General features: G+C 60.3%; 76 protein-coding genes and 6 tRNA genes (1 of these 82 running past the window's edge). 36 read left to right on the forward strand and 46 right to left on the reverse strand.

Annotation, left to right across the window (positions count from 1 at the left end; translation table 11 throughout):
- Positions 1-1,131: the 3' portion of an ABC transporter permease gene (locus tag BLO49_RS10560; RefSeq protein WP_090648076.1), read on the forward strand. It extends 207 nt beyond the left edge of the window; 1,131 of the gene's 1,338 nt are visible here — the last part of the coding sequence; its start codon lies beyond the left edge, outside the window; it ends in the stop codon at positions 1,129-1,131.
- A gap of 96 nt (positions 1,132-1,227) precedes the next feature.
- Here the strand turns inward: BLO49_RS10560 and BLO49_RS10565 are convergent, their stop codons facing one another.
- The 4 genes from BLO49_RS10565 to BLO49_RS10580 form a co-directional block, all read right to left on the reverse strand.
- On the reverse strand, positions 1,228-1,494 hold the full coding sequence (locus tag BLO49_RS10565) for a hypothetical protein (protein ID WP_090648078.1): 267 nt from the start codon (positions 1,492-1,494) through the stop codon (positions 1,228-1,230).
- Positions 1,495-1,776: 282 nt separating this feature from the next.
- Positions 1,777-2,259, reverse strand: coding sequence for a hypothetical protein (locus BLO49_RS10570; RefSeq protein WP_090648081.1), 483 nt, complete (start codon positions 2,257-2,259; stop codon positions 1,777-1,779).
- 17 nt (positions 2,260-2,276) lie between these two features.
- Positions 2,277-2,849: a hypothetical protein gene (locus BLO49_RS10575; protein WP_090648084.1), complete on the reverse strand. Its 573-nt coding sequence runs from the start codon at positions 2,847-2,849 to the stop codon at positions 2,277-2,279.
- A gap of 198 nt (positions 2,850-3,047) precedes the next feature.
- The gene (locus BLO49_RS10580; protein ID WP_170828297.1) at positions 3,048-4,181 is read right to left on the reverse strand and encodes an RcnB family protein; all 1,134 of its coding nucleotides are present in this window, start codon (positions 4,179-4,181) and stop codon (positions 3,048-3,050) included.
- A 488-nt stretch (positions 4,182-4,669) separates the two neighbouring features.
- On the opposite strand from BLO49_RS10580, the gene BLO49_RS10585 reads away from it, so the two are divergent.
- Positions 4,670-4,957 carry a hypothetical protein gene (locus BLO49_RS10585; RefSeq protein WP_090648325.1) on the forward strand — a complete coding sequence of 96 codons (288 nt, stop codon included), beginning with the start codon at positions 4,670-4,672 and terminating at the stop codon, positions 4,955-4,957.
- A gap of 164 nt (positions 4,958-5,121) precedes the next feature.
- Here the strand turns inward: BLO49_RS10585 and BLO49_RS10590 are convergent, their stop codons facing one another.
- Positions 5,122-5,832, reverse strand: coding sequence for a polysaccharide biosynthesis/export family protein (locus BLO49_RS10590; protein ID WP_245678980.1), 711 nt, complete (start codon positions 5,830-5,832; stop codon positions 5,122-5,124).
- A gap of 200 nt (positions 5,833-6,032) precedes the next feature.
- Between BLO49_RS10590 and BLO49_RS10595 the strand changes: the two genes are divergently transcribed.
- From BLO49_RS10595 to BLO49_RS10605, 3 genes are read left to right on the forward strand one after another with little or no spacing between them, the layout of a single operon-like run.
- On the forward strand, positions 6,033-7,568 hold the full coding sequence (locus BLO49_RS10595; RefSeq protein WP_245678981.1) for a GumC family protein: 1,536 nt from the start codon (positions 6,033-6,035) through the stop codon (positions 7,566-7,568).
- A gap of 21 nt (positions 7,569-7,589) precedes the next feature.
- Complete coding sequence (locus tag BLO49_RS10600) at positions 7,590-8,288, forward strand: P-loop NTPase family protein (protein WP_090648090.1); 699 nt, start codon at positions 7,590-7,592, stop codon at positions 8,286-8,288.
- A complete protein-coding gene (locus BLO49_RS10605) occupies positions 8,285-9,586 on the forward strand; it encodes an O-antigen ligase family protein (protein ID WP_245678982.1) in 1,302 nt (433 codons plus the stop codon). Before BLO49_RS10600 ends, BLO49_RS10605 begins: the two co-directional genes overlap by 4 nt.
- Before the next feature lie 11 nt (positions 9,587-9,597).
- Here BLO49_RS10605 and BLO49_RS10610 read toward each other — a convergent pair whose 3' ends face one another.
- The gene (locus BLO49_RS10610; protein ID WP_090648092.1) at positions 9,598-10,035 is read right to left on the reverse strand and encodes an energy transducer TonB; all 438 of its coding nucleotides are present in this window, start codon (positions 10,033-10,035) and stop codon (positions 9,598-9,600) included.
- Positions 10,036-10,174: 139 nt separating this feature from the next.
- Between BLO49_RS10610 and BLO49_RS10615 the strand changes: the two genes are divergently transcribed.
- A complete protein-coding gene (locus tag BLO49_RS10615) occupies positions 10,175-10,390 on the forward strand; it encodes a DUF7336 domain-containing protein (RefSeq protein ID WP_090648095.1) in 216 nt (71 codons plus the stop codon).
- Positions 10,391-10,624: 234 nt separating this feature from the next.
- Positions 10,625-10,981, forward strand: a complete 357-nt coding sequence (locus BLO49_RS10620) for a VOC family protein (RefSeq protein ID WP_090648096.1) — start codon at positions 10,625-10,627, stop codon at positions 10,979-10,981.
- Here the strand turns inward: BLO49_RS10620 and BLO49_RS10625 are convergent.
- The 4 genes from BLO49_RS10625 to BLO49_RS10640 all read right to left on the reverse strand — a co-directional run bounded on the left by BLO49_RS10625 (position 10,978) and on the right by BLO49_RS10640 (position 15,869).
- Entirely contained in the window at positions 10,978-11,763 is a 786-nt protein-coding gene (locus BLO49_RS10625; RefSeq protein WP_090648098.1) for a polysaccharide deacetylase family protein, read from the reverse strand. The two genes, BLO49_RS10620 and BLO49_RS10625, sit on opposite strands and share 4 nt — an antisense overlap.
- Positions 11,763-12,680, reverse strand: coding sequence for a glycosyltransferase family 2 protein (locus BLO49_RS10630; RefSeq protein WP_090648100.1), 918 nt, complete (start codon positions 12,678-12,680; stop codon positions 11,763-11,765). Before BLO49_RS10630 ends, BLO49_RS10625 begins: the two co-directional genes overlap by 1 nt.
- Entirely contained in the window at positions 12,677-14,143 is a 1,467-nt protein-coding gene (locus BLO49_RS10635; protein ID WP_090648103.1) for a lipopolysaccharide biosynthesis protein, read from the reverse strand. Before BLO49_RS10635 ends, BLO49_RS10630 begins: the two co-directional genes overlap by 4 nt.
- Positions 14,144-14,351: 208 nt before the next feature.
- Positions 14,352-15,869 carry an undecaprenyl-phosphate glucose phosphotransferase gene (locus tag BLO49_RS10640; RefSeq protein ID WP_090648106.1) on the reverse strand — a complete coding sequence of 506 codons (1,518 nt, stop codon included), beginning with the start codon at positions 15,867-15,869 and terminating at the stop codon, positions 14,352-14,354.
- 267 nt (positions 15,870-16,136) lie between these two features.
- Here BLO49_RS10640 and BLO49_RS10645 point away from each other — a divergent pair.
- Positions 16,137-16,228: transfer RNA gene (locus BLO49_RS10645), tRNA-Ser, on the forward strand.
- A 103-nt stretch (positions 16,229-16,331) separates the two neighbouring features.
- Positions 16,332-17,615 carry an MgtC/SapB family protein gene (locus BLO49_RS10650; RefSeq protein WP_090648109.1) on the forward strand — a complete coding sequence of 428 codons (1,284 nt, stop codon included), beginning with the start codon at positions 16,332-16,334 and terminating at the stop codon, positions 17,613-17,615.
- Between the two features lie 5 nt (positions 17,616-17,620).
- On the opposite strand, the gene BLO49_RS10655 is transcribed toward BLO49_RS10650, so the two are convergent.
- From BLO49_RS10655 to BLO49_RS10675, 5 genes are all read right to left on the reverse strand, one after another.
- Entirely contained in the window at positions 17,621-18,154 is a 534-nt protein-coding gene (locus BLO49_RS10655; protein ID WP_170828298.1) for a host attachment protein, read from the reverse strand.
- Positions 18,155-18,255: 101 nt separating this feature from the next.
- Positions 18,256-19,398 (reverse strand): efflux RND transporter periplasmic adaptor subunit, encoded by a 1,143-nt coding sequence (locus BLO49_RS10660; RefSeq protein WP_090648114.1) that lies wholly within the window; start codon positions 19,396-19,398, stop codon positions 18,256-18,258.
- Positions 19,399-19,400: 2 nt separating this feature from the next.
- On the reverse strand, positions 19,401-21,764 hold the full coding sequence (locus BLO49_RS10665; protein WP_090648117.1) for an ABC transporter permease: 2,364 nt from the start codon (positions 21,762-21,764) through the stop codon (positions 19,401-19,403).
- A complete protein-coding gene (locus BLO49_RS10670) occupies positions 21,764-22,468 on the reverse strand; it encodes an ABC transporter ATP-binding protein (RefSeq protein WP_090648119.1) in 705 nt (234 codons plus the stop codon). Before BLO49_RS10670 ends, BLO49_RS10665 begins: the two co-directional genes overlap by 1 nt.
- A gap of 445 nt (positions 22,469-22,913) precedes the next feature.
- Positions 22,914-22,989: transfer RNA gene (locus tag BLO49_RS10675), tRNA-Asn, on the reverse strand.
- A gap of 345 nt (positions 22,990-23,334) precedes the next feature.
- On the opposite strand from BLO49_RS10675, the gene BLO49_RS10680 reads away from it, so the two are divergent.
- Complete coding sequence (locus BLO49_RS10680; protein ID WP_090648122.1) at positions 23,335-24,630, forward strand: methyl-accepting chemotaxis protein; 1,296 nt, start codon at positions 23,335-23,337, stop codon at positions 24,628-24,630.
- Positions 24,631-24,721: 91 nt separating this feature from the next.
- On the opposite strand, the gene BLO49_RS10685 is transcribed toward BLO49_RS10680, so the two are convergent.
- Positions 24,722-24,795 (reverse strand) — tRNA-Cys (locus BLO49_RS10685).
- 202 nt (positions 24,796-24,997) lie between these two features.
- Here BLO49_RS10685 and BLO49_RS10690 point away from each other — a divergent pair.
- The 4 genes from BLO49_RS10690 (at position 24,998) to BLO49_RS10705 (ending at position 30,824) form a co-directional block, all read left to right on the forward strand.
- Positions 24,998-25,627, forward strand: coding sequence for a protein-L-isoaspartate O-methyltransferase family protein (locus tag BLO49_RS10690; protein WP_090648124.1), 630 nt, complete (start codon positions 24,998-25,000; stop codon positions 25,625-25,627).
- A 249-nt stretch (positions 25,628-25,876) separates the two neighbouring features.
- Positions 25,877-27,274 carry a TolC family outer membrane protein gene (locus BLO49_RS10695; protein WP_090648334.1) on the forward strand — a complete coding sequence of 466 codons (1,398 nt, stop codon included), beginning with the start codon at positions 25,877-25,879 and terminating at the stop codon, positions 27,272-27,274.
- A gap of 188 nt (positions 27,275-27,462) precedes the next feature.
- Positions 27,463-28,005 (forward strand): DUF2497 domain-containing protein, encoded by a 543-nt coding sequence (locus tag BLO49_RS10700; protein WP_090648127.1) that lies wholly within the window; start codon positions 27,463-27,465, stop codon positions 28,003-28,005.
- Between the two features lie 119 nt (positions 28,006-28,124).
- Complete coding sequence (locus tag BLO49_RS10705) at positions 28,125-30,824, forward strand: valine--tRNA ligase (protein ID WP_090648130.1); 2,700 nt, start codon at positions 28,125-28,127, stop codon at positions 30,822-30,824.
- 36 nt (positions 30,825-30,860) lie between these two features.
- Here the strand turns inward: BLO49_RS10705 and BLO49_RS10710 are convergent, their stop codons facing one another.
- Positions 30,861-32,084 (reverse strand): hypothetical protein, encoded by a 1,224-nt coding sequence (locus BLO49_RS10710; protein WP_090648132.1) that lies wholly within the window; start codon positions 32,082-32,084, stop codon positions 30,861-30,863.
- Positions 32,084-33,316: a hypothetical protein gene (locus BLO49_RS10715; protein ID WP_090648135.1), complete on the reverse strand. Its 1,233-nt coding sequence runs from the start codon at positions 33,314-33,316 to the stop codon at positions 32,084-32,086. The genes BLO49_RS10710 and BLO49_RS10715 overlap by 1 nt, the downstream gene beginning before the upstream one ends.
- Positions 33,317-33,536: 220 nt before the next feature.
- On the opposite strand from BLO49_RS10715, the gene BLO49_RS10720 reads away from it, so the two are divergent.
- Positions 33,537-34,706 carry a glycosyltransferase gene (locus BLO49_RS10720; RefSeq protein ID WP_090648138.1) on the forward strand — a complete coding sequence of 390 codons (1,170 nt, stop codon included), beginning with the start codon at positions 33,537-33,539 and terminating at the stop codon, positions 34,704-34,706.
- Positions 34,707-34,874: 168 nt separating this feature from the next.
- Here BLO49_RS10720 and BLO49_RS10725 read toward each other — a convergent pair whose 3' ends face one another.
- The 3 genes from BLO49_RS10725 to BLO49_RS10735 all read right to left on the reverse strand — a co-directional run bounded on the left by BLO49_RS10725 (position 34,875) and on the right by BLO49_RS10735 (position 36,548).
- Complete coding sequence (locus tag BLO49_RS10725) at positions 34,875-35,306, reverse strand: glycine zipper domain-containing protein (RefSeq protein WP_090648140.1); 432 nt, start codon at positions 35,304-35,306, stop codon at positions 34,875-34,877.
- A 160-nt stretch (positions 35,307-35,466) separates the two neighbouring features.
- On the reverse strand, positions 35,467-35,928 hold the full coding sequence (locus BLO49_RS10730) for a YMGG-like glycine zipper-containing protein (RefSeq protein ID WP_090648143.1): 462 nt from the start codon (positions 35,926-35,928) through the stop codon (positions 35,467-35,469).
- Positions 35,929-36,119: 191 nt separating this feature from the next.
- Complete coding sequence (locus BLO49_RS10735; RefSeq protein ID WP_090648146.1) at positions 36,120-36,548, reverse strand: hypothetical protein; 429 nt, start codon at positions 36,546-36,548, stop codon at positions 36,120-36,122.
- A 157-nt stretch (positions 36,549-36,705) separates the two neighbouring features.
- On the opposite strand from BLO49_RS10735, the gene BLO49_RS10740 reads away from it, so the two are divergent.
- Together BLO49_RS10740 and BLO49_RS10745 are read left to right on the forward strand one after the other, a co-directional pair.
- Positions 36,706-37,944, forward strand: coding sequence for a class I SAM-dependent RNA methyltransferase (locus BLO49_RS10740; protein ID WP_090648148.1), 1,239 nt, complete (start codon positions 36,706-36,708; stop codon positions 37,942-37,944).
- 11 nt (positions 37,945-37,955) lie between these two features.
- Positions 37,956-38,612 carry a glycosyltransferase gene (locus BLO49_RS10745; protein ID WP_245678983.1) on the forward strand — a complete coding sequence of 219 codons (657 nt, stop codon included), beginning with the start codon at positions 37,956-37,958 and terminating at the stop codon, positions 38,610-38,612.
- On the opposite strand, the gene BLO49_RS10750 is transcribed toward BLO49_RS10745, so the two are convergent.
- Positions 38,609-40,825 carry a transglycosylase SLT domain-containing protein gene (locus BLO49_RS10750; RefSeq protein ID WP_245678984.1) on the reverse strand — a complete coding sequence of 739 codons (2,217 nt, stop codon included), beginning with the start codon at positions 40,823-40,825 and terminating at the stop codon, positions 38,609-38,611. The genes BLO49_RS10745 and BLO49_RS10750 overlap by 4 nt on opposite strands.
- 250 nt (positions 40,826-41,075) lie before the next feature.
- Positions 41,076-41,741 carry a uracil-DNA glycosylase gene (locus tag BLO49_RS10755; RefSeq protein ID WP_245678985.1) on the reverse strand — a complete coding sequence of 222 codons (666 nt, stop codon included), beginning with the start codon at positions 41,739-41,741 and terminating at the stop codon, positions 41,076-41,078.
- 297 nt (positions 41,742-42,038) lie between these two features.
- Between BLO49_RS10755 and BLO49_RS10760 the strand changes: the two genes are divergently transcribed.
- The 3 genes from BLO49_RS10760 to BLO49_RS10770 all read left to right on the forward strand — a co-directional run bounded on the left by BLO49_RS10760 (position 42,039) and on the right by BLO49_RS10770 (position 46,491).
- The gene (locus BLO49_RS10760) at positions 42,039-43,727 is read left to right on the forward strand and encodes an electron transfer flavoprotein-ubiquinone oxidoreductase (protein ID WP_090648158.1); all 1,689 of its coding nucleotides are present in this window, start codon (positions 42,039-42,041) and stop codon (positions 43,725-43,727) included.
- A gap of 89 nt (positions 43,728-43,816) precedes the next feature.
- On the forward strand, positions 43,817-45,607 hold the full coding sequence (locus BLO49_RS10765) for a tetratricopeptide repeat protein (RefSeq protein WP_245678986.1): 1,791 nt from the start codon (positions 43,817-43,819) through the stop codon (positions 45,605-45,607).
- Positions 45,608-45,612: 5 nt separating this feature from the next.
- Complete coding sequence (locus BLO49_RS10770; RefSeq protein ID WP_090648161.1) at positions 45,613-46,491, forward strand: 4-(cytidine 5'-diphospho)-2-C-methyl-D-erythritol kinase; 879 nt, start codon at positions 45,613-45,615, stop codon at positions 46,489-46,491.
- Here BLO49_RS10770 and BLO49_RS10775 read toward each other — a convergent pair.
- A complete protein-coding gene (locus BLO49_RS10775; RefSeq protein ID WP_090648163.1) occupies positions 46,429-46,896 on the reverse strand; it encodes a DUF6157 family protein in 468 nt (155 codons plus the stop codon). The two genes, BLO49_RS10770 and BLO49_RS10775, sit on opposite strands and share 63 nt — an antisense overlap.
- A 61-nt stretch (positions 46,897-46,957) precedes the next feature.
- Positions 46,958-48,271, reverse strand: coding sequence for an AmpG family muropeptide MFS transporter (locus BLO49_RS10780; RefSeq protein WP_090648165.1), 1,314 nt, complete (start codon positions 48,269-48,271; stop codon positions 46,958-46,960).
- A 128-nt stretch (positions 48,272-48,399) separates the two neighbouring features.
- Here BLO49_RS10780 and BLO49_RS10785 point away from each other — a divergent pair, with 128 nt between their 5' ends.
- From BLO49_RS10785 to BLO49_RS10805, 5 genes are all read left to right on the forward strand, one after another.
- Entirely contained in the window at positions 48,400-49,293 is an 894-nt protein-coding gene (locus tag BLO49_RS10785; RefSeq protein WP_090648167.1) for a glycine--tRNA ligase subunit alpha, read from the forward strand.
- On the forward strand, positions 49,293-51,650 hold the full coding sequence (glyS, locus tag BLO49_RS10790; RefSeq protein ID WP_090648170.1) for a glycine--tRNA ligase subunit beta: 2,358 nt from the start codon (positions 49,293-49,295) through the stop codon (positions 51,648-51,650). Before BLO49_RS10785 ends, glyS begins: the two co-directional genes overlap by 1 nt.
- An 87-nt stretch (positions 51,651-51,737) precedes the next feature.
- A complete protein-coding gene (gene ppdK, locus BLO49_RS10795) occupies positions 51,738-54,407 on the forward strand; it encodes a pyruvate, phosphate dikinase (protein WP_090648338.1) in 2,670 nt (889 codons plus the stop codon).
- A 144-nt stretch (positions 54,408-54,551) separates the two neighbouring features.
- Complete coding sequence (locus BLO49_RS10800; protein WP_090648172.1) at positions 54,552-55,433, forward strand: OmpA family protein; 882 nt, start codon at positions 54,552-54,554, stop codon at positions 55,431-55,433.
- A 126-nt stretch (positions 55,434-55,559) separates the two neighbouring features.
- Positions 55,560-56,231, forward strand: a complete 672-nt coding sequence (locus BLO49_RS10805; RefSeq protein ID WP_090648174.1) for a hypothetical protein — start codon at positions 55,560-55,562, stop codon at positions 56,229-56,231.
- Positions 56,232-56,235: 4 nt separating this feature from the next.
- Here BLO49_RS10805 and BLO49_RS10810 read toward each other — a convergent pair whose 3' ends face one another.
- Positions 56,236-57,189, reverse strand: coding sequence for an NUDIX hydrolase (locus BLO49_RS10810; RefSeq protein WP_090648176.1), 954 nt, complete (start codon positions 57,187-57,189; stop codon positions 56,236-56,238).
- Between the two features lie 5 nt (positions 57,190-57,194).
- Positions 57,195-57,833 (reverse strand): HD domain-containing protein, encoded by a 639-nt coding sequence (locus tag BLO49_RS10815; RefSeq protein ID WP_170828299.1) that lies wholly within the window; start codon positions 57,831-57,833, stop codon positions 57,195-57,197.
- Between the two features lie 138 nt (positions 57,834-57,971).
- Between BLO49_RS10815 and BLO49_RS10820 the strand changes: the two genes are divergently transcribed.
- Positions 57,972-58,820, forward strand: a complete 849-nt coding sequence (locus BLO49_RS10820) for a universal stress protein (RefSeq protein ID WP_090648340.1) — start codon at positions 57,972-57,974, stop codon at positions 58,818-58,820.
- A gap of 6 nt (positions 58,821-58,826) precedes the next feature.
- Here the strand turns inward: BLO49_RS10820 and BLO49_RS10825 are convergent, their stop codons facing one another.
- From BLO49_RS10825 to BLO49_RS10835, 3 genes are read right to left on the reverse strand one after another with little or no spacing between them, the layout of a single operon-like run.
- A complete protein-coding gene (locus BLO49_RS10825; RefSeq protein WP_090648182.1) occupies positions 58,827-59,984 on the reverse strand; it encodes an FkbM family methyltransferase in 1,158 nt (385 codons plus the stop codon).
- Position 59,985: 1 nt separating this feature from the next.
- A complete protein-coding gene (locus BLO49_RS10830; protein WP_090648184.1) occupies positions 59,986-61,518 on the reverse strand; it encodes a tetratricopeptide repeat protein in 1,533 nt (510 codons plus the stop codon).
- Entirely contained in the window at positions 61,508-63,397 is a 1,890-nt protein-coding gene (locus BLO49_RS10835; protein ID WP_090648187.1) for a tetratricopeptide repeat protein, read from the reverse strand. The genes BLO49_RS10830 and BLO49_RS10835 overlap by 11 nt, the downstream gene beginning before the upstream one ends.
- Positions 63,398-63,596: 199 nt before the next feature.
- On the opposite strand from BLO49_RS10835, the gene flbT reads away from it, so the two are divergent.
- Positions 63,597-63,992, forward strand: a complete 396-nt coding sequence (flbT, locus tag BLO49_RS10840; protein WP_090648189.1) for a flagellar biosynthesis repressor FlbT — start codon at positions 63,597-63,599, stop codon at positions 63,990-63,992.
- Positions 63,982-64,374, forward strand: a complete 393-nt coding sequence (flaF, locus tag BLO49_RS10845) for a flagellar biosynthesis regulator FlaF (protein ID WP_090648191.1) — start codon at positions 63,982-63,984, stop codon at positions 64,372-64,374. Before flbT ends, flaF begins: the two co-directional genes overlap by 11 nt.
- A gap of 53 nt (positions 64,375-64,427) precedes the next feature.
- On the opposite strand, the gene BLO49_RS10850 is transcribed toward flaF, so the two are convergent.
- From BLO49_RS10850 to BLO49_RS10860, 3 genes are all read right to left on the reverse strand, one after another.
- A complete protein-coding gene (locus tag BLO49_RS10850; RefSeq protein ID WP_090648193.1) occupies positions 64,428-65,822 on the reverse strand; it encodes an efflux transporter outer membrane subunit in 1,395 nt (464 codons plus the stop codon).
- Positions 65,823-65,824: 2 nt separating this feature from the next.
- On the reverse strand, positions 65,825-69,001 hold the full coding sequence (locus tag BLO49_RS10855; protein ID WP_090648194.1) for an efflux RND transporter permease subunit: 3,177 nt from the start codon (positions 68,999-69,001) through the stop codon (positions 65,825-65,827).
- An 86-nt stretch (positions 69,002-69,087) separates the two neighbouring features.
- The gene (locus BLO49_RS10860; RefSeq protein ID WP_090648196.1) at positions 69,088-70,248 is read right to left on the reverse strand and encodes an efflux RND transporter periplasmic adaptor subunit; all 1,161 of its coding nucleotides are present in this window, start codon (positions 70,246-70,248) and stop codon (positions 69,088-69,090) included.
- 227 nt (positions 70,249-70,475) lie between these two features.
- Between BLO49_RS10860 and BLO49_RS10865 the strand changes: the two genes are divergently transcribed.
- Positions 70,476-71,105 carry a TetR/AcrR family transcriptional regulator gene (locus BLO49_RS10865; protein ID WP_181444859.1) on the forward strand — a complete coding sequence of 210 codons (630 nt, stop codon included), beginning with the start codon at positions 70,476-70,478 and terminating at the stop codon, positions 71,103-71,105.
- A gap of 12 nt (positions 71,106-71,117) precedes the next feature.
- On the opposite strand, the gene BLO49_RS10870 is transcribed toward BLO49_RS10865, so the two are convergent.
- The 8 genes from BLO49_RS10870 to BLO49_RS10905 form a co-directional block, all read right to left on the reverse strand.
- Positions 71,118-72,086 (reverse strand): alpha/beta hydrolase fold domain-containing protein, encoded by a 969-nt coding sequence (locus tag BLO49_RS10870; protein ID WP_090648201.1) that lies wholly within the window; start codon positions 72,084-72,086, stop codon positions 71,118-71,120.
- A 104-nt stretch (positions 72,087-72,190) separates the two neighbouring features.
- Complete coding sequence (locus BLO49_RS10875; RefSeq protein ID WP_090648203.1) at positions 72,191-72,649, reverse strand: hypothetical protein; 459 nt, start codon at positions 72,647-72,649, stop codon at positions 72,191-72,193.
- The gene (locus BLO49_RS10880; protein WP_170828300.1) at positions 72,646-75,969 is read right to left on the reverse strand and encodes an amidohydrolase family protein; all 3,324 of its coding nucleotides are present in this window, start codon (positions 75,967-75,969) and stop codon (positions 72,646-72,648) included. The genes BLO49_RS10875 and BLO49_RS10880 overlap by 4 nt, the downstream gene beginning before the upstream one ends.
- Before the next feature lie 14 nt (positions 75,970-75,983).
- A complete protein-coding gene (locus BLO49_RS10885) occupies positions 75,984-77,252 on the reverse strand; it encodes an amidohydrolase family protein (RefSeq protein WP_090648207.1) in 1,269 nt (422 codons plus the stop codon).
- Positions 77,249-78,718, reverse strand: a complete 1,470-nt coding sequence (locus BLO49_RS10890; RefSeq protein ID WP_090648210.1) for an amidohydrolase family protein — start codon at positions 78,716-78,718, stop codon at positions 77,249-77,251. The genes BLO49_RS10885 and BLO49_RS10890 overlap by 4 nt, the downstream gene beginning before the upstream one ends.
- 86 nt (positions 78,719-78,804) lie before the next feature.
- Positions 78,805-80,946, reverse strand: coding sequence for a TonB-dependent siderophore receptor (locus BLO49_RS10895; RefSeq protein WP_170828301.1), 2,142 nt, complete (start codon positions 80,944-80,946; stop codon positions 78,805-78,807).
- A gap of 248 nt (positions 80,947-81,194) precedes the next feature.
- Entirely contained in the window at positions 81,195-82,265 is a 1,071-nt protein-coding gene (locus BLO49_RS10900; protein ID WP_090648215.1) for a PepSY-associated TM helix domain-containing protein, read from the reverse strand.
- A 14-nt stretch (positions 82,266-82,279) separates the two neighbouring features.
- Entirely contained in the window at positions 82,280-83,779 is a 1,500-nt protein-coding gene (locus BLO49_RS10905; protein WP_090648217.1) for an amino acid permease, read from the reverse strand.
- Between the two features lie 131 nt (positions 83,780-83,910).
- Between BLO49_RS10905 and BLO49_RS10910 the strand changes: the two genes are divergently transcribed.
- The gene (locus BLO49_RS10910; protein ID WP_220083723.1) at positions 83,911-84,717 is read left to right on the forward strand and encodes an AraC family transcriptional regulator; all 807 of its coding nucleotides are present in this window, start codon (positions 83,911-83,913) and stop codon (positions 84,715-84,717) included.
- On the opposite strand, the gene BLO49_RS10915 is transcribed toward BLO49_RS10910, so the two are convergent.
- Both BLO49_RS10915 and BLO49_RS10920 read right to left on the reverse strand, forming a co-directional pair.
- Complete coding sequence (locus tag BLO49_RS10915) at positions 84,718-85,335, reverse strand: FMN-binding negative transcriptional regulator (protein WP_090648220.1); 618 nt, start codon at positions 85,333-85,335, stop codon at positions 84,718-84,720. It lies immediately after the preceding gene.
- Between the two features lie 191 nt (positions 85,336-85,526).
- Positions 85,527-85,602: transfer RNA gene (locus BLO49_RS10920), tRNA-Thr, on the reverse strand.
- A 173-nt stretch (positions 85,603-85,775) separates the two neighbouring features.
- Here BLO49_RS10920 and metG point away from each other — a divergent pair.
- The 3 genes from metG to BLO49_RS10935 all read left to right on the forward strand — a co-directional run bounded on the left by metG (position 85,776) and on the right by BLO49_RS10935 (position 88,464).
- Complete coding sequence (gene metG, locus BLO49_RS10925; RefSeq protein ID WP_090648222.1) at positions 85,776-87,491, forward strand: methionine--tRNA ligase; 1,716 nt, start codon at positions 85,776-85,778, stop codon at positions 87,489-87,491.
- 75 nt (positions 87,492-87,566) lie between these two features.
- A complete protein-coding gene (locus BLO49_RS10930; protein ID WP_090648225.1) occupies positions 87,567-87,971 on the forward strand; it encodes a DUF805 domain-containing protein in 405 nt (134 codons plus the stop codon).
- 82 nt (positions 87,972-88,053) lie between these two features.
- Positions 88,054-88,464 (forward strand): DUF805 domain-containing protein, encoded by a 411-nt coding sequence (locus BLO49_RS10935; RefSeq protein ID WP_170828302.1) that lies wholly within the window; start codon positions 88,054-88,056, stop codon positions 88,462-88,464.
- Between the two features lie 41 nt (positions 88,465-88,505).
- Here BLO49_RS10935 and BLO49_RS10940 read toward each other — a convergent pair whose 3' ends face one another.
- The 3 genes from BLO49_RS10940 to rlmB all read right to left on the reverse strand — a co-directional run bounded on the left by BLO49_RS10940 (position 88,506) and on the right by rlmB (position 90,612).
- Positions 88,506-88,826 (reverse strand): YidB family protein, encoded by a 321-nt coding sequence (locus tag BLO49_RS10940; protein ID WP_090648226.1) that lies wholly within the window; start codon positions 88,824-88,826, stop codon positions 88,506-88,508.
- Positions 88,827-88,838: 12 nt separating this feature from the next.
- Positions 88,839-89,636: a YjbE family putative metal transport protein gene (locus BLO49_RS10945; protein ID WP_090648229.1), complete on the reverse strand. Its 798-nt coding sequence runs from the start codon at positions 89,634-89,636 to the stop codon at positions 88,839-88,841.
- 73 nt (positions 89,637-89,709) lie between these two features.
- Complete coding sequence (gene rlmB, locus BLO49_RS10950) at positions 89,710-90,612, reverse strand: 23S rRNA (guanosine(2251)-2'-O)-methyltransferase RlmB (protein ID WP_090648232.1); 903 nt, start codon at positions 90,610-90,612, stop codon at positions 89,710-89,712.
- Between the two features lie 163 nt (positions 90,613-90,775).
- Between rlmB and BLO49_RS10955 the strand changes: the two genes are divergently transcribed.
- The 3 genes from BLO49_RS10955 to BLO49_RS10965 all read left to right on the forward strand — a co-directional run.
- Positions 90,776-90,859: transfer RNA gene (locus BLO49_RS10955), tRNA-Tyr, on the forward strand.
- Positions 90,860-90,996: 137 nt separating this feature from the next.
- A tRNA-Gly gene (locus BLO49_RS10960) sits at positions 90,997-91,070 on the forward strand.
- Positions 91,071-91,127: 57 nt separating this feature from the next.
- Positions 91,128-91,885: elongation factor Tu (locus BLO49_RS10965; RefSeq protein ID WP_139159670.1), on the forward strand; the 758-nt coding region annotated here is incomplete at its 3' end.

Raw genomic sequence — 91,885 nt, forward strand, 5'->3', positions numbered from 1 at the left:
CGCGCCCATTTGCCTAAGCCGGGGGCGGATCGCCTGCTGGAAAGCGGTGGCTTGCAGCCGGTGGCCTTGCCTGCGGGGCTGTCACCGGATATGTCGCTTGCAGCAGCCGAGGCCAGGATGCCGCAGGCCCTGGCGGCGGGGCCGGCCAGCACGATCATTGTGGCGACCGACAGCGGTGATAAGCTGCATTTCCGGCTCTGGTCTGTGGATGGGCACAAGGGCCGGGTGGAGGACCAGATCCTGTGGGATCTGCACGGCCTGCAATATTACAAGCTGGCCGGGATGCACGGCATAGATCACGGTCTGGCGCACGATATGCGCGAGTCGCGCGCCGATATTATCAGCCTGACGCCGGCTAGTGCGGCGGGTCCGAAAAAGGACGACCTAGCTGCCGGCGTGCGTGAAAACGGCGGCAAGTTCATCGGTATTGCCATCAGCTACCTGACCTGGATCGCCATTTTCTCGTCGTCCATGATCCTGCTGGGCTCAGTGATCGAGGAAAAGGCCAGCAAGGTGCTGGAGGTGCTGCTGGCCTCGGCGTCGGCGGAATCGCTGCTGATCGGCAAGGTGCTGGCCGTGGCGGCGGTGCTGATGACGGTCTGGGGGCTGTGGGGGCTGACGGCTTTCGGGTTGGCGTCGTTCGGCATCAGCAATCTGCCGCCGGAGACGGTGCGCGATGTCATGGGCGCGTTGGCCGCGGTTTTCAGCCCTTTGCATATTATCCTGCTGCTGGCCTATTTCATGGGCGGCTATCTGATGTTCGGCGTGTTTTTCGCGGCGATCGGGGCCTTCTGCGAAACCCAGAAAGATGCCCAGGCGATCATCGGGCCGATGACCATGATCATGATGATCCCGATGATCACCATGCAGGTGGCCTTTACCTCGCCCGACCTGCCGATGCTGAAATATATGTCGTGGTTTCCGCTGTTCACGCCGTTCCTGATGCCGTTGCGGCTGTCGCAGGGGCTGCCGTGGTACGAGATCGCCGGAACGCTGGCCGGCATGGGCGTGGTGGGGCTGATCATGATCAGTGTCGGGCGCCGGGCTTTCAAGGTGGGGGCGCTGACCGGCGGCAAGCTGAGTTGGGGCGCCTTGTTCCGTATCGCCACGCAAAAGTCGGCTAACGGATAGACAAAACCCCCGGCGCAGAGGCACCGGGGGTTTTTCGCATCTTCCGGCCTGGGGGGATAAGGCCGCGAGATTTGATTGGCAGCTAACAGGTACGGCTTATTGGCCGGCGCTGGAGGTGCTGCTGGATTCGCTGCTCGAAGACGTGGCAGTAACGGTGCCGTCGGCGGCGACCGAGGTGGAGGTCGATTCCGAGGCGGAAGCGGTGGTCGAGGCATCGGCCGAGACGCTGGTCGATGTCGTGGTGGTGGCCGTGGCGGCGCTGGCGTCGGCGGCAGGAGTTTCCTGTGCGATGGAGATCAGCGGGGCAACGCCGAGGGCAGCGACAAAACCGGCGGCGGCGATGATGCGAACGGAAGCTTTCATGGGTAATTACTTTCTCTGTAGGGGAGGAATTACTTGGGTTGATGAAGTTTTGTATAATTCTATACAAAACTGTAAACGCCGAAGCTTCTCGTCAGAGAGGGGTTGCTTTCGACAGGTGTGAAAATTCTGTAAGATTGGGGCGCAAATTTGTCGCCTCTGAGGTGTATTTGTGAAAGTTAACGAATTTTTTCCCCTATTTATTGAATCCTTATTTTAGTTGGACGCCCTAATAATGAATTGTTTACAGACGGGCCCGCCAACGCGAACTGGCGGGCCTGTCTGTCACTTTACAGTCGCGGGGTCCGGCTTTAGCGGATCGCCGGCCGGGGGCGGACTGGTATCCGCGGGCGTCGGCATCATGGCCGGATCGCCAGTTGCGGGCATGGTAGATGAGGGAACTCCTGGCGTGGCCGGGTCCGGAGTGGGAAGGGCGGAATCAGGAACGGGCGGCAGACCGGTTACGCCGTTGGCCGGCACCGGACCATTACCCAAGGCGGCGGCCTTGGCGGCTTCCTGCTGATTGAGCGCATTGCTGCTGGCCGGGTTCAGCGGATCATTGGCATGATCGCCGGCCGCAACGGCCCGTTCATGCTCGCGCTGAATTTGTGCGGCGTGTTCGGGCGTGCCGGGCGCGGGCGGTGCAAGCTTTTCCTGTGTCGGGCCGGTCGGTGTTGGGACGACGGCCGCATCCTGCGCGGCGGCGGAAAGGGCCAGCAGGCCGCCGATCAGGACGGCCGCCGGAATATAGCTTCTGGCGTATTTCATCACATCACCTCTTGAGGTTATTTGTTTTCGACATCGGCCTTGGCGTCCGCCTGGGCATCGGCGCTGGCGCTGGTGTTGCCAGCGGCATTGACCGCACTGGTTGCCGTGTCCTTCACCTGGCCTGTTGCTGTGCGGGCGTCCTGGCGGACATGATTGACGGTGGAATCGACCGCGCCTGTAATGGCGCCGGGATTGACCTCGGCACTGGCATTGCCGTTGGCGGCAGCCTGACCAGTAACGTTGTCGGGGCTGGCCGATAGGCTGCCGGCAGCGTTTGCGGCACCGTCTATGCGGGTGGCGCCCTTCGCCTCGCTGACCGTATCATTCGTCTGGCGGTGAAGCGTATTGACATCCTGGCGGATATCACCGGCCGCGCCATCGACCGTTTGCGTGGCGCCGCCGAGATCGGTTTGGGCGCCCAGTCCGGCAGAGCCCTGGGCCTGGCCGGTCAGGCCGCCGACAGCACCGCCAACGCTGCCACCGAGGCTGCCGCTGCCGCCCAGGATCTGGGCGCTGGCGGCCAGCGGCGACAGGCCAAGGCCGGCGGTCAGGGTTATGATGGCGGTGGTTTGGAGTACGGATTTCAACATGGGTTCGCCTTTCCTGCGATTGATTTAAGTGGCGCCAGTGTCGGGCGGGGTTCGGGCGTCAATGCGGCAGGAAAGTAAGGGCGGAATGTCCTGTTTCTGGCGGATATATAAAAAGTGCTTATATTTTCGACTTTAATCCCTTGGGCATGAAAAAGCCCCGGTCAGAAACCGGGGCTTTAGGTCGTTCAGGTTAGAGGCTTAGTAGACATCATAGAAGACATCCAGGATCTCGCCTGACGACAGGTCGACCAGAACAACATCGCGGCCGACGAAGAAGTAGGCGCAGTCATAGGGCGGTGTCGGCAGGCCGTATGACAGGTAGTCATAGATGCGGTAGTCGTAGAAATAGTCCGGCAGATATTCGCCCGATGTCCAGCGGTGGCCATACCACTGGTTCGGCACGCGGTAATAGCCGTAGCTCGGCGCGAAATAATAGCCGAAGCGGATGCCGGAATAGCCGCTGAAGCGATGATCGCGGCGATAATCGAAATGGTGGTTGCGCCCGCCATTCCAGTCATGATCACGGTCGCGGTCCCAGTCCCAGCCATGATCACGGCCGCCGCCGTTCCAGTTACCGTTGTGGCTGCCATTGTGCCCACCATTCCAGTTACCGCCATTATTGCCGTTCCAGCTTCCGCCGCCATTATGGCTGCCGCCGTGGTCGTTATTCCGACCGCCATGGTCGTTATCCCGGCCACCATTATGGTTGCCGTTCCAACCGCCATTACTGCCGGAGCCCCCTCCAGATCCCCCCCCAGATCCACCCCATGAACCGCCGCTATGGTTCCCGCCATGATTGCCGGAACCGCCCGACTGGGCGTTGCCATTGCCACCTGACTGTCCCGGACGATTGCCGCCATTCCAGTCATGGTCACGTCCGCCGCCGGACTGATCAGGGCGATTGCCACCCTGCCATTGGCCGGCGTTGCCGCCAGAGGGGCGATCGTTGCCGCGATAGCCGCCATTGTCGTTGTGACGCTGACGGTTCATTCCGCTATTGGAAGTTTGGCCGCTATTGGAAGTCTGGCTGCTGTTAAATGCCGGACGGTCGTAGGATTGGCCGCTGCTGCGGGCGGGCGGGGCCGGTCGGGCCGCGGGCGCAGGCCGGGCGGCCGGCGCGGGACGAGCCACCGGGGCCGGCGTGCTGTTGTCATTGCTTCTCGACTGGCCAACGCCGCGGTTTCCGCCATTATCCCGGTTACCGCCGCCGCGGTTAAAGCCGCTGTTGCTTTCGCGGTCGCGGGCTTCGGCGAAGCTGGGCGCCACGGCCACGCCGGTTATCAGCACAAGCGCCAGACCGGAAACGGCCAGATTGGCCAACTTTCTGTTCATTTTCATCCTCACTTGTCTATGCAGATCATCCCCAAAACGACAGGATATGCGGATCTGAGACGCGCGGCGATAAAAATTATCGCGTTGATGCCTTTATGACAGAATGAGCCTGAACTGAAGCTGAACAAAACATGTCAGGGTTGAGACGGATTACGGCGAGACTCCGACGTTAAAAAGCGGTTTATTCGGATGCCTGAACTGATGGCGCAGAAATGAATATTGATGCTTATGTTTTTTGATTAACCCTGATGTGCTTGCCAATTTGAGTAATTAATATGTAATTATGAATTTAAGCTATATTTATACTTATAAATTTATCGTATTTTAATGTTTATGTTTCAATTCATTAATGTAAAAATTAACATTAAACATGCATTTACACAAAATATTTAGCCTAAATGGCGCCGTTAACTTTAATTTTATTTGGTGATGTTGAACTCAAGGCATCAACTGCAACGGAGGCGCGCAAAAAGCGCGGCATCAATACGATGATCACCAACGAAGTCGAGTTCAAGTCCATCCCCCTGCCGACCGCCGAAATGGGCGGTGACGAACTGTTCCAGCTTGGCATGATGTATTCCACCGGTCAGGGCGGCGCGCCTGTCGATCTGATTTCGGCGCACATGATGTTCAACCTTGCCGCCATGCGTGGCTCGATGGAAGCCCAGGTCTACCGCAAGGAATTGTCGCGCGAGATGGATCGCGAAGATATCGCCGAAGCGCAGAAGGCCGCCCGTCAGTGGCTCGACGCTGGCCGTATCGGCTACGCGGCTTAAAACTTTTCTTGCGTAGCACGCTTAGGCGCCGCGCAGGCTTACGCGCAAACGTGCACGGCGGCCATATCTTGAGAAGAATAAGCGGCCTTGCCAAAATTCAGTGAATGAATTTTGGAAAAATGAGTCTGAATATAAGCCGTAATTTTAAGCTTATAGGTGCGGACCTAATTGCCGAATGTCCGATAGGTAAAATAATTCAACACGCCGCCGGGGATCAGGTTATTGACCCACTGTTCCATGAAGACGCCGGCCTCGGCGATATTGGTGCGCGGCACATAAACAATATCGAACCGGCGCAGCGCCACAAGTTGGCCCTTGCCCTTGAGCGGGTCTTGCAGATCAATGATGCGGCGCATGGCCTCGCCGTTGCGGCCGCGGCGTATGATCATTACCTGGTGCGTCTTGGCGCCATGGGTAAAGCCGCCGGCGGCCATGGTGGCCTGGAGCGCGTCCATATCGCCCAGCATATCCACCCAGCCCGGATTTCTGACCTCTCCACCTACCAGCACGCGCATCGGCGCGGTTTCACCTGGATAGACGGTGATTTGCGGATCGCGCAGGATTCCGGCGTAGGCGCGGGCGATTTCGGCCTGTAGCTGCGGGATGCTCTTGTAAGCGGCCATCACCTGACCGATCAGGCTGAGCGTGATGCGGCCGTCCGGCCCCACCTGGGTCTGGCGGCTGAGTTCCGGCGCGCCGGGAATGCTAACCTCCAGTTTGTCGCCCGGATAGAGCAGATAAAACGGCTCGTCGTCGGTCCAGCGGGCGAAGCCGATCAGCGGCGCTTCCGGCATTTTTTCAGACGCATGGGCGGTACGCGCCAGACAGCCGGTGCCCAGAACACTGCCAAGCGCGAGGCTGAAACCGGCTGTCATTATGGAGCGGCGTGTGACCATGTGAGCGGCGAATCCGTGCGGTACAGTATGGAATGTGCGGTCTATTGAATAAGGTGGAAAATGGTAAACCTTCGTTAACGTCCGGTCGGTTAATTTAGAAAATATCAAACATTTGTTCTGCCGGATTTGCGGGTAACTGTTTGAAAAATTTCTGAATTTTCGCAACGGACAGAGACTCAATGCGCACCGAAGACGTGTGGGACGATGACGGCGATCGGGTTGTGCCTCTGCGCCGCCCGGCGGGCCAGCGTCAGCCGGAAGCGGGCCGAGGTGGTGGCCGCGTATTGCAGCTTGGGCTTGGGGATATTGTCGCCCTGCTGTTCCGAGAACTGTGGCTGATGATCATTGTCTTCGCCGTTATTTTCGGCGTCGGGTTGATGGCGGCCTTTTCCACGCATTCCAGCTATACCGCCGGCGCAAGCCTGCTTATGCAGCTTGGCAAGAACTATGTCTACGAGCCGGTGGCGGGGGATGCGGCACGCGGCGCGACGGCGACGATCGATCAGGTGGTGCAGTCCGAAGTCGAAATCCTCAGTTCCACCGAGTTGAAGCGCAATGTCATCGCCAAGCTGGGCTACAAGGTCATCCTGCCGTCATCGCCTGAATTATGGAATCCGAAAACGGACGCCGCCCGCGCCGAATCGGACGCGGCGGCGCTCAAAGTGCTTCAGGTCGGGTTTGAAGCCTCGACCGCGCCGCAGAACAATGTCGTGCGCCTGACCTTCAAGCATGAGGACGCGCAGTCGGCCTCGCTGATCCTCAATACCCTGATCGACGAATACCTGACCTACCGCCAGCAGGTCTATGCCGACCAGACCGGCCCCCTGCTGCAAAAGCAGAAGGACAGTTTCGACGCCCGCCTGGCCGAGGCCGACCGCACCTACCAGGCGTTCCTGGCGCAGAACGGCGTGGCCGATTACGACGCCGCCAAGGCGACCTATGCCAAGATCTACGATCAGGTGACGACCGATCTCTATGCCGCCCAGACGCAGTACGCCACCGATCAGGCCAAGCTATCCGAGGTCAAGGCCAGTCTTGCGCGGATGAACCCGGAGATGAGCATCGAGCGCGATCTTGATCTTTCGGTGCCGAGCAAGATTTTCGCCCTACAACAGCAGCGCCAGGACCTGCTGTCGCGTTATCTGCCGACGGCCCAGCCGGTGAAGGATATCGAAGCGCAGATCGCCTCATTGCAGGCCATGATGAACAGCGGCAAGGGAATCGGCGAAGCGACGCACAAGCTGGGCGCCAATCCGCTGTATCAGAGCCTGATGGGCCAAAAATTCGATCTGGAGGCCGACATGGCGTCGATATCCGGCCGGATGCGCCTGTTGCAGCAGCAGGCCGGGCAGGTGATGAGCAAGCTTCAGGGGCTGGCGGGGCTGGAGGCCGAATACAATACGCTGTCAACCGAACGCAGCGCCCTGCGGGACAGCATCAAGACCTTCACCCAGCGTATCCAGGAAAATGAGGCGGCGCAGGAAATGAAGGCGGGCGACGATACGGTGCGTGTGGTCGAGAAGGCATCGATGCCGAATCGGCCGAAGAGCCTGAAACGCGTCATCCTGATCCTCAGCTTCCTGTTCGCCGGCTTCACCGCTCTGTGCGCTGGCTTGCTGCGGGTTTATACGCGCAAGGGGTTCGCCAACGCGCAGATGGCCGCGAAGGCGCTGGATCTGCCGGTGCTGGCACAGGCGAAAACAAAGGCGGCGTGATGATTGGCATGAGTGGCGTCAATGGTTGATCTGACACGCGAAATGGCTGACCTGATGTCGGCGCTCGGCCGGCCGCAATCGGCCAGTGGGCGGGCGCTGATGTTTGTCTCGGCCTGTGACGGCGAGGGCGTATCGACCGTGGCGCGTGAATATGCCCGCTGCGAAGCCGCCTTCGCCAAAAAGCCGGTCTGGCTGGTCGATGCCGACCTGGTGCAGCAGGGCCAGATGCGGGCCCTGACGGAAGATCCCGAACGCTTCGGCCCGCCGGGGGCGCTCAGTCAGGCCACGCCGGACGGTTCGGCCTTTTTCACCGTGACGCCGCCGGGCCGCCAGACGGACGCGCATTATCTGGTGGCGCGGCCGTTTCTCGGCCGCCGGCTTTGGGTGACGCGCTTCCGTCACAAGAACCTGGCCCCCGATCAAAAGGCCCGGATTTTCGATCGGACGACTTATTGGAAGGCCCTGCGGCAGCACGCTCAGACGATCGTGGTTGATGCGCCGTCCGTGGCGCGCTCAACAGTTGCCCTGCAACTGGCGCCGCTGATGGACGGGGTGATCATGGTGGTCAGCGAAGGCGAGGGTGATGTCCAGGCGCGCATCGACCTGAAGAACGATATCGAACAGGTGGGCGGCCGGGTTCTGGGCATGGTCTATAACAATGCCAGCCGGATTGTGGGCGGAGCTGTGAGGCGGCCGCTCGGGCGGTTGGCGGCCCTGTGAGACTGGACATCGGGGGCATTGTCTCCGATTTCTGGCCGGGTGTGAAGGCTGACTGGCGCTATGACTGGCTGTCTCTTGTCTTCGGGGCGTCCGTCCTGTTCGTCTTTTCGCAGGCGTGGCTGTGTCCGCTGTTCGGCTATGGCGCGCAATCGGCGGCGGCGGGGCTGATCGTCCGCAACTTCTATTACCCGTTTTACCTGATGAGCCTGGGGCTGGCTTTGATTTGCTGGCGCCAGATGTTCAGCGCCCTGTGGCGGACACCGCTTATCTTGAGCCTGGTAACCTTGTGCGCCCTTTCATATTTCTGGTCGATCGATCCATCGGGCACGCTGCGGCGTTTCGTGGCCTTGTCGTTTACCGTCCTGGCCGGTTATGCCCTGGCCGCTCGCTTTTCGTGGGCCCGCCTGACGGAGGTGGTGGCGCTGGCTTTTACGGTCATGATGCTGGGCTCGGCCTTCCTGGCCATTTTCATTCCGAAGATGGGCGTGATGCACGAACTCTTCCCCGGTGCCTGGCGTGGCATGTGGCTGGAGAAGAACAATCTTGGCTCCTGCATGGCCATAGGCTTCGTGGCGGCGGCGTCCGCGGCCCTGCATAATCCCCGCAGGCAGGTGTTCTGGGGACTGATGGCGGCGGGTATGGTGCTTTTGACCATCCTCTCAACCTCCAAGACCTCACTGGTCTGCCTGGTGCTCGGCATGGGCGGCGTTGGCTTCATCTGGCTGGCGCGGCGCGGGCCGGTGCTGGGCATCCTGCTGACCTGGCTGGCGGTGACCGTGCTGCTGGCGTTGTCAGGGCTGGTGCTGTTCGCGCCGGAAAAGCTCTACCTGCTGCTCGGCAAGGATGCCACCCTGACCGGCCGGACCTTTATCTGGGACGGTATTGCGCGGGTGATGGAGGACCGGCCGAAACTGGGCTATGGCTATGGCGTGGTATGGACAGACGAAGGCGACTACGCGCCGCTGGCCAAGATCACCGCCGTGGCCGGATTTCGCGCCTATCATGCCCATTCCTGCTGGTTCGAGACCTGGCTTGGCATGGGGATTGTGGGCTTGAGCCTCTGGGCGATGGTTTTCACCGAAACCTGGCTGAAGGGGCTTTATCGCATGTTGCGCGGTGATGGCGGCTATTTCGCCCTGCCGCTGATCGGCATCTACAGCCTGTCATCCCTGACCGAAAGCATTACGCTAAGCTGGAATGACCTGCGCTGGAGCCTGTTTGTCATGGTGCTGGTCAAGCTGTCCCTGCCGCGCGATGAGGATGCGAAAGACTTTGTAAGGCAGGCGAGTACGCTTTAACCGCTTTGCTGTCAGTTAGGCCAGCAAAGCATGATCTTTACCCATTTGTTATTGGAATCCGCATGCAGGTCGCGCATATCGAGTGTGAAATATTTTTGCGCCAGAGTGACGGTTGCCTCGCCGAATCCAAAGCCTCCCGGCTCTTCTGCCATGCTCTCGCAATTTATTAAATTTCCCATCTGATCGAACTGGCACTCCACAAGAGCGACACCTTTTTGTCCGGCTGCCTTTGCCGCTGCCGGGTAGTATTTTCGCTTAGCCTCGGAGGCGGGCGTGGCGAGCATTGTGGCTTTTACATAGGTTCTGCCGGGCGTAGATTTTGATTGAGAGAGAACAAGTGTCTGCAACTGCTTGGTGCTCATATCTCGCGTGTCCGGCTCCGGATTGTCTGCCCATGAATGCCCTGCCGTCATCATGCCAAGGCAAATTACTGTAAGCAGCCGTTTCATAATTCCCCCTACTTTTGTTTATGGGTAACAAAATACGCCTGACGTTCCGGTTTGTATACCCGGTATCCAGGTCGGACCCCTTTCGTTTTTCCTTTACCGTGTGTGCGTAAATTTAAGAGGGATATCTTAAGGAGCCATCATGGATCAGGTCTATCTTCTGCATCATATGCACCGGGTCAGTGAAGACCACGAAGATATAAAGCTTCTGGGCGTTTTCTCGACGAGGGAACTGGCTGAGCGAGCAAAGGAGCGCGCGCTGAACCTGCCGGGTTTCAAGGACAGCCCCGACGGTTTCAGCGTCGACAAATACATCATTGACCGGATGGGCTGGACGGCCGGTTATCGCACGGTTTAGGTGCGTGGCGCCTGGGTCAGTCTCCTGAACCTCTACAGGCGATAGCGGTAGCGCGTGATGACCAGGGATATCTGTGTAATCTGTGGATTACCTTCTTTCCGGCGACGGGAACTGATACGAAGTTTTTTTGATCCGCAGATTGCACAGATGTTCAGGATAACCGCACGCTACCGCTATGTTTGTGAAATATCGACGCATAGGGTAGCCTGACCTCAACGGTACATGGAGGGACTTATGTCGGTTGTGGGTATTGGTGGCGTCTTTTTTCGGGCGGATAATCCGGAGGCTTTGCAAGCCTGGTATGACAGGCATCTGGGCGTGGTGGTCGATTTTGCCGCGCCATGGGTGCCGCAGCCAGGGCCGACCCTGTTCATGCCCTTCAAGCGGGACGCGGATCACTTCCCGCTCGACCGTCAGTGGATGATCAATTTCCGGGTGAGGGAACTGGATAAGCTGATTTCGGCCCTGCGCGGCGCCGGTATCGAGGTCACGACCCATGCCGAATGGGATACGCCGGAAACCGGCAAATTTGCCCGCATCTATGATCCGGAAGGTAATCCGATCGAACTGTGGGAACCACCGGTGGATTAGGCGGCTTTGTTTTTCCGTATGGTCTGACCGGAGGCCAGGCGGGCGCCTTCGGCAAAGGTGACGATATCGAAGCCCATATCGAGCGCCCGGACGATCAGGCGTTCGAGCGTTGCCGGTGTGCAGCCCCAGGCGGACGGATTTTCGCGGACATCATGGCTATAAAGCACCAGCCAGGCGGTTTCGTCCTCGGCGCGGATCAGCCAGTCTATGGCGGTCTGTTCGCCGTCCGGCCCTTCTATGCCAACCGCCGGCGTCTGGTTGAGGTCCGTGCCGGGAGTGACAAGGCCGTGATGCAGGGCGCGCGAGGCCTGGAAGCGATCATTGAGCACCGACTTGGCCTGTGGTGACACATCGCCATAAGGGTAGGCGAAGGTTTGGGCCTTCGGCAGGCTCATCTGGCGAAAAGCGGCGGCGCTGAGGTCGAGATCGAGGGCAATCTCCGCCGCCGAAGCGCGGCCGCAATCGAGGTGGCTGTGGGTGTGGCAGGCGATTTCATGCCCGGCGGCATGAAGCGCCTTGATTTCCGCTTCGGTGGTATAGGGTCCGAGATGGCTGTCGCTGCCGGACAGGCCGGCAGAGATAAAGAAGGTGCCGCGCGCGCCGTATTTTTCCAGCAGAGCCGCGCCGGCATGGGCAGCGGAGGTGGGGGCATCATCGAAGCTGATCGTCAGCAGGGGGCGCGCCAGGCCCTCAAAACGCGCGGGCCTGGTATAGATAAGGCGCGCCAGCCGGCGGCGCAGCTTGCCGTAAAAGGAACTGTCAGCGGTATATATTTCGGTCATCAGACCACCTGTGCGTAAAGGGCAGCGCGGTAAAGGCGCAGGGCGAAGGCGCGGAGCCGCACCGGCAGCCGCCGCGTCAGAGCGGCTGATTTAATGAGGGGGCGGAAAACGCTCAGAAATGGTGTTTTCTTCAATATTTTTGCGGCTTTGTAGCTGGGATATTGAGAGACCACATGAGGATACTTTTCGATCACGCGGGCGAAATTACCGACCGACTGTTCGTATTTCCGCGCCAGGGTTTCAGGCGTATCGAGGCCCATATGGGTGGCGGTGTTGTCGATATGGCCGACGCCATAGCGGGCGGCCACGCGCATCCCCCATTCGGTATCTTCCCAGCCCCAGCCGGTGAAGGCCGGATCGAAGGTCTCGGCTTTGAAGACATCGCGCCGCACCAGGAGGTTGGAGGTGAAGACGTATTTTTCCGGGTGTTCAGCGCGCTGGGCGGCGCTCAGGCAATCACTCTGGCCGGCCATGGCCTTGTGGATGGCGAAGGCCGGGGTATCCGGTGCCTGGATCAGCGAGAAGCCGCCGAAGACGACCGTGGATTGACCGTTAGCCTCGGCCAGCCAGCGGTCGAGAAAGCCGGGATCATCGGGCAGCATATCAGAATCGAGGAACAGGAAATAATCACCGCGCGCGGCCTCTGTCAGCCGATTACGACCGCGCGCCCGGCCTTCGTTTTGCGGCAAGGTGATCAGTTCGCAGGCCAGAGGGGACTGGCTGATAAAGGCGCTGACCTCGGCGGTAATGTCAGGCATAACAGAGCCGTCATCGATCAGGATGATTTCCAGCGCTTCGGGCGTGTGGCAGTGGAGGGCGCACAGCAGCGGCAGAGGCGACTCTTTGTAGAACGGGATCAGCACCGACAGGCGTGGCGTTGCGGTGGTGAAGGCAGTGTTGCGGAAGGGCTGGCTCATGCGAACACCTTGGCGCGCAGGCGGCCGATTATCTTAAGGGCCGGTTCGCGGATATCATTGAGGTTCAGTGCCCAGGCGAGGGCGCCATAAACGACCACGCCGGTCAGACCCTTGAGAACCAGGTCGATGATGGCCAGACCGGTATCCGGCACCAGCGCCACGGCCGCCATCATGACGGCGACGCTCATAAGGGTCTTGCCCAGATCAAGAACGGGCACAGGCAGGGCCAGGGTTTTCAGGCCCAGTCCCCAGGCGGCGATCAGGCCAAGCGCGAAACTGAGGCATGACGCCAGGGCGGCGCCCATCAAGCCCATCAGCGGAATCATGGCCAGGTTCAGCGCGATATTGCTGACGGCGGGCACGGCCATGGCGACCACCAGCAGGCGGGTTTTGCGGGCCAGGGTGAAGGCTTGCAGGAAATAATAGGTGCCAAGGCCGGAAAACAGGGCGCCCAGGCTGATCAGCGGCGTAACGCTCAGGGCATCGGTGCGCAGGCCCTCGCCGATAAGCAGGGTACCAAGCGCCGGAGCCACCATGATCAGGCCGCCGACTGCCGGGAAAAGGACAAAGGCCATGGTGCGGATCTGGTGGCGGGCATTGGCCTTAAGTTCGGTTATGCCGCCATGTTCCAGCGCATGGACCATGGCCGGACCACCGGCAGCGCCGAACCAGATAAACAGCACATCGAGGATGCGCGAAGCCAGTGAAAAGCCGGCATGATAGGCGCCGGCTTCGGCTTCATTGAGGAAGTGCGCGATCAGGAAACGATCGACCGTATAGAGCGCCAGGGTCAGGATCAGGCTGGCTGAAACGGGAAAACCGTAATGGGCGTAGGCGCGGGCCTTTTCCGCGCTGAACCGGCCTTTCAGGGCGCGGCCCCAGTCCTCGCGCGCCACGAAGGGCAGGCACAGAAGGGCAATCAGGCCGCCGCCGACCACGGGCGATGCGCCGCCCAGTCCGGTGGTGGCGCACAAGACGCCGAGGCCAAAACCGCCGGCGGTCTGAATCATGTCAAGCATTGATGCGGCCCCGACGCGGCCTTCGGAGCGGCGCTGTTCCTGCACCAGCTTGATCAGCGAGCGGAAGACGACGCAGCCGAGGCCGAGACCCATGGCCATTTTCAATGATTGATCGGCGTCTCCCGATGTCGGCCACAGCCACAGGCCAAGAACGCAGGCAAGGGCGAAGACGATGGTAACGACAGCAAACAGGCGATAAACCGTGCCATAAAGCTCCGGCGCTTCCGGATCAGTGCGGGATTCGGCCGGATAGAAGCGCGCCATGGCGGCCTCGATCCAGGTGAAGCACAGGGTCTGGGCCAGGCTGGATATCCCGAAGGTCAGGGCGTAGCGGCCATAATCGTCCGGCGTCAGGATACGCGTGAACACCATCAGGGTGGCGAACCCGATCAGGCCCTGCAGGATATTGGCGGGAAGATAGCCCCACAGACCTTTAGAGAACATGGGCGTTCTCACATGAAGAAAGCAAGATACCCCACCACCCCCGCGCAAGGGCGCGGCGGTCCCCCTCCCCAACAAGTTGGGGAGGTACAAAATTTCTATACCTCCCCAACTTGTTGGGGTTTGGCGTGAGCGAAAGTACAGCCTTCGCAAGCCAAGGGACCATAAGGTCGCAGGCCGCAATGGTGGTGGGGCATCTTACTTTCATATCTTACCGCACCGCCTTCGCATCGCCGAGCAGGCAGGGAATGGTCATCGCCATGATGTAGAGATCAAACCAGATCGAATGGCGCTCGATGTATTCGACATCGAGACCGATACGGCGGCGCACATCCTCGGCATTATCCAGAGGCCCGCGCGAACCCTTGATGGCCGCCCAGCCGGTGACGCCGGGCTTCATGCGGTGGCGCCAGGCGTATTCGGCCACCAGGCGTGCGCTTTCGTCGGGGCCGGTCTTCATGCCGATGGCGTGCGGGCGCGGCCCAACCAGAGACATTTCGCCACGGATCACATTGAACAGTTGCGGCAATTCATCGATGCTGGTCTTGCGGATGAAGCGGCCGATCCGGGTGACGCGCGGATCGCCCTTTGTCACCTGCTGGGCCGCCGTATGGTCGGTCAGGTGGGTATACATGGAGCGGAATTTCCATACCCGGATCGCCTCGTTGTTGAAGCCGTGGCGACGCTGGCGAAAGAAGACCGGGCCGGGGCTGTCAAGCTTGATCAGCAGGGCTATGACCAGCATAAGCGGCGAAAAGACGATCAGGGCCAGGGTGCCGATGACCAGATCCTCGGCGCGCTTTACCATCGCCTTGCGGTCGTCTTCCGAGATACCGGAAACGCGGGCCAGCGGAATATCGGCGACCCGCGACCAGGCAGCCTTGGTGGCATGGCTCCCATCCATATCGACGAACAGGGAGACCTCGTTAGGCAGGCTGCGCAGCTTTTCGATAATGGTCTTGACGCGCGCCTTGGCGGAGGTGTCAAGCGCCACGACGATCTGGTCGACATAGGGGGTGATCTTGTGGCCGAGCAGGGACTGGACATCGCCCAGCACCGGAACGCCGGCGACGGCCTGGGGGCTGCGTGCCAGCCGGTCATCGAAAATGCCGAGGATATTGACGTGACGCTGCTCAAGGGCCGCTTCAACCAGCTTTTCCGCGTGTTTGGTCGCGCCAACGATGACAATGCTGGGGATCAGCTTGCCCTGGCGACGCCAGCGATCGACCAGGCTCCACCACAGCAGGTGCTGTAGCATGAAATAGACCAGGGTGACGGTCATCCAGAAACGGACGGCGGCGGTGACGGCGTAGTCGTTTATCGAAAAGTCGGCCAGGAAATCCGCCAGAAGGTAGCCGGCGCCAAAGACCAGGGCCAGTTTGACCAGGTGGATCGTGACGCGGGCATTGCGGCCGAAACGGTACAGACCGCTGAGATAAAGCGCCCAGTACAGGCCGAGCGTCGTGGCGATGAAGGGCAGGATATTGCCGAGCGGGCTGGTGAAGAAGCCTTGCGGCGCTACCGAGTGGGCGCAGACGACGGCGAAGAAGACCAGGGCCAGGAAGTCGATGCCGCGAAACAGGCGGACGAACATGTCGCCGCTGCGCCGTTCGCGCGCCGAAACCAGCTTTTCCGGTCGAAAGGGGCCCCTGCGATCTTTGGGATCGTCGCAGAGCGCATCCAGGCAGGTCGCATCTTCTAGCGTTTGGCGGGGGAGGGCGGCGTTCATGACCTGATTTCGAGCTTGTTCTAGGCTTGCGATGAGGTTACGGCATTTGGCTTAGGCGTCAGTTAACAGGCGGCGATTTTCCTGATTTTTTCTTGTCCCGGTGCGGGACGGACCGGTAACAGGCTGCAAGTTAGATGCCGGAGAGGCTGGTTTTCGCGCCTGAAATGGCTCGCGCGGGAATGATTTGATGGCCGCCGCGTAAACCTGTGTACCTTTTTTGTAAACGGCGTTGCCTTTTAAAAACGAATACGCTAACTCAGCCATAACGGAGACGTGGCCGAGAGGCTGAAGGCACTCGTTTGCTAAATGAGCGTACCCCCAAAAGGGTACCCAGGGTTCGAATCCCTGCGTCTCCGCCATTTCCCCTTTTCATTAAAACGGATTAAATAGTGCTGGGACAGTCTGTTACTGTCTCGCCGGGTGAAGGCTATTGCACCGGCTGATATAAAGGGGAATGAAAAGGTGTCATGGCTGCTTTCAGCGCTTGAGCCGGTCCAGGGCGTGCTTCTGGCACTGGCGCTTGGTCTCCTGATCGGTGTGGAGCGCGGCTGGTCGCGGCGAAACGATCCCGACGGCAGCCGGGTGGCCGGAATCCGGACGTTCGCCCTGCTGGGCCTCGCCGGCGGCCTGGCCGGTGAGGTTCTGCAGCGGATTTCGCCTGTACTGGCGGCGATTCTTCTGGGGGCTGCGGCCGCCACCCTGCTGATCGGGTATGTCCGCCGCTCGCGGTCTGGCGATGATGTAAGCGCAACCTCGACCGTTGTCGGCATTATCACTCTGGGCGTGGGGCTGGCGTCAGCCACCGGTGGAGGTATGCTCGCCGGCGTCGTTGCGGCGGTGACCACACTTATTCTGTCATCGCGCCGCCAGCTCCATGCCTGGGTCAATACCCTGACTGAAACGGAGATGCAGGCGATCGCCCGCTTCGCGCTGATTGCCCTGGCCATCCTGCCCATCCTGCCCGATCAGGCCATGGGGCCGTTCGATGCCTGGAATCCCCGCCAGATCTGGATGATCGTCGTTGTCGTTTCGGGTTTTTCCTTCGCGGGCTATGTGGTTGCCCGGCGGCTGGGCGCGTCCAGAGGGCTTGTCGTCCTGGCCGCGGCCGGCGCGATGGTGTCCTCGACCGCGGTTACGGCCGCCCTGGCCAATCGGTTACGCAAACAGGAAGGGCCGCCGGATGTGCTGGTTGCCGGTATCGTCACGGCGTCCGCGGTCATGTTCCTGCGTGTCCTGATCCTGACCGCCGCTCTTGCGCCGTTTGCCTTTACCGGGCTGGCCCTGCTGGTGGGGCCGGCAACCGCTCTTTGCATCGCCTGGGCGCTCTGGCTTTTGTGGCGGTCGCGGGGTGACAAGGCTGAGGCTTCCGAGGCTTTACCCTTGCGCAATCCTTTTGATCTGGGGCCGGCGCTTCTGCTGGCTGGACTGGTGCTCGTACTCTCCGGCCTGGCGCGCTGGCTGCTCAATGCCTTCGGCGAAACGGCCCTCGCCACCGCCCTGGCCCTGTCGGGCATGTTCGATGTCGATTCGGCGATCATCACCATGAGCGTCCTGCCGCCCGAAAGCCTCGACGGGCGGACGGCCGGTATGATCCTGGCCGGGCCTGTCATGCTCAATACCATTGTCAAGGCGGTCATCGCCATTGCCATGGGCGGCCGAACAGGCTGGCGCGCCGGTGTGCCGCTGCTGCTGAGCGTGGCAACCGGCGGCGTGACCTTACCCTTTCTGATCTGGAATCTGATCTGAAGCGCTCAAACCTCGATATTTCGCGTCGGGAATATATCGCGCAGCCGTTCGGTGAGTTCCGGCAAGGCGAGGCCCACATAGTCCTTGGTGAGTTCGATCCCGACGGAATCCTGGACGGATGGGTTCAGGTGCGGCCGTAAATTGCCCAGCCATGTCGATGGCGCCACGATCACCAGGCCGTCGAAGCGGTCCTGCGCCCTGGCGCGGTTGAGCCGATCGGCGACATGCGCGGCTAGGTCGGCCTTGAGCTTGCGGCGAAGATCGACATGCGGTTCGCTCAAATGGCGCAGATTGCCGCTGCTTTCAAAAACGGTGCCCCTGGCGTCGGTTCCGGTGTCATAAGCTTCGATGCGTTCGGCTTCGAGATGAAAATCGTCAAGCGGCTGGAGTGCCCAGGTCAGGGTCTCTTCCGGCTGATGCGTGGCGCCCCTTATGATGTCGCTGGCCGGCACACGCAAATAGCCCTGCGCCTGGCTGCCATCGGCGACGATCACCCAGACGGTGGACGGATGATAGGGAAGGGGGGCGGCGTGGGACACGGCTGTTCTCCTGGCTGAACAATGGAACCAAATGGTCTTTCAGAATAATCCGTCCCACGGCATTGCCGCTTTGATCGTCGTCAAACGCGCGGATAGGCCTGTCACGGCCGCACGGAATCGCCGGGATGCAGGGTATCGCCGGGAAAAATGACGATCCGGTCGCCTGCCTTCAGCCCCGATTGTACCGAACGGTAACGGTCGCCGCCGCTGCTGATTTCGACCGGTGTCAGCATGGCCTTGCCGTCGATAAGTCTGAAGACCGCCCACCGGTCTCCGCTGCGCACGAGACTGTCAACGGGTACACGCAGGGCATTAGCCTGCTTAGAGATGATCACGCGCAAATCGACGCGAAAGCCGTGGCCCAAGGCTGGCGCCTGCTCCGGGTGGCTCAGGCGGGCAATCACATTGACCCTCTGTTCCTCGACCCCCAGCGCGGAGACCTTGGTATGGGCATAGGGCTCGATACGGCTGATGCGCGCGGGGATAGGGGTTGCGCCGCCCCATCCCTCGACAAGGGCCTCGTCGCCCGGTTTCATCAGAACGGCATCCTGTGAGAGGAATTCGGCGACGATTTCGATCTGGGCGGGGTCGCCAATCGTCAGCAGTGGCGCGCCGGCTGGCACCACGGTTTCACTTTGCTGAAAGAGTTGCAGCACACGGCCGGCCACAGGACTTTTGACCGCGGTGGTGACACCCGTGCCGCCTTCCGGGGTGCCGGCGGCAACCTGGGCCTGTTTCAGCGCCGCCTGCCGCGACAGGCGCATAGCCAAGGCGGCATCGACCGTGGCATTGGCGGTGTCGAGGGCGGCCTGGCTGGCATATCCCCGGTCGAACAGAATTCTGACGCGATCGCGGTTGTGACGTGCCAGGGCAAGGTCGGCATCCGCCGAACGCAGGGCCGCCGCCGCCGCCAGTATGCCAGCTTCGGACTGGGCGGATATACGCGCATCCAGCAGGGCGGGCGATGCCGGACCAAGGATGGCGACGGTCTGGCCGCGAACAACCGCATCGCCGGCTTCCACAGCAATGCGCTGCAACTGGCCGGCGACCGGCGCCGCGACCGCGAACACGTCATGGATGCGCGTGCGGCCTTCATCGACAATATCCTGCTGGACAAGGCCGCGATCGACAATAACGGTTTCCACTGCCTTGGGGCGCGGCCATATCATCCATATCAGGGCGACCGCCAGGATCAGGGCGGCGCTCGCCCAGAGAACAGGGCCCGGTTTCAGGTTCAGTTTCATTGTCAGTCCCTCGCTTTCAGGACGCCCACCATATCCAGCCGATCGACGGCGCCGCGCACGACCAGCGCCGCAACCAGCACGCAGGCCAGTGTGAAGCTGATGGCGAAGGCGTAGCCCGCCGGATCGAAGACATAGGGAAAGGCGAAGTTTTCCGTGCTGAACAGGTGTGTCATCCAGATGGCCATGCCGGTGCCGAACAGAACCGCGAAGGGCAGGCTCAACAGCGCCAGCACCATTATTTCGCCGATCAGCACATAGGAGACCTCCAGCCGGCTGAAACCCAGCACGCGCAGGGTGGCCAGGTCGCGTTCCTGCTCCGCCAGGGTGACGCGCGCCGCTGAGAACGCCACCCCGCCGGCCATGATCGCGGCGAAGCTCGAATAGATGGCCGTCATCAGGCCCATATGCTCGTTGAAATTTTTCCGCATCGAACGTTCGGCAAGCGAAACGAAGCTGGCGCCCATCAGGGCCGGCGTCTGTTTCAGGCGGGCGGTAAAGGCGGCATAGGCGGCCGGATCCAGGCGCAGATAGGCACCGCTGATCCGGCCGGGCTCGCGCATCAGGCTGGACAGGTTACCAAGCGACATATAGGCGGAAGAGCCAATCATCGGGTCTATGATGCCCGCCACACGGACAGTGGCGCGGATGCGCCGACCGCGAAGCTGCTCGATGGTGATGTCATCGCCGGCGCGCGCTTCCAGTTTACGGGCGAGAGGCCGCGAAAGCCAGACGCCTTCCGTGGGCGGCGCTATGACCGAAAGATCCCGGCCGATCAGCCGGTTGAGCGTCGCGCCCTCGGCCAGACCGAACAGGGCCTCCTCGACGCGCCTCTGGTCCTTGCTGAAAGCCACGCCATCGATTCGGAAGGGTTCGACCGTAATGACGCCGGGCAGTCGTTCTATGTCATGCAGGACACCGGCTTCCTGCGGCTCACTCAGGGTGAGGGTAACATCCTGGCGGTTGGCAAGGCCGAAATGGACGTCGAGCATATAGGTCATTTCCGCCGGAAAGGACTGGGTGACGATCAGGATGGAGATGGCCAGGCCAATGCCCAGGGCGGTGGTGGCGGCGCGGCGCGGGAAGCGAACAATCCGGCGCAGAATGATACGGCTCTTGGCATCGAGCCCCTCGGCAAAGCCATGGAACAATCCACCGCCCTGCGCATAATTGGCCGGTTGCGGCGGCGCCAGGGCTTCGGCGGGGGGCAGGCGCGCGGCCCTGGCGACGGCGTTCCAGGCCCCCAGGCCGGCAGCGGCAAAACTGGCGGCAGCGGCGAGGATCAGGGTCGGCAGGGAAGCGGAAAACTCAAGGTTCGGAAAGTGATAGTACTGGCGATACATGCCTGCGATGAACCGGCCGTAGACTGTGCCGGCCGCAATTCCGGCGATCAGGCCCAGCGTGCCGAAAATGAGCGCACTTTCGGCATAGTGCCAGGCGATGGCCAGATCGCTGTAACCGAACGCCTTGAGCAGGCCGATATTCGCTCTTTCGGTGGCAATTACCCGGCCCATCGAGATATTGACCAGGAAAGCCGCCACGATCAGGAAGAAGGTCGGGATAAAGCTCGCCAGTATGCCGAGCTGGCTCAGTTCCTCGCTGAGAAAGCGGTCGGACATCATGCGGTCGCGGCCGGTTGCGCCCGCGGAACCATAGGGGGTGAGGGTATCGTCGATCGCCCGCGTAGCCGCGCGGATATCGGCCCCGGCCGCCAGCCGGATGACGGCATCGTTGAAGGCGCCGCGCATGTCGTAAGCCTCGCCCAGGGCATCACGTCCCATCCAGATGACGGCGAAGCGTTCCGGCTGCGGGAACATCTCACCGGGCGCCGTGACGAAGACGAACTCTGGCGAATTGGCGATGCCGGTGATGACCAGGCGCTGGCGATGGCCGTGCAATATGGCGTCGAGCGGGCTGCCGGGCCTTAATCTGAGGGCCGTGGCGAAGGCTTCATTGACCAGCGCCTCTTCCGGATGGGCCGGATCGGGCCAGCGGCCGGCGGTCAGGGCCAGGTCGTTGACGCGCGGCCGGCCTTGCCGGGGAAGGGAGATCAGGCGGGCCGACACGGGCTCGGCGACCTGTGGCAGGTCAAGCAGGGCATAGCCGGAGATGCGCGTCTCGACGGCCGCCACGCCGGGCGCATTTTCCATTACCGGCGCCAGCCGGTCGGGCGCGCGGACCAGCGAAACGGCCAGGTCCGCCATATGTTTGTCGGCATAGTACTGGAGTCTTGTCTTTTCCAGGGACGCCCTCATGCCGACCGCCATGATCAGGACGGCAAGCCCGCAGCCGAGGACAAGCACGATGCCGGCGGCGTGCATCCGCATCCGCCAGATGTCGCGCAGCAGCTTGGCATCGAGCGGGCGCATCACCAGACCAACTCGAAGGGTTTGGCCGGCGTGGCGTTTGTTTCGATCTCACGCACGCGGCCGTCGGCGAAGCGCACAACCCGCGCGCCCATGCGGGCAATATCGGCATTGTGCGTAATGATCAGGGTCGTCGATTTGTAAAGCCGGTTGATCTCGCTTAAGGCTTCCAGTACCTGGGCACCGGTTTGCAGGTCGAGCGCGCCGGTCGGTTCGTCGCACAGGAGGATCGCCGGCCGTTTGGCGATGGCCCGCGCCACGGCGACGCGCTGCTGCTCGCCGCCTGACAACTGGGCTGGAAAGTGATCCATACGGCCGGTCAGACCGACCAGGGCCAGGGCGTCGGCCGCTGACAGCGGGTTATCGGCGATCTCACGCACCAGGTCGACATTTTCGTGCGCTGTCAGGCTGGGAATGAGGTTGTAGAACTGGAAAATGAACCCGACATGCCGACGGCGATAGGCGGTCAGGTCGCGGTCGCTCATCGCAGTCAGCAGCGCATCCCGAAACCGCACCTCGCCGCTGGTGGCATGATCGAGACCGCCCAGGATATTGAGCAGGGTCGACTTGCCGGAACCGGATGGCCCGACCAGCATCAGAAGTTCGCCATCCTGAATATCAACACTGACATCGCTGAGGGCGTGAACCGCTGTCGCGCCCTTGCCGTACTGCTTGTTGACGCCGCGCAGCGAGAAAGAGGCGGTCATGGGACGCTCCGAAGACAGAAGCGTCAGGACTACAGGATTTGCGGTCGGGGCGATTTGCGCCGGATCAAACGCCCCACAAAAGGGGCTGTCGTAGATAAGGTTTAAGTTTTGCCCATCGGCTCAAGATTTTGAACTGTTCTTTTGGCGAGCCGTACTACGACAGACCCTGTAATATTACCTGGCGCTGGTGTGTTGAACTACGATAAATCAAGCTTTCTCGGGGGCTAAGTGATGTCCAGGGGCGCAGGCCAACGCTTGACCTCATTTTCCAAAGGCTCGACTAATGTCCCTGGGGGATTACCTTGCGGCTAGCCCATGAGCTTGATTTATGCCGCTCTAACCTAGCCATACGGATCGCCATTTGCGCACCTGAATTGCACAGGAGCACAGATAAAACTCTGACAAATCCGGTAAGTTGCTGATATGTCTAAGACATAAGGTTTGCTGGCTCCCCGAACAGGACTCGAACCTGTGACAAGTCGATTAACAGTCGACTGCTCTACCAACTGAGCTATCGGGGAACACGCTGGCAAGGCGCGCCCTATAGCAAGGGTTTGAACTGCATGGCAAGCCCTAAGCTGAAAGTTTTGCACAATTCTGTGCGTGAAGTGGTCTTGCCCTGATTTCAAACGAAAAAAAGCCCGAAAAGAGCTTTCGGGCCTTTGAAGTTTGGTGATGGTGGGTGTCTTCAGATAAGCAAAGACAACGCCGTTATGGAAGGAGTCGGGTTAATGAGGGGTAAATGCGCCTGTAAGGGGAAAATAAGCCGGAATCATATTCCAGGTCGCCGTGCGGTAATTTGTTCATGACAATTTAACCATGAACGGAAGAGGGTCGTTGCCTGAATAGAGATTAAGGAATCACCCGTGCGTCTGCCCCCGATCAAGGTTCGTATCCGTGCGCTGCTGGCGCTGTTTTTTGTGAGTCTTGGCGTGGCGACATTCGTCGCGCTGCATCATACCTCGACAGTCGGGCACCTGCTGAGCCAGGGGCAGGGGGACTATATCAATCAGGTGCAAAGCCTTGAGAAAGGGTTTGCCAGCCTGATTCTGATGGCATCGGTTCTCGTTGGCCTAGCCGGGCTGGTTGCCGCCTTCTATTTCGACCGCGAAGTGTTTTCTGTTATCGACCGTCTCAGCCACTATACCGATCGGCTGGCGCGCCGCGAATTCGATACGCCGGCGGAAGGGGCGCACCGGTCCGATGAAATCGGCCGCCTGGCTGCGGCGCTTGATGTCCTGCGTGCCAACGGTCAGAAACTGGTCGGTCTGGAAGATGAGGCGGCGCGTCATGCAGAGGTGATCTCTGCCGAGCGACGGGCGGCGCTCCACGAACTGGGCAACAAGCTGGAAAGCCAGGTATCGGCCCTGCTTGAAGGGCTTACGCAGTCCTCGAAGGCCATGATCACCTCTTCGGATACTATGAGCCAATCGGCCTTCGCGGCATCGGAAAGCGCCGCCAAGGTGGCCTCGGTCGCGGTCACGACCTCCCAGAGCGCGCAGAAGGTGGCTTCCACAGTGATGGAACTGTCGCAGACAGCCAATGAAATCGCCGGTTCTACGCAATTATCAACGCAGGTGTCCGCCCGCGCCTCGGCGGAAGCCGAATCGACCTCGGCCCTGATGAGCCGCCTGGGCCGCAGCGCTGACGAAATCAGCGCGGTGGTGGACATGATCACCTCCATCGCCCAGCAGACCAACCTTCTGGCGCTCAACGCCACTATTGAGGCGGCGCGGGCTGGGGAGCATGGGGCGGGCTTCGCTGTGGTGGCCGCCGAGGTCAAGACCCTGTCGCAGCAGACGGAAAAGGCGACCCGCGAGATCACCGCCAAGGTGCAGCAGATCCAGAACGACGCCATCGAGGCGACCAGCGCCATTGCTGGCATCGTCAGCACAATATCGGAACTTCGCTCCGGCGCCGACGATATCGCTCGCTCAGTGGCCGCCCAGCAGATGGCCACCAGCCAGATCGCCGAAACGGTCGAATTACTAGCGGAAGGCTCGCAAAGCGTCGGCAATGATATCGATTCGGTCCGCGATGTAGCGGACGAGACGGGGCAGGTGGCCAGTGTGGTTTTCGAGGAAGCGAAATCGGTCAGCCACGCTTCGGACCAGTTGAAGATGGAACTGGCAAGGTTCCTGGCCAATATGCGCGCCGCTTAGTTTGTGCTCAGGCGCCGCATGGCTCCTCGCAAAGGCTCGGGCACGCGTTGCGCTTGCCTCAAGCGCCGGATGGCTAGAAATGAAGGAAGTGTGGAGGCCTGACCCGGAGTCGAACCGGGCTTCACGGATTTGCAATCCGGTGCGTAACCGCTCCGCCATCAGGCCTCGCATAGAGCGGATGCGTTCGCTACCAGATCGCATCATCGCCCGCAATGATCTCTGGTGCAAATTTTCGGATAAATGTGCATAAGCCGGCGCAATTGTGCGTTTTTTGCTGGTGAATCTCAGCTTATGGCGATTGAAGCGCGCGCCGCTTGCTCTTATAAGCGGTGCAAAGCGTTCGAATAAGTCTTCAAGGATCAGCATTATGGATTTTCACGCCGCCCGTCAGAATATGGTCGAATCCCAGGTTCGCGTGAATGATGTCACTGACGCGGCCTTGCAGGTGGCCATGCGCCATATCCAGCGCGAGCGTTTGTGCGCGCCTTCGCAGGCCTTTGGCGCCTATGGCGAGGTCGAGTCCCCGATCGCACCCGGCCGTGTTCTGATGAAGCCGCGTGATATTTCCAAGCTGTTGCAGACCGCTGAACCGAAGGCCGGCGAAGCGGTCCTGGCTCTGGCCGCGCCCTATGCCGCCGCCGTTTTGCAGCACGCCGGTCTGACCGTCACGGCGCAGGAAGCCGACCCGCGCGTCGTGGCAGTGATCGAACCCTATCTCAAGGAACTGGGCGTCACATGCGTGATAGCTGATCTGAAAGCGCCGGCCGGTTCCGGCTATGACATCATCATCGTCGAAGGCGCCGTGGCGGAAGTTCCCGCGGCCTGGTTGAAGGCGCTGAAGGTCGGGGGTCGCCTGGCCGTGGTCGTTAAGGATGGCCCAGTGGGCCGTGCGCGCCTCTATCTGCGCATCGAATCCGGCATTTCCGAGCGCGATGTCTTTGATTCGGCGCCATCAACCCTGCCGGGCTTTACGCGCGCGCCGTCATTCGAGTTCTGATACTGACAGAAACCGCCGGGCGGACCCTTAGGGTGCGACATTAAAGTCGCCACCGCGCGTTGAATATTGTGTATAGTAGTAAAAAGCCGAACGTGAAAAATCCGTAACTCGCCAAGCCTGTAATCTTCTGGCAGTAGGATTTCAGAGGTAATCTTTAGCTTATTGCCGCAGCCGGGCCGCGCGTACATGCGTCTGGAAGGCAACAGGGCAGGCGTGTCGCCTGCCTGAATGACGTGGGGACATCTGTTTATGACGAATTCCAAGTTTGTGACCTTCGGCCTGGCCGCCGCGGTTTCGGTTCTGGCCCTGACCATAGGCGTCAGCGCCCAGGCGGAAAGCCTGAACGACGCCATCGCCCAGGCCTATGCCCAGAACCCGACGCTGCTGCGCAGCCGCGCCGCGCAGCGCGCCACCGACGAAACCTATGTCCAGACCCGCTCGCAACTGGGGCCATCACTGAGCGCAAGCGCCTCGGCCACCTATAATGACCTGCCCGGCTTTACTGGCGATCGCTCTTCCACCAGCGCCGGCCTGACCGCCAACCAGACGGTCTTTGCATCGGGCGGCATCGCCTCTTCGCTGAAAGCTTCGCGCGCCAATGTCATGGCCGGCCAGGAAAACCTGCGCAGCACCGAATCGGGTGTCCTGCTTGATGTCATTAGCGTCTATACCGCCGTCCGCCGCGACCAGCGTGCCCTGCAAATCTCGCAGGACAATTACGATATCCTCAAGCAGCAGCTTGACCAGACCCAGGCACAGTTCGATGCCGGCCAGTTGACCCGCACCGATGTCGCGCAGTCCCAGGCGCGTCTGTCGGCCTCCGCGGCAGCCCTCGCTTCAGCCCAGGCCCAGCTTGATTCCGACCGCGCCTCTTATGTGGCCATTGTCGGCCAATCACCGGTGGCGCTCGACGCCGAGCCGGATCTGCCCGGTCTTCCGGCGGATTTTGATGCCGCCCTGGCGGCGGCGGAAAAGAATAACCCGGATCTGCAATCCGCTCAGTATGCGGCGGATGCCGCCAAGGCCCAGGTACGTGCCGAGCGGTCCGTATTCGGTCCCACGATCGGTCTGTCGGCCAGCACGGGTGGTACGCAACCTGGGCTGGGCGTTGGTGATATTACCGATAACGATTCCTCATCTGCCACACTGCGTCTGTCGATTCCCTTGTTCAGCGCCGGCCTGAATGGGTCGCGCGTCCGCCAGGCGACGGAAAACTATAATGCGCAGCTTCAGGTGGTTGAAACGGCCCGCCGGCAGGTGATTTCTTCGGTGTCGCAGGCGTGGTCGCAGATGCTGGCGGCCAAGTCCGCCGTGGCGTCGAACCAGGAGCAGGTTAAGGCCGCCCAGATTGCGGCAGATGGCGTCAAGGTCGAGCAACAGGTCGGCCTGCGCACCAATATCGAGGTGCTGAACGCCCAGCAGGAACTGAAATCGGCTCAACTGGCGCTGATCGAAGCCGAGCGCGGGCAATATGTGGCGGGCAGCCAGTTGCTCTCCGTCATGGGCGGGCTGACGGCCAAGGCGTTTGTGCCGGACATCCAGGTCTACGATCCGCAGGAACATTTTGACGACGTCAAGTCAAAGGGCTGGACGCCACTGGAACCGGTGGTTCACGCGCTGGACGGCCTGGCGGCCGGCGGCAACTGATCGGCATTGCGCCTTTATTTTTTGCAGAGTGGCCCGCCGGGTAACTAGCGGGTTTCTTCACAAAAAATTCTTCGCCTCGGTGAAATTTGGCGGCAGAATCCGCCTAAACAGTTGCAAAATGCGGCGAACACGTGTCACCCTCTCCAAGGTTTCAGTTCCCGAACCCGATTCGCAGCAGTTAAAAAGACATGGCAGAACAATCCGCACACGAACCGACAATGGAAGAAATCCTCGCTTCCATTCGCCGCATCATCTCGGAAGATGACGCGCCGGAAGACGCGGCGGCACAGGCTGTAGCCGAACCGGAGGTCGAGGACGATGAGGACGCTTTCGCCGCGGTGGCTGAGCCGGAAGCGGAGAGCGAAGACGTCGCTGAAGACGATGTGCTCGAACTGACCGAAACATATGAGGCCCCGGAATCGGTGTCCATCGGCGACATCGATGCCTATACGCCGGCGGCTGCGCCCGAACCGGCCCCGGCGCCGAAGCCGGCGGCTGCCGCGCCTTCGGTTGGTCTGGTCAGTGAACGGACCGAATCGATTGCCGCGTCCTCTTTCGGCGCTCTGACCAGCAACCTGCTGGTGCCGCACAGCGACCGTACGCTGGAGGATGTCGCCAAAGACTTGCTGCGCCCGATGCTGCAGGCCTGGCTCGACCAGCACCTGCCGGCGATCGTGGAGGAGCAGGTGCGCCTCGAAGTCGAACGGATTGCCCGCCAAAGTCGCCGCTAATCCATAGATTCTTTTGAGTTCATTTGTTAAGAGAGCGGCATCACAGCGGTGAGCCGCTCTTTTCAATTTAACGCTGCCCTACCGCTTCGCTGCTTGAGGGCTTTATCTTTGTCGAGACCATGCTGGAAAAAACCTTCGATCCCGCCGCCGTTGAGCCCCGCCTGTATAAAAAGTGGGAAGAGTCCGGCGTATTTTCCCCATCGGACGCGAAGGAAACCTTCTCAATCGTTATCCCGCCGCCCAACGTGACGGGCTCTCTGCATATCGGCCATGCGCTGAATAATACACTGCAAGATGTGTTGACGCGGTTTGAGCGGATGCGCGGCAAGGCGGCCCTGTGGTTGCCGGGCACGGATCATGCCGGCATCGCTACCCAGATGGTGGTGGAGCGGCAACTGGCCGCTTTGGGGACCAATGTCGGTCGCCGCGAGATGGGACGCGAGGCTTTCGTCGCCAAGGTCTGGGAATGGAAGGCGGAATCGGGCGGTACTATCGTCAAACAGTTGCGCCGCCTTGGGGCCTCGTGCGACTGGTCGCGTGAACGCTTTACGCTCGATGACGGTCTGTCGGCGGCGGTGCGCAAGGTGTTCGTCACCCTGCACAAGCAGGGGCTGATGTACCGCGACAAGCGCCTGGTCAACTGGGATCCGCAGTTCCAGACGGCGATTTCGGACCTCGAAGTCGAGCAGAAGGAGGTCGATGGCCATTACTGGCATTTCGCCTATCCGCTCGCAGATGGCGTGACCTTCGACTATCCGGTCAAGTATGAAGACGGCAACGACACGACGGAGACGCGCGACTATATCGTCGTCGCTACCACGCGTCCGGAAACCATGCTGGGCGATAGTGGTGTCGCCGTGCATCCGGATGATGAGCGCTACAAGGGTCTGGTCGGCAAGTTTGTTATCCTGCCGATCACTGGTCGCCGTATCCCGATCGTGGCCGACGAATACGCCGATCCAGCCAAGGGCTCCGGCGCGGTCAAGATCACCCCGGCGCATGATTTCAACGACTTCCAGGTCGGCAAGCGTCATGACCTGGAGCAGATCAATATTCTTGACACCCAGGCCAATCTGCTGGCCTTCGATCCGGTGCCGGCGGAATATCGCGGCATGGAACGCTTTGCCGCGCGTAAGGCGATCATCGCCCGTGCGGAAGAAGAAGGCTGGCTGAAGCAGGTCGAGAAGACAAAGCACATGGTGCCGCATGGCGACCGTTCCGGCGTCGTCATTGAGCCTTTCCTGACCGATCAGTGGTACGTCAATGCCGGCGAACTGGCCAAGGAAGCCATCAAGGCGGTCGAAGATGGCCGCACGGTGTTCGAGCCGAAGAACTGGGAAAAGACCTACTTTGAATGGATGCGCAATATTGAGCCGTGGTGCGTGTCGCGCCAGCTCTGGTGGGGCCACCGCATTCCGGCCTGGTATGCCGAGGACGGCTATATCTTTGTCGCTGAAAGCGAAGCCGAAGCTCATGCCCAGGCCGAGGCCCATTACGGCCAGAAAGTTGCGCTGAAGCAGGACGAAGACGTCCTCGACACCTGGTTCTCGTCGGCGCTGTGGCCGTTTTCGACCATGGGCTGGCCGGACGAGACCTCCGACCTGCAACGTTTCTACCCGACGCACACCCTGATTACAGGTTTCGATATTATCTTCTTCTGGGTGGCCCGGATGATGATGATGGGGCTGCATTTCACCGGCCAGGCGCCCTTCAAGCGCGTCTTCATTAATGCCCTGGTCCGTGACGACAAGGGCCAGAAGATGTCCAAGTCCAAGGGCAATGTCATGGACCCGCTGGTCCTGATCGACGAGTTCGGCGCCGACGCCCTGCGCTTCACCCTGACCGCCATGTCGGGGCAGGGACGCGATATCAAGCTGGCCAAGCCGCGCATCGAGGGCTATCGCAATTTCTCGACCAAGCTGTGGAACGCCACGCGCTTCACGCAGATGAATGAATGCGCGCGCGTGGAAGGCTTCGACCCGTCGACCGCGAAACTGACGCTTAGCCGCTGGATCAGAGGCGAGGTGCAGAAGACGCTCTCAAGCGTGACGCAGGCGCTGGAAGCCTGCGCCTTCGATGATGCGGCCTCTGCGCTCTACAAGTTCATCTGGAACGTCTTCTGCGACTGGTATCTCGAACTGGCCAAGCCGATCCTCAATGGTGACGACGAAGCCGCCAAGGCGGAAATCCGCGCCATGACGGCCTGGGTGCTCGATCAGGCGATGATCCTGCTCCATCCGGTCATGCCGTTCATCACCGAGGAACTGTGGGAAAAGACAGGTCATACTGACATGCTGATCACCCATAGCTGGCCGAAGTTCGATGCCGCCGCTATCGATGCCGAGGCTGACGAGGAAATCAACTGGCTGATCGACCTGATCAGCGAGATTCGTTCAATCCGCTCGGAAATGAATGTGCCGGGCTCGGCGCGCGCGCCTTTGTCTTTAAGTGGTGCCTCAGATGTGACGGCCAGGCGCTTGAATACGCATGAGGATTTGATCCTCTTCTTAGGTCGTTTGTCAGAGGTGAAGGTGGGTGAAGCGGCCGCCGGTTCGGTGCCGTTCGTGGCCGGCGAAGCGACCGCCCATCTGGCCATTGCCGAGTTTATCGATCTGAAGGCGGAAACGGCGCGCCTCGCCAAGGGCATTGCTGATTTCGACAAGACGATCGAGGGCGTGCGCCGCAAGCTCGATAATCCGGCCTTTGTCAGCAAGGCGCCGGAAGAGGTGATCGCCGAGAACCGTGAGCGCCTCGAAGAGGCGGAAAGCGGCAAGGCCAGGCTGGCCGCCGCACTGGAGCGGTTGAAGGCCGCGTCCTAAACAAAAGCCCCGCAACCTGTTGGCTGCGGGGCTTTTTTATATCCGTTGCGCCAGGATGTCCTGCAAAATCGGCAGCGGATTGCGAAACCAGTCGCGTATACGCATCCGTTGTGGCCAGGCGGTTAGTCCGGCTACCGCCAGCAGGATCAGTCCGTAGGCGAAGACGGCGACCGGCGCGCGGTGGATGGCGCGGATCTCCAGAATATTGCAGACGACGCAAAAGATCAGCGTGCCGGCAAAGGCCCAACTCACACAGGTAAAAGTCTTTTGTCCCAAAGGTTTCGCCGTCATGACGACCATGGCCATACAGGGCGCAAGCGTGAACATATCATAGTCCATCAGGCGCGGATTGAGGAACTGGGCGGCGCCGAGACCGAATATAATCCGCTCCTCCGCCGTCAATCCGCCCCATTCCGCCAGCACCAAGCTGGCCAGTCCCATGCCGGTAATGAATACGCCAAGACCGATCAGGGTAACCGCCGAAGCCGTGTTCAGACCGAGGGCCGAGGTGGTGGCGAAGAAGCCAATGCCGGGTTGTTCGAGGATGACGATGGCGTTGAGCGCAGCGTGCCAGTCATCGCTGAACCGGCCGGCGGTCAGGAGCAGGGCCAGCAAAGCACTGACGGCCACTGTGGCTGATAACAGGAAGGTGCGCAGGCGCGCTATCAGCGGCCGGTCTTCGAGCAGCAGGACAACGAGATAGGTGAGGAAGACTGGCTTGATCAGCGCCCCGCAGATAACGATGGCGATAAAAGGCAGGCGCGATTTCGATATATACAGGGCCCCCAGTATGGTCAGGGCGTGCAGAAGCAGGCCGATATTACCGCAGGACAGGACGCTGCCGACCATGGCCGCCAGGGTCATCAGGCGGAAATGCCAGGGCGCCTTGTCCATGGGTTTCAAAATGGCATACCAGAACAGCCACAGCATGGCCGGCATATAGACCAGGGCAAAGGCCCAGCGCGCGCCTTCCAATCCGAAGACCTGTTCGAGCGGGGCGAAAAACTGACCCACCTGCGGGGCATAGACATAGGGCGTGGGTCGGATGCCGTCACAAACCGGATGCAGGCTGTAAGGGGAAATGCCGCGCGAGACATTATGCGCCCCGCATATCAAGGCGTCGAAATCGGGCAGCCAGTAGCGCGCCTTGGTCAGGCGGCTGATCAGGTTGCCGACCAGGGGAAACAGGAAGAATAACGAAAAGAGCCACAGGTTTCGCTTGCGTGCGGTGAAAAGTTCAAACCAGGTGAGTGAGTCCATCAGTTCACCGCCGTTTCGGATTTGCGTGCGAACATCACATACGGAGCCAGAATGTACGGCAGGCGTGTGCGGATCATGTGCTGACCGAGCCAGAGGACGTACAGGCACAGGCCGAGCAGGGCGACGGGTTCGCTGTAATCGGCGAGGCCCGTCAGCGCGCCGGCAAGAGCAAAGACGCATAGTGCCAGGACAATCCCGCGGCCATTCCTGAGCACGCCTTGGCCTCGCCCGGTCAGGACGGCGCTTTTGTTGGCCAGGATCAGCAGGCCCGGTCCGATGAGGCAGATATCCTCGCTCATGATGCGCGGAATAAGCAGGGCGGCCAGGCTGAGACCCAGCCAGATGCGTTCACTGCGGTTCAGTTGCAGTCCCTTGACCAAAGCCAGGCCGCTGAGGGAGATCAGGCCGGCAAAAACGAGATAGGCGAGTTTAACGCCGATATGCGCCGGATCGAGGCCGATGAGGCTTGTCCAGCCGAAGAAGCCGACACCCGGCGTGACCTCGTAAACATAGTGAGACAGCAGGGCATACCATTGCTGGGTCAGGGCGCCGCCGGTCAGGATGAAATGAGCCAGCGGCAGCAGACCGATGAGGATACCAGTTGCCATCAGGCCGACGCGGCGCCTGAGCGGGATGTCGAGCAAAAGGATGACCATCAGGTAGGTGAGAAAGGTCGGCTTGACCCAGGCCGCCACAGCCACCGCTGCGATAAACAGCCACGGGCTGATCTCGATCGCCAGAGCGCTCACAAGGACAAGGCCATGCAGGATGACGGCAATATTGCCGAGCATGAAGGCGCTGCTGCTCAGGAAAACGGCAAAGGGGAGTTTGTCACGCCAGTTGCCGGGCGTCTTGCGGGCGAAGAGGGGGAAATAGATCAGGGCCGCCGCCGCGGCCAGGTAAAAAACCAGATAGAGTACCAGGAAGCCAGGCTCTGTCAGGATGCGCTCGAAAAAGGCCGCCACCTGGGCCACGCCCGGTAAATAAACGAAACTGGCCGCGCGCATTCCAGGGCATTGCAGATCCAGCGCATAGATTGGGGCTCCCTGCAACGCTTTAAGCCCGGCACAGGCGACGGACTGGTATTCGGAAAAGATATATTTTGACCGATAGAGTTTGGCGATGATGCCGACGATCAAGGGCAGGAAGAAAAGCACAGGCAACCAGTATAGGGCTGGCACCAGGGCCGGCGAAGTGCGGCCGGGGAGGCGGGGGAGGTTGAGTTTGACCATTGAACTCTTGGCTCTAAACAGATAATGAGCGTTTCTTGTTTGGGACTTATCGAGTCCGGACGGCGTTAGTTTGGCCTGATTGTTTCAGGTCTGATGCGGGTTTCGGATCGCAGGGTGGGGGCCACCATAGATTTGCCATCCTCTGCGGTCTTAAGAGGACCACGCGTTTTTTATTGAAGGCGGGAGGCCCTGAGGGGCGGGGCGCCGGGGAGTTTCTTTTTTGACGAATATCGAGCGTGCTTCGGCCTTTACCGGCCAACCGGATCTCAGCCTGATCATCTGCACCCTGAACGAGGGCGCGGCCATTCGCAGCGTGGTCACAGAGATCAGCGATACGCTGGCGGGCATCAGTCATGAAATCATCGTCGTGGACGATAATTCGGCCGATAACACCGCCGCCGAAGTGCTCGACCTGGCCCGGACACACCCTCATGTCCGACTGCACGTGCGCGTCAATGAGCGCGGCCTGTCCTCGGCGGCGATCAAGGGGTGGGATATCGCCCACGGTAAGTATCTCGGCGTCATGGATGGTGACGGGCAACACGATCCGCTGGCGATCCGCGCCCTGGCTGAGATGATCATGAAGGGTGACAAGGACCTGGTGTGCGTGTCGCGCTATATCGGCACCACGGAAACCGGCCTGAGCGGCATCCGCGACCTGGGCTCGAAGGCGGCGACCTGGGCCACCGGCCTGGTGCTGAAGGTGCCTCTTTCCGATCCGATGAGCGGCTGCTTCCTGATGACGCGCGAATATTACCAGTCGGCGCGGCCGAAGCTGACCGGCATTGGCTTCAAGATTTTGCTCGATATTGCCGCTTCCGCCCCGCGGAAGCCCCGCTTCGGCGAGGTCAAGGCAGCCCTGCGTGAACGCCAGGGCGGGGTTTCCAAGCTCGATCTGCGTGTTGTGCTCGATCTCGGCGCCCTGCTGGTGGAGAAGGCGACCGGCGGGCTGCTGCCGGCCAAGTTCGTCCTTTTTGCCGGCGTCGGCCTCAGCGGCGTGGTGGTCTACACCATCCTGCTTTATCTCGGCCACCACTTCCTGACCGTGCCCGGCCAGTTCCCCATCTACCGTTACCAGTACAACAAGGAAGACCTGGTCAATTACAGCCTGGCGATCTGGCTTTCCATGACCTGGAACTTTTTCCTCAACAACCTGATCACCTTCCGCGATCGCCGTCTTAAGGGCTGGCGCATGTTTGGCGGCCTGATCCGCTTCTACATCGCCTGTTCGCTGGGTGCGCTGATCAGCCTGTGCCTGTCGCTGTTCATGAAGGATCAGTTGCATATTCACTACGTGGTGGCCGGCATTATTGCGACGCTGATTTCCAGTGTATGGAACTATTGGGCGTCGACCCTGCTGTCGTGGCGTGACAAGAAGACCGGAGGCTGAGCCACTGGTTGCGATTAGAGCCCGCCCCGATATGATGGATCGGGATCGGGATCGTGCTCTAAGTTTTTGTTTTGACGCGCATCCCAAAAAGTGCGTCACACTTTTTGGGATGCGCTCTAAAAGGCCCGGACCAATCGGTTCCGGGCCTTTTCTGTATTGAGGAAATGTTTACCAGCGAACGTCGTCGTGATCGTGGCGATCGTTGCGGTCGTCCCAGCGCTCATGGCGGCGGTCTTCGCGGCGATCCTGGCGGTAGTCATAACGATCATAGCGATCATACCGGTCATAACGATCACCACGACGGTCGTCATAGGCATAGCGCTTATCGTAACGGCACTGGGTGTTGTTCTTGGCGATGGAAGAACCGACAGCCGCCCCGACAACCGCGCCAATCACCGTGCCGGTGCCCTTGTTGCGGGTATCCGCGGCGCTGCCGCCGATCAGGCCGCCGGCCACGGCGCCCAGCACCGCGCCTTCGGTCTGCTTGCCTTCGCAGGGGCGCGACCGGGCCTCGGCCATGCCGGGCAGTGCGAGCGCAGCCATGGTCGTTGCGATCAGGGCGGGAACAAGGATATGTTTCAAAGAGGAGGATGGGGTCATCGCCTGGGTTCCTGTCTGCCCGGCGGAGTGCCGGATTCATAATTGTCACCCTAGCGGGCGCAAGATGAACGGGACTTGATAAGTTCGTTCATCTCCGTTCATCTATGAGGCCGCTCAAAGAAAACCTCCGAACCTGAGGTTCGGAGGTTGGGCAGATCCGTTACCAGTGATCGTGGTGACGGTCATGGCGGCGATCATAACGACGATCGTAGCGGTCATGACGGTCGTAGCGATAATAGCGGTCACGATAGTAGTAGCTGCGCGGCTCTACATAAACCGTTCCGCCGTAATAGGGGCGTGACTGACGATAATAGCGGCGGTCGCTGTAACCATAGTCGTTATCGTAGCGATAACCGTCATCATAGCGGCAGTTGTCATTACTGTCGTCGATGGCCGCACCGGCGACGGCGCCGATCACGGCACCGGCGGCCGTGCCGGCGCCCCGATTATGGCGGCTGGAAGCCGCGTTACCGATAGCGGCGCCGGCAATGGCGCCGACTATGGCGCCATCGGCATTGCTGTCACGGTAGCACTGGGCGCTAGCGGGCAGGGCCATGGCGGCGGCAGCCGTTACGGCCGCGGCGGAGAGGATCAATTTGTGGGTCAATGTCATCCTGGACATGATAAATCTCCTTCTGTTACGGCGCGGAAAGCAGATGGCGTCGTTATGATGACCTTTATACAGGGGACAACATGAATGGGATTTGAGCGCTTCGTTCATGTCTGTTCATATTTTAACCATATTGCGCCTCCGGATGCGGTGACGAAATAAGCCTTATTGTTCGGCAGAATAAGCAGGGCATAAGTTATAATTCAGTAATTACGGTAATCATCGCGGTTGCTGTAACGGCTGTGGTGCCGGCCGCTCCCGACATATTCATGTTCGCCTTTCCAGTTATAGACGCGGTAATAGGCCCCACGGCCGCAATAACAGCTATAATCCCGGCCGTTGTAATCCCGCTCATAGCTGCGAGAATAGCCGTAGCGCCGCCCGGTGCGGTAGGGGCGGTCATACTGGGCGTGATAGCTGTCGTCGAGATTTGGGTAATAGCCTAAGCTGCCGCCAGTATAGCGCCCGTCTTCTTCATAATAATAGGCCGGGCGCCCATAGCCGTAACCGTCGCGGTCGCCGGCATTGGCTACAGTTGGCAGCAGTAAGGCCAGTAAAATAGCCAGAAGGATGCCGCCTATGAAAACCGGGCCAGCATTTAGCGGGTGTGGGGCATGTGAGAAACGGGACATCTTGTGAAACCCTGTTTGGCGGCGGATATGGTTAATATCTCCCCTGAGGCGAAAAGTTCGGGTTGGCTTGTCACGGCGAAATTGCAAAATATCGATAAAAACTTGATTTTTGGAGGGTGTGCTTTAAGCGGACCCCTTTGTCGGGTTTGGAAGTGTTATGGCGGAATTTGAAGCGCTTATCAGCAAGGTCGGATTTCAGGGCGATGGCCTGACCGCCGGTGGTCTGGTTGTGCCACTGACCCTGCCAGGCGAGCGCGTGCGGGTCCGGCAAGGTAAAGATAAGCTGGAACTGGTTGAGGTGCTTGAGGCCAGCCCGGACCGGGTGGTCCCCCCCTGCGCTCATTTCTCGGCCTGCGGCGGCTGCGCCCTGCAACACTGGGATATTCCGGCCTACAGCGCCTGGAAGCGCGATACGGTCGGCAATCTGTTGCAGCGGGCCGGGCTTGAAACGGAACTGGCCCCTATCCTGACCACGCCGCCCGCAAGCCGCCGTCGCGTTGGCCTGCACGCACGAAAGGTCGGAAAGAACATCGAACTCGGTTTCAAAGCGCGCAAGTCATGGAATCTGGTCGCTATCCGCGAATGTCCGGTCAGCGATCCGACGATTGTCGCGGCCCTGCCGCAGCTTAAGGCGCTAGCGGGCTATCTGTTCGAGCACCCCAAGTCCGCGCCGATCCTGCATATTACCCTGTCGCTCACAGGGCTTGATATCGACATTTCCGGCGTTGAGCGCTCCAAATCCGGCGGACTGTCGGCTGATGCGCGCATGAACATTGCCATGTGTGCCGCCGAGGCCGATTTCGCTCGTGTTTCCATGGGCGAAGACATGCTTTACATGGCGCGCACCCCCAAGGTGCGTTTTGGCAAGGCGATGGTGGGGCTGCCGATCGCCCCCTTCCTGCAGGCCAGCGTGCCGTCGGAAAGCGCCATGGCGCGACTGGCCATCGAGGGCATTGGTGAGGCGAAGAAGGTGGCCGATCTCTTCTGTGGCGCCGGCACCTTCACCTTTCCGCTGGCCGAAAAGGCCGTGGTCTATGCCGCCGACGGATCGGCGCCCGCCATCGCCTCGCTCAAGGCGGCAATCGGCACAGCGCCCGGCCTCAAGACAATCACGGCCGAGGCGCGCGATCTTTTCCGCCGGCCGATGCTGGCCGAGGAGATGAAGGGCTTTGACGCCATCGTTTTCGATCCGCCGCGCGCCGGCGCCGAGGCCCAGGCCGCTGAGATCGCCCGCTCGAATGTATCGCGCGCCGTGGCTATATCGTGCAATCCGTCGACCTTCGTGCGTGATGCTAACATCCTTGTGAAAGCCGGCTTTTCGCTGGACAGGGTGACGCCGATCGATCAGTTCTTGTGGTCCGGTCATGTCGAACTGGTGGGAGTGTTTTCGCGTTGATTTCCGTTGTCATGCCAACCCTCAATGCCGAAGACCACCTGGCGCGCACGCTCTCCGCCCTGGTGCCGGGCGTGGTGCAGGGGTTGATCAAGGAGGTCATTATCGTCGACGGCGGTTCTGACGACGCGACGCTGGAAATCGCCGACTCGACCGGCTGCCGGATCATCCGGACCGATCACGAGCGCGGCCTGCAACTCTGGCAGGGCTGCCGGGCGGCGCGGGGCGACTGGCTGCTGATCCTGCATTCGGATTCGCAACTGGGCGAGGGCTGGATGGATCAGGTCCAGGTACACATGAAGAATTTTCCCCTGCGGGCCGGGTATTTCCACCTGCGCTTTGATGATCCGTCTATCCTGGTCGGTCTGTGGGCGGAAATGCTGGCCCTGCGTGCCCGCTGGCTGGCCATGCCGAGCGGAGACCACGGTCTGCTTTTGTCGCGGGCGCTTTACGACACAACCGGAGGTTACAAGGATCAGGTGGCGTTCGAGGACGTGGCCTTGTCCATGGCACTCGGCCGTGCCCGCCTGCGTCCTATGGGCGCGTCGCTGACCACCAATGCCGACCGTTTCCACGCCAAGGGAGCCCTGTGGCGCGGTATCGCCAAAAGCTTTCGGTTCCTCGCCTATATGTTTGGGTTTCCGCCGAAACCGCCGGTCAAAAAAGCCTAGTTTTCCGCCAAAGCGACATCACCGACCGGTGCGGCACCGGCTTCCTGAACCGGTGAGTCGGCTGACAGGCTGATGATCTTTGCATCGCTGGCCGCCTGGGCGAGAGTCTTACTGTCCTTGCCCATGATCTGGCGGTAGATCCAGTAGTTGGCGACGACTTCCTCGACATATTGCCGGGTCTGGGCCACCGGAATCGATTCCATCACCAGCAGGGAATCGGCGTCATTGCCCAGGGAATCGACGGCATCCTTGACCGGGCGGGCGCCGGCATTATAGGCGGCGATGGTACGCAGCAGGTCGCCATCGATGATCGACGAGTTTTGCAGGCGGTTGATATAGTTCTGGCCGACGCTGATATTGACGGCGGGAATGAGCAACTGCTTCGGCTTGCTGTTGAAACTGCTGTCGCCCTGGACCAGGGCGGCTGTAGCCGGCATGAGTTGCAGGAGACCATAGGCGCCGGCATAGCTGTGGGCCTGGGCGTTGAACTTGCTTTCCTTGCGCGCGATGGCGAAAATCAGCGCCTTGTCGACCTTGTAGCCTTCCTTTGGCGCGATGTCAGGGATCGGGTACAGCGACACATCGAAAAGGTGGTCCGTGGGCTTCAATTGGTTGACGCGGATATGGGTTTTGGCGCCGAAGGCCAGCCAGCGGTCGCGTTCTTCGCGGTTGGGCGACGACTGGATCGCGGCCTGAAGCTCGGATTTGGCGTCTGAGTTAAGACCGACCTGGACGAGGGCGTTGAGGCGTTGGGCGCGTGGATGGTTTTGTGCCCAGCTAAAGTCTTCGGTCAGGCTGGCGGTAAGCGCCGAGCGCTGTTCACGGCCGAACGTAGGCGGCAGGCCCTTCTTGGCCAGGGAAATGGCCGAATCGACGCCCAGGCGTTCTTCAGCGAGCAGGCCGTAGAAGGTAAACGGGAAGCTGGCGGCCAGTTGCAGGAAGGTTTCGGCGTCGTCGGTGCGGCCCAGTTTTTGCGCGCTGCGGGCGGCCCAGTAGGCGCCGCTCGATTGCGTCCAGGCATTGGTGCTGGGATCGGAACTGACGAACTTGAATTCGGCCAGGGCCTCATCGTAGCGCTTAAGTCGCCAGCAGGCGAGGCCGGCCACCCAGTGGTCGCCGATCTGGCGACCTAGGGTAACGGCCTGGGTCAGTTGGCCATTATTGTAGGCCGAACGCGCGGATTTGGGGGTCAGGTCGGTATCGCTGGAAGGCGCTGCCGCATCGGGGCGGCTAACCGTTGTGCTGTCAGAAAAGCTGCTGGAAGCGGCGAGCTGGATGCCCGCGCCGCCGGTCAGGGCATCGCTGCGTTGCGCGGTGGCATTGGCCGCGAGCAGCGGGAAGGCCGGATCCGGCGCGCCCTCGGGCTTCTTGCGCTTGGCCAGCCCCCAGACCTTCATGGCCATGGGGTGATCACCATAGGCGGTCAGCCAGGCGGTCAGTTCCTCATAGGTCGACTGATAGCCGGCACTGAAAAGTTTGTGATAGAGAGCGTAGCCCATCAGGCGCTTGTCGGTTACCTGCGCCAGTTGCGCGTCGGCCCCGGCGTAATCGGCCTTGTCCATCAGTTCGAAGGCGGTGCGGTAAAGCGCGGCGTCGGTGGGCGACAAGGCATCAGTCAGGGGAGAGGGGGCGAGCGGCGTGCCCTGCCCGGCAACGGCGTTGTAGGGCACGGGGCCGGCGCTGACGGTCACGACCGGGGCTTCCTGTTTGGGGAAGAAGGGCGCCGGCAGGAAGGTGATCCGCTTGGATGCCTCCAGCTTGGCCACAAGTTCGCGGTCGGCCTTTTTCTTCTCGGCCTTGGCGGCGAGTTGCGCAGCTTTGCATTTCTTCGTTTTCAGCTTGGCCTTGGTGCCGCAGGCTTCTGCCACCTCAATCCGGCTGTTTGTTTTGGAGTTCGACTTTTTCGATGTTTTCGCATCGGCGACATCGGCTTTTTTCTTTTTGCCCTTGGCGGGCGTGGCGTCGGCAAGCTCTGTCTTTTTCTTGCCTTTCGCCGGTGTCTTGTCGGCGACTTCCGTTGTTTTCTTTGCCTTGCTAGTGGTCTTGTCGCTGGCCTTTACGGTCTTGACGTCATCCGATGATTTCTTGATGCTCTTTGTCGTTTCGGACTTTTTTACCGCCGTCTTTTCCGTGGCGGGTTTCTTTTTTGCCGATGTGGCGGTTCGCAATTCAGGTTCATGCTTTGTGGCCGCCCAGCCAGGCGTCGAGGCCATGAGGGCAAATCCAAGAACGGTGAGGCTGATGAAGGCGCGGTGGCGAAACGTCAAAACGGCTTCCCTTTGCTGGTGGCTGTCAGGCGCAAACAGGGCAAGCCTGACGCATTTACAAAAGCCGGGTGAGCTTATCCAAAATTAACTTTATGGCAACCCGCAAGAATTGCCCGTTAATAACTATATGTCATTGAGGTCACAAATAAGGCAATTCACGGAACCTGTGGGTTGTATCACAGTCTGTTGATACCGCTCACAGTTTAGCGCTGACCACCAGTTGCAACAGGTCGCGCCAGAAAAGTCCCTTGGCCTGAGGTTGTTTCAGCAGAAAATTGGGCGGATAGCTGGCCATGACGGGCAGGGGCGTCTCGGTGCCATAGCTCACCTGGCGGCCGCGCAGCTTGGCCAGGCTTTGGTCGAGATTGAGCACGCAGGAGACGGCCGAGGCGCCCAGCAGCAGGATAGCCTTCGGAGCCGCCAATTTGATCAGGGCGTGTATGAAGGGGGCATTGAGGGTGACGTCTTCCGTCGTCAGAGGCCGTCCGCCGGCCGGCCGCCAGAAGACGCAAGGCGTAAGCATGGCCTTGTCGAACACGCCCGCGGCTTTCAGCGCCTTATCCATCATCTCGCCCGGCTTGCCGGCAAAGGCACTGGAAGCGGTATCGTCGTCCTCATCCGGGCATTCACCGATCACCAGCAGGTCTGGATCGGGATTGCCGCGAAAACGGACAATGCCCTTGCCGCCTTCGTGGCTGAGCGGCATGTGCTGGAAGGCGGCGAGTTCGGCGTAAAGCTCATCGAGCGTCCGTGCCGCCGAGGCGCGCTGGCGGGCTTCATGCAGCACCATGGCCGGGTTAAGGCTGGCCAGGGATTGCGGCTTAAGCGCGCTGATATTGCCGCCAGAGGGCGCGGATGTCACATGAATTTGCGCAAGTGCCGCTGGGGCACGCTTAAATGCCTGTTTATTTTCGGAGAGAGTCCGATTAAGAGGCTCTGTTTCGTATGCGTCTTCCAGTTCATGATCGATCAGAAAGCCGAGATAGCTTTCGATCTCTGAACGGAGGTCATCAGACGGAATCATAACGGGCAGGGGCCTTGGCAAAAACAATGCGTCCACTCTTATCGGGAGCTGGACCAAAGTTCAAAGCAAAACGGATGTCCCTGAAACTGAAGATGTATGGAAGGCGCCGTGCGCCGTTTCAGGAGCAAGTGTTTAATGTCCGATACCCCAGAGACTGAACCGGTGATCGAACGCGAGGCCATGGAATATGATGTGGTCATCGTAGGCGGCGGTCCGGCGGGCCTGTCGGCGGCGATACGGCTGAAGCAGCAGGCCCAAAAGGCCGGTCAGGACATCAGCGTCGCCCTGCTGGAAAAGGGCTCGGAAATTGGCGCGCATATCCTTTCCGGCGCGGTTATCGATCCGTCGGGGCTGAACAAGCTCTTTCCTGACTGGAAAGAGATGGGGGCGCCGCTGGAAACGCCTGTGACCGACGATAAGTTCATCTATCTTGGCCCTCAGGGCGCCATGGATATCTCGGCCCTGCCCAAACCCGGCTATATGAGCAATCACGGCTGCTACATCGCCTCCCTTGGCAATCTCTGCCGCTGGCTGGCGGAACAGGCGGAAGGGCTGGGTGTCGAAATCTATCCCGGCATGGCCTGTTCGGAAGTGCTTTATGATGCCGAAGGCGCTGTGGCCGGTGTGGTGGCGGGTGTGTTCGGCATTGCCCGCGACGGCCATCACAAGCCAGATTATCAGCCAGGCCTGGAACTGCGTGCCAAATACACGCTGTTTGCTGAAGGGGCGCGTGGCTCCCTGTCGCAGACCGTTATCCGCAAGTTCGAACTCGACGCCAAAAGCGATGTCCAGAAATATGGCATCGGCCTCAAGGAATTGTGGAAGGTCAAACCGGAAAAGTTCAAGCCAGGTCTGGTGCAGCACACTCTGGGCTGGCCGTTGAACGATAAGACCGGCGGCGGCTCCTTCCTCTATCACTTCGGCGATCATTACGTTTCGATCGGCTTTGTCGTCCATCTCAACTATGAGAACCCGTACCTGTCGCCATTTGATGAGTTCCAGCGCTTCAAGCTGCATCCGTCGATCCGCGAGGTGCTGGAAGGTGGCGAGCGTGTAGCCTATGGCGCCCGCGCGATTAACGAGGGCGGTTATCAATCGGTGCCGCGCCTGGTCTTCCCCGGCGGCGCGCTGATCGGCTGCTCGGCCGGGTTCGTCAACCTGCCGCGCATCAAGGGCAGCCACAACGCCATGAAAACCGGCATTCTGGCGGCGGACGCCATCGTTAAGGCGCTGGGTTCGGGCGAAACGCCGAAGGTGCTCGAAGCCTACCAGAAAGCCTATGAGCATTCCGATGTGGCGAAGGAACTGAAGCTCGTCCGCAACGTCAAGCCGATCCTGACCAAATTCGGCACCAATCTCGGCACCCTGATCAGCGGTGTGGAAATGATGCTGACCAGCCTGATGGGGGGATTTTCTTTCCTCGGCACCTGGCACCACAAGAAGAGCGATGCGCATTCGCTCAAGCCGGCAGCGCAGTTCAAGCCGATCGCCTATCCCAAGCCGGATGGCGTGGTGACCTTCGACAAGCTGTCCTCGGTGTTTATTTCCGCCACCAACCACGAAGAAGACCAGCCGGTCCACCTGAAGCTGAAAGACCCCCATATCCCGATTGACATCAATCTGGCCAAATATGCTGAGCCGGCGCAGCGCTATTGCCCGGCCGGGGTTTATGAGATCGTCGGCCTGGAAACGCGCGAACCGCGCCTGCAGATCAATGCCCAGAACTGTGTCCATTGCAAAACCTGCGACATCAAGGATCCGACCAATAATATCGTCTGGGTCTGTCCGGAAGGCGGCGGCGGTCCCAATTATCCGAACATGTAAACTTTTATGTTACGTATTTTAGCCCTATATTGAATGTATGTTTTAAAAACGGGTATCAGGCAGAGGCAGATCGTAACGTGAAAAAGAGTGTGCTGCGGACATCCGGTTTTGGGTTTGTGCTGATCGGACTTGCCCTGGCCGGACAGGTTTATGCCAGCGAAAAGGTGCCGCCGCCGCGGGTCATCTATGGCGATGCGCGCCAGGAACTGAGCGTCTATCCCAGCCCCTATGCCAATTACCTTATCGGCCGCTTCGCCATGGCCCAGGGCGATGTCTCGACCGCCGCCCAGGCAATGAGCGCCGCCACCCTGGCGGACCCTTCCGACGGCGACCTGCGCGAAAAAGCCTTTCTGATCAGCATTTTGAGCGGAGATATCGACCGCGCTTCCACTGTGGCGCAGGGGATGACGGCGACCACCGACACGAGCCGGCTGATGGTGTCGCTGATTGGTGCGGTCAAAGCTGTCAAATCGGATAAGCCCGTGCCGGCCCTGAAGGACATCGATGCGTTGCTCAAGGTCAATCCGCATGACCGCAATGGCCTTCTGCTTCGCCCTTACATACTGGCGATGAACGGCCAGTGGAAGGCGGCGCTGGACGAATCTGGCGATGCGGCCCTGCAAGGCAATGACCGTGACCGCCTGCTATCCTATCTGATCAAGGCGGACCGGGCACGGATCAACGAATTGAAGGGCAATGCGGCCGATGCTGAGGCGATCTACAAGTTGCTTTATCAGCCGGGCGCCGCCACCTTTATCTTTGGGCCTGACTATGCCGCTTTCCTCGAACGCCAGGGGCGCAGGGATGAAGCGAAAACCATCTGGCAGGCGATTGCCGACCAGACCAGTGATGCCCTTGCGGTGCAGGCCCTGAAACGGCTGGCGTCCGGTGACAGCAAGGCGCCGGCCCTGCCGGGACTCGTCGAGAGCATGTCGCAGGCTCTGTTTGTCTCCTCGACGGTGTCGTTCAGCGAGCATGACAGCGAGTTCGCCCTGGCGAGCCTGCATCTGTCTATGTACCTCGACAATAGCTCCGACCGCGAGCGCATCTTCCTGGGGCAGGTTCAGCAGGAACTGAAGGACAGCGACGCGGCCGATTCCGCCTGGGCCAGTATCAAGCCGGCCTCGCCCTTTTACAATGAGGCCACCCTGCGTCGCATCTGGGCGATGCGTAATGACGAAAAACTCGATCAGGCACTGGTGCTGGCCAACCAGGGGCTTGAACACGATCCAGACAATCTCAGTCTGATCGTTGAAAAAGCCGGCATTCTGCACGCCTTGGACCAGGACGCGGACGCATTGGACCTGCTAGATGCGCGGATCAAACGCGTGGGCGACAAGGACTTCGGCTGGCAGGCACTTTACACGCAGGCTGTTGTCTATGAAGGTCTGGACCGCTGGAGCGATGCCGAGGCCGCCATCACCAAGGCGCGCGCCATAAATGGCAACCAGCCGGAAATCCTCAACTTCCTGGGGTATGGCTGGGTTAACCGCGGTGAGCAGGTCGATCAGGGCATGGACCTGATCCGGCAGGCGCTGAAGGTTAGCCCTAAATCCGGCGCGATCATCGATTCGCTGGGCTGGGGCTATTACAAGAAGGGCCAGTATGACCAGGCGCTCGATTTCATCGAGCAGGCCGTCCAGATGGAGCCGGCCGACCCGGAAATCAACGAGCATCTGGGTGATGTCTACAAGGCGCTTGGCCGTGATACCGAGGCCGGCTACGAGTGGCAGCGTGTCTTGACCCTGAAAACGACGGAAAAGCAGGCAGAAGCCGTACGCCGCAAGCTTGACGCCAATGCCGCCAGCCTGAAAATAGCCAACGCTAAGCCTAAGGCGACGACGACGGCGCTGAATGACGAGCGTAAATCACACCCGTGACGACAATGCTGGCGGCCGCCAAGGTCAATCTCTACCTGCATGTCGCGGCCCCCGATGCGCGCGGCTATCACCCCTTGCAAAGCCTGGTGGCCTTCGCCGATATTGGCGATGAGGTGACATTTTCGCCTTTGCAGTCAGCAGGTTCTTCAAAGAATTTAATTTCGTGTCTGAGCATTGAAGGGCCGTTTGCCGAAGGGCTGCAAGCGGATGAAAGCAACCTGATCCTGAAGGCCGTGCGGCGTTTTGAGGCCGCTGCCGGGGTGAGGGTGGACCGTCACACTATCCGCCTGACCAAGAACTTGCCGGTGGCATCGGGGATTGGGGGCGGCAGCGCCGATGCAGGTGCGACCCTGCGCTTGTTGCGGGAGTTGTACGCGCCGAATATGCCGGACAGCGACCTGGCGGCAATTGCGGGGGCGATCGGCGCTGATGGTATCATGTGCTTGTGGAGCCAATCGGCATTCGCGGAGGGCTACGGCGAACGGCTGACGCCGGTAACCCTGCCAGAAGTTCCGGCTGTTCTGGTCAATCCGGGTGTCGAATGTGCCACGGCCAGGGTTTATGGCGGATACGATGCCGTGGGGCGGTTCAACGAGATTGAGGCGATGTCCGGTTTTTTGGACGTGAGCGATATCCGGCAATTGATTTCGGCGCTGAGCCACACACGCAATGACCTGCAATCGCCGGCTATTCATTTGCAGCCTGTGATCGCCGAAGTGCTGACGGCGCTGGAAGCGCAAAAGGAAACCCTGTTTGCCCGGATGTCGGGTTCGGGCGCCACCTGCTTTGCCCTGTGCGAGACGGACGAAGCGGCCAGTGCCCTAAGCGGGCGAATGCAGGCGATGATGCCGGCCGCGTGGGTGCGCGCCTGCCGGCTGGGATGACGCCGGGCGTTTGGAACGCATGGCCATTTCGACCTTGTTTTCCGGATCATTGAGCAGTTTGCGATAAGCCACTGAATCGACGGGATAGATGGCGATCTTGCCGGCGCTGTTATAGTGCGCACCAAAGCCGTGCGTCTTGGTCAGGGGTGAGGCGCGCATACAGGGGTGTCCCTTGGAGAAAAACGCCGCGCGGTGACTTTCGCGGTCGGCTTCGTCGATATCATTGCGCCGGCACCAGACTTCAAAATTGAAACTGTCGAGATCGTACTCGTAGGGATGTTCGGCCAGCAGTTCATAGTGCATTTGCGCCAGACTGGGCTTGCCGGCCTTGGCCGTGGGGACGATGCCAATGGTGGCTGTACTGTCATCGGCCTGGATGATAAAGGTATTGGTGATCTTTTTCATGTGTCAGTCCCCCTGTTCAAGACGGCTTACGCCTTCTCTGCATAAAAAGACCATATGAATATCAGGACGAGAATACGCCTTTTTGCCGCAGTCGCCAGCACAGGAACAGGCAGGGCAGCCCGATTGCGGCAGTAGCGATGAAGAAGGCCGAATAGGCGTTGAAGAGACCTAAGTGCGGCGTCATCAGGTCGACAGTCCACCCGGTGAAACCCTTGAGGATTTTTCCGGTCAGGGCCGCCACAGAATACATCAGGGCATAGTGGGTGAGGGTATGCTCACGGCCCTGTTCGCTGTTTAGCACCTGCTGGGTCATGAAGGCGACAAATGCCGTTTCGGCGATGCCATTGGCAAAGTTGTCGCCGACCAGGGTAATGGCGAAAACCATTGGATCGCCGTGCGCGACCGACATCCACGAAAAGCAGATATTAGATATGGGACCGAGCAGGGCGCCAAGCCAGAAGGTGCGCCGTACGCCGAGAAGCAGCAGGCAGGAACCGCCGGCGGCGATTCCGGCAAAGGACGCTACGAGCCCGATCGTGGCGCGCATGGCTGCGATGGTGTCGGAATCCAGCCCTGTATCGACATACATGGCGCCGGCGATATTGGTCAGGTAGTCGGGCAGGCGGTAAAGCGCTAGGGTGAGCAGGATCAGACCGGCCGTGCCCTTATGCGCCTGGAAGAAGCTGACGAAAGGTTCGACGATCAGTTGATAGAGGGTTTTGGTTTTGGCGTGCGCCTGTGTCTCTATAGTGCTGCGCGGCGACAGCAGGGTAACGGTCACGCCGATCAGCATGGCCAGGGCCAGTATCTGGTAGGACAATGGCCAGCCGACCCTTTTGGATAATACCAGGATCAGGGCATCGGTCGTCAGTATGGCGATGCGGAAACCGTAGGCGTAAAAGCTGGGATTGAGTGCCTGATCGGCGGCATTTTCAGTCTGTTCGACCCGCCAGGCATCGATGGCGATTTCCTGCGAGGCGGCGGCGAAGGCGACAAATAGGGCGGCACAGATAAAGGCAACCAGGTGGTGAGGGCCGTAAATGGCCATCAGGCTCAGGCCCGCAGCGACGCCGACCTGCGACAACAGCATATAGCTGCGTCTCTGGCCCAGCCAGCGATAGAGCAGGGGCAGGCGAAACTTGTCCATCCACGGCGCCCACAAAACCTTGGCGCCATAGATGATGCTCACGGAGGTAATAAAACCGATCAGGGTCAGGGAGATACCGGCGCTTCTTAACCAGAAACTTAAAGTTCCGCCAACGAGCAGAAAGGGCAGGCCGGCGGAAAAGCCCATGCCAAGCAGCAACCACGAGGTCGGCTGTTTCAGGGCCGTGATGACGGCTTTCAGGCGGTTTTTGGTTTCGCTGGCGATCATATCCGCAGTGAAGCCAGATTCTCGGTCACAGGCACAGGTTTTCTTTTAAATTACCGGGTCTTTTGGCTTGCCCGATAGCGGTCACCCCTCTATGTTCGCGCCAAATTTCCGCTATTTGCAGATTGATTATGGCTGACGCCCCCAAAGAGCCCTTGTCCTTTCAGGATTTAATCCTGACCCTTCACGCATACTGGTCCGAACAGGGCTGCGCGATTCTCCAGCCCTATGATGTCGAGGTCGGCGCGGGCACTCTGCATCCGGCGACGGTTCTGCGCGCGCTCGGCAAGAAGCCATGGAAGGCCGCCTATGTGCAGCCGTCGCGCCGTCCGGTCGACGGCCGCTATGGCGAGAACCCGAACCGCCTCCAGCACTATTACCAGTATCAGGTCATCCTGAAGCCGAACCCGGAAAACCTTCAGGCGCTCTATCTCGGTTCGCTGAAGGCCATCGGGCTCGATCCGCAATTGCACGATATTCGCTTTGTCGAGGACGACTGGGAAAACCCGACCGTCGGCGCCTGGGGCCTCGGCTGGGAAGTGTGGTGCGATGGCATGGAGGTGACGCAGTACACCTACTTCCAGGGCGTTGGCGGCATTGAGGTCGATGTCGTGTCCGGCGAGCTGACCTACGGGCTGGAGCGTCTGGCCATGTATGTTCAGAATGTCGACAATGTCTACGACCTGAAGTTTAACAAGGCCGGCGTCAAGTATGGCGACGTGTTCAAGGAACAGGAACGCCAGTTCTCGGCCTTCAATTTCGAGGCCTCCGACGTGGCCACGCTCAAGCGCCAGTTCGAGGATATGGAAATCCAGGTGAAGCGTATTCTGGAAACAAAGAATTCCCTCGGCTATCCACTGGTCCTGCCGGCCTATGACCATGTGCTCAAGGCGTCGCACCTGTTCAACCTGATGGACGCGCGCGGCGCCATCGCCGTGGCCGAGCGCCAATCCTATATCGGCCGTATCCGTGATCTCTGTAAGGCCTGCGCCACCGAATGGGCGCGCCAGGAGGAGGCACGGTAATGGCTCAACTGTTGATCGAACTGTTCTCCGAGGAAATTCCGGCCCGTATGCAACTGGCGGCGGCGCGTGATTTCGAGCGTCTGTTTGGCGCCAAACTGTCGGTGGCTGGTCTGAGCTATGAAGCCTTGAAAGCCTATGTCGGCCCGCGCCGCCTGGCTCTGGTTGTCGATGGTCTGCCGAAGGAAACGGCCGCCGTGACCGAAGAGGTCAAGGGGCCGAAGGAAAGCGCGCCGGCGCAGGCGATGGAAGGCTTTCTGCGTAAGGTTGGCTTGACGCAGGATAAGCTGGTTCTGGAAAACGGCGTCTGGATGGCGCGCATAGAAAAGCCAGGCGTCAAGACCGCCGACGTACTGGGTGAGATGCTGCGTGAGGTCATCCTGAGCTTCCCGTGGCCGAAGTCGATGCGTTCAGGCACCAGCACCTTCCGCTGGGTGCGTCCGCTGAAGCGCATTCTGTTCCTGTTCGACGGGCAGGTCATTCCGTTCGAGCTGGAAGGCCTGACGGCATCTAACCTGACCGAGGGCCATCGCTTCCTTGGGTCTGGCCAGGTGTTGCCGGTGAGCGATTTCGCCAGTTACCAGAAGGCCTTGGCCGATAATTCTGTCATTCTGGATCATGCCGATCGTCAGAAAATCATCCTGGAACAGGCGAAGGCCGTCTGCGCCGAAGCCGGCTGCGAACTGATCGAGGATCAGGGATTGCTCGAAGAGGTGGCCGGCCTGAACGAGTTCCCCGTGCCGCTGCTGGGCGATATGGATCCGCAGTTCCTGACCTTGCCGCCGGAAGTCATCAAGACCTCGATGCGCACGCACCAGAAATATTTCTCAGTTGGTAAGGCGACACATGACATCTTTTACCAAGGCCAATTGACAGCTGGTGATGTTGTATCGCTTGGATCAAATGAAAAAAGTCCTCTTCATTTTGTGAAATTGGCACCGAAATTTCTCATCACTTCGAACATGAAGGCGGTCGATGGCGGCGCTGAAATCAAGCGCGGCAATGCCAAGGTGCTGTCGGCGCGTTTGTCGGACGGTGTCTTCTTCTGGAAGGAAGACAATCGTCAGGGCAACTTCGATCAATGGTTGAAAAAGCTGGAAGGTGTGACCTTCCACGCCAAGCTCGGCACCATGGCGCAGCGCGTGGCGCGCATTGTCGAACTGGCCCAGGCCATCGCGCCGTTTGTCCATGCCGATCCGGCCGTCACAGCCGAGGCAGCGCGGCTCGCCAAGGCCGACCTGGCCTCCTACATGGTGGGCGAATTCCCGGAATTGCAGGGCGTGATGGGCGGTTACTACGCCGATGCCGCCGGCCTGAAACCTGAGATCGCCAATGCCATTCGTGAGCATTACAAGCCGCAAGGCCCTTCGGACAGTGTGCCGGAAGCTGCCGTTTCGGCTGCTGTGGCCCTGGCCGATAAACTCGATACGCTGATCGGTTTCTTCGCCATCGATGAAAAGCCGACCGGCTCGAAGGACCCGTTTGCCCTGCGTCGCTCGGCGCTCGGAATCTTGCGTATTCTGCGTCAGCACAATGTGCGCATATCGCTCAATGAACTCGTCGGCTTCTGGTACAAGAGCCTGCTGATCTATGCTGGTCCGGATCGCGCCGTCTATGTTGATACCGACAACTGGCGCGGTTCGGCTGGACCGCGCGTGGCCGAAGGCGAGGGTGAGATTTTTGACAACTACCTGCGCGATTTCAGGCAAGGGCTGCTCGAAAGCCCGGTCTGGGTGATCCCGACCGATCGAGATTACGACCTCGACATTATGTACGAGCATGTACCGAATGTCCCCGAAGTCGAAGGCGCCTTGCTGACCTTCCGCGGCTATGGACAGGTCAGTACGGAAATTGAAGACTTCATGGCCGATCGCCTGAAGGTTCAGCTCAAGGACGAAGGCCATCGCTTCGATGTCATTGAAGCGGTTTTCGCACTGAAGGACGGCGATGTCGTGCGCCAGACACAAAAAATCGCCGCCCTGGAAGCGATCCTGAAAACGCCGGAAGGCGAAGACCTGTTGGCCGCCCACAAGCGCGCTGCCAATATTCTCGCCGCCGAATCCAAAAAGGGTGACCTGCCGAAGACCGAACCGCGAGCCCTGCCGGGTGCGCCCGCCGTCGAAAGTGCGCTGCTGACGCGCCTCAATGTGGCACATCGCACGATTGGCATGGCGCTTGAACAGGAAAAATATATTGACGCTTTGCGGGAAATTGCTGCAATGCGAGAAAATATCGACGCCTTCCTAGATGGCGTGCTGGTCAATGCGGAGGACGCGAGTGTTCGCGCCAACCGCCTGGCCATGCTGAAAGCTGTGTGTGACCTGTCCGGTGAGATTGCCGATCTGAGCAAAATCACCTGATTGAATTTTTATAATAATAAGGAAAACAAAGATTTTCCGTAAGCACTTCGCTTAAGATATCAAGTTATGACTGAAAAGGGAAAGTTCATGTCAAAGCACTGGGTTTACGCCTTCAAAGCCGGAAAGGCTGATGGCAATGCCTCTATGAAGGCCCTGCTGGGCGGCAAGGGGGCCAATCTGGCCGAAATGTCCTCGCTCAACCTGCCGGTGCCGGCCGGTTTCACCATTACCACGGAAGCCTGCGTCCATTATTTCAGGAATGAACAGGCCCTGCCGGACGGTCTGGTGGACGAGGTTGAAAAGGCGCTGGCCGATCTGGAGGCAACCACTGGTAAAGGCTTTGGCAAGGTTGAAAACCCGCTGCTGGTGTCGGTCCGTTCCGGGGCGCGCGCCTCGATGCCGGGCATGATGGACACGGTGCTCAATCTCGGCCTGAACGATGAAACGGTCGAAGGTCTGGCTTCGCTTACCGGTGATCGCCGTTTTGCGCTCGATTGCTACCGTCGTTTCATCACCATGTATTCCAATGTGGTGCTGAATGTCAGCCACCACAGCTTTGAAGACATTCTCGACGATCACAAGGATCGCCTCGGCGTCACGGTCGATACCGACATCACCGACAAGGACTGGGCGAAGATCATTGCCGACTACAAGGCGATGGTGAAGTCCGAGCTGGGCGAAGACTTCCCGCAAGACCCCAAGGCCCAGCTCTGGGGCGCGGTCAGGGCCGTCTTCAGTTCGTGGATGAACGATCGCGCCAAGTTCTATCGCAAGATGCACGATATTCCGGAAGACTGGGGCACCGCCGTCAATATTCAGTCAATGGTCTTCGGCAATATGGGCCAGACCTCGGCCACGGGCGTCGCCTTCACGCGCAATCCGTCAACCGGCGACAGCGATCTTTACGGTGAGTTCCTGCTCAATGCTCAGGGCGAGGATGTGGTGGCCGGTATCCGCACCCCGCAGGCCCTCACGAAGAAGGCCCGTGAGGAGATGGGTGAACGCTCGCTTTCCATGGAAGAGTCGTTGCCGGAGGTGTTCAGCCAGTTCAAGTCAACGGTTGATACGCTGGAAAACCACTACCGCGATGTGCAGGACGTCGAGTTTACGGTGGAGCAGGGTAAGCTCTACATGCTCCAGACCCGCAATGCCAAGCGCACCTCCAAGGCCGCGCTCAAGATTGCGGTGGATATGGCCAAAGAGGGCCTGATTACGCCGGAAGAAGCCTTGATGCGCATCGATGCCTCGGCGCTCGATCAACTGTTGCATCCGATGCTTGACCCCAAGGCCGAGAAGGTGGTCATCGCGCGCGGCCTGCCGGCCTCTCCGGGCGCCGCTTCGGGCAAGATCGTCTTCACCGCCGATGACGCCGTGCGCTTTGCCGCGGCTGGCGAAGATGTCATCCTGGTGCGTGACGAGACCTCGCCGGAAGATATTCACGGGATGCACGCCGCCAAGGCCATCGTTACAGCGCGCGGCGGCATGACCTCGCACGCGGCCGTCGTGGCGCGTGGCATGGGACGGCCTTGTGTTTCCGGTGCCGGTGAAATGAACATCTATGCCGAGCGCGGCGAGTTCGTGTCGCGCGGTCAGACCTTCAGGCACGGTGAAATCATCACGCTCGATGGCTCTTCGGGCGAGATCATGAAGGGCGCCATCCGCATGATTGAGCCGGAATTCTCGGAAGACTTTCACCAGATCATGAAGTGGGCCGACGAATACAAGACCCTGGCTATCCGTACCAACGCCGAAACACCTGCGGATGCCCGCACGGCGATTGGCTTCGGCGCCGAAGGCATTGGTCTGTGCCGCACCGAACATATGTTCTTCGATGACGAACGCATCTCGGCGGTGCGCGAAATGATCCTGGCCGATGATGAAGCCGGCCGCCGCAAGGCACTGGAAAAGATCCAGCCGATGCAAAAGGCCGATTTCGCAGAGCTGTTCCAGATCATGGACGGTCTGCCGGTGACCATCCGCCTGCTCGATCCGCCATTGCATGAATTCCTGCCCCATACGGCCGAAGACATGAAGGCCGTGGCCGAGGCTTCGGGCGTCGGTGAGGAAAAGCTCTATAAGCGCACCAAGGAACTCAGTGAAACCAACCCGATGCTGGGCTGGCGCGGCTGCCGTCTTGGCGTCACCTTCCCGGAAATTTACGAAAGCCAGCTTCGTGCGATTTTCGAGGCGGCGGTGGAAGTGGCGGCTGCCGGTGGCAATCCGAAGCCGGAGATCATGCACCCGCTGGTCGCCACGCGTGAGGAAATGGCCTACTTGACGACCATGACTCACAAGATCGCCAAGGAAGTCTTCGCCGCCAAGGGCAAGGACATCGCCTATATGGTCGGCACCATGATCGAACTGCCGCGCGCCGCCCTGCTGGCCGACAAACTGGCCGAGACGGCAGAATTCTTCTCCTTCGGCACCAACGACCTGACCCAGACCACCTTCGGCATCAGCCGCGATGACTCCGGCCGCTTCCTGAACCCCTATATCGAAAAGGGTATCTTCGAGAAGGACCCGTTCGTCTCGCTCGACCAGGATGGTGTTGGCGCGCTGATCAAGATAGCTGCCGAAAAAGGCCGCAAGCAGCGCCCGGATATCAAGATGGGCATCTGCGGCGAACACGGCGGTGATCCGGCTTCGATCGCCTTCTGTCATGGCGCCGGCCTCGCCTATGTCTCCTGTTCGCCCTATCGCGTGCCGGTCGCGCGTCTGGCGGCGGCACAGGCGGCAATTGCGGCCCAGAGGGGCTAACAAGGGCTGACGGCTCGTTACATCGAAAGCACATTCGGGAGGGGGCAATTTATTTGTCCCCTCTCAGTTGTTTTGGGTGGTTGTTTGTTGCGGCCGCACGCGATAAAAAGGTTAACGCAATCTGAATTCGTGTGGGGGTAACCGATGACAGTCAGGGCCGTATGGATCGCAGGGTTTTCAAGCCTCGCCATTCTCAGCGCCGTGGGGCTGTATCGTGTGCTGCCGGCCATGGAAGCCGATCTGAAAAGCAGCGTAGACAAGGCTCTGGCGGTGAAGGGTTTGCATCAGGTCAAGGCGGATGTATCCGGCCAGGCGGTGACCCTGAAGGCGGCGAATGATACGCCGGAAGCCAGGGCGCAATTGACTCAAGCCCAGGCCACACTGGCCGATGTGACGATGAACGAGCCAGTCCTGCCAGGCGGAAAACTCGTCAACAGTCCGATCAGCGCCGTTCAGGTGGTTACGCCGTCGGTCAGCTCGACGGTTGCCGAAGTTCCGCCGGCTGTATCAAGGGCTGCGGTCCCGGCCGTAAAGACGCCAGGTATAGAAATCATTCATGGCGACGGCGCCACCGCCGTCGCTTCACTCAATTCGTCCGCCGGTGACTTGCCACGCGTGGCCGGCGATAACGCCCTCGATGCCAGTACCCAGGCAGCGCGGTCCTGCGATCAGGATATCGCTGCTGCGGTCTCCGGCCGTCAGGTGAGCTACAAACCCGGCACTTATGACCTCACTCCGGAAAGCGATGCCTTGATCGGCGATGTGTACAAGGTCGTGAAGACGTGCCCGGTGCAGGTGCGCCTCACGGTTTCGGGCTATACGGATAATCTCGGCGACGGCATGGTCAACCAGACAATTTCACAGGCCCGTGCGCAGGCGGCAGCCGATGCCCTGATTGCGCGGGGTCTGGCGCCGGATCGTGTCATTGTGCGCGGGTTCGGCGGCGCGCTGCCGGTGGCCGATAACCTGACGGCCGAAGGGCGGGCGAAGAACCGCCGGGTCGTTTTTACCGTCAACGCAGGATAGGGGGCAATATGCTGCATCTGGTTATGGAATTGCGCTGGCTTTTGGCAGGGGCGGCCGGTCTCGGCCTGATCACCGGCTTTGTCGCCAAACGTGTCAGCAAACCGAAACTGAAGCGGTAAGGGTAAAATGATCCTCCTGATCCTGAAATCCCTGGGCCTTATGCTGGGGGCGTTTTTGATTTCGGCCTGGCTGGGCTGGAACCTGTCACGCCGTGCCCAGAGCCATCACAGCGCCTTCGAGGGACGGCCGCGTGTCAGCTTCGATGAAGAGCCTGTAGCCGCGCCCGAACCGGTCGCCGCGCCGCCACCGCAACCAGTCGCCTATCTCGATGCCGCCGCCGAGGCCTTTACCACGGGGGTGGTGGTGCCGTTTGTTCCGTCGAAGGCTACGGAGAGCGACAAGGCACCTTATGCGCCGCCGCAGCCCGCGCCACGCCTGGATACGGCGGCCACCAATGTGCTGATCCGCCGTGAGGACAACAGCCTGCAAAGACGTGTATCGAGCCTGGCCGCCATGACGCCCGAAAGCATTCAGGCGGCGGTGCAGCAGGCCGGCACCGGGCTGGAGCCGATCCGCGTGGGGGTGCCGCAGAGCCCTCCGGACGACTTGACGGTGATTTCCGGCATCGATTCCGCCCGCCAGCGTGAACTGAACAGCCTTGGCATCTTCTATTACTGGCAGGTCGCCGGCTGGTCGCCGGAAAATGTCGCCTGGATTTCCAATCGCATCCTGTCGCCTGAGCGGGTTGCCCGTGAGAACTGGATGTCTCAGGCGGCGCGTCTGGCCAGGCTGCATTAGAGGTTCAGGCTCTGGGCAGGCTGAGGCCCAGAGAGGGCGCGAATCTGAACTGTTCCTGGTCATAGGTGTATAGTTCTGCCGGGCGCCCGCCGGTATCCTCGCGCATGATGCCCAAGGGCTTGACGAATCCGGTCCGTTCCAGCCCGCGACGGAAATTCTGCTTGTGCAGCCGCAGGCCGCACAGTGCTTCGATCGATTTCTGCAATTCCAGCAGCGTAAAACGTTCAGGCATCAATTCGAAAATGACCGGGCGGTATTTCAGCTTGCCGCGCAGGCGGGAGAGGCCGGTCGCCAGGATGCGGCGGTGATCAGAGGCCATGGGTTCGCCGGCGGAAACGGTGCCCTGGGCCCTATCCGCCCGGTGGGCCTCGGCCGTCAACCCGGCATTGTACAGGAGTTCGTAGCGATCGAGCACGCGCTCCTCGTTCCAGTTGTCGAAGTCTTCAGGAAAAAGCGTCGCCACCCGGCGAAGGCGCAGCGCGCGTTCACTGGCGGTTTCGGCACTTTCGCACCATTTTGAAAGCGCGGGACGCAGAGCTTCCAGGTTAGGATTGACCTCGGTATTGCGCCAGTCCTCCCAGGGGAAGAAGCGATGAAACGGCACCCAGGCGGCATCGAACCGTGCCTGATTCCCGGCCTGTGGCGTCAGGGCCAGATAGCCGACCGAGACGACGCGATCGACCTCCGGGTCACTGGCGGGCGCCGAGGCGGCAATGCCCTGCCGGCCATCGTCACCGAAACTGTAAAGCTGTTCGACATAGCCGATGGCGAAGCCGGTCTGTTCGCGCACGAAGGCCCGCAGCGCCAGGTCGAATGTACGGTGACTTTCCGGCAGGAACGGGCCGGAGGGTAAGGCATAGGCTTCCGGACTGGTCTTCGGCAGGTTGAGGCACAGGACCAGGGCTTCATTATCCCTTACGGTCACCACCACAGCCGAAAGTTCGATCGCCAATGACATGCGTTTCAGCCCTTCAGCTTCATGAGCGCATCGAAGCGGCTGACGAATGCTTCCCGCGCCAGCTTATCAGGGAGGGGGATAATGGTCAGGCTGTATCCCGCCGGCGGTTCGCCGAAATACTGCCGCGCTTCGCTGTCGGTAAAGCCAGCGAGTTGCGTCGCCTCAAAATAGGCGCAGGCATGATCGGCGCGTTTGATCAGGGTCTTGACCGGTGCCGGCATGACAGCCGGCAGGCCGAAGCGGATGAAGATCGACTGTTCGAGATGGGTCTCGAAGCGGCGGTAATCGAAACCAAGCGCGGCCTTGAACGGCGAGATCATATCGCCGATGACGTATTCCGGCGCATCATGAAGCAGGGCCATCAGGCGGTGCTCTGGCCTGAGCGAGGGATTGATATGGACGCAGATATCATCGACCACCAGGCAGTGTTGGGCCACGCTAAAGCCGAATTCGCCGAGGGTCTGGCCGTTCCAGCGCGCCACGCGGGACAGGCCGAGCGCGATATCATCGATCTCGATATCGATGGCCGCCGGATCAAGCAGGTCAAGCCGGCGGCCGGAAAGCATACGCTGCCAAGCGCGCGGCGGCAGGGTGGCGTTAGCGCGGCTTCTGATGGTGGGAGATTTTGCTTTGGCTGTCGGCATGGGTTTCGCAAACTGGCTATAATCGGCGCTTGCCGAATTTGTCGCATCGGGTTTTTATCCCGAAAGGTATATAAGTATAGCACAGGCGGAGATTTGGGCCGCCAAATGCAAATCTATACACAAAAAATGGAGGCGCTGATGTCGGATGCAAATACGCAAGCCCAGGGCCTGGCCCAAGGACAGGCATGGTCGCGGATCAGCGTGCCGGTCAGTGGCACGGCTGGTGAAGCTTTGGCGCTCGAACTGGCAGCCCAGTTAGCAAAGGCTTTCCAGGCGCAGTTGAATGTGCTCTTTACGCCACCCGATCCGGCAGAACTGGCGCCCTGGCTTGGGGAGGGCTTCATGGGCACGGTCCAGATGGCGACCATGGAGAGCCTGAAAACGGCCGCCGAGGAATCCGAACTGGCGGCGCGGGCGCAGTTTGCCGCGGTCGAATGTCCCGGCAAGACCTTCACAGCACTGAATTCTCCGGTATGGCAGGATCTGGCGATGGAAACGCGCCTGTCGGACCTGATGGTCTTTTCCGATGTCAGCGCCAGGGGGCAAGGGATGCTTTCCGAAGCCTTCCAGCAGGTGCTCATGGAGGAGCGGACGGGCGTCTTCATCGCGCGCAAGCCGTTTAATATCAATGGGACGGCTGTCGTGGCATGGGACGGTAAGGAACCGTCGTCACGTGCCGCCCGCCGAGCCGTACCACTGCTCAAGAAAGCATCACGGATTGTCATTATCGGCGCGCCGGTGGGGGATCAGCCACCTGAACTGGAACGTCTGGCGGCCTATTATGCGGCCCATGGCCTCAAGGCGGAGGTCGATGTCTTGCCGAAAGGGGATGTCGTTCAGGCGCTGACGGCGGCAGCCGAACGACATAAGGCCGATTATATGGTTGCTGGCGCTTATGGCCGGTCACGGCTGCGCGAATTTGCCTTTGGCGGCACGACGCGGGCGCTTTTGCAGCATACGCAGCTCAATCTCTATATGGCGCATTAAGTCAGATTAGAGTGCGTAGATGACCGTATCATAGATGATCGGTGAATAATGCCGCAGGGTCAGTCGGTAATCGTCGCGCAGGTCTGAGACCGTGTCGAGCAGGGTCTGAAAGTCGTCCGCCCGGTGATAGGCGCTTATTGCCAATTTCGGCTTGTGATTTGCAATCAGTTTTCGTGCCCCTTGCAGGGCCTGGACTTCCGCGCCCTCGACATCAAGCTTGATCACGCTGACCGGACCGAGGTCGAGATTGTCCATGGCGTCAAGCGGTACCATTATCGTCGAGGTCTTGCTGATACGGCTGCCGTCATCAGGGCGATGCTCGATGCCCATCTGCGTCTTTTCGTTCCACAGGCCGACGCGATGGAGCGTTACATTTGGCATTTCTTGCGTTTTGAAAGTGAAGGCGTCGGCGTTTACCGGGTCAATCTCGAAGGCATGGATATGGTCGTATCGGCCCTTTGTCCGCGCACTGAATGACCGCACGGTATCGCCATCATAGGCGCCGCCATCAACGAGGATTTCGTGCTCGCCCAGCGGCATGGCCTCCAGTTCGAAATAGATGGCTTTCTCGGGCCGGGCGATGGCGGCGATATAGCGGCTGTCCCAGGTCAGGCGGTACAGCATGATGGCGTCGAGGGTTTGGCGGCTTAAGGCATCAGTGAAGACGGCTTTGGCCTTTTCATGCAGGGCCATGGCCAGGTCTGGATCGGAAAAGGACGGCATGAAACCCAGTCGATGCCCGGCGGCCTCAGGCGGTAACTGGCTGAGAACGTCGAAATAACTCAGCAACGGTTGCGGACGTTCACCCCATGCGCCGGTGAAATAGGCGATGGCGTTTTCAGACCCGCAGCACAGCACACCGATCGCTTCGGGCGTCTTGGCCAGCAGGTTGGGCAGGGCGGCATCGCCGACATAGGGAATACCATGCAGGGTCTGCCCGGCGCGGGCATTATCGATCAGGGCCAGGACCTTGCCGTGGGCGATAGTGTAGTTGACGAAAGGCTGGGCCAGGACGGACCCGGCCCCCAGCAGGATCAACGGATGCTTCAGGACATCGCGCGTCGCCTTGCGCTCGGCGTGGATCTTCAACCATGTCTGCACCTCCATGTCGTTGAAATCGAGGTTTCCAAGGGCCACGGGCAGAAGGGGGGCGGCCTGTGTCATCTTAGCGCTCCTGTAAGTGGAATGTGTCTGTCAGCGCGTCGCGGGCGCGGTCGAGCGCCGATTTCCAGTTCATCAGCGATGATGGCGCAAACAGGCGCACGCTCGGATACCAGGGATAATGATCCTGACCTAGTTGCAGCCAGCCTCTGGCAGGGCTCAGAAACCAGGTGGGCACACCGCAGGCAGCGGCGATATTGCTGGTGGCGTTTGAGGGCGACAGGATGATGTCCATGGCCGAACATAGCGCGGCGAGGTCGTCCAGGTCATCTTTCAGATCGATGCCTACTGGCGTGTGGATTTTAAGGTCATTTTCGGCCGCCCACGTCATTTCGGCATCGCTGTCACCATATTGCAGGTTGACGAAGGTGACGCCATCCAGTCTGAGCAGGTCTGTCCAATCTTCAAAAGCGGGAAAATAACGATCACGCTGGGCGCCGGATTTCAGGCTTTTCCACAGAATGCCGACCTTGGGTTTGTCGCTGATGGCGGCCAATTGTTCCCGCCAGTAAGTGACCCGCGCCGGATCAGGCTTGAGAAAGGCGTTTTCTGTTGGGAAATCGCTGACCTGCCGGCGATAAAGCGGCAGGAAATCACCCGTGACGGCCCAGCCATCGGTGGCGCTATTTTCCAGTTCGGGGAAACTGCGTTGCAAAATGCCATCGATTGACTGGGTGCGGTGCGCGATGACACGCGTCTCCGGAAAGCTGCGCTCGAAAAGCGCTTTCAGGCGCGGCTCGACGGCCAGCCACAACGCGCCTTCCGGGCCGATATCCCTTATCAAATCAGGCAGTATGGAGGCAAAAAGCACTTCATCGCCAAGCCCCTGCTCGCCGATGACCAGAAGCTTGCTGTTTGCAAGGTTTTGGTCTTCGCGCCAGCGCCGGGACCATAGCGAATAGTGAACCTGCCGGGCCGTGCCGTAGCGCTCGCGGCCTTCATAGGCACGCCAGCCGGCTTCCAGTTGCCCCGATGCCAGCAGCGCCTGGGCATAGGCAATCTGGGCCGAGGCCAGGTTATCCGGATCGTCGAAGGCGTTCGCGCAGGCGGCCAGGTCTTCGAGGCCGGCGGTTTCGTTTCCCCGGTCGATCAGGGCGCAGCCGCGGTTGAAACGGGCGTGCAGGTTATCGGGCTCAAGACGCAGGGCCTCGTTAAAGAAGGTCAGGGCATTATCCGTATCGCCCTGCGCCGCCATGACGTTGCCGAGACCTTCCCATAGTGAGGCTTCTTCCGGTCGCTGATTCAACACGGTTTTCAGCACATCAACGGCTTCGTCATATTTCGACTGTTCGCGCAAGGCAGCGGCGTAGCCGGTGATGATCGCCATCTCGTGGATGCCGTGGGTGATCAGGTGGGCGTAGAATTTCTCCGCCATCGGCCACATGTTGAGACGGAAAGCGAGCACCGCCAGACGTCCGGCGATTTCGAGCGAGTCCGGCGCCAGTCTCAAGGCGTCCTCGTAGGTATCGAGCGCCTTGACCAGGTCGAGATTGGCCTCGGCTTCGGCCGCCTTTGCGACCAGGGCATCAACCGACATTGATGAAGGTCTCGATCAGGGCGTCCTTAATGCGGCCCATTACCGGCGCCCAGTCGATCAGGGAGTCCGAGAAGAAGACGCGTGTCGATGGATACCACGGGAAATAGTCCGTGCCGAGGCAGATCCAGGCATCCTTCGGCGTGATCAGCCAGACGGGAGCGCCGGCGGCGCCGGCGATATTGCTGGTGGCATTGGCCGGGCACAGGATGCAGTCCATAGCGACGCACAGGGCCGACAGGTCATCGAGATCGTTCTTCAGGTTGATGCCGGGCGGCGTCCAGATATCCAGCCCCATTTCCCTCGCCAGGGCCAGTTCCTCGGAGGTGTCGCCATATTGCAGGTTGACGAACTGGATGCCCTCGATGCGCAGGATATCCTCCCATTGCGCGAAGGGCGAGTAGTAGCGGTCCCGCCGCGAGTGCTTGATCAGCGATTTCCACAGTAGGCCGACCTTCGGCTTGTCGTTAAGTTCACCCAGAACGCCTTTCCAGTAGGAAATGCGCTCCGGATCGGGCCTCAGCCAACTGTGCGGCTTGCCATCTTCAAAGCGTGGAAAGTCCTCAATGTTTTTGCGATAGCGGCCGAGGAAATCACCCGTGATGGCCCAGTAATCATAGCTTTCCCAGTTGGTGACATCGGGGAACAGCCGCACCGGCAGGTTCTTGTGCTTGGTGGTGTGGTGCTTGACGACGGTGGCTTGCGGAAAGGCTTTCTGGAAGATGGGAACGAGCCGCGGTTCGACACCTATACCGAGATACCCGTCGGGGCCGAGTTCGCGCTGCAGATCGGGCAGGACATTGGAGAACATGATCTCATCACCCAGGCCCTGCTCGGCGGAGACGAAGACGCGCTTGCCTTCCAGAGGCTGATCCGGTGTCCAGCGGGGCCGGTTGATTAGGTAATGCACCTTTTCCGAAGTATTATCCTTGTCGCGCGCTTCATACCATTTCCAGCCTTCCTCGTAATTGCCGAGGTGCAAATGGCAGAAGGCGATGCTGAGCTTGCAGGTGTGGATATTGAGCGGATCGGTGAACAGCGGCAGGGCGGCCATCAGGTCTTCCAGCCCTTCCTCGACCCGGCCTACCGACGCCTTGGCATTGCCGAGATTGTAGCGGGCATGGACATGTTTCGGATCATGCCGCAGGCCCTCTTCATAGAAGATGACAGCATTGTGCAGGTCGCCCTGGGCGTTGACCACCGTGCCCAGCGCATTCCATAACTGCACATTGGTCGGATTGGCGCCGATGGCGTCGCGCAGCAGGTCGACGGCGTCGTCCAGGCGGTTCAGTTCGCGCAGGGCGCTGGCCAGGTTGTTGATCGCCTCGACGTGGCCGGGGCTCTTGTTCAGGAAGAAGCGGAAGAACTTCTCCGCCAGTTCGTTCAGACCCATCTTGTAGGCCAGGCGACCGAGGTCATTGGCAATGGCCGGGTTTTCCGGTTGCAGCCTCAGCGCCGTTTCGTAACAGGTGATGGCGCTGGCGAAATCGTTGCATTTGTCGCGCGAGACGGCGAGGATATGCCAGGCTTCCCCGCTTTTCTCATCAATATGCAGGGCCTTCAGAGCGCATTCGCCGCCGCCCTGCCAGTCGTCCTTGCGAAAAAGATCGAGTGCCTCCCGCAGCAGTTTCAGCGTGTCGGTGCGCTTGATGTGTTCCGTGGCGCTGAGCAGGATTTTCAGGGCCTCGGACGAGCCCGAATCGCCCAGAATCTGGGCGGCCGGATTGAATACTTCCACGGGCTTGAAGATCGGGGCCTCAGCGGCGGCAGGCACGGCGGGCGGTGTAAAGGGTGATGGTGCCTCTGGCGCCGCGCCGAACAGCAAAAGGCCCGATGGGGTCTTTGTGTTTGATTTTTTTTGCTGTTTTACGCTGAGCGACATGACTAGCTCCGAGGGCACTGACGTGCCATTCTGTAGACAGAGATTCGCTTAAAACTCCCTAAAGAAATATGGGTGCGCCATCTTGAGGGAGATCAAATTCCCGGCATATTAACTTTAGTTGAAACCTGCTGTTAACTCGACATGCGCTATAGGCTTGCGGTACGGGCCTGTGCGTTTCGGCAGACCCGAAGGAAAAAAAATGCCCTTAAAACTGTCCTTGAAGCCCGGGGAAAAGTTCGTTCTGAATGGCGCCGTCGTGCAAAACGGCGACCGCCGCTGTTCGCTGGTCCTGCAGAACAAGGCTTCGGTGCTCCGCGAAAAAGACATCATGCAGCAGGAGGACGTCAACACGCCGGCGCGTCACGTCTATTTCCCGGTGATGATGATGTATCTCGACGAGGCGGGCGCTGACAAATATTACGATGAATTCCTGCGCCGCATGTCGGAATTCATGAGTGTGATCTCCAATCCGGTTATCCTGGCGGAATGCGTCGCTATTTCCAAAAGCCTAATGGCGCGGGAATACTACAAGGCGCTGATGAGTTGCCGCCGGCTGATAGAGTACGAAGACGAAAGATTAGGACATGTCGCTTAAGGCGTACCAGACCACGGCTGCCCGCGCAGAAGATCCTCGCCAGACGGAATATCGTTTGTTCGGCCAGGTGACCCGCGCGCTGATGGAAGCGGAACAACTCGACCGGAGCTTCATCCGCGAGCGCATGGATGCCCTGGACTGGAACCGCCGTATGTGGTCGATGCTGGGGGCGGATTGCTCGCTGGCCACCAACGGCCTGCCGGAGCAGTTGCGCGCCAATATCATTTCGCTGTCGATCTGGGTGAACAAGCATACCTCGCTGGTTATGCGCAACAAGGAAGACTTCGGGCCGCTGATCGATGTCAACCGCATCATTATGCAGGGTCTGCTGCCGCAGGAACAGACGCAGACAGCAACCACGGTGCGTCAGTCCTACGGCTGATTGGAGCCATGTATCCAAAGGAAAAGCCCTTGCCGATGAAGCAAGGGCTTTTTTTATTCGGCCAGGTAACCGCCGCCCAGGGCGGCATAGAGGTTGATCAGGTTCAGCGACCGCACCAGCCGGACAGCGATAAGCTGTTGCTGCGCGCCGTAAAGCGTGCGCTCGGCATCGGTCAGGGGCAGGCGGGAATCGATCCCGCGATCGAAGCGCGCCTGGGCGAGTGTACGGCTGTCCGCCGCGGCGGTAACCACATTTGTCTGCGCCGCCAGACGGTCGTCGATGGTAGACCGCGTGGCCAGTTGATCCGCGACATCGCGGAAGGCCGACTGGATGGCGCCTTCATATTGGGCGAGCGCGATGTCGCGGCTGGCCTTGCTTGCCGCCAGATTGGCTGTATTGGCGCCGCCGGCAAAGATCGGCACGGAAATGGACGGAGAGAAGGTCCATGTATCGGTGCCGTCGAACAGGTTGCCCAGGTCGGTCGATGCCTTGCCAACGCTTCCGGTGAGCGAGATGCGCGGGAAGAAGGCGGCACGGGCCGCTCCGATATCGGCATTGGCGGCTTTCAGGCTGTATTCCGCCGCCATGACGTCGGGGCGTTTCAGCAGGATGTCAGAGGGCTGGCCGGCCGGCAGATCGGCCAGGATGGCGTGATCCGGGAAGCTGTCTGGCAGACGATCGGGCGCGATGTCATCCCCCACAAGCAGGCGCAGGGCGTTCCTGTCCTGTTGCACGGTGGCCGTCAGGGCGGCAACATCGGCGCGCGCCTGTTCCGTCAGAACCTGGCTCTGGCGCAGGGTCATCTGGTCAGTGCTGCCGAGATCGAAACGTTTCTGAGTCAGGCTGAGGCTTTCCTCACGCAGGCGCAGGGTCTCGGCCGACAGGCGCAACTGATCCTGGTCGGCGGCCAGGTTCATCCAGGCCGAAGCGACGGCGGAGATCAGGCTGATCTGCGCCGCCTTGCGGTTTTCCGCCACGGCGAAATAGTTTTGCAGGGCCGCCTGGCTGAGCGAGCGAACCCGGCCGAACAGGTCAAGCTCCCACGAGGCACCGATATTGGCGCTGTAAAGTTCGGTCGTGCCGATCGGCGTGCCGGTTGAATCGACCTCGCCGGTATTGCCGCGTGTGCCGGAAACCGTGCCGTTGACCGCCGGGAACAGGCTGGCACGCTGGATGCGGTATTGCGACCGCGCCTTTTCGACGTTCAGCACCGCCACACGCAGGTCGCGATTATTGGCGAGAGCCTGTTCGATGACGCCTTGCAGGCGTTCGTCCAGAAAGACCTGACGCCACGGCAGGGTTTCCGCCGATTGGCCTTGCGCGGTAGCCGCAGTGGGGAACTGGTCAGGTACGGGCAGGGCGGCGCGTTCATAACGGGGGGCCATGGTGCAGGCACTTAAAGCCACGAGGCCGGCGGCGAGCAGGGTGAGTTTGAGGAAAGACGTCATCCTTAGTGTCCCGTATTGTCGGTGTCGGATTTATCGAGCAGGGCCATGGCCTCGCGTTCCAGCGCCAGCTTCTGGAGGTGTTTTTCATCGGCCTTGAATATCTTTTCAATGATGACGAAGAACAGGGGAATGAAGAAGATGGCCAGCAGGGTGGCGGACAGGATGCCGCCGACCAGCCCGGTGCCGATGGCGTTCTGGCTGCCCGATCCCGCACCATTGGCGAAGAACAGGGGCAGGATGCCGAAGGTAAAGGCCAGCGACGTCATGATGATGGGCCGCAGGCGGATACGGACGGCCTCCAGCGTGGCGTCGATCAGGTTCATGCCGTTCTCGTGGTTGTGCTTGGCGAATTCCACGATAAGGATGGCGTTCTTCGAGCTGAGGCCGATAATGGTCAGCAGGGCCACCTGAAGATAGATATCGTTGGTCAGGCCGCGCAGCATGGTGGCCAGCAGGGCGCCGAGCACGCCCAGCGGGATGACCATGACAATGGCGACGGGGATCGACCAGCTTTCATAGAGCGCCGCCAGCAGGATGAAGACCACGAAGATCGACAGGGCGTAAAGCATTGGGGCCTCGGCACCGGACTGCTTTTCCTGGAGCGACAGGCCGGTCCATTCGTAGGAAATGCCCGGCGGCAGGGTGGCGATGAGCTTCTCCATCTCGGCCATGGCCTGGCCGGAGGACTTGCCGGGCGCCGCCATGCCCTGGAGATTCATCGAGGGCGCGCCGTTATAGCGTTCGAGACGCGGCGAGCCATATTCCCAATGCGAGGTGGCAAAGGCCGTGAACGGCACCATCTGGCCCTTGTCGTTACGGACATACCACTGGCTGAGATCTTCCGGTTTCATGCGGAAGGGCGCATCGGCCTGGACGAAGACCTTCTTGACGCGGTTGCGATCGATGAAGTCATTGACATAGGCGCCGCCCATGGCCGCCGACAGGGTGGCATTGATGTCGGACAGGCTGACGCCCATTGCGCCGGCCGCGGCCTGATCGATCTCCAGCTTGAGTTCGGGCGTATCTTCCATGCCGTTCGGGCGGACGGCCATCAGGTTCGGATTTTGCGCGGCCATGCCCAGCACCTGGTTGCGGGCATTGAGCAGGGCCGCGTGACCAAGGCCGCCGACATCCTTGAGCTGGAGGTCGAAACCGGACGAATTGCCCAGTTCGGTCACGGCCGGCGGCACGATGGCGAACGCCATGGCGTCACGAAACTGGCTGAAAGCGCCCATGGCGCGACCGGCGACGGCGGGCGCCTTAAGCTCAGGTTTGTGGCGTTTCTCGAAATCCTTCAGGCGTACGAAGGCCATGCCGGCGTTCTGGCCGGGACCGGAGAAGGAGAAACCGGATACAGTGAAGGCGGATTCGACGGCCGGGTCTTTCTTGAAGTGATCGGCAATCTGATCGAGCACGACATTGGTGCGCTCTTCGGTGGCGCCGGGCGGCAACTGGACGATGGTGAACAGGATGCCCTGGTCCTCGTCCGGCAGGAAGGAGGAGGGGATGCGCGTGAACAAAAGCACCATGACGCCGACAATGACGGCGAAGACAGTCATGTAGCGTGCCGACTGCCCCAGTATCTTGCGAACGATGTTGCGATAACCAGAGGCGGCGCGGTCGAAATTGCGGTTGAACCAGCCGAAGAAACCCTTCTTTTGCTGATGTTCGGCATCGGAAGCGCGCAGCAGGGTGGCGCACAGGGCCGGAGTCAGGACCAGGGCGACGACGACGGAGAGCGCCATGGCCGACACCAGGGTGATGGAGAACTGGCGGTAGATGACGCCTTGCGACCCGCCGAAGAAGGCCATCGGAACAAACACCGCTGACAGGACGAGCGCGATCCCGATCAAGGCGCCGGTGATCTCCTCCATCGACTTGATGGTGGCGGCCAGAGGTGGCAGCTTTTCCTCGTGCATGACGCGCTCGACATTTTCGACCACGACAATGGCGTCATCGACCAGCAGGCCGATGGCCAGCACCAGTCCGAACAGGGTCAGGGTGTTGATCGAATAGCCGAAGGCGGCCAGCACACCGAAGGTGCCGAGCAGGACCACCGGCACGGCGATGGTCGGGATCAGCGTGGCCCGCCAGTTCTGCAGGAAGAGGAACATGACGAAGAAGACGAGCACGACGGCCTCGATCAGCGTCTTGACGACCTCATGGATCGACAGATTGATAAAGGGCGTGGTGTCGAACGGCACGACATAGTGGTAGCCCTTGGGGAACTGCTTCGACAGTTCATCCATCTTGGCCTTGACGGCCTTGGCGGTATCCAGGGCGTTGGCGCCGGTGGCCAGGCTGATGGCGACGCCGGTGGCCGGACGGCCATCGTACTTGACTGTACCGCCATACTGCTGGGCGCCCAGTTCGATGCGCGCGACGTCCTCAAGATGTACGACGGCGCCATTAGCAGAATCCTTGACAATGATCCGGCGGAACTGATCGATATTGGTCAGGCGGGACTGGGCCGTGATGGTGGCGTTAAGCGCGGTGCCCTTGACCGCGGGCAGCCCGCCCAACTGACCGGCGGACACCTGGGTGTTCTGGGCGCGGATGGCGGCAATGACATCCGTCGGCGTCAGGCTGTAGCTGGTCAGCTTGGCGGGATCGAGCCAGATGCGCATGGCGTATTGCGCGCCGAAGTTCTGAATGGTGCCGACGCCGTCGACGCGGCTGATCTGGTCGACCAGGGTGGAGGACATATAGTCGCCGAGGTCTGTGTCGCTGACCGCCTTGTCGTCGGAATAGAGGCCGATAACCATCAGGAAGCCGCTCGTCGCCTTGGCGACGGTCAGGCCCTGCTGTTGCACTTCCTGCGGCAGGAGCGGCACTGCCGACTGGAGCTTGTTCTGAACCTGAACCTGGGCAATATCGGGGTCCGTGCCGGCCTTGAAGGTCAGGGTGACGCTGGCCGCGCCGCTCGAATCCGAGGTCGAGTTCATATAGAGCAGGCCGTCAATGCCCTTCATCTGCTGCTCGACGATCTGGGTTACCGAATCTTCGACCGTCTTGGCCGAGGCGCCCGGATAGAAGGCGCTGACCGACACCTGGGGCAGGGCGATCTGCGGATATTGCGCCACCGGCAGGTTGGCGATCGACAGCAGACCGGCCATCATGATGACGATGGCGACGACCCAGGCGAAGATGGGGCGATGAATAAAGAAGCGCGAAATCATGCCGGTATCCTTGAGGCCGTATCGGGGCCCGTCTCAGAGGGCGGTGTCCGTGACGGACGGGTTCAGATTGGACAGGTTGTCCGTAATTACTTTTCAGCGGCCGCGCCCATGATGGCCGGCTTGACCGGCGCATCGGGCTGCACCTTTTGCAGACCTTCGACTATCACGCGTTCTCCGGGCTGGAGACCGCCGGTGACGAGCCACTTGTCACCCACGGTCTGCGCCACCTGGATGGGGCGAACGGCGGCCTTGTTGTCCTTCGTCACCACCATGACCAGGGCATTGCCCTTGGGATCGCGGGTCACGGCCGGCTGCGGCACCAGTATGCCGTTATTGACCACGCCGGAGACGATGCGCGCCTTGGCGAACATGCCGGGCAGCAGGGTGCGGTTCGGATTGGGGAACAGGGCGCGCAGGGTCACAGTGCCGGTGGCTTCGTCAACCGATACGCCGGAAAACTGGAGCTTGCCTTTCAGCGGGTAGACCGTGCCGTCCTGCAGGATCAGTTCGACATCGGCCGTATTGGCCTCGCCAACCGTGCCCGAAGCGGCGGCGCGCTGAAGCGCCATCACATCGTTTACCGATTGATTGATGTCGAGATAGATCTGGTCGATATTCTGTATCTTCGCCAGTTCCGTGGCCTGCGAGGCGGTAACCAGTGCGCCGGGCGTGACCGACGACTTGCTGATGACGCCGGAAATCGGTGCGATCACCTTGGTATATTGCAGATTGATGCCGGCCGTTTGCAGGGCGGCATTGGCAGAGGCGACGGAGGCATCGGCTTGGGCCAGCGCAGCCTGCGCGTCGTCGTTATCCTGTTTGGACACCGCGTTGATTTTGACCAGCTCGGCATAGCGTTCGGCCTTGAGTTTGGCCGTCGTCTGTGCCGCCTTCGCCTGAGCCACCGCCGCCTGGGCGCTGGCATATTGGGCCTGGAAGGGCGCCGGATCGATCTGGTAGAGCGACTGGCCTTGTTTGACATAGCCGCCTTCGATGAAGAGGCGCGACTTGATGATGCCGCCGACCTGCGGGCGAACTTCGGAGTCCAGATAAGCCGACGTGCGCCCGGAGAGTTCCGCGGTCATGCTGACCGGGCCAGAACTGACCACGACGACGCCGACATCGGTAGCGCCGCCCATGGGCATGGCCGCCGGTTTCTTGCCGCAGGCCGTAACGCCGAGGCTGAGCGCCAGCAGGACCGCCACGGACACAGCGCCGGTTTTCAGAGAGGAATGGGGCGGTTTCATGCGGAAAGTCTCCGGTCTGTCGGGCTTCAGAGGGTAGTGCAGCAGATATGCGGAACTATTTTGCAGTGCAGACTGACAAATAAGCGTCAGCATAGTCACAAATGGCGTGAGAGTGAACGATCATTCTCATTTTTCTGGCAGTAAGCGGCTTTTGGGTGTAAGTCAATTGCACCGCCACATTAAAAAATGTTCAGATCCCTGTGTCGGCAAGGAATTTGCGTAAAAGAATGAGTAACCCTGTTACAGAAAGCGGCGCTATACCAATGCCGCGCCAGAGCCGTGAGGAACGTCAGCAGCACATACTGAATGCGGCTCTGCGCTGTGTCAGGCGTTCGGGTTTCCATGGCGCCAGCATGTCCGATATTGCTTCAGAGGCGAAGATGAGCGTCGGCGTGATCTATCGCTACTTCGCCAACAAGGAAGCCATTGTCGAGGCCATCGTCGCCAACGATCTGGCGGAAATGCGCGCCATGTTCGCCGAATGGGAAAGCGTGCCTGACGACGCCTTGCTGGATACCTTGCTGGATACGCTGGAGCGGGCGATCGAGCATAAATACACGCTGAATAATGCCGGCCTGGCGCTCGAAGTCCTGGCCGAAGCGGCGCGCAATCCGCGTGTGGCGGCCATTGTCGAAAGGGCCGATGTGCAGGAGCGTGACCTGGGGCGCTCGCTGTACCGCCGGATTTCACCCGGCCGAAATCAGGGCCAGCTTGAGGCGCGCGGCGAAATTATCAGCATGATTTTCGACGGCATGATGATCCGGGCGATCTCAAATCCGCAGAGCGACCGCCAGGCGCTGCTTGCAGCTCTGCGTCAGGTGATGACCGTGCTTTTCACCTTGCCCGATCATCCGTAGAAGCGCGGTCGATTACAAATGTTCGCGTAACCAGGCCGACGTATCGCTGAAGGCTTTTTCGGCAACCGCGGAAATCGAGACGGCTTCAAGAAAACTGTGCGTGGCGCCTTCATAAATGACGGCGCGGGTCTCGACGCCGGCGCTGCGCAGGCGGCCGTCCAGAAGCAGGCTTTGTGTGGTTAGCACGTCGCATTGCGGCACGCACAGGAAGGCGGGCGGCAGGTCATACAGGTCCGCCAGCAGGGGCACGGCCAGCGGGTTTGAACGGTCCGGGTCGCCAGCGAGGTATTGAGACCAGAAATAGGCCATTTCTTCGGCCGTCAGCATATAGTCCGGCCCGCCATACTTGCGGACGTCGTCCGCCGAAAGGTCGATGCCGAAAGCGCCGTAGTTGAATACCAGTGCGCGCAGTCTATTGCCGGCTCCGGTATCGCGCAGAGAAAGCGCTGCGCTCAAGGACAGGTTGGCGCCAGCGGAATCACCGCCCAGGGCCAGCCGGTCGGCATTGATATCGAGAGAGGGCGCGTGTTCATGCACATGGCGCACGACAGCGACGACCTGTTCAAGCGCCACAGGGAAACGTGCTTCGGGCGACAGTGAATAATCGACACCGATGACGCAGATGCCCGCACGCGCCGCATATTCACGCATGATGCGGTCATGCGTGTCGAGGCTGAACATCACCCAGCCGCCGCCATGGACATAGATCATGGCGGGCTTGTTCGCGGTGCTGTCCGGGTTATAGACGCGGATGCGAACGTCGCCGTGCGGCGTCGGGACACTGTGTTCAATTGTGGAAAACATGACTGGTCCGCCGGCTACCCATGGCGCGCGCACCTTTTCAGCCACCAGACGGGCATTGACGGCATTTTTCTCCAGACCGGCGCCATGCGTGACATAGGCTTCACCGGTGATCCGGATAAAATCGCGCACGCCGGGATCGAGTTTCGGGGTGGTCTGGGGTGAAGTCGTATTGAGCACAATTGAATCCTGTAACGCGAGATCAATGATCTTTTAGCGGCGCGAGGTCTGACCGGACTACGATGTGCGGATCAATTAATGTTCCGAACGGGCCAAAGGACCGGTTACCGGCTGGCGGTCGCCAGATAATCGGCGGCGGTCGTCGGGCCTTTCGCGGCGGTGTCGGTGTGTTCGGCTATATATTTGCGGATCTCGAAGAAGAAGTTCGAACCGGACGGCAGGCCGACCTTGTCCCAGGCAGCATCAAGCGCCGCGGCTTTTTCCGGCGGGGTGTGGGCCGGCTGGATAAGCATGAAATCCCAGTCGGCACCGTCGCTGTGGACGTACAGCTGGCGCGGAGGCAGGCCGGCGAGTTTGTTGGCCTCGTCGCATTTGGCGATGAATTCGAGAAAGGCCTGATGCTGACCGGGGGCAATGCGGTAAATTTCAACCTGAGTCAGAGGCACCGGCGTGGGGGCGGGGGCAGGCGCAATGGCGGGACTGATTGTGGGTGTTTTGGGTTTGGCGAAGGCAGGCGTGACGGCCGTCAGGAGACCGGCGGCGATAAGAATGGATTTGATCATTTGCGGGCTCCGGTGGCGGGATATTCATCGGCGAACCATGGCGTGACGGCGGGGAGCTTATCTGGCCACACCTGGCTCAAATCAGCGGCATCATAAAGACGGCCGTTTTTCATAACCTGGTCGATCTTCAAGGCATTAGTGATGTCGGTGCGCGGATCGGCGTCGAGGATCAGCAGGTCGGCAAACTTGCCAGGCGTCAGGCTGCCGATTTCACCAACACGGCCGATGGTTTCGGCCGAACCGAGCGTGCCGGCGTGCAGGGCTTCTTCCGGCGTCATTCCAGTGATATTTGGGCCACCCATGACGTGCGCTTCCAGCTCCCAGTGGAAGCCAACGCCCGGCGTATTGCCGTGGGCGCCGATGCCCACCAGTCCGCCGGCGCGCTGGATATCCGCCGCCCCCTTGGCCACGGTCGGGAAGGCATATTCTGACAAGGGCAGCCACTGGTCGAGGCGCGTGGTCATCTGCGCCAGGGCGAAATGCGGTGTGTAATAGCGGTACTTCTCGCTCGATGATGGGTTGTCACGGGCGATAAAATAGTCCTGACCTGTGGCGCCGCCATTGGTGATCTGCAAGGTGGTCGTATAGCTCGTCCGGCTCTGCGCCAGAAGCTGGATGACGTCCTTGTAGATCGGCAGGGCGACGAGGGCGTGTTCGTTGCCGGAATAGCCGTCCATGATCTGGCTGAGGTCGAGCTTGAGCGACAGGGCGCCTTCTGTAGTTGGTTGCAGGTCTTCGGCCAGCGCCGCCATCTGCACCCATTCGCGCACCTTGCGGGAGCCGACGCGGTAGGACTTGATATTGCTCAGGCCATAGTCGGCATGGAAGCGGCTCAGAACCTTCTTCGTTTCTTCCAGCGATGAGAAGCGATTGAAGCTGAACAGCGCCATGCCGGTCGAAGGCAGGCGCGGACCTGTCATCAGGCCGGCGTCGAGCATGTCCTTGTAGGCGATCTCGTCAACGGTCAGGGTCGAGGGGTCGAAACTGGTGGTCACGCCGTAAGCCAGACGTTCGCGCAAAGACCAGTCTTCTGTATCGAGCACCTCGCGGCGCACCGTGCCGATATGGTCGTGAGTGTCGATAAAGCCGGGCATGATCGTCTTGCCAGTGACATCGCGCATGGTCACATCGGCCGGAACGGTGAAACTGCCGCGTGGGCCGATTTTGGCGATGCGATTGCCGTCGATCAGGATATCGGCATCAGGGACGGCCGGCGCATCCATCGGCAGGGCCGTGGCGCCGCGCAGCAGCAGCAAGCCCTTCGGTTCATCACGCGGTACGATGACATCGGCATGGAAGCGGTCCGGCTTGCCTGGATCAGCCGACCAGTTCGGCTGATCGTCAAAGGTGATGCTGTCGAGCGAGCGCTTGTAGAAGGTCGAGCCCAGGGCATAGGTCAGGGTCTTGCCATCCGCCGACCATTCCATGAAGTCGGCGCCGACATCGGTGATGCGGCGGTGCTTCACCTTCGGATCGGACAGGTCGACCTGTTTCACATCGGCTGCCGGACGTTCGATGACGTGCAACTGCTGGCCGATGATGGCGGCGATCCACTTGCCATCGGGTGACAGACGGACGGCATCCACCGGCACCGGACCATCCTGAAAATACCAGCCGGGACCGTTGACCGAAACGATGTCGGACTGGGCGCCGGTTTTGAGGTCGATGCGCGACAGGCCGGCGCCGGTTTGCAGGTAGGCGGTATCGGGCTCATTCGTGAAGGTCGGGCGTTGTCCCATATAGGTTGTCACGATATCGCGCGGTGCTGAGCCATTCACGGGCAGGCTGACCAGGGTCGCCTCACGCGTAGCGCCATATTCCATGTAAAGCCGCAAACGGTCGCGCTGGGGCGAGCGCTCGGCCAACACCTGCGTGCCGTCGGGCGTGAAGACCGGGTAGGTGTAGTAGTCTGGACGCAGGCTGATCTTCTTGGGCGCAGAGCCATCGAGGGCCACTGTCCAGACATCGCCGGCCTGGCGTGCCGACCAGGTGACGAAGGTGAGCGCCTTGCCATCAGGCGACCACGACGGCTGCCAGCCATCGGCGATCTCATTCGGTTTCGCGTCGCCCGTGAGCGGCATGACATAGACCTTGCCGAGCGCCGAGAAGGCCAGTTGCGACCCATCCGGTGACATCTGGGGCGTCTGGATGATGTGGGCGTGGATCGGGCCGGTGTCTTCGGTGATTTTTTGCCGACTGAGGGCGCCCAACGCTAGCTGCACATGGGCCGTGAAGGGGATCGGCGTGGCAGTGCCATCGAGCGCGATACGCTGGAACTTGCCGCCGACCGTAATCAAGATCGAGCGGCTATCCGGCGCGAAGGTATAGCGCGGCAGGAGGTCCAGCCAACTATTGGCCTGGAGCTGGTCGTGCGTTACCGGGAAGGCCAGCCACTTGTCTTCGCCGGTTTGCAGGTCGCGCAGGCGCAGGCCGGTCTGGTTATCAAAGCGCGTGGCATAGGCGAGGTAACGGCCATCCGGCGACACGGCCGGGCGGAAATAGGCGCCGGGATTGCGGCTGTGGCCGGAGCCATTTGGCTCGGCGATAATCGCGGTTTCTGCGCCAGTGGCGAGGTCGCGTTTAATGATGGTCCATTCGTCGCGCTGGTCGGGATCGACCGGGCCGACATGGCGGGCCATATAAAGCGACCTGCCGTCAGGTGACGGCGTGGCACCCAGGGTGCTTAGCCAGGCATCGCGAGCCTGATCGGCAGTGGCCTTGGTCGGGATGACGAGCTTCTCTGCGCCATCCAGGCTATATTGCCACAGCTCATAGGCATTATAGCTGGGGCGATAGCGGCTGAGATACACCGTCTGGCCGTCCGGCGCCCATTCGGGCGACACCAGCACGGTATCATCATCGCCGAAACTGACCTGACGCGCGCCGGTGCCGTCGGCCTTCATGACCCAGAGATTGTCGGCGCCGGAGGCGTCGCTGATAAAGGCGATCTGCTTGCCATCGGGCGAAAACACTGGTTGAGACTCGAACGGCAGGCCGGTGCGCAAAGGCTTGGCTACACCACCCTTGGCATCCATCGTGTAGATATCACCCAGCATGTCGAAAACGAGTGTCTTGCCATCGGGCGAGACACCCAGTGACATCCAGGTGCCTTCACTGGTATCGAAACTGATTTTGCGGGTCGGTTTCAGCGGCAGGATCTGGCCTTTCGCCTGACGAGGTCGGATGTTATCGACCGCGCCGGCGCCGTCCTTGATCCAGCCGACGGCATTGCCGAAGGGCACGGGCAGGTCTTCATCATGGGCATGAACGGTGGTCGCAGCGAACAGCGCCACAAGCGCGACGAGGGGTAGGGATTTCATTTCTGCCAGATTCTTCATTTTTGGTAGACCGGAGGCAGGGCAGCAGGTTTGGCGTAGCGGTCGCGCAGCAGGGTCTGTCGCGTTTCCAGTGAGGCTTCGCGGCCCTGCACGAAGACCTTCCACGGATAGGTGCCAGGCTCCAGCGGGTCGCCATCCCAGATAACAAGGTCGGCGTCCTGATCCTTGGCGAGGGTGCCATAGTGGTCGCTGAGGCCGAAGATGGTGGCCGGTCCTTGCGTCATGGCGGCCAGCGCCTGATCATAGGGCAGGCCGTTGGCGACGGCCAGGCCGGCCACTTCGCGCATGGCTTCACCGGCGTCGTAGCTAAGATAGATGGTGTTGCCGGAGGCATAGAAGGCCATCCGCACGCCCGCCTTGCCGAGAATGGCAGCATTGTCGAGCCGTGCGCCAATTTGGTCGAAGCTGATCGGCAGGTTGTCCATCGGATCGAGGATGACCGGAATTTTCGCGGCCGCCAGCGCGTCGGCGCAGCGCCACGCCTCATCCGCGCCCATGACGGCGACGCGCAGCCTGAAGTCCTTGGCCAGGGCAATGGCTTGCCGGATATCGGATTCGCGCTGGGTGAGGATGACCAGAAGCTGGCCCTTGAGCACCTTTTGTAGGGCTTCAGCGTCGAGGCGGCTGATCGGCTGATCGGGTTTCCCGGGCTGGTAGCGGCCGGCCTCGGTCAGGGCGTTGCGCAGGAGTTGCCACTGGGCGCTGCGCGATCCACCGGCGGCCGAAAGCGTGGCACTGCCGATCTGGACATACATGGCGACCTGCGGGCGTTCCAGGATGTCGCCGGTCTCAGTCAGGTGGATGGTGGCGGCCTGGCCCATGAAAGGGGCCGTGCCGGCCGCACCGGGATAGCTGACCGCACGGGTCAGGCCATCGGCGCGGGCTACGGGCAGCAGCACGCTGTTGCTATTGAGTGCATATTGAATATCGAACGAGGCGCCAAGCGTGGTGTTGCTGCTTGATTTGTCGTTGGTCTCGTCGGCCGAACCCGTCTCGACCAAACCAAGCTGGGTGGCGGCGTTCATCAGGCCGGGCGTGACCATCCGGCCGCCGACATCGATCACAGTCGCGCCGGCAGGCACCGCGCCTGAAGACGTGACCGAGACGATGCGGCCGTCATGGACGACGATGGTGGCGTCGGACACCTTGCCGGCGCCGGTCCCAGAGCCAATCATGGTCCAGGCTTCGGCATGGGTGATGGCCAGATCCTGCGCCGAGGCGAGAGCCGGCAACAGCATGAGGGCGATAGCCAGAGAGCGGATCATTGCATCACTCCCGCCTTGCGGCCAAGCTGGAAGTCACTCAGTGGTTGGTAGGCCGGATCGTGGCGGTCATAGGCGATGGCGCCGTCGATCATGACGGTATCGGCCTTGGTATAGATGCTGAACGGATCGCCCGACCAGATAACGATATCGGCATTGTAGCCGGGAGCCAGGGTGCCGACCCTGTCTTCGAGCCCCAGAACCTTGGCCGGATTGCTGGTGATCCATTTGATGATGTGCTCCGGTGCTTCCGGCAGGCCCATGTGCCGGCCGGCGGCAGCAGCCTTGGCGGCTTCGATGTTCAGCCTCTGACCGATAACCGGCGAATCCGAATGAACGGTGACGCAGGCGCCGGCGGCGTCGAGAATGGCGGCGTTCTCGCGGATGCCGTCATTGGCCTCCATCTTGAACCCCCACCAGTCCGGCCAGACAATGGCGCATGTGCCGGTTTTCGTGAAAAGCTCCGGGTTCTTGTAGCCTTCGACCGTGTGGTGGAAGGCGGTGATTTTGAAATCGAATTCCGTGGCCAGGGCCTGCATTTCGGCCATGTCATCTGCACGGTAACAATGGATATTGACCCGCAGGTCGCCATTCAGAACAGCCGCCAGTGTATCGAGTTTCAGGTCGCGCGATGGCGGCGGGCCGTGCGGATCGGCGTGATAATGGTTCCACTGGTCACGGTAGGCTTGGGCCTGACTGAAAATGTCCCGGAAATTGGCCATTTCCCCCTGCCGGCTGTTCGGCCTCATGCCCTTGCCGCCATAATAGCCCTTGGCGTTCTCGCCGCACGACATCTTCAGGCCGGTGGGCGCATCGGGGAACTTCATGGCGGCGACATTGGTAGCTGGAATCGGGTGGAGCGTCACCGCCCGGCCGCCGATTTGCGGCGTGGAGCCCGGCAGGATCTGGAGCGTGGTGACGCCACCTTGCAGAGCATAAAGGAAGCTGGCGTCCTGGGTATTGATGGCGTGCTCGATCCAGGTGTCGGCGGCGATGGGCGAACTCAGCTCCGAAACATCGGACGAGTCGCTGTCGATCGAGGTCAGCGGCATCGAATAGGTGCCGTCGTGGCTGTGCGGATCGATCAGGCCGGGCGTGACCCAGCGCCCCTTCGCGTCGATTACACGGGAGCTTCCACCGTCGAGATGCTGGCCGATGACGACGATCCTGCCGTCGCGGCTCAGCACATCGGCATCGTCAAAACGATGGCCGGCACCATCGAGCACGGTGGCGTGTGTGATCAGCACGTCCTGGCGGGGCAGGGGCTTGTAGGTACTCGGATTGGTGCCGAGCAGGAAGGGGATGGGATGTGCCTGTGCTTTATCAGCGGCAAAATCAGGCTTTGGCTTTTCGTCGCGCACTACAGGCGGGCGGTACGGCGCGCGGTGCGGCGCGGCGGCCCAGGTCGCGGGGCAAAAGAGGGACAGGGCAATGACGGGCAGCCAGACCCTGGAAAATGAACCCTTCATCGCAACAGCCCCTGTGTCGTCAGTTTACGCTTATGAAATATATGGCAAAGGCCCGCCTCCGGATACCGGAAACGGGCCTCTGTGGATCAGAACTTCCGCGTCAGCGTTGCGGTCCAGTTCTGGCCGGCGCCGTAGGTACAGCCGACCGAACCGGAGCAGCGGGCAACATATTTCACATCAGTGATGTTGCTGCCATTCAGAGCGATGCGCCAGTCCGGGGTATCATAGTGGATAGCCGCATCGAACAGGGTCGATTGCTGGCCCCAGATGCCGGCGCCATAGGAGCCCAGGCTCTTTGAGTTATAGCGAACGCCGAGGCCGAAACCGAGACCGCCGAGGCTGCCGGATTTCAGCGTATAGTCGGCGAACAGTGAGACCTTGTCCTTCGGAGTCGTCGGCATTGGGCCGCCGATTTCGGCAGTGTTGTTGGAAGCCAGGACTTCGCTGTCCGTATAGGTATAGGAGCCGTTGATCGAGAACTGCTCGTTGATACGAGCCACGAACTCGGTCTCGAAGCCCTTGACTTCGACTTCCCCAATCTGGGTGCTGATGAAGGTCGGGTAATAGACGGTCGAGACGACGTTGGTCTGCTTGATGTCGTAGAGGGCGGCGGTGGCGAAGAGTTTCACGCCATTGTCCAGTGTGCGGCCGTCATACTTCACGCCGATTTCCGACTGCTCACCTTCGGTCGGACGGAAGCCGGTGCCGATGACTGGCTCGAACGAAGTCGAATAGCTGGCATAGGGGGCGACGCCATTGTCGAACAGGTAGTTGGCGCCGACACGGTAGGTGAACTTGCTGTCCTTCGTCGTCGTGGCCGGCAGATAGGTCTTGGTGACGATCTTGTCCTCGTCATAACGGCCGCCAAGCGTGATGAACAACTTGTTGATGCCGATCTGATCCTGAACATAGAGGCCAGTCTGCTTCAGGTCCTGGTCGTTGTAAGGATTCCAGGGGGGCGTAACGATTGTAGAGGCGTCGCTGTAGACCGGATTATACAGGTCGATCGATGAAGCCATGGCAAAGCCGTACTGGGCGAAGTTCTTGACATCGCGGTAGTCGATACCGGCCAGAACCTTGTGCGTCACGCTGCCGGCGGTAAAGGTGCCGTCCAGGCGATTGTCAATGGCAAAGCTCTCGACATTTTCCATGTAGGGGAAGCTGTAGCGGTCGACCGTGCGGTTGTCGGCCTCAAGCGCCGCGCCATAGATCACCTTGCTGTTCTCGCGATACTTGCTGTACTTGGCATTTGACGAGAAGGACAGGTTATTGCTGAAGGTGTGCTTGTAGTCGTAACCGACCGCCCACTGGTTGCGCTTGTAGATATTGTAATCCGGCTCGCCGAGATTGGTCGATTCGCTCACCCCGCCATTCGGGTTCGGCTGCAGGGTGCCGAGTACCGGCAGGAAGCCGTTGGTATCGCCGTCAACCTCGTCGTCCTGCAGATAGGCGAGACCGGTCAGGGTGTCGTTGTCGGTGATCTTCCAGGTGATGGTCGGGGCGATCAGGTCGCGCTTGGCCGAGACGCCGTCGCGTTCCGCGCCGCGGTCGAGATAGAGACCGGTTAGGCGGGCCGAGACATTGCTGGAGAGCGCACCGGTGACCGTGCCGGCAATCGACTTGTAGTCATAGCTGCCGAGCTTGCCCTGGATTTCACCGCCAAAATTGCGGCTGGCGCGGCGGCTGGTTTCATTATAGAGGCCCCCCGGAGGCGAGTTGCCGTAAAGCGTGGCAGCCGGGCCCTTGATGATGCTGGCCGAATCGAAGGCGTAGAGATCAACGCCGGTTGAGAAGATGGTGGTGGTGACCGGAGCGGCCAGGCCGTCGACATACTGCTTGGGGGTAAAGCCACGCATAGTGACGAAATCGTAACGCAGGTCGGGGCCATAGTTTTCACCAAAGGCGCCTGAGGTGTAGCGTACCGCCTGTTGCAGGTCGGTAAAGCCCAGCAGGTCGATCTGGTCGCGGTTGATGACGGAAACCGATTGCGGCGTCCGGATCAGGGGGATGTCGGTCTTGTTGGCCGACATGGCGCCGCTCGGGACAAAGCGCTTCGACCGGATGATGACGACGGTCGAGCCGTCAACGGTTTCCTTGGTGGTTTTGAGGCCGTCGCCGGTGTCGTCCTGCTGCGCCATAGCGGCGCCCCCGATACAGGCGGTGGCCACGGTTGCCATCAGCAGGGCCCGTGTAATGGTCTTGTTTATAGAAGTCCGTTGGGTCAGCATTTCAATTCCGCTCCTTATTGAATTGCCCATGACAAGAAAATGTCTTGGTAACGTGACGAAACTGTAACTCTCTTTTTTTGAGGCCCGATGTCTAACTTAGGACAGTTTATCTTGCGATCAGGCCGCGTAAAGTGGATGTGGGATCTTATGTTGCTAAAGTGCTTCAGTTTCGGACGATTTGGACGAAAAAAAGCGTTCGATGAGATCGTTTTTTGTGCGGCGCAATATATTTGAGACGCGTACAGAAATCAAGACGCAGACTTTTTGTTTGTAAGGCGTTTGCGTGTCCACCACAGGCTGATTCCCAATCCGGCCATGGCCATCAGCCAGACTCCAATGAGCAACTGCAAAATCCGGCCTGCAATCCCGCCGATCTGGCCGGTATGAAGCGGGTAAATCGTATCGAGCACGAGCCGCACCGGGCCATGCGCCTGACGGGCATCATACGCGCTTAAAACCCGGCCGTCATGCGCATCTATATACACGGTTGTCAGCCCCCATATGCGCGGCATTTCACCCTTCGCCCGCAGGCGGACGTTGTACCAGGGCGTATCTTCGCCAGGCAGGGAGAAACCTGAAAGAGTGGCGCCGGGATAGGGCGCCAAAGCTGCCGCCAGGGCGACGGACGGTTTTATCTGGTCTCCCATGGAGGGTGCGGTTATGGCGGGCGTCGGGATCTCGGCTTTGAAAAGCCCTTCAAGGCCATCGTCAAAGGCCAGCAGGACGCCGGCGGAAATGGTGATAAAGGCGGGCAAGGCGATCCACAGGCCGAGCATCCGGTGCCATCCGTGGAGCAGGGGAAGGGCGGCCTTGCCTTTCGGGCGACCCAGTGCTTTCAGCCATTGTCCGGCGCGCGGCCAGGCGAGTTTCAGGCCGAGGCCAATATTCGTCAGGAGCAGGAGGCCGCTGATGCCAAGAAAGGCCCGGCCGGCATCCCCCAGCATCAGGGCCATGTGGAGGTCGCTCAGGCGGTCGAAGATATTGCCGTCGGAAAGCGTATCATTGCGTTGGTCTCGCAAGGGGTCGCCCTGTCCATCGACACGCAGGGTACGGTCCGTATCGGCACGACTATAGAAGATATCGAAACGGCTGGCGCTGTTATTGGCCGACCAGACGGATGAGACATGCGTATCCGGCTCCAGAACCAGGCTGTCCAGCCGAGCGCCCAGGCGTTCGGCCTGGAAAGCAGCGCGGGAGCCGGCAACACCGGCGTCGTCAATATCCCAACGGAACACGATCAGGCAGCCGGTGGCTGCCTGAAAGACCCAGAGCGCGGCAAGAACGAGACTGACATAACGGTGTATGGTCCTGATCGGCATGGTTCGTCTCCGGTTTATTCAGTGTCAGGCCGGCGGGCGTTGCGATAGCCATAGAAGGCGTAGATCAGCACACCGGTCAGCAGATAGAGACCGAGAAAAATGGCGGGCAGAACGTCGCCGCGCCCGGCCTGCGAAAGGATATCCATGCCGACGGGTATAACCATGCCAAAACACAGCACGATGGCCAGCAGGGGCACATAACCGATCCACACCTTGCCGACCGTGAAACCGCCGAACGGTACGCGGAAGGGGCGGGGCAGGTCGGGACGGCGATTGCGCAGCCAGATCAGGCTGAAGGCAACGATCGAAAAAGCGAGTGCCGTCCCGAAGCTGACCATGTCGCCCAGCACGGAAATGGGCAGAAAGGCCGCGATGACCGCCGATGTGAGGCAGACGGTGATTGTGCCCCAGACGGGTGTCCGCAAGCGTGAATGGATTTTGGAGAACAGCGGCGGGATCAGGCCGTCGCGCCCCATGGCATAGCAGATTCGCGAGTGGCCGTAACCATTGACCAGCAGGACGGAGGCCAGTCCGGTCAGGGCGCCGATCTTGATGATGAAGGCAAAGGCCGGCTGACCAATACGATCGACAGCCACGGCGATGGGATCGGCGACGCCAAGTTGCTTATAGGGCACGAGGCCGGTCAGGACGGCAGCCACCGCAATGTAAAGGGCCGTGCAGACAAAGAGGGCACCCAGTATGCCAATCGGCATGTTCCTTTGCGGGTTTCTCGTTTCGCTGGCGGCGGTCGATACGGTTTCAAAGCCCAGATAGGCAAAGAACAGGATGGAAGCGCCGCGGACGATGCCCTGCCAGCCGAAGGCAAAGCCGCCTTCATTGGCCGGGATGAACGGCGTCCAGTTGGCCGGGTCCACTGCGCCGATGCCGACCGCCACGAAGGCGACCAGCACGGATATCTTGATGAAGACGAGTATGGTGGTGACGAGGGTGGACTTGGAAACGCCCGCCGACAGGATCACGGCGCTGACCAGCAGCGCGATGGCAGCAATCAGGTTAACGCCGCCGCTCAGCGAAAAGCTGGTCCGTCCGTCCACGACCGTGGAGACGACCGAAGGCGTGGAGAGCCAGGCCGGGATATGGACACCGAAATCAGTGAGCAGGCTGACCAGGTAACTGGAAAAGCCGACGGCGAGAGCAGAGCCGGCAAGGCCATATTCCAGCATCAGGAGCCAGCTCAGCCCCCAGGCCACGACCTGGCCCAGGGTGGCATAGGCATAGGTATAGGACGAGCCGGAGACCGGAATGGTGGATGCCAGTTCGGCATAGCACAGGGCGGTGAAGCCGCAGGCGGTCGCGGCCAGCAGGAAGGACAGCATGACGGCCGGTCCGGCGAAATGGGCGGCGGCCGTGCCCGTCATGACATAGACACCGGCCCCGACAATGCAGCCGATGCCCAGCAGCATGAGTTGGAGGCCGCCCAGCGTCCGGTGCAGGGGATGTTCTTCAGCCTGCAGGGCCTCAATGGATTTTCGGGCGAACAGTCTGGCAGGCATGATTGGCTCCGGTGCTGGGGCTGTATGTAAAGGCGGCAGGATTCTCGGACATATAGTATTCGGATAATTTTTAACGCGCTGTGTCTGGCGCGCTACAGTTAATGGAGCGCAAATCATCTATAACGGGCCACATGATGGCACGCAGCACGCATGGTGAAGATTATCAGAAGGTCAATCGCCCGATCGCCGTGCTGATTGACGAATATTCGCCGGATCATGTCGATCCGCCACATAGTCACGAACGTGCCCAGTTGCTGTACGCCACATCTGGCGTAATGTCGGTCATAACCGATGAGGTGAGTTTTACCATTCCGCCCCAGCGCGGCGTGTGGATGCCGGCCGGTGTCCGTCATGAGGCCCATTGCCGGGGGCATGTGTCGCTGCGCACGCTTTATGTCGAGGCGGATGCCGACAGCCGGATGCCGAAGCGCTGCCAGACGCTGAAAATATCGCCTTTGCTGCGTGAGTTGATTATCGAGGCCGGTAATCTGCCGATCGAGTACAGCCTCAATGGACGCGAGGCGCGCATCATGGAACTGATTCTCGATGAGATCGCCGAGGCGGTCGAGCATCCGGCTTCGGCGCTCAACATACCGATGCCGAAGGATCCGCGCCTTTCGCGCATATGCCGGAAAATCATGGATGATCCGGCAGCGGAGGACGATCTCGATCACTGGGCGGCGGTGGCCTGCATGGGGCGCCGCACCTTCACGCGCGCTTTCCGCCGGGAAACAGGCATCACCTTTTCGGAGTGGCGGCAGCAGGTCAGACTGGCTGAGGCGGTATCCATGCTGGCATCGGGCAAGTCGGTGACGACCGTTGCCTACGAGGTCGGGTATAACAGCCCCAGCGCGTTCGGCACCATGTTCCAGCGCGCCTTCGGCACCCCGCCCAGCCAGTATTTCAGCCAGCTCGCAAAGCCGGTTGCTGGAAGCTGATCAGCGGTCCGGATTTTGCCGGCGCATAGCCGCCGCCAGGTCCGTTTCGCCCGCGCGGTCCAGCGCCGTCAGGATTTCACCGTATTCCTGCGCGGCTTCGTCCTGCCCCATCTTGAAGGCCGCCTGCACATCGATAATCCGCGCGTGAAAGCCTACTACGCCCTGCGCGAGCCGTGCCGCGCGTTCTCCCATATTGTCCAGCGACCAGGCATTGTCGCGGTCGGCCTCCATGGTATCGATAAGGTCGCGCAAAAGTGCCTCAATGCCTGCTGAGTCTTCAATCAGGCGGATGTCGCAATCGAAAGCGATGCTGGCATAGTTCCAGGTCGGGGCCTGGGTACGGTCGGTCAGCCAGGAGGGCGAGATATAGCCGTGCGGGCCGGTGAGCAGCAGAAGCGCGCGGGGCTGGTCACGCAGATGCTCGATCTGGGGATTGTTGCGCCCGAAATGCCCGATCAGGCCGGTCAGCCGGCCGTCTTCCATATATGGGCGAACCGGAAGCTGGGTCGCGCCGAATCCGCCGGCGGCCGAGACGATCCAGGCAAAGGGATGGCGGGTGACGATATCGAGAATATCGGCGTCGGATTTCGGGGCGTACTTGGCGGGTTTTGGGTCCATCAGCCGATTCTAGCGCGATAACCGGTGAGGTTACAGCCGCTATTCAGGCCCAACGGTCATGTTTTCGGGCCAAATCAGGGAAGATGAAGTGGTGCCGGTTGCAGGAATCGAACCCCCGTTTGCGTCCGCAAACAAAAGATCAGACTCGCGGGTTCATGCAGGAAATGAATGCATCAGGAAAGGTGGGGTGCTGGTGCCGGTTGCAGGAATCGAACCCGCGACCTGATGTTTACAAAACAACTGCTCTACCATCTGAGCTAAACCGGCGCACACGCTCCGAACCGTCAGGTCCGAGGAGGGGTCTTATGCCGATGGCCGCGCGCCTTGTCCATATCTCATGCGCGGATTTTTTTGCTCATTTGCGCATCATCCCTATATTTCAGCCGCCGAAATGGTTTATGACCACGGCCTTCTCATCATTAGAGAGCTGAAAGACCCACATGTCCCGCATCCTGATCACCTCCGCGCTTCCCTATATCAATGGCATCAAGCACCTTGGCAACCTGGCTGGTTCGATGCTGCCGGCGGACGTGTTTGCCCGGTTTCAGCGGGCGCGCGGTCATGAGGTGCTCTATATCTGCGCCACCGACGAGCACGGCACGCCCGCTGAACTGGCCGCCGCCAAAGCCGGGCAGGACGTGCGCACCTATTGCGACGAGCAGCACCTGATCCAGAAGAACGCCGGCGAAGCCTTCGGCCTGAGCTATGACTGGTTTGGCCGCTCGTCCTCACCGGAAAACCGCGAACTGACGCAGAAGTTCTGCGAGGCGCTGGACAAGAACGGCCTGATCGAGGAACGCGTCGACAAGATGGTCTTCTCCATCGATGACGGCCGCTTCCTGCCGGACCGTTATGTCGAAGGCACCTGTCCGCACTGCGGTTACGACAAGGCGCGCGGCGACCAGTGCGACAACTGTGGGCGTCTGCTCGACCCGACCGACCTGATCAATCCCTATTCGGCCGTTTCTGGCTCGCGCAATCTCGAAGTCCGCGACACGCGCCACCTTTATTTGCTGCAAACCAAGGTCGAGCCGCAACTGCGAGAGTGGATCGCTGGTAAGTCTGAGTGGCCACCATTGGCGCTCTCCATCGCCAACAAGCATCTCGAGGAGGGACTGATCGATCGCGGCATCACGCGCGACCTGAAATGGGGCGTGCCGGTGACGAAGGACGGCAAGCCGCGTCCCGGCTTCGAGGACAAGGTCTTCTATGTCTGGTTCGATGCGCCGATCGAATATATTGGCTCTACCAAGGAATATTTCAGCGCTCAGGGCGATCCCGACGGCTGGCAAAAGTGGTGGCGCCTTGACCAAGGCGCCGATGATGTCCGTTATGTAGAATTCATGGGCAAGGACAATGTCGCCTTCCATACGGTCAGCTTCCCGGCCACCATTCTGGGCTCCGGTGAGCCGTGGAAGATGGTCGATACGCTGAAGGCGTTCAACTGGCTCAACTGGTACGGCGGCAAGTTCTCGACCTCGATGAACCGCGGTGTTTTCATGGACCAGGCACTGGAAATCCTGCCGGCCGATTACTGGCGCTGGTATCTGATCGCCAATGCGCCGGAAAGTTCGGACTCTTCATTCACCTGGGAGCAGTTCCAGGCGACGATCAATAAGGACCTGGCCGATGTGCTCGGCAATTTCGTCAACCGCATCCTGAAGTTCACCGAGTCGAAGTTCGATGGCGTCGTACCAGCGGGCGGCGAGGCTGGTCCGTTGGAAGACAAGCTCTATGCCGACATCTCGGCCCTGCTGACGGAAGCAACCGAAGCCTTCGAGGTCATGGAAATGCGCAAGGCCGCGCAGGCAGTGCGTCGCATATGGGTATTGGGTAACGAGTATCTGCAGGAAGCCGCGCCCTGGACGGCCTTCAAGACCGATGTCGAACGTGCCGGCGTGATCGTGCGCCACGGCCTGAACCTGGTACGTCTCTATGCCGTTCTGGCCCAACCGATCATTCCGTTCGCCGCGCAGAGCATTGCCGATTGTGTTGGCGTTCAATTGCCGTTGGCGTGGCCTTCAATGGATGCAGAGGCTGAACTGAACCAGTTGCCGGCCGGCCAGAAGGTGCAATCCGGCGAGGTGCTGTTCAGGAAGATCGATGACGACATGATCGCCGAATGGGCGGCGCGCTTCGGCGGCAGCGAGGCGTAAGGTTACAGCGAATTCAGTAGCCTGAACGGCCTTATTGCCTATACTCCCGTCATCGCAAATGATCGGGGGTATGTCATGAATCTCGTCCAGTTCCTGTTCAGCTTCCAGGGGCGCGTGCGCCGCCTGCATCTATGGCTGTTTTTTCTTGTTCTGTCCGTGCTTTACGGCGGTATCTTCTGGCAGTTCGGCCATATCCATGTCGATTACGGCAGCGGCTGGGCCAATGGCCGCCATGACTGGTATGGTCCTGGCTTCTGGTTCATTGAGCACAATCCTGGCTTCGGCCTTTTGGGAATCGTGGCGATCTGGATGAAGCTGGCGGTTATCGTCAAGCGCTGGCACGACCGCGACAAGTCCGGCTGGTGGATACTGATCACCCTGATCCCGTTTATCGGCTGGCTTTGGCAACTGATCGAATGCGGCTTTATGGACGGGACGCAAGGCCCGAACAAATACGGGCCGTCGCCGAAGGGGCTTTGATAGTAGGGCTATGAAGACGCTCTGATTCGTGTTTAGCTGAAGCCGGTAAGGCGTTCATTTCAAACATAATGAAGGGTTTCTTATGGATTTTAGTAACTGGAAGATGATGCTGTTCAGTGCCCAGGGCCGCATCCGGCGCCGTGACTACTGGCTTTGGGCCATCTGCATGGGCATCGCTTTTGCCATCATCATAAATATCCTGATGGCCGTACTGGGCGTCGGTCGCAGCATGGCTGAAACCGGAACCTTTCCGGCAACTTTCTGGATCGTTTATCTGATCATGCTCATTCCGGCGACGTGGATCGGTATATGCCTGCAAATCAAGCGCTGGCATGACCGCGACAAATCGGGTTGGTGGGTTCTGATCGCGTTCGTGCCCATTATAGGCGGCATTTGGGCATTCGTCGAATGCGGTTGCCTTGATGGCACGCAAGGCCCCAACAGATATGGCCCGTCACCCAAGGGCATCGGCGCCGCACCGGACGTTTTCTGATAAAATGGCGGGAAGGTTTGAACCTTCCCGCCATTTCCTTATTAACCGCCGAAATGCTTCTTCGCCGCGCCAGGCAGGTGCTGCGACAGGTACTTCGCCGCGTCATCGACCGACAGTCCGGTCTTTTCGGCAATGGCAGCCAGTTTATCGGCGCCAAGGATCGACTTGAGTTTATCGGCATCAATGGCGTGATGTTCGCCGTCCTGCCACTTGTCGACCACATGGCTGAGGCCATTGGAAACCAGATGTGCCAGCAGGGCGGTAACGCCGCCGATCAGGGCGCCTTCGATCATCATATGGATAATGCCGTGGCTGTGATGATGGTCGCCGGACTGGGCCAGTTTGGCGTGCAGGTCAGACATATGAGTTCCCCTCTATTTATGTGACAGCAGGTTGGTGAAGGTATTGCGCCACCACGTCACGGTATCGTTGGCCATAACTGGCAGGCATTTCAGCGTGGCATCGCAATGGCCGAATTCCCAGATCTGATGGCCGCCTTCCCAGATCATCTTCAGTGCCACGAACAGCACGACCGCCACGCCGGCATAGGCGATCCAGCGGAATTTGTGCAGAATGTTGGCGATCAGGTTGGCGGCCACGCCCATGGCGGCGATGGACAGCAGCAGGCCGAACACCAGGATCGACACATGGTGAGAGGCGGCGCCGGCCACGGCCAGCACATTATCGAGCGACATCGAGATATCGGCCGCCAGGATTTGTATGGTCGCCGACAGCAGCGTCTTGGTCTTGCCGTTTTTAGCCCTGGCTTCCGCCGCGGCCACACGGGCGGCGGCTTCCGGGTCATGCAGGCCCGTGCTTTTGGCGGCTTCCGCAGCGGCTTCTGCGGCCACGGTTTCGTGGTGCTCATGCAGTTCGCGCCACATTTTCCAGCAGACCCACAACAATAATATGCCGCCGGCCAGCAGCAGGCCGACCAATGCCAGGAGTTCCACGGTGATGAGGACGAAGCCAATACGCAGAATTACCGCGCCGATCAGCCCGTAGAGAATGGCCAGTCGGCGCTTGTCGGGCGCCAGGCCGGCAGCGGCGATGCCGACGGCCACGGCATTATCACCGGCCATGACGATATCGATGAAGACGACCTGCACCAGGGCCAGACCCTGAGACAGCAGGACGGGATCGATGTTCAGGAACGAGGTCTCAAGCGCCACGGGATCACCTGGAAGGGGTACGGTTAACCCTAGATAAGCTACCGGTGTTTCATGTCAATTCTTATGGCCAGTCTTATCGCCGCGCACAGGACTCGTACAGGGAGATAGACGCGGCGTGGCTGACATTGAGGCTCTCGAAGCCGCCGGGCATGGGGATGCGCGCCAGATGATCGCAATGTTCGGCCACCAGCCGGCGGATACCTTCGCCTTCGGCGCCCAGTACCAGCACCAGCTTTTTCAGGCTTTCGCCCCAGCCTTGCTGCGCCAGGAGTTCATGTAGGTTGAATTCGCCTTCGCCGGCCAGGCCGATGCTGACATAACCGTTCTCGCTTAGTGTCTCCAATGCGCGCGACAGATTGGTGACACGGGCGAAGGGCACGACATCGACGGCGCCCACGGCCGTCTTGGCCAATACGCCTTGCAGGGGGGGGGAGTGGCGGTCCTGCATGATCAGGCCCTTGACTCCGAAGGCCGCAGCCGAGCGGAAAATGGCGCCGATATTCTGCGGATCGGTCACCTGATCGAGCATCAGGATGACATGGAGCCCGTTTCTCGCATCGCGTTCGATCAGGTCATCGAGCGATTCGCCTTCCAGCACGGGCGCGTGCAGGGCCATGCCCTGGTGGACGGCGTCGGGCGGCACGAGGCGGGAAATCTCGCTCATCGGCAGGGTACTGATCTTGATTTCTTGCCGTTTAAACAAGGCCGGCGGGGCCGATTTCGTCCGTTCCTCGCTCAAAAACAACCTGATCAGACCCTGGCGCGCAGAATTTTTCAGCGCTGCCTCAACCGCATGAGCGCCCCATAGCCAGCCGTCGTAATTAGCCTTAGGTTTCTGTTTAAATTGAGGTTTGTTGTCACGCCGCCCCTCCGGCGCCGGCTTCGCGGCGTGGCCTTTGGGCTTGTCCACAAAATTTTGTGACCTGTTTTTACCTGATTGCGATTTACGGTCGTTGCGTTCACGAAAAGAGGACACTATAAGACGCGCTCCGATTTGAGGCCTGAGAAAGGCTTTTTGACTGATCCGGACGGTCTTTACGACCAAAGCCTGTGAATCAAAAAGTTTTTTTTCATTTTAGGGCTTGAGCTTTTTCGGAAGCTCGGCTTTAAGGCGTCCGGCTAAGACTTTGTGAGTGTTTGGGGGAATGTCCCGAGCGGCAAAGGGGGGGGACTGTAAATCCCCTGCGTAAGCTTCGCAGGTTCGAGTCCTGCTTCCCCCACCATCACTCATAGTCAGCCAGACGGTCTCCAATCAAAAAAGAAGTTAGTGGTAAGAATTTCCGGGACGCCTGTCCCGGCAAGGGCGACCGCCCGTCCGAGCTTATGCGAGGAGCCTCTCGCGGCGCTTGAGCGGAAAAATGCGGGTATAGCACAATGGTAGTGCAGCAGCCTTCCAAGCTGAGGATGTCGGTTCGATCCCGTCTACCCGCTCCAAACTACACTGACGTTTTTCAACCTTAGCCCTTCAGGGCAAATTGGAGCCTTAGACCTATGGCCAAGGAAAAATTCAACCGCTCGAAGCCTCACTGCAACATCGGCACCATTGGTCACGTTGACCATGGCAAGACGACTCTGACGGCGGCGATCACGATCACTCTGGCGAAGTCGGGCGGCGCGACCGCGAAGAACTACGCCGACATCGACGCTGCCCCTGAAGAAAAGGCGCGCGGCATCACGATCAACACGGCGCACGTCGAGTACGAAACCGAGAACCGCCACTACGCCCACGTCGACTGCCCGGGCCACGCCGACTACGTGAAGAACATGATCACCGGCGCTGCCCAGATGGACGGCGCGATCCTGGTCGTTTCGGCCGCTGACGGCCCGATGCCGCAAACGCGCGAGCACATCCTGCTGGCCCGTCAGGTCGGCGTGCCGGCCCTGGTCGTCTACATGAACAAGGTCGACCTGGTGGACGACGAAGAACTGCTGGAACTGGTCGAAATGGAAGTCCGTGAACTTCTGTCGTCCTACCAGTTCCCCGGCGACGATATCCCCATCACCAAGGGTTCGGCCAAGGCCGCGACCGACGGCGTCAACCCGGAAATCGGCGAACAGTCGATCCTGGCCCTGATGAAGACGGTTGACGAATACATCCCGCAGCCGGAACGCCCGATCGACCAGCCCTTCCTGATGCCGGTCGAAGACGTGTTCTCGATCTCGGGCCGTGGTACGGTTGTGACCGGCCGCGTCGAGCGCGGTATCGTGAAGGTCGGTGAAGAAGTCGAAATCGTCGGCATCCGTCCGGT

This window comes from Asticcacaulis taihuensis, from assembly GCF_900100255.1.
In the GTDB taxonomy this organism is placed as follows: domain Bacteria; phylum Pseudomonadota; class Alphaproteobacteria; order Caulobacterales; family Caulobacteraceae; genus Asticcacaulis; species Asticcacaulis taihuensis.

Excerpts from the sequence above, each read along its gene's own strand:
- BLO49_RS10565 (WP_090648078.1), bottom strand. The coding sequence starts at position 1,494 with ATGAAAGCTTCCGTTCGCATCATCGCCGCCGCCGGTTTTGTCGCTGCC.
- BLO49_RS10570 (WP_090648081.1), bottom strand. The coding sequence starts at position 2,259 with ATGAAATACGCCAGAAGCTATATTCCGGCGGCCGTCCTGATCGGCGGC.
- BLO49_RS10575 (WP_090648084.1), bottom strand. The coding sequence starts at position 2,849 with ATGTTGAAATCCGTACTCCAAACCACCGCCATCATAACCCTGACCGCC.
- BLO49_RS10580 (WP_170828297.1), bottom strand. The coding sequence starts at position 4,181 with ATGAACAGAAAGTTGGCCAATCTGGCCGTTTCCGGTCTGGCGCTTGTG.
- BLO49_RS10585 (WP_090648325.1), top strand. The coding sequence starts at position 4,670 with ATGATCACCAACGAAGTCGAGTTCAAGTCCATCCCCCTGCCGACCGCC.
- BLO49_RS10590 (WP_245678980.1), bottom strand. The coding sequence starts at position 5,832 with ATGACAGCCGGTTTCAGCCTCGCGCTTGGCAGTGTTCTGGGCACCGGC.
- BLO49_RS10595 (WP_245678981.1), top strand. The coding sequence starts at position 6,033 with ATGCGCACCGAAGACGTGTGGGACGATGACGGCGATCGGGTTGTGCCT.
- BLO49_RS10600 (WP_090648090.1), top strand. The coding sequence starts at position 7,590 with ATGGTTGATCTGACACGCGAAATGGCTGACCTGATGTCGGCGCTCGGC.
- BLO49_RS10610 (WP_090648092.1), bottom strand. The coding sequence starts at position 10,035 with ATGAAACGGCTGCTTACAGTAATTTGCCTTGGCATGATGACGGCAGGG.
- BLO49_RS10615 (WP_090648095.1), top strand. The coding sequence starts at position 10,175 with ATGGATCAGGTCTATCTTCTGCATCATATGCACCGGGTCAGTGAAGAC.
- BLO49_RS10620 (WP_090648096.1), top strand. The coding sequence starts at position 10,625 with ATGTCGGTTGTGGGTATTGGTGGCGTCTTTTTTCGGGCGGATAATCCG.
- BLO49_RS10625 (WP_090648098.1), bottom strand. The coding sequence starts at position 11,763 with ATGACCGAAATATATACCGCTGACAGTTCCTTTTACGGCAAGCTGCGC.
- BLO49_RS10630 (WP_090648100.1), bottom strand. The coding sequence starts at position 12,680 with ATGAGCCAGCCCTTCCGCAACACTGCCTTCACCACCGCAACGCCACGC.
- BLO49_RS10635 (WP_090648103.1), bottom strand. The coding sequence starts at position 14,143 with ATGTTCTCTAAAGGTCTGTGGGGCTATCTTCCCGCCAATATCCTGCAG.
- BLO49_RS10640 (WP_090648106.1), bottom strand. The coding sequence starts at position 15,869 with ATGAACGCCGCCCTCCCCCGCCAAACGCTAGAAGATGCGACCTGCCTG.
- BLO49_RS10660 (WP_090648114.1), bottom strand. The coding sequence starts at position 19,398 with ATGAAACTGAACCTGAAACCGGGCCCTGTTCTCTGGGCGAGCGCCGCC.
- BLO49_RS10665 (WP_090648117.1), bottom strand. The coding sequence starts at position 21,764 with ATGCGCCCGCTCGATGCCAAGCTGCTGCGCGACATCTGGCGGATGCGG.
- BLO49_RS10670 (WP_090648119.1), bottom strand. The coding sequence starts at position 22,468 with ATGACCGCCTCTTTCTCGCTGCGCGGCGTCAACAAGCAGTACGGCAAG.
- BLO49_RS10690 (WP_090648124.1), top strand. The coding sequence starts at position 24,998 with ATGGATTTTCACGCCGCCCGTCAGAATATGGTCGAATCCCAGGTTCGC.
- BLO49_RS10695 (WP_090648334.1), top strand. The coding sequence starts at position 25,877 with ATGACGAATTCCAAGTTTGTGACCTTCGGCCTGGCCGCCGCGGTTTCG.
- BLO49_RS10700 (WP_090648127.1), top strand. The coding sequence starts at position 27,463 with ATGGCAGAACAATCCGCACACGAACCGACAATGGAAGAAATCCTCGCT.
- BLO49_RS10705 (WP_090648130.1), top strand. The coding sequence starts at position 28,125 with ATGCTGGAAAAAACCTTCGATCCCGCCGCCGTTGAGCCCCGCCTGTAT.
- BLO49_RS10710 (WP_090648132.1), bottom strand. The coding sequence starts at position 32,084 with ATGGACTCACTCACCTGGTTTGAACTTTTCACCGCACGCAAGCGAAAC.
- BLO49_RS10715 (WP_090648135.1), bottom strand. The coding sequence starts at position 33,316 with ATGGTCAAACTCAACCTCCCCCGCCTCCCCGGCCGCACTTCGCCGGCC.
- BLO49_RS10725 (WP_090648140.1), bottom strand. The coding sequence starts at position 35,306 with ATGACCCCATCCTCCTCTTTGAAACATATCCTTGTTCCCGCCCTGATC.
- BLO49_RS10730 (WP_090648143.1), bottom strand. The coding sequence starts at position 35,928 with ATGTCCAGGATGACATTGACCCACAAATTGATCCTCTCCGCCGCGGCC.
- BLO49_RS10735 (WP_090648146.1), bottom strand. The coding sequence starts at position 36,548 with ATGTCCCGTTTCTCACATGCCCCACACCCGCTAAATGCTGGCCCGGTT.
- BLO49_RS10740 (WP_090648148.1), top strand. The coding sequence starts at position 36,706 with ATGGCGGAATTTGAAGCGCTTATCAGCAAGGTCGGATTTCAGGGCGAT.
- BLO49_RS10745 (WP_245678983.1), top strand. The coding sequence starts at position 37,956 with ATGCCAACCCTCAATGCCGAAGACCACCTGGCGCGCACGCTCTCCGCC.
- BLO49_RS10750 (WP_245678984.1), bottom strand. The coding sequence starts at position 40,825 with ATGGCCTCGACGCCTGGCTGGGCGGCCACAAAGCATGAACCTGAATTG.
- BLO49_RS10760 (WP_090648158.1), top strand. The coding sequence starts at position 42,039 with ATGTCCGATACCCCAGAGACTGAACCGGTGATCGAACGCGAGGCCATG.
- BLO49_RS10770 (WP_090648161.1), top strand. The coding sequence starts at position 45,613 with ATGCTGGCGGCCGCCAAGGTCAATCTCTACCTGCATGTCGCGGCCCCC.
- BLO49_RS10775 (WP_090648163.1), bottom strand. The coding sequence starts at position 46,896 with ATGAAAAAGATCACCAATACCTTTATCATCCAGGCCGATGACAGTACA.
- BLO49_RS10780 (WP_090648165.1), bottom strand. The coding sequence starts at position 48,271 with ATGATCGCCAGCGAAACCAAAAACCGCCTGAAAGCCGTCATCACGGCC.
- BLO49_RS10785 (WP_090648167.1), top strand. The coding sequence starts at position 48,400 with ATGGCTGACGCCCCCAAAGAGCCCTTGTCCTTTCAGGATTTAATCCTG.
- glyS (WP_090648170.1), top strand. The coding sequence starts at position 49,293 with ATGGCTCAACTGTTGATCGAACTGTTCTCCGAGGAAATTCCGGCCCGT.
- ppdK (WP_090648338.1), top strand. The coding sequence starts at position 51,738 with ATGTCAAAGCACTGGGTTTACGCCTTCAAAGCCGGAAAGGCTGATGGC.
- BLO49_RS10800 (WP_090648172.1), top strand. The coding sequence starts at position 54,552 with ATGACAGTCAGGGCCGTATGGATCGCAGGGTTTTCAAGCCTCGCCATT.
- BLO49_RS10805 (WP_090648174.1), top strand. The coding sequence starts at position 55,560 with ATGATCCTCCTGATCCTGAAATCCCTGGGCCTTATGCTGGGGGCGTTT.
- BLO49_RS10810 (WP_090648176.1), bottom strand. The coding sequence starts at position 57,189 with ATGTCATTGGCGATCGAACTTTCGGCTGTGGTGGTGACCGTAAGGGAT.
- BLO49_RS10815 (WP_170828299.1), bottom strand. The coding sequence starts at position 57,833 with ATGCCGACAGCCAAAGCAAAATCTCCCACCATCAGAAGCCGCGCTAAC.
- BLO49_RS10820 (WP_090648340.1), top strand. The coding sequence starts at position 57,972 with ATGTCGGATGCAAATACGCAAGCCCAGGGCCTGGCCCAAGGACAGGCA.
- BLO49_RS10825 (WP_090648182.1), bottom strand. The coding sequence starts at position 59,984 with ATGACACAGGCCGCCCCCCTTCTGCCCGTGGCCCTTGGAAACCTCGAT.
- BLO49_RS10830 (WP_090648184.1), bottom strand. The coding sequence starts at position 61,518 with ATGTCGGTTGATGCCCTGGTCGCAAAGGCGGCCGAAGCCGAGGCCAAT.
- BLO49_RS10835 (WP_090648187.1), bottom strand. The coding sequence starts at position 63,397 with ATGTCGCTCAGCGTAAAACAGCAAAAAAAATCAAACACAAAGACCCCA.
- flbT (WP_090648189.1), top strand. The coding sequence starts at position 63,597 with ATGCCCTTAAAACTGTCCTTGAAGCCCGGGGAAAAGTTCGTTCTGAAT.
- flaF (WP_090648191.1), top strand. The coding sequence starts at position 63,982 with ATGTCGCTTAAGGCGTACCAGACCACGGCTGCCCGCGCAGAAGATCCT.
- BLO49_RS10850 (WP_090648193.1), bottom strand. The coding sequence starts at position 65,822 with ATGACGTCTTTCCTCAAACTCACCCTGCTCGCCGCCGGCCTCGTGGCT.
- BLO49_RS10855 (WP_090648194.1), bottom strand. The coding sequence starts at position 69,001 with ATGATTTCGCGCTTCTTTATTCATCGCCCCATCTTCGCCTGGGTCGTC.
- BLO49_RS10860 (WP_090648196.1), bottom strand. The coding sequence starts at position 70,248 with ATGAAACCGCCCCATTCCTCTCTGAAAACCGGCGCTGTGTCCGTGGCG.
- BLO49_RS10865 (WP_181444859.1), top strand. The coding sequence starts at position 70,476 with ATGAGTAACCCTGTTACAGAAAGCGGCGCTATACCAATGCCGCGCCAG.
- BLO49_RS10875 (WP_090648203.1), bottom strand. The coding sequence starts at position 72,649 with ATGATCAAATCCATTCTTATCGCCGCCGGTCTCCTGACGGCCGTCACG.
- BLO49_RS10880 (WP_170828300.1), bottom strand. The coding sequence starts at position 75,969 with ATGAAATCCCTACCCCTCGTCGCGCTTGTGGCGCTGTTCGCTGCGACC.
- BLO49_RS10885 (WP_090648207.1), bottom strand. The coding sequence starts at position 77,252 with ATGATCCGCTCTCTGGCTATCGCCCTCATGCTGTTGCCGGCTCTCGCC.
- BLO49_RS10890 (WP_090648210.1), bottom strand. The coding sequence starts at position 78,718 with ATGAAGGGTTCATTTTCCAGGGTCTGGCTGCCCGTCATTGCCCTGTCC.
- BLO49_RS10895 (WP_170828301.1), bottom strand. The coding sequence starts at position 80,946 with ATGCTGACCCAACGGACTTCTATAAACAAGACCATTACACGGGCCCTG.
- BLO49_RS10900 (WP_090648215.1), bottom strand. The coding sequence starts at position 82,265 with ATGCCGATCAGGACCATACACCGTTATGTCAGTCTCGTTCTTGCCGCG.
- BLO49_RS10905 (WP_090648217.1), bottom strand. The coding sequence starts at position 83,779 with ATGCCTGCCAGACTGTTCGCCCGAAAATCCATTGAGGCCCTGCAGGCT.
- BLO49_RS10910 (WP_220083723.1), top strand. The coding sequence starts at position 83,911 with ATGATGGCACGCAGCACGCATGGTGAAGATTATCAGAAGGTCAATCGC.
- BLO49_RS10915 (WP_090648220.1), bottom strand. The coding sequence starts at position 85,335 with ATGGACCCAAAACCCGCCAAGTACGCCCCGAAATCCGACGCCGATATT.
- metG (WP_090648222.1), top strand. The coding sequence starts at position 85,776 with ATGTCCCGCATCCTGATCACCTCCGCGCTTCCCTATATCAATGGCATC.
- BLO49_RS10930 (WP_090648225.1), top strand. The coding sequence starts at position 87,567 with ATGAATCTCGTCCAGTTCCTGTTCAGCTTCCAGGGGCGCGTGCGCCGC.
- BLO49_RS10935 (WP_170828302.1), top strand. The coding sequence starts at position 88,054 with ATGGATTTTAGTAACTGGAAGATGATGCTGTTCAGTGCCCAGGGCCGC.
- BLO49_RS10940 (WP_090648226.1), bottom strand. The coding sequence starts at position 88,826 with ATGTCTGACCTGCACGCCAAACTGGCCCAGTCCGGCGACCATCATCAC.